The organism is Bradyrhizobium sp. SZCCHNR1053, assembly GCF_032381235.1.
Classification (GTDB): domain Bacteria; phylum Pseudomonadota; class Alphaproteobacteria; order Rhizobiales; family Xanthobacteraceae; genus Bradyrhizobium.
In genome coordinates this window covers 113,024-228,027 of sequence record NZ_JAUHJM010000010.1, presented here as the reverse complement: position 1 = coordinate 228,027, position 115,004 = coordinate 113,024, and the positions used below count along the sequence as shown (strand labels likewise).

107 protein-coding genes and 1 riboswitch (2 of these 108 running past the window's edge) are annotated in these 115,004 nt (G+C 65.4%); of the genes, 48 read left to right on the top strand and 59 right to left on the bottom strand.

The features are described from left to right. Positions 1-119, top strand: partial view of an LLM class flavin-dependent oxidoreductase gene (locus tag QX051_RS22585; protein WP_315777636.1) — the 3' portion only. The gene continues 1,240 nt to the left of window position 1, outside the view; the window shows 119 of its 1,359 coding nt (coding positions 1,241-1,359); its start codon lies beyond the left edge, outside the window; it ends in the stop codon at positions 117-119. A gap of 12 nt (positions 120-131) precedes the next feature. On the opposite strand, the gene QX051_RS22580 is transcribed toward QX051_RS22585, so the two are convergent. Next, positions 132-782 (bottom strand): aspartate/glutamate racemase family protein, encoded by a 651-nt coding sequence (locus QX051_RS22580; protein WP_315755044.1) that lies wholly within the window; start codon positions 780-782, stop codon positions 132-134. A gap of 114 nt (positions 783-896) precedes the next feature. Next, complete coding sequence (locus QX051_RS22575; RefSeq protein WP_315777635.1) at positions 897-1,559, bottom strand: O-methyltransferase; 663 nt, start codon at positions 1,557-1,559, stop codon at positions 897-899. 93 nt (positions 1,560-1,652) lie between these two features. On the opposite strand from QX051_RS22575, the gene QX051_RS22570 reads away from it, so the two are divergent. Continuing rightward, positions 1,653-2,303, top strand: a complete 651-nt coding sequence (locus tag QX051_RS22570) for a TetR family transcriptional regulator (protein ID WP_315777634.1) — start codon at positions 1,653-1,655, stop codon at positions 2,301-2,303. A gap of 389 nt (positions 2,304-2,692) precedes the next feature. Here QX051_RS22570 and QX051_RS22565 read toward each other — a convergent pair whose 3' ends face one another. Then, positions 2,693-3,445 carry a hypothetical protein gene (locus QX051_RS22565; protein ID WP_315739734.1) on the bottom strand — a complete coding sequence of 251 codons (753 nt, stop codon included), beginning with the start codon at positions 3,443-3,445 and terminating at the stop codon, positions 2,693-2,695. Positions 3,446-4,898: 1,453 nt separating this feature from the next. Here QX051_RS22565 and QX051_RS22560 point away from each other — a divergent pair. From QX051_RS22560 to QX051_RS22535, 6 genes are all read left to right on the top strand, one after another. After that, positions 4,899-5,828, top strand: a complete 930-nt coding sequence (locus QX051_RS22560) for an aliphatic sulfonate ABC transporter substrate-binding protein (RefSeq protein WP_315777648.1) — start codon at positions 4,899-4,901, stop codon at positions 5,826-5,828. Between the two features lie 80 nt (positions 5,829-5,908). Continuing rightward, positions 5,909-6,529, top strand: a complete 621-nt coding sequence (locus QX051_RS22555; RefSeq protein WP_315777633.1) for a nitroreductase family protein — start codon at positions 5,909-5,911, stop codon at positions 6,527-6,529. 92 nt (positions 6,530-6,621) lie between these two features. Then, positions 6,622-7,917, top strand: coding sequence for an O-acetylhomoserine aminocarboxypropyltransferase (locus QX051_RS22550; protein ID WP_315777632.1), 1,296 nt, complete (start codon positions 6,622-6,624; stop codon positions 7,915-7,917). A gap of 3 nt (positions 7,918-7,920) precedes the next feature. Further along, positions 7,921-8,703: an alpha/beta hydrolase gene (locus tag QX051_RS22545; protein WP_315777631.1), complete on the top strand. Its 783-nt coding sequence runs from the start codon at positions 7,921-7,923 to the stop codon at positions 8,701-8,703. Positions 8,704-8,790: 87 nt separating this feature from the next. Beyond that, positions 8,791-9,114, top strand: a complete 324-nt coding sequence (locus QX051_RS22540; RefSeq protein ID WP_315777630.1) for a BA14K family protein — start codon at positions 8,791-8,793, stop codon at positions 9,112-9,114. 138 nt (positions 9,115-9,252) lie between these two features. Continuing rightward, positions 9,253-9,786, top strand: coding sequence for a hypothetical protein (locus tag QX051_RS22535; protein ID WP_315777629.1), 534 nt, complete (start codon positions 9,253-9,255; stop codon positions 9,784-9,786). Positions 9,787-10,225: 439 nt separating this feature from the next. Here the strand turns inward: QX051_RS22535 and QX051_RS22530 are convergent, their stop codons facing one another. The 11 genes from QX051_RS22530 to QX051_RS22480 form a co-directional block, all read right to left on the bottom strand. After that, on the bottom strand, positions 10,226-11,095 hold the full coding sequence (locus tag QX051_RS22530; RefSeq protein WP_315777647.1) for a flagellin: 870 nt from the start codon (positions 11,093-11,095) through the stop codon (positions 10,226-10,228). Between the two features lie 54 nt (positions 11,096-11,149). Continuing rightward, on the bottom strand, positions 11,150-12,907 hold the full coding sequence (gene flgK / locus QX051_RS22525) for a flagellar hook-associated protein FlgK (RefSeq protein ID WP_315777627.1): 1,758 nt from the start codon (positions 12,905-12,907) through the stop codon (positions 11,150-11,152). Between the two features lie 27 nt (positions 12,908-12,934). Then, a complete protein-coding gene (locus QX051_RS22520) occupies positions 12,935-13,387 on the bottom strand; it encodes a flagellar protein FlgN (RefSeq protein ID WP_315739743.1) in 453 nt (150 codons plus the stop codon). Between the two features lie 15 nt (positions 13,388-13,402). After that, positions 13,403-13,672, bottom strand: a complete 270-nt coding sequence (locus QX051_RS22515) for a hypothetical protein (RefSeq protein WP_315777626.1) — start codon at positions 13,670-13,672, stop codon at positions 13,403-13,405. 3 nt (positions 13,673-13,675) lie between these two features. Continuing rightward, entirely contained in the window at positions 13,676-14,914 is a 1,239-nt protein-coding gene (flgE, locus tag QX051_RS22510) for a flagellar hook protein FlgE (RefSeq protein WP_315739745.1), read from the bottom strand. Between the two features lie 22 nt (positions 14,915-14,936). After that, positions 14,937-15,602 carry a flagellar hook assembly protein FlgD gene (locus QX051_RS22505; RefSeq protein ID WP_315777625.1) on the bottom strand — a complete coding sequence of 222 codons (666 nt, stop codon included), beginning with the start codon at positions 15,600-15,602 and terminating at the stop codon, positions 14,937-14,939. 470 nt (positions 15,603-16,072) lie between these two features. After that, entirely contained in the window at positions 16,073-16,345 is a 273-nt protein-coding gene (locus QX051_RS22500) for a hypothetical protein (RefSeq protein ID WP_315739747.1), read from the bottom strand. Positions 16,346-16,577: 232 nt separating this feature from the next. After that, a complete protein-coding gene (locus QX051_RS22495) occupies positions 16,578-17,003 on the bottom strand; it encodes a flagellar export chaperone FliS (protein WP_315739748.1) in 426 nt (141 codons plus the stop codon). After that, a complete protein-coding gene (gene fliD / locus QX051_RS22490; RefSeq protein ID WP_315777624.1) occupies positions 17,003-18,718 on the bottom strand; it encodes a flagellar filament capping protein FliD in 1,716 nt (571 codons plus the stop codon). Before fliD ends, QX051_RS22495 begins: the two co-directional genes overlap by 1 nt. A 61-nt stretch (positions 18,719-18,779) precedes the next feature. Beyond that, complete coding sequence (locus QX051_RS22485) at positions 18,780-19,604, bottom strand: flagellin (RefSeq protein WP_315739750.1); 825 nt, start codon at positions 19,602-19,604, stop codon at positions 18,780-18,782. Between the two features lie 138 nt (positions 19,605-19,742). Further along, the gene (locus tag QX051_RS22480; RefSeq protein WP_315756401.1) at positions 19,743-20,447 is read right to left on the bottom strand and encodes an RNA polymerase sigma factor; all 705 of its coding nucleotides are present in this window, start codon (positions 20,445-20,447) and stop codon (positions 19,743-19,745) included. A 942-nt stretch (positions 20,448-21,389) separates the two neighbouring features. Here QX051_RS22480 and QX051_RS22475 point away from each other — a divergent pair. Beyond that, positions 21,390-22,721: a hypothetical protein gene (locus QX051_RS22475; protein ID WP_315777623.1), complete on the top strand. Its 1,332-nt coding sequence runs from the start codon at positions 21,390-21,392 to the stop codon at positions 22,719-22,721. An 18-nt stretch (positions 22,722-22,739) separates the two neighbouring features. Then, complete coding sequence (locus QX051_RS22470; protein WP_315777622.1) at positions 22,740-23,465, top strand: formyltransferase family protein; 726 nt, start codon at positions 22,740-22,742, stop codon at positions 23,463-23,465. 1 nt (position 23,466) lies between these two features. Here QX051_RS22470 and bluB read toward each other — a convergent pair whose 3' ends face one another. Continuing rightward, positions 23,467-24,123 carry a 5,6-dimethylbenzimidazole synthase gene (gene bluB / locus QX051_RS22465; RefSeq protein ID WP_315777621.1) on the bottom strand — a complete coding sequence of 219 codons (657 nt, stop codon included), beginning with the start codon at positions 24,121-24,123 and terminating at the stop codon, positions 23,467-23,469. Next, entirely contained in the window at positions 24,120-25,460 is a 1,341-nt protein-coding gene (locus QX051_RS22460; RefSeq protein ID WP_315777620.1) for a cobyrinate a,c-diamide synthase, read from the bottom strand. The genes bluB and QX051_RS22460 overlap by 4 nt, the downstream gene beginning before the upstream one ends. A 47-nt stretch (positions 25,461-25,507) precedes the next feature. On the opposite strand from QX051_RS22460, the gene QX051_RS22455 reads away from it, so the two are divergent. Further along, positions 25,508-26,638 (top strand): cobalt-precorrin-5B (C(1))-methyltransferase, encoded by a 1,131-nt coding sequence (locus tag QX051_RS22455; RefSeq protein WP_315777619.1) that lies wholly within the window; start codon positions 25,508-25,510, stop codon positions 26,636-26,638. On the opposite strand, the gene cobM is transcribed toward QX051_RS22455, so the two are convergent. The 3 genes from cobM to cbiE are packed head-to-tail and all read right to left on the bottom strand — an operon-like array spanning position 26,608 to position 29,002. Beyond that, positions 26,608-27,369 (bottom strand): precorrin-4 C(11)-methyltransferase, encoded by a 762-nt coding sequence (cobM, locus tag QX051_RS22450; RefSeq protein ID WP_315777618.1) that lies wholly within the window; start codon positions 27,367-27,369, stop codon positions 26,608-26,610. The two genes, QX051_RS22455 and cobM, sit on opposite strands and share 31 nt — an antisense overlap. Then, positions 27,366-27,770: a cobalamin biosynthesis protein gene (locus QX051_RS22445; RefSeq protein ID WP_315777617.1), complete on the bottom strand. Its 405-nt coding sequence runs from the start codon at positions 27,768-27,770 to the stop codon at positions 27,366-27,368. The genes cobM and QX051_RS22445 overlap by 4 nt, the downstream gene beginning before the upstream one ends. Continuing rightward, a complete protein-coding gene (gene cbiE, locus QX051_RS22440; protein WP_315777616.1) occupies positions 27,767-29,002 on the bottom strand; it encodes a precorrin-6y C5,15-methyltransferase (decarboxylating) subunit CbiE in 1,236 nt (411 codons plus the stop codon). Before cbiE ends, QX051_RS22445 begins: the two co-directional genes overlap by 4 nt. A gap of 14 nt (positions 29,003-29,016) precedes the next feature. Between cbiE and QX051_RS22435 the strand changes: the two genes are divergently transcribed. Beyond that, a complete protein-coding gene (locus QX051_RS22435; protein ID WP_315777615.1) occupies positions 29,017-29,790 on the top strand; it encodes a cobalt-precorrin-6A reductase in 774 nt (257 codons plus the stop codon). Here QX051_RS22435 and cobJ read toward each other — a convergent pair. Genes cobJ through QX051_RS22395 form a run of 8 tightly spaced genes read right to left on the bottom strand, consistent with a single transcriptional unit; the run spans position 29,754 to position 38,689 of the window. Further along, on the bottom strand, positions 29,754-30,521 hold the full coding sequence (gene cobJ / locus QX051_RS22430; RefSeq protein ID WP_315777614.1) for a precorrin-3B C(17)-methyltransferase: 768 nt from the start codon (positions 30,519-30,521) through the stop codon (positions 29,754-29,756). The genes QX051_RS22435 and cobJ overlap by 37 nt on opposite strands. After that, positions 30,518-31,276: a precorrin-2 C(20)-methyltransferase gene (locus QX051_RS22425; protein ID WP_315777613.1), complete on the bottom strand. Its 759-nt coding sequence runs from the start codon at positions 31,274-31,276 to the stop codon at positions 30,518-30,520. The genes cobJ and QX051_RS22425 overlap by 4 nt, the downstream gene beginning before the upstream one ends. Further along, positions 31,273-31,905, bottom strand: coding sequence for a precorrin-8X methylmutase (locus QX051_RS22420; RefSeq protein WP_315777612.1), 633 nt, complete (start codon positions 31,903-31,905; stop codon positions 31,273-31,275). The genes QX051_RS22425 and QX051_RS22420 overlap by 4 nt, the downstream gene beginning before the upstream one ends. Further along, positions 31,898-33,172 (bottom strand): precorrin-3B synthase, encoded by a 1,275-nt coding sequence (gene cobG, locus QX051_RS22415; protein WP_315777611.1) that lies wholly within the window; start codon positions 33,170-33,172, stop codon positions 31,898-31,900. The genes QX051_RS22420 and cobG overlap by 8 nt, the downstream gene beginning before the upstream one ends. Beyond that, positions 33,169-36,591 (bottom strand): cobaltochelatase subunit CobN, encoded by a 3,423-nt coding sequence (cobN, locus tag QX051_RS22410; RefSeq protein WP_315777610.1) that lies wholly within the window; start codon positions 36,589-36,591, stop codon positions 33,169-33,171. The genes cobG and cobN overlap by 4 nt, the downstream gene beginning before the upstream one ends. A gap of 9 nt (positions 36,592-36,600) precedes the next feature. Next, complete coding sequence (gene cobW, locus QX051_RS22405) at positions 36,601-37,638, bottom strand: cobalamin biosynthesis protein CobW (protein ID WP_315777609.1); 1,038 nt, start codon at positions 37,636-37,638, stop codon at positions 36,601-36,603. 19 nt (positions 37,639-37,657) lie between these two features. Further along, positions 37,658-38,053 carry a DUF1636 domain-containing protein gene (locus QX051_RS22400; protein ID WP_315777608.1) on the bottom strand — a complete coding sequence of 132 codons (396 nt, stop codon included), beginning with the start codon at positions 38,051-38,053 and terminating at the stop codon, positions 37,658-37,660. Positions 38,054-38,056: 3 nt separating this feature from the next. Further along, positions 38,057-38,689: a HupE/UreJ family protein gene (locus QX051_RS22395; protein WP_315777607.1), complete on the bottom strand. Its 633-nt coding sequence runs from the start codon at positions 38,687-38,689 to the stop codon at positions 38,057-38,059. Between the two features lie 118 nt (positions 38,690-38,807). After that, positions 38,808-39,001, bottom strand: a riboswitch (cobalamin riboswitch). A gap of 35 nt (positions 39,002-39,036) precedes the next feature. Here QX051_RS22395 and cobU point away from each other — a divergent pair. Genes cobU through QX051_RS22380 form a run of 3 tightly spaced genes read left to right on the top strand, consistent with a single transcriptional unit; the run spans position 39,037 to position 41,696 of the window. Then, entirely contained in the window at positions 39,037-39,573 is a 537-nt protein-coding gene (cobU, locus tag QX051_RS22390; RefSeq protein WP_315777606.1) for a bifunctional adenosylcobinamide kinase/adenosylcobinamide-phosphate guanylyltransferase, read from the top strand. A 16-nt stretch (positions 39,574-39,589) separates the two neighbouring features. After that, positions 39,590-40,198, top strand: a complete 609-nt coding sequence (cobO, locus tag QX051_RS22385) for a cob(I)yrinic acid a,c-diamide adenosyltransferase (RefSeq protein ID WP_315777605.1) — start codon at positions 39,590-39,592, stop codon at positions 40,196-40,198. A 4-nt stretch (positions 40,199-40,202) separates the two neighbouring features. Further along, positions 40,203-41,696, top strand: coding sequence for a cobyric acid synthase (locus tag QX051_RS22380; protein WP_315777604.1), 1,494 nt, complete (start codon positions 40,203-40,205; stop codon positions 41,694-41,696). Here QX051_RS22380 and cbiB read toward each other — a convergent pair. Continuing rightward, complete coding sequence (gene cbiB / locus QX051_RS22375) at positions 41,683-42,651, bottom strand: adenosylcobinamide-phosphate synthase CbiB (protein WP_315777603.1); 969 nt, start codon at positions 42,649-42,651, stop codon at positions 41,683-41,685. The two genes, QX051_RS22380 and cbiB, sit on opposite strands and share 14 nt — an antisense overlap. A 22-nt stretch (positions 42,652-42,673) precedes the next feature. Between cbiB and cobD the strand changes: the two genes are divergently transcribed. Continuing rightward, positions 42,674-43,705, top strand: coding sequence for a threonine-phosphate decarboxylase CobD (cobD, locus tag QX051_RS22370; protein WP_315777602.1), 1,032 nt, complete (start codon positions 42,674-42,676; stop codon positions 43,703-43,705). On the opposite strand, the gene QX051_RS22365 is transcribed toward cobD, so the two are convergent. From QX051_RS22365 to cobT, 3 genes are read right to left on the bottom strand one after another with little or no spacing between them, the layout of a single operon-like run. Beyond that, complete coding sequence (locus tag QX051_RS22365; protein ID WP_315777601.1) at positions 43,702-44,421, bottom strand: adenosylcobinamide-GDP ribazoletransferase; 720 nt, start codon at positions 44,419-44,421, stop codon at positions 43,702-43,704. The genes cobD and QX051_RS22365 overlap by 4 nt on opposite strands. After that, positions 44,418-45,011, bottom strand: a complete 594-nt coding sequence (locus tag QX051_RS22360) for a histidine phosphatase family protein (RefSeq protein WP_315777600.1) — start codon at positions 45,009-45,011, stop codon at positions 44,418-44,420. Before QX051_RS22360 ends, QX051_RS22365 begins: the two co-directional genes overlap by 4 nt. After that, on the bottom strand, positions 45,011-46,066 hold the full coding sequence (gene cobT, locus QX051_RS22355) for a nicotinate-nucleotide--dimethylbenzimidazole phosphoribosyltransferase (RefSeq protein WP_315777646.1): 1,056 nt from the start codon (positions 46,064-46,066) through the stop codon (positions 45,011-45,013). The genes QX051_RS22360 and cobT overlap by 1 nt, the downstream gene beginning before the upstream one ends. 143 nt (positions 46,067-46,209) lie before the next feature. Between cobT and QX051_RS22350 the strand changes: the two genes are divergently transcribed. Continuing rightward, complete coding sequence (locus tag QX051_RS22350; protein ID WP_315777599.1) at positions 46,210-48,567, top strand: Orn/Lys/Arg decarboxylase N-terminal domain-containing protein; 2,358 nt, start codon at positions 46,210-46,212, stop codon at positions 48,565-48,567. 8 nt (positions 48,568-48,575) lie between these two features. After that, a complete protein-coding gene (locus tag QX051_RS22345; RefSeq protein ID WP_315770418.1) occupies positions 48,576-49,148 on the top strand; it encodes a GNAT family N-acetyltransferase in 573 nt (190 codons plus the stop codon). Positions 49,149-49,156: 8 nt separating this feature from the next. Here the strand turns inward: QX051_RS22345 and QX051_RS22340 are convergent, their stop codons facing one another. The 3 genes from QX051_RS22340 to QX051_RS22330 form a co-directional block, all read right to left on the bottom strand. Continuing rightward, a complete protein-coding gene (locus QX051_RS22340) occupies positions 49,157-49,369 on the bottom strand; it encodes a hypothetical protein (protein ID WP_315739782.1) in 213 nt (70 codons plus the stop codon). A gap of 269 nt (positions 49,370-49,638) precedes the next feature. Beyond that, a complete protein-coding gene (locus tag QX051_RS22335) occupies positions 49,639-49,767 on the bottom strand; it encodes a hypothetical protein (protein ID WP_315739783.1) in 129 nt (42 codons plus the stop codon). 33 nt (positions 49,768-49,800) lie between these two features. Further along, entirely contained in the window at positions 49,801-50,850 is a 1,050-nt protein-coding gene (locus QX051_RS22330) for a hydroxyacid dehydrogenase (RefSeq protein ID WP_315777598.1), read from the bottom strand. Positions 50,851-51,009: 159 nt separating this feature from the next. Between QX051_RS22330 and QX051_RS22325 the strand changes: the two genes are divergently transcribed. The 3 genes from QX051_RS22325 (at position 51,010) to QX051_RS22315 (ending at position 52,641) form a co-directional block, all read left to right on the top strand. Further along, a complete protein-coding gene (locus QX051_RS22325; RefSeq protein ID WP_315770423.1) occupies positions 51,010-51,561 on the top strand; it encodes a thiamine pyrophosphate-binding protein in 552 nt (183 codons plus the stop codon). Beyond that, positions 51,558-52,157: a thiamine pyrophosphate-dependent enzyme gene (locus QX051_RS22320; RefSeq protein ID WP_315777597.1), complete on the top strand. Its 600-nt coding sequence runs from the start codon at positions 51,558-51,560 to the stop codon at positions 52,155-52,157. Before QX051_RS22325 ends, QX051_RS22320 begins: the two co-directional genes overlap by 4 nt. Before the next feature lie 130 nt (positions 52,158-52,287). After that, on the top strand, positions 52,288-52,641 hold the full coding sequence (locus QX051_RS22315; protein WP_315739787.1) for a VanZ family protein: 354 nt from the start codon (positions 52,288-52,290) through the stop codon (positions 52,639-52,641). A gap of 52 nt (positions 52,642-52,693) precedes the next feature. Here QX051_RS22315 and QX051_RS22310 read toward each other — a convergent pair whose 3' ends face one another. Next, a complete protein-coding gene (locus QX051_RS22310; RefSeq protein WP_315718467.1) occupies positions 52,694-53,083 on the bottom strand; it encodes a DUF1236 domain-containing protein in 390 nt (129 codons plus the stop codon). Positions 53,084-53,110: 27 nt separating this feature from the next. Between QX051_RS22310 and QX051_RS22305 the strand changes: the two genes are divergently transcribed. The 3 genes from QX051_RS22305 (at position 53,111) to QX051_RS22295 (ending at position 55,289) form a co-directional block, all read left to right on the top strand. Further along, on the top strand, positions 53,111-53,446 hold the full coding sequence (locus QX051_RS22305) for a hypothetical protein (RefSeq protein ID WP_315777596.1): 336 nt from the start codon (positions 53,111-53,113) through the stop codon (positions 53,444-53,446). A gap of 607 nt (positions 53,447-54,053) precedes the next feature. Beyond that, the gene (locus QX051_RS22300) at positions 54,054-54,518 is read left to right on the top strand and encodes a hypothetical protein (RefSeq protein WP_315777595.1); all 465 of its coding nucleotides are present in this window, start codon (positions 54,054-54,056) and stop codon (positions 54,516-54,518) included. Between the two features lie 336 nt (positions 54,519-54,854). Further along, the gene (locus QX051_RS22295; protein WP_315739791.1) at positions 54,855-55,289 is read left to right on the top strand and encodes a hypothetical protein; all 435 of its coding nucleotides are present in this window, start codon (positions 54,855-54,857) and stop codon (positions 55,287-55,289) included. Between the two features lie 284 nt (positions 55,290-55,573). Here QX051_RS22295 and QX051_RS22290 read toward each other — a convergent pair whose 3' ends face one another. Then, positions 55,574-56,548, bottom strand: coding sequence for a hypothetical protein (locus QX051_RS22290; RefSeq protein WP_315739792.1), 975 nt, complete (start codon positions 56,546-56,548; stop codon positions 55,574-55,576). Between the two features lie 363 nt (positions 56,549-56,911). On the opposite strand from QX051_RS22290, the gene QX051_RS22285 reads away from it, so the two are divergent. The 3 genes from QX051_RS22285 to QX051_RS22275 all read left to right on the top strand — a co-directional run bounded on the left by QX051_RS22285 (position 56,912) and on the right by QX051_RS22275 (position 59,930). Then, positions 56,912-57,334, top strand: coding sequence for a hypothetical protein (locus QX051_RS22285; RefSeq protein WP_315720964.1), 423 nt, complete (start codon positions 56,912-56,914; stop codon positions 57,332-57,334). A gap of 316 nt (positions 57,335-57,650) precedes the next feature. Next, positions 57,651-58,280 (top strand): DUF4304 domain-containing protein, encoded by a 630-nt coding sequence (locus tag QX051_RS22280; RefSeq protein ID WP_315739794.1) that lies wholly within the window; start codon positions 57,651-57,653, stop codon positions 58,278-58,280. Between the two features lie 246 nt (positions 58,281-58,526). After that, positions 58,527-59,930 carry an ABC transporter substrate-binding protein gene (locus tag QX051_RS22275; protein WP_315739795.1) on the top strand — a complete coding sequence of 468 codons (1,404 nt, stop codon included), beginning with the start codon at positions 58,527-58,529 and terminating at the stop codon, positions 59,928-59,930. A gap of 171 nt (positions 59,931-60,101) precedes the next feature. Here the strand turns inward: QX051_RS22275 and arr are convergent, their stop codons facing one another. The 8 genes from arr to QX051_RS22240 form a co-directional block, all read right to left on the bottom strand. Then, the gene (gene arr / locus QX051_RS22270) at positions 60,102-60,515 is read right to left on the bottom strand and encodes an NAD(+)--rifampin ADP-ribosyltransferase (RefSeq protein WP_315739796.1); all 414 of its coding nucleotides are present in this window, start codon (positions 60,513-60,515) and stop codon (positions 60,102-60,104) included. Between the two features lie 122 nt (positions 60,516-60,637). Beyond that, positions 60,638-61,270: a glutathione S-transferase family protein gene (locus QX051_RS22265; protein ID WP_315739797.1), complete on the bottom strand. Its 633-nt coding sequence runs from the start codon at positions 61,268-61,270 to the stop codon at positions 60,638-60,640. A 295-nt stretch (positions 61,271-61,565) separates the two neighbouring features. After that, positions 61,566-62,216, bottom strand: a complete 651-nt coding sequence (locus QX051_RS29500) for a HEAT repeat domain-containing protein (protein WP_409998122.1) — start codon at positions 62,214-62,216, stop codon at positions 61,566-61,568. 149 nt (positions 62,217-62,365) lie between these two features. Beyond that, complete coding sequence (hyi, locus tag QX051_RS22260) at positions 62,366-63,157, bottom strand: hydroxypyruvate isomerase (protein WP_315777594.1); 792 nt, start codon at positions 63,155-63,157, stop codon at positions 62,366-62,368. Between the two features lie 45 nt (positions 63,158-63,202). Next, entirely contained in the window at positions 63,203-64,990 is a 1,788-nt protein-coding gene (gene gcl, locus QX051_RS22255) for a glyoxylate carboligase (protein ID WP_315777593.1), read from the bottom strand. Positions 64,991-65,159: 169 nt separating this feature from the next. Next, entirely contained in the window at positions 65,160-66,962 is a 1,803-nt protein-coding gene (locus QX051_RS22250) for an adenine deaminase (RefSeq protein ID WP_315777592.1), read from the bottom strand. Between the two features lie 972 nt (positions 66,963-67,934). Then, a complete protein-coding gene (locus QX051_RS22245; RefSeq protein WP_315777591.1) occupies positions 67,935-68,768 on the bottom strand; it encodes an IclR family transcriptional regulator in 834 nt (277 codons plus the stop codon). A 125-nt stretch (positions 68,769-68,893) separates the two neighbouring features. Next, positions 68,894-71,035 carry an acetate--CoA ligase family protein gene (locus QX051_RS22240; protein ID WP_315777590.1) on the bottom strand — a complete coding sequence of 714 codons (2,142 nt, stop codon included), beginning with the start codon at positions 71,033-71,035 and terminating at the stop codon, positions 68,894-68,896. 226 nt (positions 71,036-71,261) lie between these two features. Between QX051_RS22240 and QX051_RS22235 the strand changes: the two genes are divergently transcribed. The 4 genes from QX051_RS22235 to QX051_RS22220 all read left to right on the top strand — a co-directional run bounded on the left by QX051_RS22235 (position 71,262) and on the right by QX051_RS22220 (position 76,639). Further along, the gene (locus tag QX051_RS22235; protein WP_409998125.1) at positions 71,262-71,957 is read left to right on the top strand and encodes a GntR family transcriptional regulator; all 696 of its coding nucleotides are present in this window, start codon (positions 71,262-71,264) and stop codon (positions 71,955-71,957) included. Positions 71,958-72,018: 61 nt separating this feature from the next. Further along, positions 72,019-73,752, top strand: coding sequence for an oxalyl-CoA decarboxylase (oxc, locus tag QX051_RS22230; protein ID WP_315777589.1), 1,734 nt, complete (start codon positions 72,019-72,021; stop codon positions 73,750-73,752). Positions 73,753-73,817: 65 nt separating this feature from the next. Continuing rightward, on the top strand, positions 73,818-75,095 hold the full coding sequence (gene frc / locus QX051_RS22225) for a formyl-CoA transferase (protein ID WP_315777588.1): 1,278 nt from the start codon (positions 73,818-73,820) through the stop codon (positions 75,093-75,095). A 716-nt stretch (positions 75,096-75,811) separates the two neighbouring features. Further along, positions 75,812-76,639, top strand: a complete 828-nt coding sequence (locus QX051_RS22220; protein ID WP_315777587.1) for a hypothetical protein — start codon at positions 75,812-75,814, stop codon at positions 76,637-76,639. 53 nt (positions 76,640-76,692) lie between these two features. Here the strand turns inward: QX051_RS22220 and QX051_RS22215 are convergent, their stop codons facing one another. After that, positions 76,693-77,169 carry a peptidoglycan-binding domain-containing protein gene (locus QX051_RS22215; protein WP_315777645.1) on the bottom strand — a complete coding sequence of 159 codons (477 nt, stop codon included), beginning with the start codon at positions 77,167-77,169 and terminating at the stop codon, positions 76,693-76,695. 451 nt (positions 77,170-77,620) lie between these two features. On the opposite strand from QX051_RS22215, the gene QX051_RS22210 reads away from it, so the two are divergent. The 10 genes from QX051_RS22210 (at position 77,621) to QX051_RS22165 (ending at position 90,019) form a co-directional block, all read left to right on the top strand. Next, the gene (locus QX051_RS22210; RefSeq protein WP_284420614.1) at positions 77,621-77,758 is read left to right on the top strand and encodes a hypothetical protein; all 138 of its coding nucleotides are present in this window, start codon (positions 77,621-77,623) and stop codon (positions 77,756-77,758) included. Between the two features lie 400 nt (positions 77,759-78,158). Further along, a complete protein-coding gene (locus tag QX051_RS22205) occupies positions 78,159-79,145 on the top strand; it encodes a Bug family tripartite tricarboxylate transporter substrate binding protein (protein ID WP_409998124.1) in 987 nt (328 codons plus the stop codon). A 9-nt stretch (positions 79,146-79,154) separates the two neighbouring features. Beyond that, positions 79,155-79,649 carry a tripartite tricarboxylate transporter TctB family protein gene (locus QX051_RS22200; RefSeq protein ID WP_315739812.1) on the top strand — a complete coding sequence of 165 codons (495 nt, stop codon included), beginning with the start codon at positions 79,155-79,157 and terminating at the stop codon, positions 79,647-79,649. A 41-nt stretch (positions 79,650-79,690) separates the two neighbouring features. Then, a complete protein-coding gene (locus QX051_RS22195) occupies positions 79,691-81,190 on the top strand; it encodes a tripartite tricarboxylate transporter permease (protein WP_315739813.1) in 1,500 nt (499 codons plus the stop codon). A 209-nt stretch (positions 81,191-81,399) separates the two neighbouring features. Further along, positions 81,400-82,686 (top strand): oxalate/formate MFS antiporter, encoded by a 1,287-nt coding sequence (oxlT, locus tag QX051_RS22190; RefSeq protein ID WP_315777586.1) that lies wholly within the window; start codon positions 81,400-81,402, stop codon positions 82,684-82,686. Positions 82,687-82,928: 242 nt separating this feature from the next. Next, positions 82,929-84,242, top strand: coding sequence for an oxalate/formate MFS antiporter (gene oxlT / locus QX051_RS22185; RefSeq protein ID WP_315777585.1), 1,314 nt, complete (start codon positions 82,929-82,931; stop codon positions 84,240-84,242). Positions 84,243-84,463: 221 nt separating this feature from the next. Further along, entirely contained in the window at positions 84,464-84,883 is a 420-nt protein-coding gene (locus tag QX051_RS22180; RefSeq protein ID WP_172114347.1) for a CBS domain-containing protein, read from the top strand. A gap of 138 nt (positions 84,884-85,021) precedes the next feature. Then, complete coding sequence (locus tag QX051_RS22175; RefSeq protein WP_315777584.1) at positions 85,022-85,990, top strand: zinc-binding dehydrogenase; 969 nt, start codon at positions 85,022-85,024, stop codon at positions 85,988-85,990. A gap of 108 nt (positions 85,991-86,098) precedes the next feature. Beyond that, a complete protein-coding gene (locus tag QX051_RS22170) occupies positions 86,099-87,487 on the top strand; it encodes a cation diffusion facilitator family transporter (protein ID WP_315777583.1) in 1,389 nt (462 codons plus the stop codon). A gap of 207 nt (positions 87,488-87,694) precedes the next feature. After that, positions 87,695-90,019 carry a PAS domain-containing sensor histidine kinase gene (locus QX051_RS22165; protein WP_315777582.1) on the top strand — a complete coding sequence of 775 codons (2,325 nt, stop codon included), beginning with the start codon at positions 87,695-87,697 and terminating at the stop codon, positions 90,017-90,019. Between the two features lie 242 nt (positions 90,020-90,261). Here QX051_RS22165 and QX051_RS22160 read toward each other — a convergent pair whose 3' ends face one another. Then, the gene (locus QX051_RS22160) at positions 90,262-90,408 is read right to left on the bottom strand and encodes a hypothetical protein (protein WP_315739820.1); all 147 of its coding nucleotides are present in this window, start codon (positions 90,406-90,408) and stop codon (positions 90,262-90,264) included. On the opposite strand from QX051_RS22160, the gene QX051_RS22155 reads away from it, so the two are divergent. Continuing rightward, positions 90,392-90,904 carry an isoprenylcysteine carboxyl methyltransferase family protein gene (locus QX051_RS22155; protein WP_315777581.1) on the top strand — a complete coding sequence of 171 codons (513 nt, stop codon included), beginning with the start codon at positions 90,392-90,394 and terminating at the stop codon, positions 90,902-90,904. The genes QX051_RS22160 and QX051_RS22155 overlap by 17 nt on opposite strands. A gap of 255 nt (positions 90,905-91,159) precedes the next feature. Beyond that, the gene (locus QX051_RS22150; protein ID WP_315777644.1) at positions 91,160-91,501 is read left to right on the top strand and encodes an antibiotic biosynthesis monooxygenase; all 342 of its coding nucleotides are present in this window, start codon (positions 91,160-91,162) and stop codon (positions 91,499-91,501) included. 200 nt (positions 91,502-91,701) lie between these two features. Here QX051_RS22150 and QX051_RS22145 read toward each other — a convergent pair whose 3' ends face one another. Continuing rightward, positions 91,702-92,595 carry a LysR family transcriptional regulator gene (locus QX051_RS22145; protein ID WP_315739822.1) on the bottom strand — a complete coding sequence of 298 codons (894 nt, stop codon included), beginning with the start codon at positions 92,593-92,595 and terminating at the stop codon, positions 91,702-91,704. 261 nt (positions 92,596-92,856) lie between these two features. Between QX051_RS22145 and QX051_RS22140 the strand changes: the two genes are divergently transcribed. Genes QX051_RS22140 through QX051_RS22120 form a run of 5 tightly spaced genes read left to right on the top strand, consistent with a single transcriptional unit; the run spans position 92,857 to position 98,871 of the window. Beyond that, the gene (locus tag QX051_RS22140; protein WP_315739931.1) at positions 92,857-93,333 is read left to right on the top strand and encodes a formate dehydrogenase subunit gamma; all 477 of its coding nucleotides are present in this window, start codon (positions 92,857-92,859) and stop codon (positions 93,331-93,333) included. Further along, complete coding sequence (locus QX051_RS22135) at positions 93,330-94,886, top strand: NADH-quinone oxidoreductase subunit NuoF (RefSeq protein WP_315739823.1); 1,557 nt, start codon at positions 93,330-93,332, stop codon at positions 94,884-94,886. The genes QX051_RS22140 and QX051_RS22135 overlap by 4 nt, the downstream gene beginning before the upstream one ends. Positions 94,887-94,909: 23 nt before the next feature. Then, a complete protein-coding gene (gene fdhF / locus QX051_RS22130; protein ID WP_315777580.1) occupies positions 94,910-97,789 on the top strand; it encodes a formate dehydrogenase subunit alpha in 2,880 nt (959 codons plus the stop codon). A gap of 1 nt (position 97,790) precedes the next feature. Further along, a complete protein-coding gene (fdhD, locus tag QX051_RS22125; protein ID WP_315777579.1) occupies positions 97,791-98,639 on the top strand; it encodes a formate dehydrogenase accessory sulfurtransferase FdhD in 849 nt (282 codons plus the stop codon). Next, positions 98,629-98,871: a formate dehydrogenase subunit delta gene (locus QX051_RS22120; RefSeq protein ID WP_315777578.1), complete on the top strand. Its 243-nt coding sequence runs from the start codon at positions 98,629-98,631 to the stop codon at positions 98,869-98,871. The genes fdhD and QX051_RS22120 overlap by 11 nt, the downstream gene beginning before the upstream one ends. Before the next feature lie 33 nt (positions 98,872-98,904). Here QX051_RS22120 and QX051_RS22115 read toward each other — a convergent pair whose 3' ends face one another. From QX051_RS22115 to QX051_RS22060, 12 genes are all read right to left on the bottom strand, one after another. Further along, positions 98,905-101,862 (bottom strand): bifunctional [glutamine synthetase] adenylyltransferase/[glutamine synthetase]-adenylyl-L-tyrosine phosphorylase, encoded by a 2,958-nt coding sequence (locus QX051_RS22115; protein WP_315777577.1) that lies wholly within the window; start codon positions 101,860-101,862, stop codon positions 98,905-98,907. Continuing rightward, positions 101,859-103,319 (bottom strand): sensor histidine kinase, encoded by a 1,461-nt coding sequence (locus QX051_RS22110; protein WP_315716154.1) that lies wholly within the window; start codon positions 103,317-103,319, stop codon positions 101,859-101,861. The genes QX051_RS22115 and QX051_RS22110 overlap by 4 nt, the downstream gene beginning before the upstream one ends. Beyond that, positions 103,303-103,983 (bottom strand): response regulator transcription factor, encoded by a 681-nt coding sequence (locus QX051_RS22105; protein WP_315739932.1) that lies wholly within the window; start codon positions 103,981-103,983, stop codon positions 103,303-103,305. Before QX051_RS22105 ends, QX051_RS22110 begins: the two co-directional genes overlap by 17 nt. A gap of 259 nt (positions 103,984-104,242) precedes the next feature. Further along, on the bottom strand, positions 104,243-105,826 hold the full coding sequence (locus QX051_RS22100; RefSeq protein ID WP_315777576.1) for a Do family serine endopeptidase: 1,584 nt from the start codon (positions 105,824-105,826) through the stop codon (positions 104,243-104,245). Between the two features lie 1,049 nt (positions 105,827-106,875). Continuing rightward, a complete protein-coding gene (locus tag QX051_RS22095) occupies positions 106,876-107,742 on the bottom strand; it encodes a hypothetical protein (protein ID WP_315777575.1) in 867 nt (288 codons plus the stop codon). Between the two features lie 613 nt (positions 107,743-108,355). Next, on the bottom strand, positions 108,356-109,699 hold the full coding sequence (locus QX051_RS22090; protein WP_315777574.1) for a methyl-accepting chemotaxis protein: 1,344 nt from the start codon (positions 109,697-109,699) through the stop codon (positions 108,356-108,358). 326 nt (positions 109,700-110,025) lie between these two features. Continuing rightward, positions 110,026-110,514 (bottom strand): cytochrome c-type biogenesis protein, encoded by a 489-nt coding sequence (locus QX051_RS22085; RefSeq protein WP_315777573.1) that lies wholly within the window; start codon positions 110,512-110,514, stop codon positions 110,026-110,028. Positions 110,515-110,519: 5 nt separating this feature from the next. Next, complete coding sequence (locus QX051_RS22080) at positions 110,520-112,499, bottom strand: heme lyase CcmF/NrfE family subunit (RefSeq protein WP_315777572.1); 1,980 nt, start codon at positions 112,497-112,499, stop codon at positions 110,520-110,522. Then, positions 112,496-113,032 (bottom strand): cytochrome c maturation protein CcmE, encoded by a 537-nt coding sequence (ccmE, locus tag QX051_RS22075; protein ID WP_315739836.1) that lies wholly within the window; start codon positions 113,030-113,032, stop codon positions 112,496-112,498. The genes QX051_RS22080 and ccmE overlap by 4 nt, the downstream gene beginning before the upstream one ends. A gap of 31 nt (positions 113,033-113,063) precedes the next feature. After that, positions 113,064-114,167 (bottom strand): c-type cytochrome biogenesis protein CcmI, encoded by a 1,104-nt coding sequence (gene ccmI, locus QX051_RS22070; RefSeq protein WP_315777571.1) that lies wholly within the window; start codon positions 114,165-114,167, stop codon positions 113,064-113,066. A gap of 138 nt (positions 114,168-114,305) precedes the next feature. Then, positions 114,306-114,575, bottom strand: coding sequence for a hypothetical protein (locus QX051_RS22065; protein WP_315739838.1), 270 nt, complete (start codon positions 114,573-114,575; stop codon positions 114,306-114,308). Between the two features lie 107 nt (positions 114,576-114,682). After that, a protein-coding gene (locus QX051_RS22060; protein WP_315777570.1) for a hypothetical protein crosses the window boundary here: on the bottom strand, positions 114,683-115,004 show its end. Its footprint extends 1,145 nt past the window's final position; 322 of the gene's 1,467 nt are visible here — the last part of the coding sequence; the start codon falls outside the window, past its right edge — the gene reads right to left on this strand; it ends in the stop codon at positions 114,683-114,685.

Genomic DNA, 115,004 nt, shown 5'->3' with positions numbered 1-115,004 from the left:
CGGAGCTGACCAGACGCGGCCGCTACAAGAAGGCCTACCAGCCGGGAACGCTGCGCGAGAAGATGTTCGGCCGTGCCCGGCTCGCGGCGCCGCATCCGGCGGCGAGCTACCGGCCGTAATGCTGCTGGCACTCAGCCCGACAGACGCGACAGCAACACGGCCACCGCCGCCGCGATCGGCTTGATGATCGGCACCGCGAATTGCCGCTGCAACTGATCGGCGGCCTGCGCCAGCGGCCCGCCGCCGATGATCACGGCCTCGGCGCCGTCCTCGGCAATACAGGCGCGCGTGGCTTCAGCCAGGGCGGCAGCAAGCCGCGCCGGATCGACGGCGAGCGCGGCCGGGTCGCCTTGCGTCAGACGCGTCCCGGTGAACTGCGCCGACAGGTTCAGCCTGTCTGCAAGGCCCGCGATGCTCGCGACCAGCGCAGGCGTCACCGTGGCAACGCCGAAGCGCCGCCCGCCCTCTGCGGCCTCGCGCATCGACGCCTCGCCGATGCCCGCCACCGGCAGCGAGCACTGGCTGCCAAGCTCCGCGGCGCCGGGATCGCCGAACGCCGCGACGATGATGCCGTCGCAAGCATCGCGATGCGCGCGGCCGATATCGACCACTTCCGCCGCCGATGCGGCCAGCGCCTCGGCATCCACGATCATGGCCGGCGCCCGCGTCGCGGTCGCGCCGACCACCTCGGCCCGGCCGGCGCAGCAGGCGGCCGCGATCGACACCATCATCGCGGTGGTCGTGGCCGAGCTGTTGGGATTGATCAGGAGGATGCGGGGCATGAGGACGGTTACTCAGATGACGAAGCTCTCCTCGTGAACAATCGTCGGCCAAACGTCAACTCCAGCCCCATTCGCCGATGAGGGTGGCGGGCATCGCCGTTCGCCGCCGGCGGCTCACCCGATCCGCATCGACAATTCGACTTCGTCGCCGAATGGCACCGACAGATAGCCGTTATCAGGCGAACGGACGTAGGCGAGGTAGTCGGGGCTGTGGTCGGCATTGTCAGCGACGATGAACGCGCCGGCGCTGAGCCGGCTCTCGAGCAGCGCCAGGATATCGCCATACAGCGGCTTGGCGCCGTCGAGCAGAACCAGGTCGATCGCGTCCGGGAGATCACCGCATAGCGTCTGCAGAGCGTCGCCCTGGCGGATCTCGACCAGATCGGCCAGGCCGCCCTCCGCGAGGTTGGCACGGGCACGGGCAACCTTGGACGGCTCGGACTCCGTGGTGATCAGCCGACCCCTGCCATTGTCGCGCAGCGCCGCGGCGAGGAACAGCGTCGAGATGCCGAACGAGGTGCCGAATTCGACGATCGATCGCGCACTGACGCCGCGCGCCAGCATGTAGAGCAGCATGCCGGTGTCGCGCGACACGGGCAACGGAAAGTCCTTGAGCTGCGTGTAGAGCTCGACATGGCCGGACCTGCTGCGCATCAGTTGCGCGCCCCGTTCGGCCATGCCGGCGAAGATCGGGCTCGTCTCCGGCCGCAGCAACGTGGCCTCGGCAAGCAGGCGATCCAGCAGCGGCGCCACCGGCTGAGTGGTCAGGGTGATCATCGATATTCTCCGTATTCTCGAAGCGTGTCGTTTGCGTCGAAGTCAGAATACGAATAATCATTCGCATTCGCTAATCGCATTTCGGAACGCTCCATGGCCCCACCTCGAAAAGCCCCGATTTCCCCGCGAAAACTGCCGCAACAGGCACGCTCGGCCGACCTCGTCGCGGCCATTCTGCAGGCGGCTGTTCAGGTTTTGACCAAGGAAGGCGCGCAACGTTTCACCACGGCCCGTGTCGCCGAGAAGGCTGGCGTCAGCGTCGGCTCGCTCTATCAGTACTTCCCGAACAAGGCGGCGATCCTGTTCAGGCTGCAGAGCGACGAGTGGCAGCAGACGACGAAACTGCTGCACGGCATTCTGGAGGACACCCGCCGTCCGGCTCTAACGCGATTGCGCGCCCTCGTTCACGCGTTCCTGCAATCGGAGTGCGACGAGGCCGCCGTGCGCGGCGCACTCGACGACGCCGCCCCGCTCTATCGCGACGCGCCCGAGGCACGCCGGGCCAGGGCCAGTGGCCGCCGCGCCATGCTCGCCTTCATGCGCGAGGTGCTGCCGCAAGCCGGAGAGGCCGAGCGCGCGCGGGCCGCCGATCTGATCAAGACGACGCTTGGCCAAGTCGGCAAGCACTTCTCGGAGACACCGCGCAGCCGGGCCGAGATATCGGCCTATGCCGATGCGATGGCCGACATGTTCTGTGCGTACCTCTCCACCGCGAACAAGCCTCACAGACGCAAGGCCGGGTAGTCCCGCAGCCGGCACGTCCCCGCCTCTCCTTAGCGCGATACTTCTTAGGTGTTTGCGCAAGGACGGCGGACGGGATTGCACTTGTTTGTTCGCACGTCGAGGTTTGCGAGTACGGCGAAGCTGAAAATCCACTTGGGTGGGAAGTGTCCTGCCTCGAGACCGCGCAGCCATCCTACAAGGAACTGTTTCCGCATCACGTGAAAGCGTACGAAAGTCGGCTCAAAGAGTGACATTCGTCCGCTTCTGCCCATCCCGGGCCTTTCGGTCGAAGCTTGCGACGTCGGTTCTAGGGGTTCAACCGGAAGTAGGCCGTCGGACGGCGGCTTTGACCCAAAGCGAACACCGGCAGAGTGCGTGGAGCGGCGTCACATTTGGGTGGATCAGAGGGGCTAACCTCTGACGCCGGGACCGCCGTTGCGCTGGGGCTTGGGCGCACAGTTGTTGTTCTCGGAGGTAGGTTCGCACTTCAAGACGTGGTCCTTGACGAAACCTCGGATCGTGCCGCCCGCCCGCCTCAGGATGCCGGGGTCGGACGGGGTGTAGGTCTGGTCGCATTTCGACATTACCGAGGCGACCTTCGTCATCTCGTTGCTCGCGCCGATCTGCACCGACTCCTTGCCGCAGCTGCCGGAATTGATCTGCTTGAGCAGTTCGATTCGCTTTCTCCCGAGGGCGAGAATGGGCCCGCACTGCTCACGCTCGCTGGCCCTCTGCCACAGACCCTTCAGCCTGTCGTCGTGAGCCTGCAGCGAGGCGATGTTTCCCGCCTTGCAGGCCCGATCGGGGGCGTCGGCCACCGTATCGGAGGCGCGCGAACGGGCGCTCGCCGGCGCCGGCCCGATCCGAGTCGCGGTGGCCGTGCCGGTCGACATCGACTTGCCGTCGGGCGCCAGCGTGTAGTTCCAGGTGCCGAGGCTATTGGTGTAGGTGAGGACGTTGCCCGAGCAGGTCCAGGTGCCCTGCACGCAGGCGGGATGTTCGCTGCACAGCGCGCGGCCGTCGGCCTTCACCGAACCGCGGTTGCCACTGCCGGAATGCCGCCACTCGCCGACGAACTTGGAGGCACAGCTGGCGGGCGGCGCGGCTAACGCCGGGGTGGCGAGGGTAGCGAAAATCAGGGAAGCCGCAATCAACGATCTCATCAATATGTCTCCTTTTGGAATGCGGCAGCAATCCTACAGACCGGCGTCGGCGCGGCAAGGCCGACCGCCTGCCTTTTCCCCGACATGAGTCGAGGCAACCCCGCGATAGCTGCGGGTTCTCCAACCATGCAGGCGTCGTCGGTGTGGGCGGCGGCTTCACCAACGTGCTGCGCAATGTAAACACGGCGCATGGCGACAAAGATTGTCACCATTCAGCTGATCGAGTGGACGTCCTGAGGAATGTGCTTGGCGACGACGAGTTGCCGCCTCCATTGCCATGTCCGCCCGTGGCCCGGGCTCGGACTACCCGGTCTACGCTTGGGATGCCCGCAATGGGCTGAGTGCGAACGCCGCTGACTCGGTCGCGGAGGCTTGCTTTAGTCACGGGCTGTCCTCCCGAATGCGCTTGCTCCGCGGCTCCTGCCCCCAATGGCTGCCGATTTGTCGCACCGCGCAAGTCGGAGGCCTCAGGCCAAATCCGCTCATGAGCTCCCGCGCTTCATCTCGGCCGGCAGATGCAAGGCCGTTCGATCGGACAACCCGCCCAAACCTCTGCGGAGAGTTACTAAGACGTAGATGGCCGGGACGAGGCCCGGCCATGACGTGGAGGCAGAGGGGCTCAAGCTGATTGTCATATGCCAAAGCTCCAGGTCTTGCGTGACGAGCCTATTGCTTCTCCTCGCGCTTGCGCGACGGAACGAAATTCGCCCGCGTTCTCAAGCTGATTTGCCCTGTCCAGTCCTCCTGCGAAAAACATTCTTGTTTCTTTTTTTCGGAATTTGTGGTTGTATCACCCTATCCCGCCCGATCGAGAGGGGCGCTTCGCGAACGTCACGAAACGTTGGTGCGGGATGCGATGGCCGGTTCTCGTCGCAGCGTGCGTCAAGCGCGCGGACGAACGATGGGAGCCGGACGGCGAAATCGCGTGGTCCTGATACTCCGACGCTAGTATCAAGTTCGCGAAGATGCTTGCGTGTCTCGCGGATGACGGTGGCCAGAAAGCCCGGCGCACCGGGGAGATCGCGTATAAGCCGTAAGCCCATTGCGCAGGGAAGGCCGGATGTCCGGCTGATCCTGTGGTAACCGCCGCGTGCTTCCTTTTTTGCACGCGGGCCATGGGTGTCAGTCGACGCCCGGCCTTCCCTGTGCCCTCTCTCGATGGAGGGACGAACGGCAAACACATCTCGGACGCCCTGCGCGTCGCGAGGATGCGAGCGGCTGTCTCGTCAGATCTCGCGCGCCAAGAAAACAAAACCTCTCGCGGCACGGGCACATGAGAAACTTTCATCTCCATATGAACATATCTGCAAAATTGCGCAGGGCTCACGATCCTGCGAATGATCCTGGACAATTGCATGCAACCGCCTGTTTGGGAGATTGCCGAATGACACCGTCCTTCAGCGGCCTGCGCCGCGCGTGGCCCTTGCATCTCGCCCGTCGCGGCGTCCTGATGATGGCCGCGGCCCTGCTCGGTGCGCTCGCCACGTCGCAAGCCGACGCAGCCGAGACGCTGCGCATCGGCTATCAGAGATCCTCGACCCTGATCGCCCTCCTCAAAACCAATGGCGAGTTGGAGAAGGCGCTGACGCCGCTCGGCATCAAGGTGTCGTGGCACGAATTCTCCAGCGGCCTGCCACTGCTGGAAGCGATCAACATCGGCAGCATCGATGTCGGCGCCGATGTCGCCGATACCGTCCCGGTGTTCGCGCAGGCCGCGGGCGCGAGGCTCGCTTATGTCGCCGAGGAGGCCGCCTCGCCGTCGGCGCAGGCGATCCTCGTGGCAACGGCTTCGCCGACCAAGACGCTCGCTGAGCTGAAAGGCAGGAAGATCGCGGTGACCAAGGGCGCCGGCAGCCACTATCTGCTGCTCGCCGCGCTCGCCAAAGCGGGTCTCACCTTCAAGGACATCACCCCCGCCTATCTGCCGCCCGCCGACGGCAGGACCGCTTTCGTCAGCAACAATGTCGATGCCTGGGTCGCGTGGGATCCGTTCCTGACCAGCACCATCCGCCAGTCAGGGGCGCGCGTGCTCGCGGACGGCAGCGACGGGCTTGCCAGCTACAAGCGCTACTATCTCGCATCCGCCGACTACGCCGCCGGGCATGGCGACGCCCTCAACGTCATCTACGGCAAGCTCGTCGAAACCGGCAAATGGGTGAAGGCCAATCCGGGCGCCGCGGCGAGCCAGCTCGCAGCGCTCTGGGGCATCGATGCCGCCACCGTCGAGGAGGCCAACAGCCACCGCTCCTACCAGGTCGGCGCGGTCACCGCGGCCGGCCTGTCGGAGCAGCAGAAGATCGCGGATGCTTTCCTGGCGGAGCGCGTGCTGCCGGCGAAGGTGGACACATCTGCGTTGGCGATCTGGACTCCCAAAGCGCCGTGAGCCACACAGGAGCCGAGATTGTGCCCCGCAGCGAAGCGCGGCGCGAGGCCCGACGACGAGCCTGAACGAAGGAGACCCCCGTGACTGCCCATCTTCCCCCGCCGACCGACCGTATCACCGAGCATCCGGCGCATCGCATCTTCGTCGATCGCTGGTCGCCGCGCGGCTTCAGCGACGAGGCGCTTCCGGAGACGGAGCTCCTGACCTTCATCGAGGCGGCACGCTGGGCGCCCTCCTCCTACAATTCGCAGCCCTGGCGCTTCCTCTACGCGCTGCGCGGCTCCGCCGAGTTCGACACCTTCCTGGCGCCGCTGGTCGAGTTCAACCGCGGCTGGGCGCGGCATGCCGCGGCGATCGTCTACGTGCTGTCGAAGAAGACCTTCATCCCGGCCGGCAAGACCGAGCCGGCACCGACGCGCACGCATTCCTTCGATGCCGGCGCGGCCTGGGCCAATTTCGCCAACCAGGCGGCGGTGTCCGGCTGGATCACCCACGGCATGAGCGGCTTCGACGTCGCCGCCGCACAGACAGCGCTCGGGGTGCCCGACGGTTTCGCCGTGGAGATCGCGATCGCGGTCGGCCGCAAGGGCGACGGCGAAAAGCTGCCGGCCATGCTCAAGGAGCGCGAGAAGCCGAGCGCACGCCTGTCCATCGCCGAGATCGCCTCGGCCGGCCTGTTCCCGCAGCGCTTCGGCGGCTGATCGATGTCGCAGGGGCGGCGCACCGCGCCGCTCCTGACTGACGGCGAAATCTGTGGCAGAAGATGCGATCTGCTTGAGGAGAGTTGATCCGCATGCCGCCGCCGAAACCGCCCGCCTTCGAGACCCTGAGCCTGCACGCGGGCCAGCACCCGGATCCCGCGACCGGCGCCCGCGCGGTGCCGATCTATCAGACCACGTCCTATGTGTTCGACGACACCGAGCACGCCGCGGCGCTGTTCAATCTCGAACGTGCCGGCCACATCTATACCCGCATCTCCAACCCGACCACGGCCGTGCTCGAAGAGCGGCTCGCCGCGCTCGAAGGCGGCGTCGGCGCGGTCTGCACCGCGAGCGGCCAGGCCGCGCTGCATCTGGCCATCGCCACGCTCCTGAATGCGGGCGATCACATCGTGGCCTCCTCCTCGCTCTATGGCGGCACCATCAACCTGCTCGCGCACACGCTGCCGCGCTTCGGCATCACCACGAGCTTCGTCAAGCCCAGGGATCACGACGGTTTCCGCGCCGCGATCAAGCCGAACACGCGGCTCCTGATCGGCGAGACATTGGGCAATCCCGGTCTGGAGGTGCTGGACATCCCCAAGGTCTCGGCGATCGCGCATGCGGCCGGCGTGCCGCTCCTGATCGACAACACTTTTGCCACGCCCTATCTCAGCCAGCCGATCGCCCAAGGCGCCGACATCGTGATGCACTCTGCGACCAAGTGGCTCGGCGGCCATGGCATCGCGATCGGCGGCGCGATCATCGATGGCGGCCGGTTCGACTGGCGCGCGTCCGGCAGATTCCCGCAGCTCACCGAGCCCTATGCCGGCTATCACGGCATCGTCTTCGACGAGCAGTTCGGCGCGGCCGCCTTCATCATGCGCGCGCGGACCGAAGGCCTGCGCGATTTCGGCGCCTGCCTGTCGCCGACCAACGCGTTCCATCTGCTGCAGGGCGTCGAGACGCTGCATCTGCGCATGGAGCGGCACGTCGCCAACACCCGCGCCGTGCTGGAGGCGCTGACTGCCAACAAGGCCGTCGACTGGGTGCTGCATCCTTCGCTCGAGACCCATCCGGACCATGCGCTCGCCAAGGAGCTGTTGCCGCGCGGCGCCGGCTCGATCATCTCGTTCGGCATCAAGGGCGGACGTCCCGCGGGGCGCAAGTTCATCGAGAGCCTGAAGCTGATCAGCCATCTCGCCAATGTCGGCGATGCCAAGACGCTGGTGATTCATCCCGCCTCGACCACGCATCAGCAGATGGACGCAGCCCAGCTCGCCGCGGCCGGAATCGGCGAGGAGCTGATCCGGCTCTCGGTCGGCATCGAGGCGGCCAGCGACATCATCGACGATCTCGGACAGGCGCTGCGCGCCTCGCAGAAGGTGTGAGCCATGCAGCTGTCAATCGGAGATCATGAGGTCTTCGCCGCCACGGGCGGCCGCGACTTCGATTCGTCCCTGCCCGCCGTCGTCTTCATCCATGGCGCCGGCTTCGACCATTCGGTCTGGGCACTGCACAGCCGCTGGTTCGCCCATCATGGCTTTGCCGTGCTGGCGCCCGATCTGCCGGGCCATGGCCGCTCGGCGGGCCCGGCGCTGCCGACCATCGCTGCGATGGCCGATTGGATCGTCGCGCTGTTGCAGGCGTTGAATGCGAAACCCGCTCACCTGATCGGCCATTCGATGGGCTCGCTGATCGCGCTGGATGCCGCGGCACGCCATCCCGATCGCGTGTCGGCGCTGAGCCTGATCGGCACCGCGGCAACGATGACGGTAGGGCCTGACCTCCTGAAGGCCGCCGAAGCCAACGATCACGCCGCCATCGACATGGTCTCGATCTGGGGCCTCGGTTTTGCCGCCGAGCTCGGCGGCAGCCGCGCGCCGGGCCTGTGGATGCATGGCGGCGCGCAGGCGACCCTGGGGCGCTGCGCGCCGGGCGTGCTGTTCAACGATCTCTCCGCCTGCAACGAGTACCAGGATGCGCTGGCATCGGCGGCCAGAATCAAGGTGCCGACGCGGCTAATCCTCGGCGAAAAGGACATGATGACACCGCTGAAGGCCGGCAAGGCGCTGGCGGCTGCGATTGCGCAATCGCGCACGACCGTCCTGCCCGGCGCGGGACATACGATGATGACAGAATGCCCGGATGCGCTGCTCGATGCGCTGATCGAATAGCTTGCGGTCACGGTTCCGGTCCTGGATGCGACCTCGTGCCGCCGACATGCTCCTTCGCGGCGCGGAACGGAGGGCGACGGCGAGCCGTTGCTGCCGAACCACCCGGCGCCGACCCCAGCCACGCAGAACGCGACCGAGCTGCAGCAGGTGCAATATCGCCACTGGCGCGGCGGTTATGGTCATCGCCGCGGCTATTACGGCCATCGCTCTTACGGGCATCGCCACGGCTATGGTGCGGGTGCCGCCGCCCTCGGCGGCCTCGCGGCCGGCGCGATCATCGGGGGCGCCATCGCCGACAGCCGCGCCGAGGCCGCCAACGCCCAGGCCTATTGCGCCCAGCGGTTCCGGTCCTACGACCCGGGCTCCGGCACCTATCTCAGCAATGACGGCCTGCGCCATTCCTGCCCGTAACGACACCAAGGTCGATGCCCCCCCGGCATCGACCGCCGCCTGGACCAATGGCGCGTGACAAAACGTCCGCTGCGACAAATGCAACGAAGTTCGTCTCGTCCGGTTGAGCATAGCGCTGAATCAACGGGAGACATCAGGATGGTCACCTTCAAAGCCGCCGCGACGCTCGCCATCGCCGGCGCACTTTCTGTATCCACGCTGCACTCGGTCTCGGCTGCGCCGCTGACGTCGCTGTCAGCAGCCGCCAAACCGAGCGCCGAAAGCTCGAATGCCGTGCAGGTCCGCTACGGCGGCTGGCATGGCGGCTGGGGCGGCGGTGCCGCGATCGGCGCGGGGCTGTTGGCGGGTGCCCTGATCGGATCGGCGATCGCCGCACCCTCCTACTATGGCGGCTACGCGCCCTATCCCTACTACGGCGGGTACCGCTACGCCGCCTATCCCTACGGCTATGGCGGCTACTACCCGGCCTACCGGCCCTATTACGGCGGCTATGGCTACAGCTACGTGCCGCGCCCGATCTATCGCAGCTACGGCTATTCCTATGGCCCGCGGCCGTGGCGGCACAGCTACGGCTATTACCGCGGTCCGGGTTGGGGCCATCATGGCTGGCACGGCGGCCGTCATTTCGGACACCGCTACGGTCATGGCGTGATCCGCGTCCATCATCGCTAGTGATGTGATTTCGCTGGTGCGTGGGGCTCGCCCGACGCACCGGCACGGCGATGCGCAACTTCCGCCGCGCCGGATCACGTACTCCTCATGATCGCGCCAGACGAACGCGACAAATGTCGCCAACGCCTCATTGCGCCGGGCGAGATTACCCACCAGATCTGCTTGAGAGCCATGACCGTGGCGACGAAGGCGCAGACGACTCCAGTGCGGAATTCCTTGGCAGCTCGACGTCCTGATCATCATCTTCCCGCAGATGGAGCTGCTGGACTTTCGCGTTTTCCTTGATCCGCCCATACCCACCCCACCGATCGCGCGCAGCGCCGCTGTCGAACGTCGCAAGCCAGGCAATTGAGAGGTCCGCCGACGAGATGCCCGCCAGCGAGCCGCATGGTTTGAATCGGCAGTCCGGCTCTGCTGGGCCCGGACGATGTCCCGAAACTCAGCGCAGGTAACTGGCCAGGTTCAGGCTCTGGATCTTGGAGATGGCGGTATAACTCGCCGTGAGCTGGGCTTGATAAGTCGAGAGCTGGGCGGTGACCGCAGCGACGTCCACGCTGGTCAGGTCGGTCGCCAGACTCTCGGCATAGCTCTTATAGTCGGTCTGCTGAGACTTCGCGCTCTCGATCCGGGACGCTGCATCGGAGACCTTGGCCTGCACCGTGGCGACATCGTCCACTGCTTGATCGGCAAGCGTCAGCGCGGAGGTGATGTCGGTTCCGGACAGGGTCGAGCTATTCGCAACGAACTTCAGAACACGCATGACCTCCTCGAAAGCAGGGTTGTCGGCCGTCACGCCATACGTCACGGACTGGCCGTCGGAGACACGGACCGAGGCAAGCTCGCTGTCGCCCTGATAATAGCTGGTATCCATCGTGGTCAGCGATCCCGAGCCGGACGCGAAGGTCGAGGTATCGACAGCCGGAGTCGAGGTGCGCCCCCCGCCGAACAGATATTGCCCATCATACTGGGTGTTCAGAATGCCCGCCATCTGCTGCAGCAACTGCTGCGCGGTACTGATCGCCGACGTGGTTCCCGTGCTGCTGCCGGAGCTCGCGGCGCTCAGGGCCGTGCGCAGCTGACTGACGATGTCGGACACCTGTCCCACCGCGGAATACATGACTTGCACCTTGCTGTCGGCCAGGGTCGCAGCATCGATATAGGATTGCGCCCGCGTGACCGAGACCTGAAGATTGACGACGTGCTGAGTGTCGGCGCCGTAGCCGGCGAGATACTCCGATTTCAGCCCCGAGGCTTCCTGCACCTGGAGATTGGCCATGGTCGCCTGCGTCCGCAGCGCGCTCGTGATCATCTGGTCGGAGTTCGAGAATGTCGCAATCCGCATCGTCATGATCTGCGCTCCGGACTAGGTCGACTGCACGGCAGTGAGCAACGAAGAAAACATGCTGTTGATCACGGAGATCAGCTGCGAGGCGGCAGCGTATTTGTTCTGCAGCGAGCTCAGCCGCGCGGTCTCCTCGTCGAGATTGACGCCCGATTGCGAGGACAGCGAGCTGGCATAGCTCGACTGGGCTGTCGACTTCGCGGTGTAGGCAGTGGAGGCCTGCGAAGCCTTGCTGGCGACATTGGCGACGATCGCCGCGGCATAGTCGGAAAACGAGCCGGTCGTTGCGCTGAGGCCTCCGGCCGACGCAAAGCTGGTCGAGCCGGTGAGCTTGTCGATGAGCGCATTGATAACCGTCGCCGAGCCGGCCGTCAGCACCTGGCTGCCAGTCGTCAAGGTCGCAGAACCGTCGAGCGTGCCGGTCGGCAGACCAGAAGCGCCGCTCGAGATGCTGCTGTTGACGGCAAAATTGGCGGCGCTCGTGCCGGTGACGAGATCATTCATGCCGAAATAGTTGGAGAAGCCGCTGCCGCCGACCGCACTGGTCATATCGTTGATCGCGATGCCGCTCGACGACGACGTGGCGCTGATCGACAGGTGTCCGCTGGAGTCGATCGAGGCGGAGACCCCGGAGATGCCGTTGAGCGCCGTGACCAGATCGCCCACCGTCGCGTAGGACGACAGATCGAGATCCTGGTACGAAACGAGATTGCCGCTCTGGTCAGCCACGGCGATGCGGACCGTTCCGGACGCCGACAGGGCGGTCGTGCTGCTGACGCTCGCCGACCCGGTCAGAGTGGCCGGAGGTGGCACGGCCGACGCGCCATTGCTGATCTCATTCAGCGCCGATTTCAGCTGCAAAGCCAACTGATCGAGCTGGGTCTGCGCGGCCGGCAAGGTCTCGTCCCGCAACGTGACCAGCGAGCCGATCTTGCCCGACGTGATCTGGGACGTGACGTCGACGCCGTCGACCATGATGCCGCTGAAGCCGCCGGACGCATAGCTCGAAGCCGCCGAGACATTCGCCGAGGCCGTGTAGCTCAGCGCGTGCGCCGAGCTGTCGACGAGGGCTCGCCCCGACGAGGTATAGACCTGAAGATCGCCATTCGACGCCGTGTAGTAGCTGACGTTCATGTAGGACGAGAGGTCCTGCAGCGCGGCATTGCGTTCATCCTCGATATCCGCGGTCGATTGGCCGGACGCTGCCATTCTGCGGATCTCGACATTGAGATCGGCGATCTGCTGCAGGTCGTCGTTGACGCTCTGAACCGACGACGCGATGTCCTTGTCGGCGTTGGCGCGCAACGTCTGCACGCCACCAGAGGTGCTGCGCAGCTGGCTGGCGAAATCGTCCAGAGCGCTGACGACGGCCGATTGCAGCGAAACACTGCTGGGCGAGCTCGCCAACGACGACAAGGCGGACTCCAGTGATGCAAGAGAGTTTGCCAGCGACGTTCCCGTCGTCGAGGTGCCGGATGTGGACGCGCTGCCGAACAGCTGCTGCAGTTGCGTCAGGTAGTCGTTGGTGGTGTCGGCCGCGCCGAGCTCGGAATTGGATCCGATCAGGGATTTCAGCAGCAGCTTGTCGACATTGCTCGAAATGCCGGTAATCGAAACACCGGTCCCAACTCCTCCGGTCACATTCGTGACCTGGTTGGCCGTCTTCTGCGTATACCCCTTCGTGTCGGCGTTCGAGATATTCGACGACGCCACGCTGATCTGCAGCTCCGTAGCCGAGATGCCGCTGAACGCGACCAGCCGTGCTATGTCGAGCGACATCACTCTACTCCCGCTGCTGGGCGGCCATCATGCCCTGACATTGGTTCCACAGGACGTCGCACGCGCGGTGCGACGCCCGCCTGCGCCATAGGGCGACGCATTCGCGATCTGCTCGCGGATCGCCTGCATGACTGCCTCGATGCGACGATTGCTGGCTTCGATCGCAGCCCGCAGCCGAACGAGGTTCTCGTCCATCGCGCCACGCAGGTTAAAGATGTGCTCCATGAGCTGTTCGCGCAGGACGCGGTCGCGGACGTCGAGACTCGCCGTTCGCCTGGCGCATTCGGCAACCCGCTGCTCAAACAGCCCGGCGAGCCGATTCTTGTCGTCAAGCTGCTTGGAGCGCGAGGCCGGGAGCCCTTTGGCAAGCTCCGCATTCTCCTCCGACACCACCGCGATGAGCTCGTCGATCAGCGCGATCAAGGTCCGCACCTCATCTTCGCTGGCCGGCCGCTGGTCGGCCTGAACTGCGTGTTTCATCCTGTCGCTCCCATCCTACTGTTCACGCTGCGGTCGGCGGCTGATCTGCGCGACACGGGCGTAGGTATTCAGCGCCGTCACCCTCACGGTGGCGACCTTGAGCTCTTCGTCGAGCAGCGCGCATTCACGCAGAAGCTTTCGTCGGACCGTTTCGATATCGTCGATCAAGGCCAACAGTTGCGCGCGGTCGTCCTTGCCGACGGTCGCGGCGCGCAGTCTCAGCCGCCGCAGCCTCTTCAGCAGAGCCTCGCCCTCGCCGAGCCGCTCCCTCCTCAGGTCGGCCATGATCTACCTCATCGACGAGATCAGGGTGTCGTACATCTTGTTGACCGCCGAGATCACCTGCGATGCCGCCGAATAGGCCTGCTGAGCCGAGATCATATTGCTGAACTGGCCCGTGGTGTCGGTCGTACTCGACTCCAGCTCACTGCCGTAGATGGTTCCTGCACCATTCTCGCCGGACGCCTGCAGGGTCGCATTGCCCGACGTCGCCGTCGACGTGTACATGCCGCTGCTATGCGCCACGAGGCCATTAGGATCGGCGAAGGTCGCCACCGCGATCTTGTAGATCGGAACCGTCTGGCCGTTGGAATACGTCGCCTCGACGAGGCCGTTCTTGCCGACCGAAATGCTGCTCAGCGTACCGAAAGAGATGCCATCGGAATTGGCACTGAAATTGGAGACGCTCGGCGTCGTGCTGCCGGATGACAGCTGGGTCAGGCCATCGGTGCCGCCGCCCGTCGTGCCGAAGCTGAGCGCGATCGAGCTGGCCGCCGCGCCGTTATTCCAGGTGATGCCGAGATTGGTCGAAGAGACCGTGCTCAGCGAGCCATCTGAGTTGAAATCGATTGTATAGGTGCCGCTCGTCACGGTGCCGTCCGACGCCGTGGCCGGCGCGAAATCGGCGGTCCATTCATTCGCCGTCGCCCCCTTGGTCCAGGTGACGTTGAGCGTGTGCGATTGCCCCAGCGAATCGTACACCGTCATCGAGCTGCTGAAGGTATCGCCGCTCGCGGCATCGGCCGGCAGGTTGGCGGCGAGCGACGTCTTGGTGGTCGCTCCACCATTCGTCAGCGCAACCTTGGTGTTGATCGATTCGAGCCCATTGCCGACCACGTTGCCGCTCGCATCGGTGCGCCAGCCTTCGAGATAATAGCCGTTGTTCTCGAGGTAGCCGGCATTGTCGGTGGTGAACGCGCCGTTGCGGGTGTAGAAGGTCTCGCCTCCGGCCGAAGTCGAGTTGGTCGCGACGAAGAAACCCGAGCCCTGGATTGCGACATCGGTCGCGTTGGTGGTGGCGGCCAGCAGCCCCTGCTGCGTGATATTGGCACGGCCGGAGACCGAGACGCCACCCGAGGAATAGGCTTTCGAGCTGCTTGATGCCGTCACCAGCTGCTCGAACAGGCCGGACGTGGTCTTGTATCCGGTCGTATCGGCGTTGGAGATGTTGTCGCTGATCATGGCGAGCGATGAACTCTGCGCGTTGAGCGCCGAGATCGCCGATGACAGGGCTCCAGAAAGACTCATGATTGTACTCCGAATGATGCCGTCAGGAGGTGACGCCGATAATGTTGCTGGCGCTGACAGGAATGCCGCCGACGGTGAGCGACGGCGTGCTGGTCGAGGTTTCGATGCCGGTTACGGTCCCGGTGATCGTCGTGTAGTTGAGAACCGAGGTGCCCGCGGAGTCAGTCGCCGTCACGGAGATCGTGTACTGGCCGCCGTCGCTGAGCTGATTGCCGCTGGAATCGGTGCCGTCCCAGGTGATCGAATTGGCGCCCTTGTTGCCGGTCCCGGTGCCGGTCCAGACCGTGCTTCCGGAGGAATCCTTGATCGATATCGAAACGTTCGATGCCGCCGACGAGAGAGAATAGCCGAAGGTCGCCGAGCCGTTCGACAGAACGGCGGTGTCACTCTTGGCCTCGACGGTGTGGCCGATGTAGTTCACCGAATTCAGCGTCACCAGGCTCGAGAACGAGCCGGCCAGCGAGGTCATGCTGCTGTTGAGCGACTGCTGCGAGGTGTAGTTGGCGTAGGACGTCATCTGGTTGATGAAGTCGGTCACGCTGGTCGCGCTGAGCGGATCTTGGTTCTGCAGTTCGCTCACCAGGAGCTGAAGAAAGTCGGTCGAGCTGAGCGTCGTACGCGATGTATCGCTGGATGATGAGGTCGATGAGGTGGTCGCGGTCGACGAACTCGCGGCGGAAACAGTCATGACGGAACTCCGGCTCGCGCCGCGAACGGCGGCGGGACACAGCACGACCACACGGTCGCGAAGGCGTTTGCTGATCAAACGGCCGGAGCGCCGAATCCAGGCGCACAATTAGTCGGTCGAATTAGTTGATCCGACGGCAGAATTTGCCGGCGCGCGGTTGCGCAGGGGCGGCAAAAATCGCCTGGTGCGGGGCCCCGCTCTGCATCGGCAGCGCGGCCTCGCGGCGCACTCGGCCGGTGGGCAGGACGAGACCAGCAGAGAGTATGGACGGCGCGACCAGGTCAGATCGGCTGCACCCGTCGCGTCATCTCCCGCGCCACGGCTCGCGTCGTCGCACTCGGGCGCCCCCGATTCATGCGCAAACGAGCTCGACAAATTGAGGGAGATGGCAGCGGTGATGGTGTTGCGGTTCCGGCGCCCACGGCCCAACCGGCCGAAGCGCAGTCGCCCAAGCTCGGCCCTGGCGGAGCTCAGCCGGGCTGGTGGGCGTCAGCCGGGGCGGTTGACGCTTCCTCTTGGGTCAGGCGGTTGGCCGCAGCAAGGATACGCGACGTCAAGCCCGCGGGTGCACGAACCGGCGGCGACGACAGCGCCTCACGAACAAGACGTGCCTCGGACAGCAATCGATCGGCTTCGGGAGAGGACGCAAGCAGATCAGCAGCCGATTGACGCTGCTCCGCTGGCCAGCGCGAGATGTCCTCACCCAGCCTGCCGATCAGATCCTCGAATTCCCTGACGTCCATCGTCCGCCCAATCCAGCGCTTCCGGCTTGGTCATAAAGCATTCAGCCCGCGAACGAAATTGATATCGGCAATTGTGACGATCGACCGCAACCGGACGCGGGAAATTCCGTATTTTTCGGGAGCCGTCTGCACGCGACGCCGCACTGGATACCGAAACGAGAGACAATGCAGCCCGTTTCTGATCGGTTTCCCAAGATTTCCGCAGTGCGGCAGGTGCCTGATTCGGACAGAGCTACCGACGGTTGGCCGAATCACCGGCTGCTCGCTTTCCCCGGGCTGCCGCATCGACAGCCTCCCACGCCTCCCGCAGCTCCAGCAAACTTTGAGTGATCCGCTGGAAATTCTCGCGCATGTGAGGTCGACCGTAGGCCCGCAGCGCGGCCACGATCAGGGCGTTGTAGGTTCCGAACAGCTGGTCGGCGACCGGCCCGCCGCGCGTTGGATCAAGGTGAAGGCTCAATCCGCGCAGGATGGCGGTCGCCCGGGTCACATGGATGTGCCCCTCCTCGAAGCGGCGGGCCTCCTGCGCCTGCAGCGACTTCTGCAAGCTCAGCATCGCTCCGTTGAGCAGCATGATGACGGCCCGGAGCGGCGGAACGGCCACCGCAGCACCGCGATAGGCCTGACTTGCGAATTGCGCCATCGAATTTTGGGTCATCAGTTACTCGAACTCGCGTTGAGAAGGGCTTTTAGATAAGTGAGCGTGTTGTTGGCGCTCTCGATGGCGGCCTGATATTTGGCGTATTGCGCCGTGAGCTGAGTCTGGAACGTGGCGGCCGAGCTCTTGATGTCATCGACCTTGGCCTGCATCGTCTCGTCCTGCGAGGTCAGATTGTCGATCAGCGTCTGCAGCGATCCCGTGCTGGACGATGCGGTCTTGGCGATCTGGTAGATCTGGGTTGCAAGCCCCTGTGTGGAGGTCACGGTGACCGATTGCGACGTCGAGCCGGTGTAGGTGAAGGCCATCCCGGCATAGATCGTCCCGGAATTGCCCACGATCGTGTTGCCGCTGACCGTGAACAGCGAGCTGTCGCCGCCGACCGACGCGGTCGTGAGCGTCCCCGACGAGTCCACAGTCAGATCCAGGGTGAACGACTGCGGCGACGATCCGGTATTGACTACGCTGAGCTGGCTCGACGAGGTCTTGGTCTGCGCCGACAACAACGTCGTCACGCCGCTCAGATTGGTGCTGAGGATCGTCGACAGCGTGCCAGTATCGAGCTCGAGTTCGTTCTTCTCGTTGAACGACAGGCCCAGGTCCGCCATCGTCAGCCCGCCGACCGAGGTTCCGAGCACGGCCTGGAGCGAATTCATGATGTCGCGCATGGTGCCGTCGCCGAACAGGACGGAGCTCGAGGACGCCGTCCCGTCCGAATTGGTGGTCTGCTGCGCGATGACGGCATCGCGGAATGCGTTGTAGTCGGTGACGAATGTCTGCAATGCCGACGAGATCTGGCTCGTGTCCGTCCCGATGGTGACAGTCAGCGTCGTTCCGGACGGAGTCGCCTGCAGCAGATCAAAGGTGACGCCGCTGAGAACGTCGGTGATGTCGTTGGTGTTGCGCGTCAGGCTGATCCCATCGAGCGTGAATTCCGCCTCCTGCGCCGTCTGCAGCACGGTCGTGAAGGCACCCGAGCTGTCGGTCACGCCAAGCTTGTTGAGCACGTCGTCGCCGGACGAGCTGGCGTAGGTGATGTCAGCGGAATCCTGGGTCCCCGTCAGCACCAGCTGATACGACCCGCTCGATACCTGGACGATCGACGCCTCGACGTTGGTCGTGGAGGTCTGGGCATTGATCGCGTCGACGACATCCTGCAGCGACATGCCGCTGGTGATGGTGATGTCGGCCGTGCTGCCGCCGGATAGGCCGAGCGAGAACGTGCCGGAATAGCCGAGTGCCGCGGTCTGGCTCGACTGCGTCGTGCCCGTCACCTTGTGTGCGGTGGCGATCTGGCCGATCGTCAGCGTGTGGCTGCCGGTCGCAGCACCGTTGCTCACCGACATCGACAGAGCCGATGAGGCGCTGACGTCGCCGGTCGCGCTGATGGTGGCGGCCCGCGTGGCGAAGGCGTTCGTCGCAAGCGAGTTCACCATCGACGTCGCCAGTGACGACAATCCCGAGGACAGCGTCTTCAGCGCGGTCTGCAGCGTCTGGTAGGCCGTGATCTTGGCCTCATTGGCCGTGATCTTGGTCGAGATCTGGGTCGCCTGGGTGAGCTTGGCATTGACCGCGGATTCGATCAGCGCAGTCCAGTCGATCGTGCTCGTCGTGCTCGTTCCCGACGTCGTGAGCGAGCTGCTCGAACTCGTCGAGGATGAGGAAGAAGACGACGTCGTGCCGCTCGTGCTCGAGGTTGCGCTGCTCACCGTCATCTATCGTCGTCCTCCAAGGAAAAAGCCGGACCGGCGAGGCGCCGGCCCGGCAGATCACGGCTCAGCCCAGCAGCTTCAGGAGGTACTGCGGGATCTGGTTGGCGGCGGCTTCCGCCGACACCGCGGCCTGGGTCTTCACCTGCGCCGACGACAGTTTCGCCTGCTCCGACGCGATATCGACGTCCTTGATCGCGGAGTTGGCCGATTGCAGGTTCTGCGTCTGTGTGGAGATCGAGTCCGCCGAGAAGTTGAAACGCGATTCCTGCGCGCCGATGTCGGCGCGGGCCTTCGACACGGTGTCGATCGCGGTGTCGAGAGCGGTCAAGGCTGCGGTCGCGCCGGTCTGGGTGCTGACGTCGAGCGACGAGACGCCGAGCGTGCTCGCGGTGAGATCCGACAGCGTGATGTTGATGGTGTCGGACGCGGACGAGCCGACCAGGACCGAGACGCCCGACGAGAAGGTGCTGGTGCCGTCGAGCAGGCTCTGGCCGCTATAGCGCGTTCCGGTCGCGATCGACGAAATTTCGCTGATCAGCTGCGAGAATTCCGACTGGATGTAAGTGCGGCTGGTTCCGACCGTGGTGCCCGATGCGGACTCTGAGGCCAGCGACTTCATGCGCGCCAGGATGTCGCTGATGTTGGACGCGCCGCCATCCGCTGTCTGCAGGATCGACGTCGCCTGCGCCGCGTTGGTCGCAGCCTGCTGCAGCGTGGTGATGTCCGACGAGATGCGCGTGGAAATGGCGAGACCGGCCGCGTCGTCCGAGGCTGACGTGATGCGCGAACCGCTCGACAGCTTGGCGAGCGAGCTCGTCTCCTGGTTGGAGTTGATGTTCAGGTAACGGACGGCGGAGTTGGCGGCGATGTTGGTGGAAATTGCGGGCACGGTGAGGACTCCTGAGTGATCGGCAAAGCACGCCGCATCGTGGAAGGACTGACGGTGCGGATCGGCCCCGTCTGACCGATCAAACGGAAGCGCCTGCGGGATTCAGGCGGGAATTCTCCTGCGCCGAGAATTTTATGGTTAGCAATCCGTGAAGGCGCCGCGAATGTCGCGCTCGTGACGCCGCAGCATGTCGCGCAGTTGCTGGCGTCCCCGCTTCAACAAGGACTCCACGGCGGCCACTGTCGTGTCCATCACCTCGGCGATCTCGCCGTTGCTCATGTTCTCGTGATACGACAGGATCACGGCGATCCGTTGCTGCTCCGGAAGCCGCTGCATCGCCCCCTCCAGGAGGACGCTGAGCTCCGCACGCTCGATGACGCTCACTGCATCCGGCTTGCCGTCCGCAACCTCGGGTACCACGTCGACATTCTCGGTCCGCGGCTTGCGGCGGATGTCGATGCAGCGGTTGCTGACGACGCGATAGAGCCAGGTCGAGAATTTGGCGCGACCGTGCTGCCACCGCCCCCGGTGAGTCCAGACCTTCAACATCGTGTCCTGCACGACGTCCTCGGCATCGGCGGCATTGCCGACGATGCGCAACGCAATCGCATAGGCGCGATCGATGTGGCGCTCGACGAGAAGACGAAATGCGAGCTCCTCTCCGGTGGCGAGCCGGTCGAGCAGGTCCTTGTCCTCGTCGAAGACCGCGGTCTCGCCTGGCGGCGCGGAGTCGGGAACCGTGCTGGCCGACTCGCTCGACGACAGCGCCGCGACGTCCGGGGACCCCGGCTCTTTCGAAGATATGCCATCGGCCGGGGCCCAGACGTCCAGCGCGTAGCTCATTTCCGAATCTCCAACCCGCAATGCCGAATGCGGCATTCGCAGACGGCTTCCGATCGTTGAACGTGGCGACCGAAAGAAGCAGGCGAAGATTTTTTGTGACTTTTCAGGTAGTTAGATGGAATGTTTTGCCTAGGGACAGGCAAATTCTGCCGCACGCGGATCGAGCGCCCGACGATCGTTGAGAAAGAGAGGCCGATGTTCGGCATGGCGGGGGATTCATTCCAGAAGACGAATTCAGCAGAAAACGCGAGCTGCAACGCTTACTAACAGCATCCGTGGATGCATACCGCGCACACAAAGTCCGCGGTTGAGCAAGGTTCGGAATTATTGCGAAACGATCATCTCGCCCGGCAATTTTTTCCGAATCACCTCGACGAAATTATCGCATTTTTCGATTCTGTCAGTTGCCGCGGACGCGATTTTTGAATCGCGTGACGACTTTTGCGACATTGCGCGCCTGATCCATCGCGTTCGTACGTTATAGTTGCTGATAGCACGATAGATGAAGCGATCGACGCGCTGCGTCGCACGCCGCCGACGCGCGCGCGTAGATGGCCATCATGTCTATAGCGTCAACGAATGTTGCTGAATGTTTCGATCTGCATCGAGGCTCCAGAGCGTCACCGCACGCGATATATCCGGTGTGAAGCTCGTGATCCGCACTGCGACTTCGTTTACGAGACCAATCGTCCGCTTCGGCCTTGATAAGGCGCGCATCAGATCGAAGTGATTGCGAATACTTCTGCTCGCGCAGCCACGGTGTTTGTCATCTGTTGCGGCCTCGAGCAGCGCGCCCGGCAACATTGCGAAACGAAGCTCGCGTTTTCCGTGTCGAAAGCCCGATCTTACTCGCATTGTCGCAAGACACCGACGCAAGCGCATGAGCGATCGACGCGCCTGATTGGCCGACGTGGTCCGTTCTATTGTGCGGGAGGGCCCGGCATGACGCGACAAGATCTGAAGACCAACGACCACGACCCGGTGCAAAGCCTGCGCGCTCACGGCGTCAGGCTCGGTCAGCGGCAAGGTCATCGTCTGCAATGGCTGTCGCGAACATTCGGGCCGGTGGTTCACTGCGATGACCTTCCACCGCCTGGCCGTGGCCGCACTATCGTCCTGGTCGACCCGCCAACGGGCGCCGGGGCGGAGCTGCTGTACGGCGCGCTGACCTCGCATGACGCCGTGGTGATCCCCTTCGGCGAAAACCCCGCGTTCGATTTCCTGAAATCCAAGTTGACCGAGTTCGGCACCGTCGGCACCTCAGACGACGGCCCGCACGAATTATGGTGGGGCGGCCGCGACTGGCCTGCGCCGGACGCAGCACCGGCAACTGCGATGCGTGTCGTGTCCTGCCATCCAACGACGGTCGGCGACTTGCACGTCTATCATCTCAGACGCTCGTTGCAGCGGCTCGGGCTCCCATTCGACATCGAGGCGATCGATCGCCGCCCCGGCGAACGCCTGAGCGCTGCGGACAAGGCCGACTTCATCGCGCGGATGTGGCAGCGGAATCGCGAACCGCTGTTGTACGTCGAGGCCGACGTGATGTTCCAAGCACCTCCGGACCTTCCTCATCTGGCAGGCTGCGACTTTGCCGTCCATAAGTGGAACGGCTGGGAGATGTCGCCGCGCACCCTCTATTTCGGCCGGTCCAAGGCGGCCGGGACAATGCTGACGACCTGGCGTGAGATCGCCTCTTCATATCCCGATATCTGGGACGGCTATCAGATCGATCAGGCCTGGAGTGCGGTGAGCTCCCAGATCGCGCTCGACACGGTCTGGCTTCCCCGCAGCTACCATGCCGTCGCAGGGGAAGCCGGAGTCCGCAACGCGACGATCGTCCACAATCTGAAGCCGACAAAGGCTGATCTTGGTCCCGACCCGGACTTTGCCGAGGTGGCGCGGTCGCCCCGGCGAGCCGGGCGCGTCGGCGCGTTGGAGTCGCTGCTCGTGGTGCGCTCGAAAGTAAAATCCGGCAGAGGTGTCACGGTCATCCTGCGCGACGTCGGAAGCAGCAGCGCGCGCGCCGCCGCTGACAGCATCGAGAAGCTGACCAGCGCCTTCGTCGCTGATTGCGGCGGCTTTGGCCGCCTCGAGCTCTCACTGTGCTCGTGGCAGCCGGAGGTTCGCATCGCGCGGGAGGCCGCTTTGCTGGCCGACAACATGGTGCTCGAGATCATCCCCGGTCAGGAGCTGCCGGCCAATTTGTTCGCCGCGACGGCCACCTCGGGAGCTGCGCACCGGCCCGCCACCTTCAACGCCCATCGCCGCTGACGCCAACCAGGACAAATCATGTTCGACACCATCATTCTTCTCACCGGCAGCCGCGACCAGCAACTTGCGCTGTCGGAGCTGCTACGGGCGCACAACCCTGCCCTCGCATTCCGTTTCGCGGTCAGCCTGCAGGACATCGAAGCCATCGAACGCGATGTGCTCGGCAGATCCCGCCTGCTTGCCTTCACGACCGGCGTCATCGTGCCTGCCGACATCCTTCAGGCGCTCGGCCACGGCGCCTACAATTTTCATCCGGCCCCGCCGGATTATCCGGGCTGGGCGCCGGCTCATTTCGCGATGTACGACGGTGCGACGCGCTTCGGCGCAACGGCCCATGTGATGGAGACCCGTGTCGACTGCGGCCCGATTGTCGGTGTCGAGACGTTCGACATCCCGCGCGGCGTGGATGTCCGTGGTTTGGAGCAGATGACGTTCGTGCGGCTCGCCTATTTGTTCTGGCGCATGTCGCGCGACCTCGCCTGCGACGCCGGCCCGCTGCCGGCGCTCGGCGTCGGTTGGAGCGGAGCGAAGAGCACCAGACAGATGTACGCCGCCATGTGCGACATGTCCGCCGACATCGATCCGGCCGAAATGGCGCGCCGCATCCGCGCCTTTCACGACGACTTCCGCGGCATTCCACTGACCATCAACCTGCACGGCACACGGTTTCAGCTCATGAGCGCCGCGGGCGCTGTTGGCGAGCCAAGGACGGTTGACGCACCGGCGTTGGCGCTCGCATCGTGACCTAGCGCTTGAGCGGCTTGATCACTGTCTGGTCGAGCCGCGTTTCCCAGCCGTGACGTTCCAGCTCGGGATCGTCATGTTCCTCCTGCGGCCAGCCGACGCAGAGATACGCAATCAGGCTCCAGTCGGACGGCAACGCGAGTTCGCGACAGACAGCCGCTGGGTCCAGGATCGACACCCAGCCGACGCCGAGACCTTCGGCGCGCGCCGCCAGCCAGAACGTCTGGATCGCCGCCACCACCGAGTAGCGGAGCGTTTCCGGCATCGTGGCGCGGCCGAGCCGATGACCGGTGGCAGCGCCCTCGTCGGCGCAGACGGCGAGATGGATCGGCGCCTGCGTCAAGCCTTCCAGTTTGAGGCTTGCATAGAGCGCGCGTCGCTCTCCATCATAACCGGCGAGCGCGGCCTGGTTCGCGCGCTCGAAGTTCTCGATGACCGTCGCGCGGCGTTCAGGGCTCTCGACGAGCACGAACCGCCAGGGCTGGCAGAAGCCGACGGATGGCGCATGGGACGCGAGCGCGAGCAACTGTTCGATCAGCTCTGGGGAGACCGGATCCGAGCGGAAACGGCGGACGTCGCGACGCCAGCGCACCAGCTCGGCAAAGCGCTGCCGGAATGTCGCGTCGAACTGCGGAGGGCTTCGGCCTGGCTCGCTCATGCGCCCTCCCCGCTCAGGACGTGCAGGAACGATCCCGTCACCGACCCGCGCCGGGCGCCGCGCTCGGCGGCGACGCCGCCCGACGCATCGCGGCACGCGATCAGCGGATCGTCTGCCTCGCTCAGGATGGTTGCATAGTGGAATTCGTGACCGTGAACGACGGCGCCCCTTCGGCCGAGGCTGCAATCGGCCAATAGGGTCGCTTGACGGTAGCCGAGATGCAAGCGGCGTCGTGCGAACGAGGTTTCCAGCGACAGCAGCCCCGCCATCGCATGCCGGACACCGTGGGCATCTTCGAGTCCCGCCCCCAGCGTCATGTAGCCACCGCACTCGCCGTGGATCGGCACGCCGCGCAAGGCCATCGCGCGCAACGCATCGAGGAACGACCGCGCCGAGGCCAACCGTCCCGCATGCAATTCGGGATAGCCGCCTGGCAGCCACACCGCGTCGGCTGCGGGATCGGGAGCCTCGTCGTTCAACGGCGAAAACGGGATGGCCTCCGCGCCATGGGCGCGCCAGTGCCGCAGGAGATGCGGATAGCTGAACGAGAAGGCCGCATCTGCTGCGAGCGCAATGCGCTGTCCGGGCGGTTTGATGCCAAGGCCAGATGTCTGCGCAGCGAGATCGGTAGAGCGGATCGGATTCGCGAGACCCAGCAGCGCCTCGAGATCGACGGCTCCGGAGACGCTTGCCGCGAGACGCTCGAGATGGGCTTCGAGGGCCGTGATCTCCTGGGCCTGGACCAGTCCGAGATGACGTTCGGGAAATGTCAATTGCGCGTCCCGCGCCAGCGCGCCGAGCAGCCTGATTCCGATGGTCGCGAACGCCGGCTCGATGAGCGCCCGATGCCGCTCGCTCGCGACCCGATTGAGGATCACGCCGGCCACGTGAACATCGTCGCGAAAACGCGCGCAGCCGAGCGCGACGGCAGCGGCCGTCTCGGTCTGCCCACTCACATCGAGAACGAGCACGACCGGCCAGCCGGTCAGGGCTGCGAGATCCGCGGCCGAGCCGCTGCCCGCGCGTCCGGGATGCGATGCGCCATCGAACAGGCCCATGACGCCCTCGACGATGGCGATATCGGCGTCGGCGGCAACGTCGCGGACAAGCCCCAGCAGTTGCGGCGCCGACATCGCCCAGCTGTCGAGATTGTAGCTCGTCCGTCTTGCCGCAGCCGTGTGAAAGGCGAGATCGATATAGTCGGGGCCACATTTGAAGGGTTGCACGCGCGTGCCGCGCCGGCTGAGGGCACGCAGCAGTCCGAGCGTCACCGTCGTCTTGCCGGCGCCCGAACGCGGCGCGGCGATGATGATCCCGCTGGGTGTCACCATGGTCATGGCCGCAACGCCGCCGAGGCATGGCAAAATGTGCTATGCGAACGGACATGATGGAAACCGCGGATCCGCCGAACCGACCGCTGAAGCGTGGCTGGACGACCGGCAGCTGCGCCACGGCCGCGGCGCGCGCCGCCTACGAGCTGCTGATCACGGGCAACTGTCCTGCCATGGTCGAGATCGCCCTGCCGGGCGGACGTCGTGTCGGCTTTGCGGTCGCGATGCACGAGGCCGACGGCGCGAAGGCAACCGCCGGCGTCATCAAGGACGCCGGCGACGATCCTGACGTCACGCACGGTGCGCTGGTCAAAGCGACTTTGCGGCGCGGTGCAGACAATTCCGGCGTGACGTTCCGCGCCGGCCCCGGCGTCGGCACAGTGACGCGACCAGGATTGCCGCTGCCGCCGGGAGAACCTGCGATCAATCCGGTGCCGCGCGAGATGATCGCGGCGGCGATCAATGAGGCCGCTGCAGCGCTCGGCGCGGCACGCGACGTCATCATCGAGATCTCCATTCCTGGCGGCGAGGAGCTCGCCCGGAAGACGCTGAACCCGCGCCTCGGCATCGTTGGCGGCCTGTCGATCCTCGGCACCACGGGAATCGTCGTGCCGTTCAGCTGCGCCGCCTGGATCCACTCCATTTATCGCGGCATCGACGTCGCGCGCGCCGCCGGCCTGCCGCACATCGCCGGCGCGACGGGAAGCACATCGGAGAAGGCCGTGCAGCAGCTCCACGGCCTGCCAGAGACGGCGCTGATCGACATGGGCGATTTCGCCGGCGGCATGCTGAAATATCTGCGCCGGCATCCGGTGGCCCGCATCACCGTGGCCGGCGGCTTCGCCAAGATGACCAAGCTCGGCCAGGGCCTGCTCGACCTGCATTCGCGCGCCGGCAAAGTCGATCTCGGCTGGCTCGCGAACACGTTGCATGACGCCGGCGCGCCGGACGCGTTGGTCACGACCGCACGCACCGCCAACACCGCGTTGCAGGTGCTTCAGGAGGCCGAGCGGCTCGGATTTCCGGCCGGCGAGGTCGTCGCGCACGCCGCCTGGCAGACGGCGCGGCGTGCGCTGAGCGACAACGACGTTGCGCTCGATGTCGCCGTGTTCGACCGCGATGGCCGGCTGGTCGGACAGAGTTACGGGCCGGCTCATTCGCCCCTCCCGCGGAAGCGTCGCTGATAATCGGCATCGTACAGCGCGCTATTGCGAAAATCCTCAGCTGCGAGCGCGCGGCCCACCAGGATCAGCGCGGTCCGCTCCACGGCGGAAGTCGTGATCTGCCCGACTATCGTCGCCAGCGTGCCGGTCAGGATCAACTGATCCGGCCAGCTCGCGCGATAGACGATCGCCACCGGACAGTCGTCGCCGTAGTGCGGCCGCAGCTCCTCGACGACTTTGTCGAGAACATGGATGGAGAGATGGATGGCGAGCGTGGCGCGCGACTGCGCGAACAGCGAAAGCTGTTCCGTCTCCGGCATGGCCGAAGCGCGGCCGGAGGTACGCGTGAGCACCACCGATTGTGCGAGTCCCGGCAAGGTCAGCTCGCGACCGAGCGCGGCCGCCGCCGCCGCGAACGACGGCACGCCGGGTGTGATCGTGTAGGGTATCCTCAACGCGTCGAGGCGCCGCAGCTGTTCGCCGAGCGCGCTCCAGATCGAGAGATCGCCGGAATGCAGCCGCGCCACATCTTCGCCCGCGAGCGTGGCACGCTCGATCTCGGCCACGATCTCGTCGAGCGACATCGGTGCCGTATCAACGATACGCGCACCGGGCGGACAATGATCGAGCAGCGCCTGAGGAACCAGCGAGCCCGCATAGAGACACACCGGGCAGCGCGCGATCAGGTCGCGACCACGCAAGGTGATCAGGTCGGCGGCACCGGGACCGGCGCCGATGAAGTGCACCGTCATGGCGCAGGCTCCGCATCGGTGACAGCCTCGCCCTCCGCCAGCGCGCAGGTCGCCGCGGCGTTTGCGACGCGCACGAGGATCAGCCGGGCATTCGCGCCGGCGGCAGCGAGCGCCGCCGTCTCGGCAACCGAAGGTACACCCTTCAAGCGCCTGACGCGATCGCTCCGCGTGATCGCGCGATCGGCAACAGCCGCCATGTCAGCAGAGGCGATGGCGACGAGCGGACGGCCAAGCCGCTGCGCGGCGCAGATCACGCCAGGCTCACTGACCTTGTCGGCCGCAGTGGCGAGCACCGCCACGTCCGCGGGTGCGAGGCGCGCAAGCGAGAGCGCATGTGCAATCACCGCCTCGATGTCTGCGACGCTGGCGGCACGGCGGCAGCCAATCCCGAGCGCGATCATGGCTTCGTCACCCGCCACTGCGTGATCGGCATGGCCTGCCGCCAGCCATGCATGCGACCGACCGGTTCGATCCGCGAAACGGCGATGCGGACCAGTTCACCGCCATGCTTGCCGAACAGCTCGATCAGCCGCGCCTCGCCTTCGAGCGACACCACGTTGGCGACGAGGCGGCCGCCGGACCTCAGCCGTGACCAGACGGCTTCGAACACCCCCGCTTCCGAAATGCCGCCGCCGATGAAGACCGCATCCGGCGTCTCAAGATCCGCCAACACCGCCGGCGCGCGCCCCATCACCAGCTTCAGCTCGGGAGCGCCGAGCGCCAGCGCGTTGCGCATCGCCCGGTCGGCCCGGTCCTGCCGCGCCTCGATCCCGAACGCGCGCAACGAGCCGTGACGCAGCAGCCACTCGATTGCCACCGAGCCCGACCCCAGCCCGACGTCCCACAGCAGTTCGCCCGGACGTGGCGCCAGGGCCGACAACGTCACGGCGCGGACCTCGCGCTTGGTCAGCTGGCCGTCATGCTCGAACAGATCATCGGCAAGACCGGTGGTCAGCGGGATCACGGGCGCATCAACCTCGGCATCAACCTCGATCGCGATCGTGGTCAACGGATGGATATCGGAAAGATCGAACGCGTCCGCCAGCGCGCTGCGCACCCGTTCGTGCGCGCCGCCGATCGCTTCCAGCACCGTCAGGCGCGAGCGTCCCATGCGGCGTGAGGTCAGCAGCGCGGCGAGCCTTGGGGCGGTGGATCCATCCCAGGCCAGCGCCAGAATGCGCGCCCCCGGCGCAAGATGGCGGATGATCCCTTCGAGCGCGCGGCCGTGCAACGTCACCTGCGCCACGTCCTGCAGCGGCCAGCCGAGCCGCGCCGCCGCGAGGCTGAAGGCCGAGGGCTGCGGGACGCATAGCATCTCGGCGGACGCGAAACGCTGCATGAGCTGCTTGCCGACGCCGTAGTTGAAAGGATCCCCGCTTGCGAGAACCACGACGGGCTCTCCTCGTCGCGCCGCGATCTGATCGAACGCGAGCTTCAGCGGGCTGGGCCAGGCCAGCCGTTCGCCCGCAATCAGCGGCGCTGCAAGCTCGATGTGACGGGCGCCGCCGACCACGAGGGCCGCCTGCGCAATGAGACGTCGCGCAGGCGTCGAGAGGCCGTCAACGCCGTCCTCGCCGATCCCGACGATGGACAGCCAGCGCTGCGCGTTGCAAGTTGCGGCCGAGTTCACCATGGACGCTTCCCCGCATGCGTATCCTCATTCTCGGCGGGACGACCGAGGCTTCGGAGCTGGCGCGGCTGCTCGCCGGCGACGACCGGTTCACGGCGACACTCTCGCTCGCCGGCCGCACCGCTTCGCCCAAACCGCAGCCGCTGCCGACGCGCATCGGCGGCTTCGGCGGCATCGCCGGACTGGAAGCCTGGCTGCGGGATCATGCGATCGACGCCGTCGTCGATGCAACGCATCCCTACGCCGACCAGATCTCGCGCCATGCCGTCGCAGCCTGTCATGCGCTGTCGGTGCCGCTGGCGTCGATCCGGCGCGCGGCGTGGCAACGCCAGGCCGGCGATCGCTGGATCGAGGTCGACAGTGCCGACGACGCGGCTTCGGCGCTCGGAGCGGATCCGGCGCCTGTGTTCCTCAGTCTTGGTCGCCTGGAGCTCGCAGCCTTCGGGGCAGCCCCGCAGCATCGCTATGTCGCCCGAACCATCGACCCGCCTGGTGACGTCCTGCTGCCGCCCGACATTCGCTTCGTCCACGATCGGGGGCCGTTCGACGAGCCGACAGAGGAAGCCTTTCTGATCCAGGAGCGCATCGCCTTCGTGGTGTCGAAGAACTCCGGTGGAGCCGCGACCTATCCGAAGATCGCAGCCGCGCGACGGCTCGCGATTCCGGTGGTGATGATCACCCGCCCCGAGAAGCCGCATGGCGTCGCGCTGGACGGCGCGCGGGCCGCGTTGCTGTGGCTGGAGGCGCAGCTCGCTCATGCGCCGCCCTCGACTTCACGACGCAGCGTATAGACGAAGGGCGGCTTGCCCCCGCGCGCGATCAGGCGCGTGGCCGTCGATCCGATCAGCACGAGCGTGCGCATGTCCGCCTTGTCGGGATCCACCTCGCCCAGCGTGGTGATGATCTGTCTGACATCACCACTGCCCGCGGCCCGCACCAGGATGACGATGGTCGAAGCCGGCTTGATCCGCCGCAGCAGCGCGAACGCCTCCCCCAGCTGATGCGGGCGCGCCTTGGACAGCGGATTATAGAGCGCGATGACGAAATCGGCTGCAGCGGCCGCCTCCAGGCGGCGGCGGATGGTCGTCCAGCTCTTGAGATTGTCAGACAGCGAGATCGCACAGAAGTCGCCACCGAGCGGCGCCCCGACCTCAGCCGCGGCTGCCAGCATGGCCGTGACACCAGGCTCGACACGGATGTCGAGGTCGCGCCAGGCCGCCGGTCCCGCCTCGACCGCTTCGAACACCGCTGCGGCCATCGCGAAGACGCCGGGATCACCGCCCGACACCACCGCGACCTGCTTGCCGTCGCTTGCGAGCCCGAGTGCGTGGCGGGCGCGGTCGAGCTCGACGCGATTGTCGCTGGCGTGCCGGATCTGGCCCGGACTCGTCGTGGTCACTCTGTCGAGATACGGTCCATAACCGATCAGATCGGTCGCGCGAGCGATGGCGGCCGAGGCGGCCGGCGTGATCAGTTCGGCTCGCCCCGGGCCGACGCCGACAATGGTCAGCGTGCCCGTCATAGCCGCCGCCCCTGTCCGGGGATCAGGATCATCGAGAAATAGGGGCCGCGCTCCAGCTCCACCTCGGCCAGGGGCGCGACACGCTGCGCTTCCATCGTGCCGCGCTCGACATAGAGCGCACGATCGAGCAAGCCGGCGCTGATGATCGCGCGCTTCACCTTGGTGAGGTTGCGCCCGACCTTCATGATGACAGCGGCCTCACAACGCGTCAGCCGGTCATGCAGGACGTCCTCGCCCAGCGTGCCCGGCAAAACGGAGAGGACGTCGTCGCCCCAGGTGATCGGAACATTGGCCTTGGTCCAGCAGCCGGACATGCCGGTGACGCCCGGGACGACCTCGACCGGATGATCGCGCTCGAGCCGCCGCCACATATGCATGAACGAGCCGTAGAAGAACGGGTCGCCTTCGGACAGCAGACCGACCGATCGCCCCGCCGCCAGATGCGCGGTGATGCTGTCCGACGCACGTCGGTAGAAGTCGGCGATCTGGGACTGATAGGACAGGTCGGCAACGGGCAATTCCTCCGTGACCGGATATTCGAGCCGCAGCTCGTGCCGGCCCGATTCCATCAACGGCGCGACGATCCGTCGCGCGTTGCCTTCCATGCCGCGCTTGGCAAAGAACGCCACCACATCGACGGACCGGACCAGGCCGGCGGCGCGCAAGGTCAGATAACGAACGTCGCCCGGACCAACGCCGATGCCGTAGAGCGTGCCCGGATTTGCCGAGCCCGCGATGGTGTCCAGCAGGCTCATTCGACATCACTCGCGATGGCATTCACCGCCGCGACCGCCATGGCGCTGCCGCCCTTCCGACCCTTCACGATCAGATACGGCACACGGCCGTCGGCCGCGAGCGCCTCCTTGGATTCCCGGGCTCCGACGAACCCAACGGCCGTTCCGATCACCGCAGCCGGCCGTGGCGCGCCCTGATCGAGCATGTCGAGCAGATGAAACAGCGACGTCGGCGCGTTGCCGATCGCCACCAGCGCGCCGCCGAGATGCGGCCGCCACAGCTCCAGCGCCGCCGCGGATCGGGTCGTCCCGAGCTGCGCGGCGAGCGCCGGCACCTCCGGAGCATCGAGCGTGCAGATGATCTCGTTTTTCGCCGGCAACCGCGCCCGCGTGATCCCCTGCGCCACCATCTTGGCATCGCACAGGATTGGCGCGCCACGATCGAGCGCCGCCCGCGCTTCGGCGGCGAAGTGTTCGGACATGGCGATGTCGGAGGTGATCTCGACCATGCCGCAGGCATGGATGATGCGCACGGCGATCTTCTCTTCCAGTCCGTGGAAGCGCGACAGATCGGCCTCGGCGCGGATGGTCGCGAACGAACGGCGATAGATCTCCGCCCCGTCCTTGATGTAGTCGCGCAGCTCAGACATGGGCCTTTTCTTTCGTTTCGAACAGCCCGTCGACGTCGGTCTCAGTGGGATCGAGCATGCCGCAGGATTCGCTCTTCACCGTGCCGTTGCGGACGATGTGATAACCTTCACCCTCGCCGACCAGCACGACGTCCGCGGCTGCCGAGCGTGCGCAGCCCTTGGCGCAGCCGGAGACGTGCAGCGTGCCGTTGAATCCGGTCCGGGCCATCGCATCCGCGAGCACGCGGGCATGCTGTCGCGTCGCCAGTCCCGTCGACGGACAGCAGCCGACGCCCGAGCAGGCGTCGATGCGCATCAGTGGATCGGTATCGTCGACAACCAGGCCGAGCCGGGCTGCATCCGCCACCAGTTGCTCCGCGGTCACGGCGCCCGCGGCGACATACAGCGCGCGCCATGGAGACAGGCGGACCTCGGCGACATCGTGTGCCGCGAGCATGGCCGCAAGCCGCGCCAGCGTGCCGCTATCGATGCGGCCGAATGGCACGCCGAGACCGACGGCGCAGGTTTGATCCGTCAGGGCAATGATGCCGCAACGTCGTTGCGATTTCGCGGCTGATGGCGTCGCGATGACGTTGGAGAGATCAAGGCCCAGTTCGGCGCCGACGGCGGCGCGCGCGTGCGGCGGCATATCTGCGGAGCGCCGCGTCGGGCTGTGTTGCAGCACCAGCCGCGCGAGCCGCACAGCCGTCGACGCCGCATCGGCATCGGCTGTCGTTCCCAGCCACACGGCCTCAACAGAACCGGCGATGCCAACGGCGACACGCCGGGCTTCAGGACCGCTACAGCCGACGAGACGAACATCCGCGGCGAGCCCGGTCAGCGGCAGCCTGCCGCCGCCGTCCAGCGCAAAGCCGAACTTGGGCGGCAGCGCATGGAGCGCCTGATCCGAGGCCAGCAGCGTCTCCAGCTCGGCGGCGACGGGGCGCATGTCGACCCATTCGGCCGGGTCGAGTCCCGCCAGCGGGTTGACGACGATGTTGCGGATGGCCTCGAGCTCGGCGCTGTCATCGAGCAGGCCGAGCGATGCCATCAGCTCCCACAGCGGCGCGAGCATCTCGGACGATACGCCACGTATTTGCAGATTGGCGCGGCGCGTGAGGTCGATCTGGCCGTTGCCGTAGTGCCGAGCAGCCTCGGCAAGCTCACGCAGCGCCGACACCAGCAACGCGCCGCCATGCGGCCGGACGCGAACGATGAGCCCGTCGCCGCTCGGCATCGGACGCCGCGCGCCCGGGCACCAGCCCTTGATCTCGACCGAGGCGGTCATGACGCGCTCTCCGCTTGCGTCAGGCGCGTGCGGGCATGCGCAAGCTCATCGGCGACCGCATTCCGGCGTGGCACCCATAGCTGCCGGCGTAGCGCATCCTCAAATCGCGAGACGATCGCGGCGACCGCCGCCGGATTGCGCGCGACCATGTTGTCCAACACGGCCTCGTCGCGCAGCAGCGCCCCATGCGCCAGATCGAACAGGTGCTCGGCGACGGCGTCAGAGGTGGCGGCAAAGGCGTAGAGCGCGTCGACGCCCTGCGCGATCTCGGCGACGCCGCGATAGCCATGCGCGAGCATTCCCGCAATCCAGCGCGGATTGGTGAGACGGCCGCGCACCACGCGGGCGATCTCCTCGCCGAATGTCCGCGCCGCCGGCGCCTCCGGACGGCTGGTGTCGAGATGCAGCAGCGCGGGCGACGCGCCGAGCGACGCCGCGGCCGCCGCAAAGCCTCCGGCAAAGTCGGCGACCTCCTCGCCATCGAGCAGGTCGCGCTCACGATCGTCCTGCGGATGCACGAGGGCGTCGGCGCTGCGGACGCGGGCGCGGAACGTGTCGGAAGCAGACGCGCCGTCATGCGTCCCGCCAAAGCTATAAGCGGCGCTCTCGAGATACGCCTCGCCGAGCTGCGACCGGCTCGTCCAGCCCATTCCGAGCGCAAGGTCGGCGGCAACGGCACCGTAGCTGCCAGGCGCCCCGCCGAACACGCGCGCGAGGCTCTCGCCGCGCCGCCGTGCCGCGGCCAGCGGATTGTCGGCATCGTCCTCGTCAAGCGCGGCCACCTTTTGCACGGCGAGATCGAACAGCGCGATCTGCGCTTCGAACAGGTCGCGAAACAGCCCCGAGATCCGCAGCGTCGCATCGATGCGCGGGCGGTCGAGCATCGCCAACGGCAGTACGTCGACGCCGGTGACACGATTGGAGTTGAGGTCCCAGCGCGGCCGCACGCCCAGATAAGCCAAGGCCTGGGCCAGATCGTCACCGCCCGTGCGCAGCGATGCGGACGCCCAGAGATCGAGCATGAGCGCGCGCGGGTAGTCACCATGATCCTGCAAATAGCGCCGGATCACCTCGTCAGCCGCGCGTACGCCGACCACAGCGGCGGTCCGGGTCGGGATCGCACGCGGGTCGATCGCGGTGAGATTGCGCCCCGTGGGCAGCACGTCGAGCCGGCCGCGGCTCGGCGCGCCGGCGGGACCGGCAGCGACGCGGCGACCGTCGAGTGCCGCGAGCAACGCGCTGCGTTCGGCTGCAGCGCTCGCGGCGATCCGTGCGGCGATGTCGGCGCGATCGACCGTCGCGGCCGCCGGCCCCATGGCCGCCGTGATCGCATCCGCAAGCAGGCCGGTCGCCGCCGTGTCGGGCGCCTCCCCAAACACATGCAGGCGGTCGCGCACCGCGAGCTCCTTGATGTCACAGAGCTGCGCATCGAGCTGTGCGATCGCCTCGCGTCCGGTCATTGCGCGGTCGAGCCCGCAATCGGCGGCCAGGCCGCTCTGCCAAGCCCGCGCGACAATCTCGTCCTCTAGGAGTCCGAGCCGGCGCTTGTCGAGGCCATCCGCCTCGGCATATTCCTCGACCAGCCCCTCCAGCTCCAGCAAGGGTCCGTGCAGACCGGCCTGCGACAGCGGCGGCGTCAGATGCCCGAGCGTCAGTGCCGACAATCGCCGCTTGGCCTGCATCGCTTCGCCGGGATTGTTGACGATGAAGGGATAGATCACCGGCAGCGGGCCCAGCACGGCCTCCGGCCAGCACGCATTTGAGAGCGCCAGTGCCTTGCCAGGCAGCCATTCCAGCGTGCCATGCGCACCGAGATGAATCAGCGCATCGATCCGCTCGGTCTCACGCAGATGCGCATAGAGCGCGACATAGGCGTGCCGCGGAGGCACGCTCGTGTCATGGTAGCCGGACTTGCGATCGGCGCGATTGCCACGATCCGGCTGCAACAGGACCCAGAATTTTCCCGCACGCAGCACCGGAAAACGGAAGGCGCCATCTCGAACCGCCGGGTCCGCTTCCGCCTCTCCCCAGATGTCATGTAGCGCACGCTGCAGCTCATCCGGCAACAGCGCCAGAGCACACCGATAGGCCGCGAGCGGCACGACGAGCTCATCTGCCTCGTCCCGCAGCAGCGCGTCAACATCTTCGGCGGTCGGCGCTGCGCGGCCGATATCGTACCCCGCCTCCGCCAACAGCCGCGCAATGGCGGCTGCGCTTTCGCTGGTGTCGAGACCGACAGCGTAGCCGCGGCGCCCGCCGCGCGCCGGATAATCGGAGAGCAGCAGCGCCACGCGCCGCTCGCTTGCCGGCAGCGCCCGCAGCCGCGCCCATCGCGCCGCGAGCCGGGCGACGTAAGCGATGCGGTCGTGTCGGGGCACATAGCGCATCGTGCCGAACTGCAGACGCTCATCCGCCGGCGTTTCACCCTTGAACGCAATCGGGCGCGCCAACAGTCGGCCGTCGAGCTCCGGCAGAACGACATTCATGGCCAGATCCGTCGGCGACAGTCCGCGCGCCGACGAGGCCCAGGCCTCTTCGGTGCTCTGCGCCTGGATGATTTGCAGAACTGGTGCATCAGCCACGTCGAGCACCGTGGTGCCGTCGTCGCGCAGCGCCGAGAACGCGGTGGCGTTCAAAATGATCGCAGGACGCCGGCGCTGGACGAGTCGCGCCAGTGCATCCCCGATATTGGGATCCTTCAGGCTGGTCACCGCGACCGCGACTGCCGCCAGCCCTTCACCTTCGAGCGCCCGCATCAGCGCAGCAATCCCGGCCGTATCGGCAGCGAGCAGGCCCGCACGGTAGAACACGATCAGCGCGCACGTCCGCGCATCATCGTGGCCGCAGAGATCATCGATGCCGACGGCTCCGCGATCGGGCCTGAAGCCGACGATCGAACCGATCGCGATCGGTTCGGCAAACTGCACGTCGCGCCCGAGCAGCGTCGCGAGATAGCGCAGGGCCTCGCGCGCATTGCCGACGCCACCCTCGTGCAGATAGCCGTAGAGACGCGAGGTCGCGTCCTGCGGCAAGGTCGAGAGCGCAGCAAGCCTGTCGTCGGCGCGATCATCACCCGGCAGTGCCGCGAACAGGATGTGGCGGCTGCGGCAGACCGATGCGATGCGCTCCAGCCCGTAGCGCCAATAGTCGAGCCCGCCGAGACAGCGCACGACGACGGCGCGCGCGCCCAGCACGACGCGGTCGACATAGAGATCGACCGACATCGGATGCTTCAGCCGTTTCAGGCTCGCGAGGCGCAGGCTCGGCAGCTCATCCGACGACGCGGTCCAGGCCTCGGCCAATGCCGACAAGTCGCTATCCGAGAACGACAGCACGACGATTTCGGCCGGCGACTGTGCAAGATCCACGGCCTGTTCGAGGTCGTCGAGATCCGCGCCCGTTGTCGCCAGCAGGTGCATCGGTTCCGCCTATCCTGTGATCAGGCTCTGGATGGCGGCGGCATCGAGGCCGCGCTCGCCGATGATCACCAGCCGCCCCTGCCGCGATTCGCCCGATCGCCACGGGCGCTCGAACTGATGCTGGATGCGGTTGCCGACGGCCTGCACCAGGAGGCGCAGCGGCTTGCCGGCGACTTCCACGAACCCCTTCACGCGCAGTACGTCATGCGCGTCGACGGCGGCCGCGATGCGGTCGACGAGCGCATCGGGCGAGGCCTGCGCCGGGACGTCGAGCACGAAACTCTCGAAATCGTCGTGGTCGTGCTCGGCCTCGTTGTCGTGATGCGACGGCCGGGCCGCGAGATCGTCCTCCGCCGCGGCACCGAGCCCGAGCAGAATTGAAGCCGACAGCCTACCGTGCTCCGTCGCGATCACCTTGACGGCACGCTGCACCTTCGCGGCGATCTCGGCCGCGACATCCTTGCGCTGCTCCTCGCTCATCAGATCGCTCTTGTTCATCACGACGAGATCGGCGCACAGCAGCTGGTCCTCGTAAACCTCCTCCAGCGGGTTGTCGTGATCGAGCGAAGCATCACTGGCGCGCTGCGCAGCGAGCGCGTCGGGATCGTCGGCGAAGCGGCCGGCGACCACCGCCGGACCATCGACGACCGCCACCACACCGTCGACGGTCACGCGCGTCGCGATCTCCGGCCAGTTGAAGGCCTGCACCAGCGGCTTCGGCAGCGCCAGCCCCGAGGTCTCGATCACGATATGCTCAGGCGGCTCCTTCTGATCCAGCAGGCTCCTGAGCGCCGGCACGAAATCATCGGCAACGGTGCAGCACAGGCAGCCGTTCGACAGCTCGACGATGCGATCCTCCGGACAGTCCGGCACGCCGCAGCCTTTCAGGATGTCGCCGTCGATGCCGACATCGCCGAACTCGTTGACGATGATGGCGAGCCGGCGGCCATTCGCGGTCTCGATCAGGTTGCGCACCAGCGTGGTCTTGCCGGCGCCGAGGAAGCCGGTGACGATGGTGCAAGGCGTCTTGGCGAACGACTTCGTCATGGCGATACGATCTCTCGTTTCAGCGTGGTGCTGACAGCGCGGGAACGCGCGCAACGGTGTTCTTGCGGATGTATTCGGGACGCTCGCGCCAGGCCGGCAGGCCGGCGTCATGGCGCTGATGCAGCTGCGCGAATGTCAGCACATCCTGAACATGCAGATCCGGATCGAGCGCGCCGAGCACGTAGGTCCATTTGCCCGGCGCCGTCACTGCAACCGTGCACGCACGATTGCAGTTGGACAGGCACTCGACGCCGACCACGGCGACACCGGCGCGCTGCGCGGTCGTCAACGTCTCGATCGCGGCGAGCAGACGGGCTCCGGCCCGCGGCTGATCAGGCGACGCAGCTTCCGTCACCTGCGTGCGGCAGGTGACACAGACGAACAGCGTCGTCTCACCAATCTCCGATGCGGACATCAATCAGCCGATCACGCCGGCTGCGGTCGCCGCGGCGACGCCGCCCACCAGCACGATGGCGGCGCCCGCGAGCCGCAGCGCTAGCGGCGCAGCCGCCTTGGCTTTCGCCGACAGCAGCCCGGTGCCGAGGAACGCGCCGGCGGCGATGAGGGTCTGGATCACGAGCAGACCGGCGAGATAGGCCCCGAGCGGGGTGTTCTCTGCCCCGACGATCGATTCACCCAGCGCATAGCCGTGGACGAGGCCGGTCACGGCGAACAGGCCGGCGACGGGCAGCACACCGAAACCGCCACGCATCACCACCACCAGACCGACCACGACGGTGGTCAGGCCGACCAGCAGCTCGGCAGCCGGGATGTTGGCCTTGGCCACATGAAGGCCGACGCCCGCAATCATCGCGGTGGTGAAGGCGAGCACCGGCGCGAAGCCGCGGCCCAGAAGCGCTGCAACGATGCCCGCACCGACGATGGCGGCCAGATGGTCGATTCCGATCACAGGATGGCCGAGGCCGGACAGCAGGCCCTGCGCAAACGTCTGCGGCAGTTTGCCATCCATCATGTGATGCGCGAAGGCGGGATCGGCGGCGAGCAGCACCAGGCTCGCGGCTGCAAAGGTCGTGGTACGGGTCAACTTCATGGCCGTCTCCGTCGCTTGCCGGCTCCCCAGAGGACCGGACGATGCGCTGCATCCGACGGCATCCCGCCCATCCCGGCGGGATCAGAACCAGCATCGCGACTCCCCGCGCGACGGGTCGGCCAACAGCAATGTCGACGGCAGGTCTCCTGGCTCTCGGGTCACCGCATGAAGCCACCTTCCCGGTTTCCCAGTGGTGCTTTGGCCTCACACTCGCCGATTACAGTTGCGGGGGCAGCCACGGCCTTGGGTCAAGAACCCGCACCGTGTTCCCTAAATCTCTCCTTTCGGAGAACCGTCATCTGTTAGATACGGGTCGCGCCAAAGCCCGTCAATCGGAATCGTCCCCCATGGTCCCCGCCCGCCCGCATCCCGCCCTGCCGCGCCTCACCCTGGTGCTCGGTGGCGCGCGTTCCGGCAAGAGCCGTCATGCCGAGGCGCTCGTGACCGCCCTTCCCGCACCTTGGACCTATGTTGCGACCGCGCAGGCGTTCGACGATGAGATGAAGGACCGAATCGCGCAGCACAAAGCGCGCCGCACCGAGGGATGGCAGACGTTGGAGACCTCGCATGATCTTGCAGGCCTGGTCCGTGCACGGGCAAATTCGAGCGCGCCGATGCTGATCGATTGCCTGACGCTGTGGCTCAGCAATGTGATGCTCGCCGACATGAACGTGGCGGCAAGATCAGCCGAGTTGATCGACGCGCTCAGGAACGCGCGTGGCCCGATCGTGGCCGTGTCCAACGAAGTCGGACTCGGCATCGTGCCGGACAATGCGCTTGCCCGCGCCTTCCGTGATGCGCAGGGACGGCTGAACCAGAACGTCGCGGCCGTCGCGGATCGCGTGATCCTGATGGCGGCCGGCCTGCCGCTGACATTGAAGTAACGGGAAGGACATGCCGATGACCGAAAGCGCCGACGATTCACGCCACAAGGCGAAGATGGAGAACCGCAAGGCGGTGCAGGATGCCGAGGTCGCCTCCAAGACCGTCGAGAAGGGCCTGCTGATCGTTCACACCGGCAAGGGCAAGGGCAAATCGACGGCGGCCTGGGGCCTGATGCTGCGCGCACTCGGCCGCGGTTTTCGCATCGGCGTCGTGCAGTTCGGCAAGGGCGCGTGGGAAACCGGCGAGCGCAAGGCGATCGAGCGGTTCGGCGACCAGGTGTCGTGGCACACGCTCGGCGAAGGCTTTACGTGGGAGACGCAAGATCGCGCGCGCGACGTCGCCGCGGCCGAGCGCGCCTGGACGAAGGCTCGGGAATTGCTGGCGGATCCTTCGATCCGGCTGCTCGTTCTCGACGAGCTCAACATCGCGCTGCGCTATGATCACCTTGATATCGCAGATATCGTCGCCACGCTCGCCGCGCGCCGTCCCGATCTGCACGTGGTGGTCACCGGGCGCAACGCCAAGCCGGAGCTGATCGAGGCCGCCGATCTCGTCACCGAGATGAACCTCGTGAAGCATCACTTCGCAGCCGGCGTGAAGGCGCAGGAAGGCATCGAGTACTGAGCTCATGAGCGCGCGCGCCATCATGTTCCAGGGCACCGGCTCCGACGTCGGCAAATCGCTGATCGTCGCGGGGCTCGCGCGCGCGCTGACATTGCGCGGCCTCAAGGTGGCGCCGTTCAAGCCACAGAACATGTCGAACAATGCCGCCGTCACCGCTGATGGCGGCGAGATCGGACGCGCGCAAGCGCTGCAGGCGCGCGCGGCGCGGCGGCCGACGACCGTGCACATGAACCCGGTACTGCTGAAGCCGCAGAGCGAGATCGGGTCGCAGGTCGTGGTCCAGGGCCGCGTCATCGGCAATGCCAAGGCATCCGCCTATCAGGCGATGAAACCGCAATTGATGGCGGCGGTGCTCGACAGCTTCCATCACCTCGCAGCGGATGCCGACATCGTGCTGGTCGAAGGCGCAGGCTCCGCCTCCGAGATCAACCTGCGCGCGGGCGACATCGCCAACATGGGTTTTGCGCAAGCGACGCAGATTCCGGTGGTGCTGATCGGCGATATCGATCGGGGCGGCGTGATTGCGAGCCTGGTCGGCACCAGGACTGTGATCCCGCCGGACGATGCCGCGCGTGTGGCAGGTTTCCTCGTCAACAAGTTTCGCGGCGATCCGGCCTTGTTTGCGTCGGGCATGAACGAGATCGCGCAGCGGACGGGGTGGACATCGCTCGGGCTCATTCCGCATTTTTCGGATGCGCGCCGCCTGCCAGCGGAGGACGCGCTTGGCCTGGCTGAACGCGGATCATCGGGAGGACAGCGGCCGAAGGTCGTCATCCTCGCCTACCCGCGCATCTCCAATTTCGACGAGTTCGATCCGTTGCGGCTGGAAGATGGAATCGATCTGCAGTTTTTGCGGCCTGGCACGCCGATCCCCGGCGACGCATCGATGGTGATCCTGCCGGGCTCGAAGGCCACGATTGCCGATCTCGCCGCCTTGCGTGAAGTCGGCTGGGACATCGATCTTATCGCGCATCTGCGCCGCAGCGGCCGCGTACTCGGCATCTGCGGCGGCTATCAGATGCTGGGGCGTGTGATCAGCGATCCCGATGGGCACGAGGGCACGCCCGAGTCCGTCGCGGGACTTGGCCTGCTCGACGTCGAAACGACATTGACCGATGACAAGGCGTTGCGCGAGGTCCAGGGCACGCTGACGCACGATAAGCTCTCGTTCCGCGGCTACGAGATGCACATCGGCCACACGGAGGGACGGGCGACACAGCGCCCCTTCCTGACCTTCTCCGATGGCCGGCGCGATGGCGCCATCGCGCCTGATGGCCTGGTAGCCGGCTGCTACGTGCATGGCCTGTTCGCCGACGACGGCCTGCGCAGCCATTGGCTGCGCAGCCTCGGCGCGACGACCAGCGGCCTCTCCTATGAGATCGATGTGGACACGACGTTGGATGCACTCGCGGCGCATCTCGAGCGCTACGTTGACGTGGACCGTATCCTGGCATTGGCGAGCAAGCCCGCGCCGCCCGTGGCGGCTACAGGATCCTGACCAGGACGAGTCCTGCGACGACCAGGGCCTGAACCAGACAGGCCAGCCGATACAGCCGCAAGGCCTGCCGGATGTCGGACGCGTCGAGATCGGCGCGCCCGTCGCCCATCCAGGCATCGGTGACCAGATGGCCGTGATAGACGCGCGGCCCCGCCAGGCGCAGTCCGAGCGCACCGGCCATCGCCGCTTCCGGCCAGCCGGCATTGGGCGAACGATGCTTCGACGCATCACGTGCAACGGCTCGCACCGCGGCCGAAGCCGAGGCGCTCGGGATGCAGGCCGCAGCGGCTGCGATCCACAGCGCGGACAGGCGCGAGGCCGGCAGGTTGACGAGATCGTCGAGCCGCGCCGCCGCCCAGCCGAACGCGCGGTGCCGGTCCGAGAGATGACCGATCATGCTGTCCGCGGTGTTGAGAGCCTTGTAGATCAGGATACCTGGAAGACCACCGACGACGAGCCAGAACACGGGTGCGACGACGCCATCGGAGAAGTTTTCTGCCAGGCTCTCGATCGCGGCCCGCGCAACGCCTGCTTCATCCAGCCGATCGGGATCGCGGCCGACGATCATCGAGACCGCTCGGCGGCCGCCCTCGAGCCCCTCCTGCTCCAGTCCCTCTGCAACCGCGGCGACATGCGTGTCGAGACTGCGCTGGGCCAGCAGGCTGCTTGCCGCCACACCAAGGATGATCGTTGCGACCGGCTCGCCCACGACCGCCTGCATCACCCACGCTGCGGCGAGGCCGATGGTCATCCCCCCCGCGACGAGCAGGCACACGAGCGCAATGCCGCGCGCACGTCGTGCGGCAAAGCCGTCTGCCCCGTTCCAGCGGCGGTCCGCCCATGCTATCAGCGCACCCATCCACATCACGGGATGGCCGATCCGCCGCACCAGGACCTGGGGATAACCGACCGCCGCCTCGACGAGCAGCGCCGTGAGCGCGAGAGAGACGAACATCGATCTCCGCTGAAGGACAGACATGGACGACAGAGCGACTAGCACGGGCGCGGACCAGCTGGAAGCGATCCTTCACGGCGGCGATCTCGCTGCGATCAGCCGTCGCTACCCGGATGCGCCGCGGCCGTGGATCGATCTGTCGACCGGCATCAATCCCGTCGCCTACCCGGTGCCGACCATTCCGCCCGCAAGTTGGGCGCGCTTGCCGGCCCAAGCCGAAGACGACGCGCTGCGCGCAGCGGCTGCTGCGCGCTATGGCGTGGCGGGGCCCGAAATGATCGTTACCGCGCCCGGCACGCAGGCGCTGTTGCAGATCCTGCCGCGGCTGCGCCCACGCTCGAGGGTTGCCGTGCTCGCCCCGACCTACGAGGAGCATGCGCTGTGCTGGCGCCGCTGTGGGCATCGCGTCGGTCTGGTCGATGATGTCGATGCGCTCGCCGATGCTGATGTTGCCGTCGTCGTGAATCCCAACAATCCCACCGGCCGCCTACTGCCCCGCGATGTGCTGGTCGGATTGGCCGCGACCTTGCGCCGGCGCGACGGCCTGCTGATCGTCGACGAAGCATTCATCGATCTTTGTCCCGCCGACGCCAGCCTCGCAGCCGACCTGCCGCCGGCGACGATCGTGCTGCGCTCGTTCGGCAAGACCTACGGCCTTGCCGGCGTCCGCCTCGGTTTCGCGATCGGCTCCGCTGACGTCGTCCGCCGACTCCGCGACGAGCTCGGGCCTTGGGCCGTATCCGGACCTGCGCTCGCGATCGGAACGACGGCCTTGGCCGACGCTGCTTGGCTGGAGCAGACACGCGCGCGGCTGGCGAACGACTGTCAGCGCATCGACGATCTTCTGAGCAAGGCCGGCTGCGCGGTCATCGGCGGCACGCCGCTGTTCAGGCTGATCACATCGCCGAACGCGCCTGACATCGCCGAGCGGCTCGCCCGGCACGGCATCCACGTCCGGCGCTTTCCGGCTCAGCCGAGCTGGCTGCGCTTCGGCCTGCCGGGCAATGCGTCCGAGTGGCACCGGCTGGCGCCGGCGCTCGGCGATGCCTTCTAGCCGAGCACGCAGGCGGCAAGCAGCAGCGTTTCCGTGACCTCGATGCTGGCGCCGTGGCAATCGCCGGTGATGCCGCCGAGCCGCCATTGCCAGTAGAACGCGACCGCCGGAACGAGACCAATCACAACCAGCGTCGGCACCGCGCCGGCCAGCGCGCCGATCGCGAGTGCGCCGCCCCAGGCGACGATGACGTTCCAGCCGACGCTGTTCGAGATGCTCGCCCCCAGCCCCGGCTTCAACGACAGCAGGGTCTTATTGCAGATCAAAGTCCCCCAGCGTGCCCAGGCCGGGATCAGCACCAGCGCCCAGGCCGTCGGGCCCGTCGCCAGCTCGGCGATCAGCACCAGCTTGGCGGCGATCTGCAAGCTGATCGCGACGACGGCAAAGCTGCCGGCATGGGGATCGCCCAGCACGGCGATGAAGCGTTCCGGCTTGCCATGCGAGGCGCCGAACGCGTCGGCGACGTCGCCGAGCCCATCGAGATGCAGCGCGCCGGTGATCCCGATCCAGGCGACCAGCACGGTCAGCGCGACGATCCACGGATCGGCATCATGAAAAAGGCGGGCGACCAGCGCCAGACAGGCGCCAATCACCAGTCCGGCTGCCGGAAACCAGACCGACGCCCGTGCAAGATCGTCCGATCGCGACTCAGCGACCCGCGGTGTCGGCAGCCGCGTCAGGAACTGCAATGCGATCCAGAATTCACGCAGACTCATGGCTGGATGATCTCGACGATTTCGCCCCAAGATACACCATCATCGCCCTGCCCGGCTTCGAGCGTGATCCGCGTGCCCGGCCGGATGCGCAGGCTCCACAGCTGGCGCAGCGGCCAGCCGAGCAGATGCGAGAGCGCTGCGCGCATGGCGCCGCCATGCGCCACCACCAGAACCGGCGCAGGCTCGGGCCGGACAAGGATACGATGTGTTGCGCGCGCCACTCGCGCCTGCAAATCGGACCAGCTCTCACCGCCCGGCGCCCGGACCTCAGCATCGGCATGGAAGGTGTCGAGCAAGGCTTCGCCTCCGGGCTCGGCAGCGATGTCGCGATGCATCCGCCCGTCCCAGAGGCCGAAATCGAGCTCGCTCCAATCCACGTCGATGTCCAGCGCGCAGCCGGTCAGCCGGGCATAATCCTCCGCTGCCGCACGTGCGCGCGCCAACGGCGAGCTGACGACGCTGTGCCAGATCAGGCTCCGCGTCTGCCGCCGGAATTGATCCCAGCCGAGGTCGCTGAGCGGCGGGTCGGTGCGGCCGTCGAGATGGCCGTCGCGTCCCGTCGTCCCGTGCCGCAGCAGGTCGATCCGCATCAGGAGTCGCGTCCCGATACGGCGGCCTCGGCGAACGTCGCCATGCCGTTGTGGAGCGCACAGGCCAGCCGGATGATCGGCAGCGCAGTGGCGGCGCCGGAGGCTTCGCCGAGCCGCAGATCGAGGTCGATCAGGGGACGGGCACCGAGGGCGTCGAGCACGATGGCGTGGCCGCGCTCGGCCGAGCGATGCGAGAACAGCAGCCAAGGCCGGCAGGAGGGATTGAGGCGGACGGCGACCAGCGCCGCGACAGAGACGATGAAGCCGTCGACCAGCACCGGCCAGCGCCGCTGCGCGGCGGCGACGATCGCGCCGGCCATCGCAATGATCTCGAAACCGCCGACGGCGACCAGGACGTCGGCGACGGCCGCTCCCGTCGTGAGCCCGTGTCGCCCCAACGCATCGGCAATCACCGCAGCCTTCCTGGCCCGTCCGTCGGCGTCGAGCCCGGTGCCGCTGCCGACGATGTCCGCGGGCGCGCATGACAGCAGCGCGGCGGCAATCGCTGCCGCCGATGTCGTGTTGCCGATCCCCATCTCGCCGAAGATCACGAGTTGCGGCGCGTGATCGGCCTGCCGCACCACCGCGCGCCGTCCGGCTTCGGCCGCAAACGCGACCTCCTCCAGCGTCAGCGCCGCCTCGGTGCTGAAGTCGCGCGTGCCGCGCCGCGGCTTGTCGACGACCACGCCGGGCACCGGCTCGCTCGCCAGCGTGCCGACGTCGACCACCTCCAGCGGACAGCCGAGGCTGCGCGACAGCACCGAAATCGCCGCACCGCCGCGGGCGAAGTTGTGAAGCATCTGGACCGTGACTTCGGGCGGATAGGCCGAGACCCCCCGCGCCGCGATGCCGTGGTCGCCTGCGAACAGCACCACCGGCACCCGGTCGGCCCCTGGACGTTCCGACGCCTGCAGCGCGGCCAGATCGACCGCCACCTGCTCCAATCGCCCAAGGGCGCCAAACGGCTTGGTCAACTGGGCCTGGCGTTCCAGCGATGCCTGCCGATGGAGCTCGGACGGCGCCACACAATCAAGGCTGATCCATTCAGGAAGCACCACGGATCCTTTCAGCGTCACTCGGGTTCGGGACGATTGCCACTGCGAGGCGGCCGAGACAAGCTCCGTGAGGCGTCCTATTGTCATCGAAGCGTCATCGAACGTGACGACAGGTGGCTGCCCACCCAGCCCGAAAGACTGTCATGGAATACTTCCGCCGCTTCACCTTCCTGTTCGCCGCGCCCGTGTTCGAGACCGACGACCTTGCGGGGCTCCGCTTCAACCAGATCATCGAGGAGATCCAGCGCTCGGGCTTCGAGGTGGTGCGCGCCCGCAAGCTGGAGGACGCCGAGATCGCCGTGCAGACGGATGCCGCGATCGGCTGCATGGTCGTCGATTGGGGCAAGAAGGGCCTGGAAGGCAAGACGGCGTCGCTGATCAACCTGATGCGCCGTCGCGGACTGGACTTCCCGATCATCCTCCTGATCCGCCGCAAGCGGTTCGAGGATCTGCCGGTCGAGGTGCTCGACTTCATCGACGGATACGTCTTCCTGTCGGAGGAGACTCCAGCCTTCATCGCCAAGAACCTGGTCAGCCGGCTGAAGCAATATGCCGAGACACTGAAGACGCCATTCTTCGGCGCGCTGGTCGACTATGCCGAGGAAGGCAACCAGCTCTGGACCTGCCCCGGGCACAATGGCGGCGTGTTCTATAGCCGCAGCCCGATCGGCCGGGTCTTCGTCGAGCATCTCGGCGAGGCCGTGTTCCGCGACGATCTCGACAATTCCGTGCTCGATCTCGGCGATCTCCTGACCCATGAGGGGCCGGCGCTGCGCGCGCAGAAGGAAGCCGCGCAGATCTTCGGCGCCGAGAAGACCTATTTCGTCCTCAACGGTACCTCGACCTCCAACAAGGTCGTGCTCGGGGCCCTGGTCACCGACGGCGACCTCGTGCTGTTCGATCGCAACAACCACAAGGCCGCTCATCACGGCGCGCTGCTGATTTCGGGCGGCGTCCCGATCTACGTCCCAACGGTTCGCAACCCCTGGGGCCTGATCGGCCCGATGCGCTGGGATCTGCTGGACGAAGAGCATCTGCGACAGCAGATCCGCGACAACCCGCTGGTCAAGGGCCCCGACGCCTGGCGCAAGGAGCGGCCGTTCCGCGTCGCGGTGGTCGAGCAGTGCACCTATGACGGCACGATCCACAGCGCCGAGATGATCCTGAAGCGGATCGGGCATCTCTGCGACTACATCATGTTCGACGAGGCCTGGGCGGGCTTCATGAAATTCCACCCGCTCTACGCCGGCCGCTTCGCCATGGGCCTCGGCGACCTCGGACCCGACGCCCCCGGCATCATCGCCACGCAATCGACCCACAAGCAGCTCGCGAGCTTCTCCCAGGCCTCGCAGATCCACGTCAAGGACCGCCACATCAAGGGCCAGCGGCGGCGGGTCGAGCATCGCCGCTTCAACGAAAGCTTCATGCAGCACGCCTCGACCTCGCCGTTCTACCCGCTGTTCGCCTCGCTGGACGTCGGCGCGCAGATGATGAAGGGCCGCTCCGGCGAGGTGCTGTGGGACGACACGATCCGGCTCGGAATCGAATTGCGCAAGAAGATCAGGGCGATGCGCCGGGAATTCGAGGAGAAGGAGAAGGATCCGGCGCGGCGCTGGTTCTTCGAGCCGTTCGTGCCGGACCGGGTGTCGATCCCCGATGCGGCCAATCCCGGGGCTAGCCATGACGTGGCCTGGGAGGCGATCTCGACCGACCAGCTCGCGACCGATACCGCGCTGTGGCAGCTCACGCCGGGCGCGGCATGGCACGGCTTTCCGGATCTCGCCCCCGGCTTCGCAATGACCGATCCGAACAAGCTGACCCTGCTGACCCCGGGCTTCGATCGCGCCACCGGCGGCTATGCCGATCACGGCATCCCGGCTCCGATCGTCGCGCAATATCTGCGCGAGAACCGCATCGTGGCGGAGAAGAACGATCTCAACTCGCTGCTGTTCCTGCTGACGCCGGGGGTCGAGGCGAGCAAGGCGGGAACCCTGATCAGCGGCCTGGTCGCCTTCAAGCGGCTCCACGATGACAACGTGCTTCTGGAGGACGCCATTCCGGAGTTCACCCGCAAGCGCTTTGCGCGTTACGGCAAGCTGCGGCTGCGCGACCTCTGCGCCGAGATGCACCGCTTCTACCGCGACGCCGAGGTGAGCGCGCTGCAGGCGAAACAGTTTCAGCCGCAGCACATGCCGGAGATCGCGATGTCGCCACGCGAGGCGGCGCGTGCGCTGATGCGCAACGAGGTCGACTACCTGCCGATCGATCGCATCTCCGACCGCATTGCGACGACCCCCTTCGTGGTCTATCCGCCGGGCATCGCCACCATCGTTCCGGGCGAGCGGCTATCCGACCGCGCCAAGCCGATGATCGATTACCTCAAGATGTTCGAGCGGGCGTTCAACACCTATCCCGGCTTCGACGTCGAGATCCAGGGGCTGTACAAGGAGATCGACGAAGCTGGCCGGATCCGGCTCCATACCTATGTCTGCGCAGAGTAATTCGAACCATGGACAGCGCGATCACGGCTCGCGACACCGAGCCGCCGGTCCTCGTCAGGCCGTCACGCGACGAGGATGTCGAGGCCATGCTCTCGATCTACCGGCGGCATGTCCGCCGCGGGGTCGAGGACAGCGCCGCCGGTTCCGGGGCGCCCGAGCCGGACGACCTCAAGCAGCGGCGCAAGAATCTGCGAAATCATCGGTTGCCGCATCTGGTCGCGACATTCCGCGGCGAAGTCGTGGGCTATGCCTATGTCGTCCTGTTCAGGAAGCGGCCGGCCTACCGGTTCGCGGTCAAGCATTCGATCTATGTCCACCATGAGCATCTCGGCCGTGGTGTCGGCGGGCTGCTGATGCAGGCGCTGATCGATGCTTCCGCCGCGGCCGGATATCGCCAGATGATCGGCTATATCGACGCCGATAATGTCGCCTCGCTCGGCATTCATGAGCGCTTCGGGTTCGTCAGGGTGGGGCTGCTGCCAGGAGTAGCCTACCGTTTCGGCCGCTGGTGCGACACCGTGATGGTGCAGCGCTCGCTTGGCCCCGGGGCCAGCGACGCACCGGCTGGGATGGGCCGCTGAGCCGCAGGTCAGGACGGAAAGTCGGCCGCCTTCACCTCAATGCGGTCGGCATGCAGCGACCAGTCGCGCACCTCCTGCTGTTTACAGAATCTGGACTTTGCGATTTCTGCGGCTTCGCCTTCGCTGTCGGCCTCAACCTCCAACGTGCTCTGGCATATCTCGCACTGGCGGCCATTCTCGCCCAGCACGTCCTTCATGAAATGGATGACATAGCGCGACATGCAACCTCCTGCCTCTCACGCAGTGCTCGAAGGTGATGTTACCGCGCTTCTCCTCCCGCTGTTCACCGATATCAAGCGGCCGATGCAAATATTTGACGCAGCGGTGGAACCGGCGCTCAGGCGCCCACCGAAGGCAGGCTCGCGGCGGCGATCGCGACGAACTCCGAGACGGCGCGACGGACGCGGCCGTGGGTCGACTTCAGGATGGCGTTCAACCGGCGCATCGGACCAATTTCCCTTCCGCGCCGAGCGAAAAACGTGGCCTAAGCTCATGGCGCCCCTGGAAAAATGATCAGCCACCACTGGGCTGTCGAGACGGCTCCGAAAATAGCAATGTCCGCTTCGCCGAAGCCGCCCTGGAGAGAAGATTTATTGCTGCGTCGCAGCTTGCGACGCATGAAATCTTCTCCCCGCAATCTCTTCTCTTCTGGCTACGAGGGCGTCACTCCGAACGCCTCGCGGAAACGAGCGCTGTAGCGCGGCCAGGCCTCGGGGTTGATCAGGCGCGGCGGACGCCCGCCGTCAAGCGCGTCGAGCAGCTGCTCGGCTGCGATCCGACCCATGTTCTGTCGCGCCTCCCGCGTCACGCCGGCGGTGTGCGGGCTCGCCAGCACGTTGTCGAGCTGCAGCAGCGGATGGTCCGGCGGCGGCGGCTCCTTGGCCCAGACGTCGAGCCCGGCGCCGGCGATGCGCTTTTCGCTGAGCGCGGCGAACAGCGCCTCCTCGTCATGGATGAAGCCGCGGGCGGTGGTGACGAAATAGGCGCTAGGCTGCATCAGCGCGAACTCGCGGGCACCGATCATGCCGCGGCTTTCCTTCGTCAGCGGGCAGTTGATCGAGACGAAATCCGAGCGCCGCATCAGGTCCTCGAGTTCCACCTTCTCCGCGCCGCGTGCGGCGATCTCATCGGACGACAGATATGGGTCATAGGCCAGCACCGTCATGCCGAGGATGCCGCGGCACAGCTCGGCAACCCGGCGGCCGACATTGCCAAGCCCGACGATGCCGATCGTCCGTCCCTGCACCTCGTTGCCGATCAAATCGTTGCGGTTGACGTCGCGCTCCCGGCGCAGCCGGCGGTCGGACTGGATGATGCGCTTCGACAGGGTCAGCATCATGCCGAGTGTGTGCTCCGCCACCGAATGGGCGTTGCCGCCGGACTGGTTCACGACGAGGACGCCGGCCTCGGTGCAGGCGTCGACGTCGACCGGGTCGTATCCGGCCCCGTTGCTGGACACGACGAGGAGGTTTGGGGCGCGGCGCAGCAGGTCTGCATCGACGTGGAAGCGCGGCGCGAGCTCGTCGCGGGCCGCCCCGATCTGGTAGGCGTGAGCCGCCGCGAGGATCGGCGCCGTCTCGGCCTCGGAGCTCTCGTTCTCCAGCCGGTCGAGCCGGACGTCGGGGCGCGCGGCGAGCAGCTCGCTGAAGATCGGGTGGGCCAGGTATTTGACGTAGAAGACGCGCTTGGAATTCGCGGCCATGAACAGCCGACCTCCTGGTTTCTTGGTTCTTGATTTCGGACTTGAAAGGCGGATGCCTGACCGGCCGGGCCGGCATGTTGACAATCGTTCCGGTGCCGTCAAGCTCAGCGCCAAACCCCGCGCGCCGGGCCCCCATCAGGAACGACCGGAGGAACAGCAATGGCCGCCGATGCCGATGCGGCGCGATCAGCAACCGCTGTGCCGAATTGGCACGAGATCGTGCTGCAGACGTTCAAGCACAACGCCGTCGACCTCATCCCCTACGTACCCGACCGGGTGCTGACGCCGCTGATCCAGAACCTGCACGACGATCCGTTCTTCACGACCTTTGCGACGGCGCGCGAGGAGGAAGCGGTCGGCATTCTCACTGGGGCCTGGATGGGCGGCCGACGCGGCGCGCTGTTGATGCAGACCTCGGGCTTCGCCACGCTCGCCAACGTGCTGGCCTCGCTGATCGTGCCCTGCCAAATCCCGCTGATCATGATCGTGTCCGAGCGCGGCACGCTGGGCGAGTTCAATGTCGGCCAGTCGCTGGTGTGCCGAACCATGCGGCCAGTGCTCGATGCACTGGCCATGGAGCACCACACCATGACGCGGCTCGACGAGCTCGAATTCGTCGTCGACCGCTCGATCAAGCAGGCGGTGGCGACCCAGGCACCGGTGGCGCTCATCCTGTCGCCTTTGCTCACCGGCGGAAAGGTGTTCGCATGAGCGCCCCTCACAGCAACACCAAGATCATGAACCGCTACGACCTCACCTGCCGGCTGGTCGCGCGGCTGACGCACGAGGAAGCGGTGATCGGCGGCATCGGCAACACCAATTTCGATCTGTGGGCGGCGGGCCCGCGGCCGCAGAATTTCTACATGCTCGGCAGCATGGGGCTGGCCTGCCCGATCGCGCTCGGCGTCGCGCTGGCGCAGCCGCAACGCCGGGTGTTCGCGCTCGAGGGCGACGGCTCGCTGCTGATGCAACTGGGCTGCCTGACCACGATTGCCACGCTGGCGCCGAAGAATTTGGCCATCATCGTCATGGACAATGGCGTCTACCAGATCACCGGCAGCCAGCCGACGCCGGCCCGGAACGCCGACATCGTCGCCATTGCCGCCGGCTGCGGCATTGGCGCCAGCCATTGGGCCGCAGACGAGGAAGATTTCGAACGCTTGATCGATCTTGCGCTCGAGGCGCCCGGCCCGGTGCTGATTGCGGCGAAGATCGACAATAGGCCCGGTATGGGCGCCACCAGGCGCGATCCGGCACAGATCCGCGAGCGCTTCATGCAGGGTCTGGGAGTCCGGCAGCCGATCTGAGGCGCCGGACGAAAGCTGTTCGCGGTACGATGAGAAGGCCATGTTCCGGCTTCCGAGCCGCGTTAACTAAACCGGTGCCTCAAGCGACCGTGACCCCGGTTCGTGGCCCGGAACGTGCTAAGCAGCGTCCATGATGATCGTCATTCGCCTCTCGGCCTGGCTGCTCGCGGCAGCCGTTGCCTTCGCAACGCTGGGCCCGCCCAACTATAGGCCACATTCGCACCTGGGACAGGACGGCGAACACGCCCTCGCCTTCATCCTGATCGGCCTTGCCTTCGGCCTCGCCTATCGCAGTCATCGGCTGCTGACCACCGGGATTGCGGTGATCCTGATCGGTGCACTCGAACTCTCGCAGTTCCTGGCGCCGGGACGTCACGCGCGGCTGGAAGACTTCATCGTCGACGCCGCGGCCGCCTGCCTCGGATTTGGCCTGTCCGCGGCCATCGACTGGCTCATCCGACAGATCCGCACGCAGACCGCATGACGAGAGGCCCCGCCGCTGATGCGACGAGGCCCCTGTCCGTCAGAACGTCAGATCACTCGATGATCTTGATGACGCGGCGCGTGCGCGGATCGACGATCACGCGGCGATCGTTCACGACGGCGTAGCGATACTCGGTGTAGCGCGGCACCGGACGCAGCTCGACGGTGGCGGGCAGCGGCTCGCCGACCACGACGCGCTCATGGACGACCACCGACGGCGCGCGCTCGGCCTCGATCGAGTTGATCACCGCGTTCGGAATTTCCAGGCCCGCACCGACGGCGGCACCGACCGTTCCACCCACCATGGCGCCGACCGGACCGGCAACGGCGCCGCCGGCCGCAGCGCCATTGGCGGCACCTTCGACGGTCGTGGACTGTGCGAACGCAGCGGTCGACGCCAGCAGCGAGGTGGCGATCAGCGAAACGGCAAGACGGGTTCTCATCATTGTCTCTCCTCCAGTGCTTTCGAGATGCCGATCAACACCAAGGGATCGCCTGCAGTTCCGGTTCCAAATGGCCGAAACTTCATCATGCCACCGGAACCAAACCTCGAACTCTTCACCATCGTCGGAGATGATGGAGAGATTGCTCAGTCGCTATCCACGTTTCAAACAACCACGCGCAGGTTCGCACTCTCGCGGCGGATCACGCCCGAGTCCCGCGATCGACGGCCCTTCGATGAATCGAGAGGGCGCAGGGAATGCCGGGTGAAGGCCTCACCCATGGCCCGCCTGCTGAAAAAAATGCAGGCGGCAGGTACCACAGGCAAAGCCGATCAACCGGCATTCCCTGCGCGGCGGTCTTAACGCTTCTTTCGCGCTCTCCTCGGGGACCGGCTGATTGACCCCGTCGCTCGCGCGAGGGCATGAGCCCTCGCCGCGCGCTTGACCTCGGCACCGGGAGGCCAGGACCACACGACTTCGCGTCCGTGATGTGTCGTTCGTCTGCATGCGCAAGCACATGCTGCGACATCTCACGGCCACCGCATCCCTGCCCCACGTGTCGTGACGATCGCGCGCAACGTCCCTCTCATCGAGGCAGGATGCGCACATGATGCATGATTTCTGAAAAATGGAAAGAACTTTCTTGGCTTCGCAGCGATGTGCGCGAGATCAGCTTGATTTCGTGGATAAATTCGATTCGTCCGATGCGGCGTGTCGTAGCCTTGGCGGCGCGCGTTTCAACCACGTGCGCACAAAGTGCCGGACTGATTTGCCCGACGAGCGCGCAACCCTTGTTCTTCGGATCGCTTCTGGCCCGTCACGACCTTCCCGGTCGATGCCGGCGATGTCCGCGCTGGAGGCCACATCGAAGCTAATCGTGGAATGGCCGGCAGACAGCTCTTGACCAAAGCGGAACCGGCAGCCGTTATCGCGCAAGGCGATGGAGTTCGATCGATCGGATGATGGACAGATGAAGCTGGTGAGGGTGACGCTGGTCGCGGCGTTCATGCTTGGGAGCATGCAACCGAGTCATGCTGCCGTGCGCATTGTTTTTGATCAGGGCGGACGGATCGGAACCTATATCGACAGGTTCAAACTTTTGCGCGATTTCGGCGCGTCCGTCGTCATCGACGGCATCTGCGCCGGCGCCTGCACGCTCGTGCTGGCGTACATTCCCCACGACAGCATCTGCGTGACCCCGAGAGCCGTATTCGGCTTCAGGGTCGCGGACAATCCTGGGCCCGATGGGAAGGCTATTCCCAACCCTGAAGCCACGCAGATGCTCTATGATCGTTACCCCGCCGCGGTCAGGCAATGGATTACGCGGCACGGCGGCATGACCGCGCGCACGATCTACCTTCGCGGCCGGCAACTCCAGGCGCTATATCGGCCCTGCTCCACCGATGTCGAAGGTGGACGCGGCCAGCCACGGTAGCCAAGGCCAACGGATGGTGTTGCGCCGGGGTCACCATGACGAGGTGACCCCGCAGCGGCCGGGCTCGAGGCCACTTGAGAGTTGTTTGGTTCAAATGCAGTCTCTGAAGCCGAGCCGCTCTAGAATTGCTAGAGCGCTGTAAACGCGCCGGTGATTTTGACGGCTTTACGCCTCAACGGCAGCTTGCGCTTTATCGGCGATACTACGGGCTCACCTCGTCAGGCTGCCATGTCTGCTTTTGACCCACAGCCGACTTGATCAGAATTGAACCGAACGCTTAATCGGGCAGCAACTCTAGCACACTAATCACTGTCCGCATGACCCTGGTAACCGCACATGCCTCATGAACTGCTGAGCGGCATTCTCGGAAGCCTCGCAGCAGAGGTCGCTTCTAAGATTGCTCCTGCGCGACAGGGTGGCGAATTTGCCGAAATTCCGCCTGAAACACTCCAGCGGCGGAACCGCCGGCTATATCGTTGCCTGTTGGCTAGTGGCTGCTTGGGGTTTGCCGCTCCGTTGTTGGCTCTTGCTATAGGGAGTGAGGACGCACCTTGGCGCAATGCTTGGTTAACCGGGGTTATTTTCGGCCTGCCATTTCTGATCATGCTGATCTTCTTGGCGCTCGTCTGGGCGACACGAGGCAGCAATAGGACAATGGAGCTTCTGTTCTACTTCGAGAGACAACAGCGGACTCACATCTACGTTCTCTACCTGTACGCAGTGCCGCTCGCGGTGTTGGGACTCACATCCTCGGTGCTGGTGTGGCTTTAAGCACCGCTAACGAGATTGCATTGAAGTAGAAGCATCTCGTTGCTGAAGTACTTTGCTGGGGTAGAATGTGACCACTTTCCCGGTCAAATGTCCGTCTAGCCAAAAAGGCTGGCAATCGGCATGTCGCCTATTGGCCCTTACCGACGAAATCCGATGTTCGCCTACACGTCTGCTGTGAGGGGTAGATCGGAACCGGCGGGCGTGCGGCCAAATCGACGCTCATGACCCGAAGCTGACCTCGACACCAACTTGGACTCCCCTGACAACCCGCTCGGTTGATCTCGCTACGAGCGGCGGTGAACCTCGAACGACGCCATCAAGTCAAGGATACGCTGCTGCATCCTCTGCCAATTGGGCACGTCCTCCGGCCGATGACGGAAATAGAAGTGTCGGCCCTTGTTGATGAAGCGGTGCTGACAGGACTTCGGAACAGCCTCGGACGGCGTGCCGCAGCCTATTATCGTGGTGTTGACGCCATGACCGTCATCATAAGCAAGATAGCCATTTCCGACGTACTCCTTGCCGTCCTTGCCATGCGTGATGGTTTTGGTCTTCACGAGACCAAACTCTCTACTTTGCTCGACAATTTCTCCGCCGGGCGGATCTTTCATTAGACTTAGCATCCATTCGGGGTCCCACGTGACGAAGACCGAGTTGCTGTCAAATTCCACCGGCATCAGACGGCGGTTGAGTGGTTGGAAGTCGGGAGCGGTCGTCGCAAGCAGCAAGCTCGGGCTTGACCCGCCGCTCCACTCTGCTTGCCAGACGGTTGGGATCAGATATGTCTCACCTCCAGAATACCTGATGTAATAGCTGTCCGGCGACATGGGGATCAGTGCCAGCCGCTTACCCACGAAGTCACGCACCTGCAGACATGTAATCGCCGGCCCCCGACCCTCAATCTGCCCGTTTAATACGCCCGGCTCGAAGGCGCGGTGGAGATACGACCAGTGATATAGGCGCGCATTGGTGGGTTCGCCGACAACGAGGATCGCGTGGTGCTGCATGTAGAGCGGACCATCGTGCTCGGCCCTCATTTTAAAGATCGACAGGTCGAACCATACGCGTGCGGGCCGGTAGTCGGAGGCCCCGTCAGAAATCTGGATGCAATACGGCTCAGATCCAGCGATCTCTTCAGCGCCATGAGCTACAAGGAGCGATGTCGCCGCGCCTGCGGCGACAAAGAGCAAGGTCACAACTAGAGCCAGACCAACAAGCATTCGTAGCGAAATCAACTCAATCCCCGCCGTGCCACACATTCTATTTCGACCGGCGATATTGGAATTTGCGCGTGGGGTCGCAGCAAGCGCCGTTTATCGGAAAGTTCGGCAAATGGCCGGTGGTCGCGTGCGGTATTGTACTTGTTCGTCCGCCTCCCAGAGTGAGAAACGTCAGCTTCTGGCCCATAAGCGAAGTGGCGAGCCGCCACTTTGATGTCTGCTCTGGGGCGGTCAGCCGACTGGAATTGCGCAGGTCGAGTGTTTCGCATTTTGACCCGAAGCGGCACCGTGGCAAATTTCGTCTGAGCCGTGCTGGCTCTGGGTGGTCGGGCTTATTACGGTCAAGAATAAAGGGGGCGCTGGCCAAGCGCTAATGTCGTGGCTAGGATTGGCGTTTAACCTATGAACTCGGGCTGGATGATGCGCATCTCTTACTATGACATAGAAAGCAAGATAGCGGAGCTGCCGGCATGGTTTCATGATGGAGTTCCTCGCTATCTGCCTTTTGGGCCTCGCAAACTTTCAATCTATAACGATGTGTCCGTGCTCGCTCGCGTCGCCTGCCAAGCGTGCAATAGACCCTTTCTCGTCGGTATTATTCCCAAGTCTCAAGACGTCCAAGAGTTAGCGACCGACTTGGGCGTACTGAACAATCTCTCCGATGATCCGCCATTTCACGATCACCAGACCGGGCAGTGCGACGGCTTGGCTATGACGTGGATCCTGCAGGAGTTGGTGGAAGTGTGGGCGCGCAGTCCGGGAGGAGATTTCGTGCGTCGACACGAGTTCGAACGCATCCTACCTCCAGACTTTTTCGATAATTGATCCTGTCTGACGCTACGTCCCTTTCTTGTGAGCGATTTGTGACCATTCTTGCGCATGTCGCCACATGTCAGCTTCTGACCCGAAGCGGTCCTCTCGTCTCGGCGGGTTGCAAAGCAATTTTCCTGCAGCCGGTGACCGATCCCCGCCAATGCTGTATCCTGCGGACCACCAAGCTCGCTTCGATTGGAGGTCATATGCGGCGGCGCGGACTTACTGGTGGTGCGGCCGCTGGCTGGCGGCTTGAAGCGTGCGCGCAGCAGCCAAAGATGCCAGTCATCGGCGCAGCTGGGATTACGACCGAACGTTTGATTGGCTCGTGAGCAATCTCAAAGCGTCCCTGCCAAAAGCCATTCGGAGCCAGTTCGCGCCAACACTCCGGCGGGACGGGTTCTCTGGCACAAGCCAACGCTACTGGCGGCTGGTTGGCGGTCAATGTCAGGTAGTTGAAGTTCAGGGGAGCCGGTATGGCGGAAAGTTCGCCGTCAATATGGGCATTCAGCCGATGTCCATACCACTCCTCTCGGGAGAAGCACCTGAGCCTAAGCGCATGCGCGAAATGGACTGCCTGTTTCGTAGGAGACTTGCGAGGCAGCCGGGTGATCAATGGTGGGACTACGAGCCAAACCAGTTGAGTATGGACGCCGCAGCACGCGACGCATGCGCAATGTATGAGCAGGTCGGCAGAGCTCAACTAGATTTCATGGCGCAGCCCACGTCGCCACTGACCACAGTGACGCCGGAAGCCTTTGCGGGGCAAACCTGCGACTTCAAGGGGTTCGGCAACACGGGCGTTCTGATGGCCTGGGCACTCGGACATATGAGAAAAGCCGCAGGCAAGAACGCGGAGGCGCAAGGGTTCGCACGGTTCGCGCTCGAAAAGATCGGCGATGGGCCAGGGGGGAGCGGATTGAAGGCAAAATTGCGCGACTTGTTAGAGGGGTCATAGAACCGATCTGTTGCAAAGAGACTTGGCGTCCGAGGAGTGTAGGCCTTATAAACGTCACGGTGAGGCAGATGCGCAGACCTGGAGCTATCCTGATTGCGACCGTCGCCACCTCAACCACCTGACCCAAAGCGATCCAGCAAGGCTGTCAACTCTCGCCAGAAGCGGCGGAACATTCCGGGTTGACACCGGTTCGCCCAAGTTCCAGTGCGCTTGGAGCCAACACGCGTTTTCTCAGAGGGTCCGCTGATGTCATCGTCCGATGTGGTCAGGAGTGCTCACGATCGCCGTCAACGACGGTTGCTGATCGTGCTAGCCCTGGGATTTGTCGCCTTTGGCGCCGCTGCGGCCGGCCTGGTCTACGTGTTGCAGCCCGAGACGCTCCGGATCGCCGTCGGACCGGCGGCGAGCGACGACCACAAGGTGGTCCAGGCGATGGCCAACGCCTTCGGTGAGGAAAGCCGGACCGTCCGGCTCTCTCCGATCACGACCGGGGGAGCGGCCGAATCTCTGGCCCTGCTGGCCGCCGACAAGACCGATCTGGCGGTCGGCCGCGGCGACCTCGGCATGCCGCCCGATGCGCAAACACTGGCGGTCCTGCGCAAGAACTATGTCGTGCTGTGGTCGCCCTCCGGGCGACGCGGCAACGAGCCCAAGCAGAAGGCCAGCGGCAAGATCGCAGATATCGCCCATCTGGCAGGTCACAAGGTCGGCATCATCGGGCGGACCGGAGCAAACGTCGCAGTGCTCCAGACCATTCTGGAGGGCTCCGGCGTGCAGCCCGATAAGGTTGCCACGGCTCAATTCGGGACAGACGAGATCGAGAAGCTTGCGCAAGACCCCACCCTCGATGCGTATCTCGCCGTCGGTCCGCTCGACAGCAAGATCACGGTGGACGCGATCACCGCGACCTCCCGGGCACGCGGAGCACCCACGTTTCTTCCGATCGAAGCATCGGAGGCCGTTGCCCTGAAGCATCCGCGCTACGAGGCCGAGGAAATTCCAGCCAGCGTCTTCAACGCGAAACCGGCCTGGCCGGAGGACAAGGTCGACACGATCAGCGTCAATCACCTGATCCTGGCCAAGAAGGGGCTCTCCGAAGCCAAGGCGGCGGCCTTCTACCGGCAGCTTTTCGCGGTCCGCGACACGATCACGCAAGGCCTCGCCGGCGCTTCGCACATCATGAAACCCGACACGGAGAAGGAGACCGAGCCTTCCGTGCATCGAGGCGCCGCGGCGGTGATCAACGGCACGGAGCGAACCTTTCTGGACAAGTACAGCGACTACTTCTGGTTCGCCTTGCTCGTTCTTTCCGGCATCGGTTCGGCCGCCGAATGGCTGCGCCGCTATCTGAACCGGGATGAACTGGAGGACAACACCAGCGGCCGCAACCGCATTCTTGCGGCGGTGTCGGAGGTGCGCAATGCCGGCTCGGAACACGATCTGCTGACCTGGCAACGGGAGGTCGACGGGATCATCGCCGAGACCCTCAAGGGCTATGACGATGGAGCCATCGAACAGGAGGACTTGGCGGCATTCGGCCTCGTCCTCGAACTCTTCAACCATGCCGTCGCCGAAAGGCGAGCGACGCTGCAGAGCGGCGCCTCCGATCAATCATGGACGACAGGTCCAACCCTCGCCTCTCGGCGATAGGCTCGGCTCATGAGGAGGAGATTTCGTGAGTCGACACCAGTTCGAACGGACCTTGCCACCGGACTTTTCCGATGTTCTGGACGGAGGACGCCGCGTGGCGCGCGCGTAGCAGCGTCCGCAAACAGCCATCGGGCGCGACGGATCGACGCCAGTGCGATGCCGCCGCGCCGTTCAGTCGATGATGCCCGGCCCTTCGGTCATCGCGCGCGCAACGCCCTCCTTCATCTGCTTCACCACCTCCGGCGCGTGCCCCTGCCACAGGACGACCTCGGCAATGACGCGCAGCGGCGCGCGGGATCGATGAGACCGCGTCGGATTTCCCGGGAACTTCTTGTCCGTCAGGTTCGGGTCGTCGACGAACGGACCGGTGGGCTCGACGACGTAGATCCGTCCCCGTCCGTCACCGGCAGCCAGCTCGGCGCCCCAGATCGCGGCATCCAACGTCGCCGTGAAGTAGACCCACGACAGCGGCTCCGCCTCGGTGAAATTGGAGGCATATCCGACCGCGATCATGTCGCCCGGCCGCAAATCGGCTCGCGTGCCGTGAAAGAAGGATTGTGCAAACACGGTCGCAACAGATGACATCGGTGACCTCGGATGGCGTCTTCAGCGGCCGTCATATGTCGCGGCGCGGCGTCGAATGCAAATGATCGTTTCGTCGGTTGAAGACTCTGTCGGCGAGCTACCCGCCTCTCTCGTTCCGCCACCTAGCTAGTCCACCAGCGCCGCGTGGCCTGGCACGTCTCCAGGGCCCGCTGATAGCCGGCACGGGCGCGCAGCCGCGTCATGTAGGCTTGCACACGATCATCGAACACGACACCGACGTTCTTCCGCGCCATTTCGAGCGCGTAGCCCACGGAAATGTCCGCTGCGGTGAACGCGTCGCCAGCCATGTAGGGCGCGTGCGCCAGTTGCCGCGTCACTAGGCTCAACCGGGTCGTGAACACGTTCATCGCCTGACGCGCGCTCCAGTTGTTGCGCTCGCTTTCAGGCGCAAGGTGCCGGGCTCCCGAAACGAAATAAAGCGAGGCTGCGAGGCCGGCCTCACCGAGGTGGAGAAACTGCTGATAGGCAGGAAAAGCAACATCATGTGCCGCGGGCGCCAGCGCTGTCGGCCCATACCGCCCCAGGATGTACTCCATGATCGCAACGGACTCGACCATCGTGACATCGCCATCGCGGATCGCCGGAATGAATCCGGCGGGATTGATCGCCAGGAACTCGGCGTCGTTCTCGACCCCGGCCAGGAGGTCCACGTCCCGAAGCCGGTATGGGAGTTCCATCTCTTCCAGCAGCCATACGACACGGAAGCCTCTGCCCTCTCCGAACACCGTGATCATCGTTCGCAACCTCCTCCGTTGTCCGCTCCCAGGACGGCCCTCCGTTCGTCAGCCCGACATGCGGCCGGAGATTTTCTCAGCGGCTCCTCGAACTCCGGCTTGGCGCAGCACATCGTGATCAGACTCGAAGATGAAAAGACGCACTAAAGATGTCGGCGGCTAGCCCATCCCAAACCGTCCAAACAGGTGGGAGCACAGCCCGCTCTCAGGTCTGAAGCAGAAGCAGGCGACCAAGGCCCTCAATGGCTGCATTTGGCCCGCAGCGGGCATCCTAAGCCTACGAAACGAGCTGGGATCAGCGGCTCGAAAGTGTTTGGATAGCCCGCCACGCTGCCTTTCGAACGTGACCGTCGACGTCCGAGGACAGCTGTGACAACACTGGTAGAATGTCAGGGACTGAAAACTTCTCGGCTAACTCGCAAGCCCATTGCCGGTGTCGGGCAAGCTCATCAACTTGGAATGCATCGAAAAGCGTTCGCCAATGGGCAGAGTGGGCTCGCTGCCGCAGGACCCAAGCAGCTTCGCGCCGAATTTCATTTTCCGAGGCGTCGTTGTAGATGCGAAACACCGTCGGAAAATCTGCATCGACCCAGATTGTACCCAGCGTGCGAATAGCGGTTTGCCGTGTCGCTTTGGATGGATTTGCCAGTAGAGCTACCACAAGCTCGTGCGCCTCTTGCAACTCCCATTGTGCGACGACTTCACACGCTGTGCGCACAACGTATTCTGATGGATCACGGAGAGCCCTCAAAATGATAGAGCGCAACTCGCGCCCATGTGGGTGACGTCCGATTGCATCAATAGCCGCCCGTCGTTCAAATTGATCTTCGAGTCCGGCTGCGTTGGCCAGTGCCTTTAGTGCCGCCGCACCTTCTTGCAAGGCGAGTTTGCGTATGACTTGGTGGGTAGTCGGCGGGTGCGCGCCGGAGGGCGAATTGCAGGACACGACAGCGTTCCAATGTAGGATTGTTCTACTGTTGCACCAAGCGGGGCAGTTCTGCAATTGGCCCAACGCGGACTTTTCAGCCGACGCCGGCGACGTCGGCTCGCAGACATTAACTGGAAAAGGCCGGTGCAGGGACCAAGGAATCAAGCTCAGCCGGCCGGAACGATCGCCCGGTCCGTCAGCCAGCCAAGTCCCTCCGCGGTCGTCGCCCGCGGCTTGTATTCGCAGCCGATCCAGCCGGGATAGCCGATCGCATCGAGGTGGCGGAACAGGAAGGCGTAGTTGATCTCGCCGGTGCCGGGCTCGTGGCGGCCCGGATTGTCGGCGAGCTGGATGTGCGCGATGCGGGCGAGATGCTTCTGCATCGTGCGGGCCAGATCGCCCTCCATGATCTGCATGTGGTAGATGTCGTACTGGACGAACAGATTGTCGGACTCGACCTCCGAGATCAGCTGCAGCGCCTGGGCGGTGCGAGAGAGGAAGAAGCCGGGGATGTCGAGCGTGTTGATCGGCTCGATCAAGAGCTTGATCCCCTGCGCTTTCAGCGCGGTCGCGGCAAAGCGCAGGTTGTAAACCAGCGTCGTATTGAGCTGACGCGGATCGGAATCGGCCGGTGCAATGCCGACGAGGCAGTTGAGCTGGCGGCAGTCGAGCGCCCGCGCGTATTCGATGGCGCGACGAACGCCGTCGCGGAATTCGTCGACGCGATCCGGCAGGATCGCGATGCCGCGCTCGCCCGCGGCCCAATTGCCGGCGGGCAGATTGTGCAGCACCTGAGTCAGCCCGTGGCGCGCCAGCTGCTCGCGCAGCTCCGCCTTGTCGAAATCGTACGGGAACAGGTACTCGACTCCGCTGAAGCCGGCCGCCTTGGCGGCGGCGAAGCGCTCGACGAACGGAAGCTCGTTGAAGAGCATGGTGAGATTCGCAGCAAAGCGCGGCATGTCATGGTCCTCGAATTGGTCCTCGAATGAGAGCGGTCGCTGCGATCAGGCCGGCAGCAAGGTGCGCGGCGGCTCGGCCGGGGTGTCGTCCACCGGCAGGTCGAGCACCTCCTCGAATTCGACGACGTTGTCGATCTCGGTGCCCATCGCGATGTTGGTGACGCGTTCGAGCACGAACTCGACCACGACAGGCACCTGGTACTCCGCCATCCATTCGCGCGCGGTGGCGAAGGCCGCCTGCGCCTTGTCGGGATCGGTGACGCGGATGGCCTTGCAGCCGAGGCCTTCGGCGACGGCTATGTGATCGACGCCGTAGCCACCGACCTCGGGCGCATTGATGTTCTCGAACGACAGCTGGACCTGGTAGTCCATCGAGAAGCCGCGCTGCGCCTGCCGGATCAGGCCGAGATAGGCGTTGTTCACGACGACATGAATGTAAGGCAGGTTGAACTGGGCGCCGACCGCGAGCTCCTCGATCAGGAACTGGAAGTCGTAGTCCCCCGAGAGCGCGACGATCTCGCGCCTGGGATCGGCGGCGCGGACGCCGAGCGCGGCCGGCAGGGTCCAGCCGAGCGGCCCCGCCTGCCCCGCATTGATCCAGTGGCGCGGGTGGTTGACGCTGAGGAACTGCGCGCCGCCGATCTGCGACAGGCCGATGACGCTGACATAGCAGGTGTCGCGGCCGAACGCCTTGTTCATCTCATGATAGACGCGCTGCGGCTTGATCGGCACCTGATCGAAATCGCTGCGCCGGAGCATCGTGCGCTTGCGATCCTGGCACGCCGCCGGCCACGCCTGCCGTTCGCGCAGCTTGCCAGCCTTGCGCCACTCGCGCGCGACGGTGATGAACAGCTCGAGCGCCGCCTTCGCATCCGAGACGATGCCGAGCTCGGGATTGAACACGCGGCCGATCTGGGTCGGCTCGATGTCGACATGCACGAAGCTGCGACCCTTGGTGTAGGTCTCGATCGATCCGGTGTGGCGGTTGGCCCAGCGGTTGCCGATGCCGAGCACGAAATCGGACTCCAGGAAATTGGCGTTGCCATAGCGATGGCTGGTCTGCAGGCCGACCATGCCGGCCATCAGCACATGATCGTCGGGAATGGCGCCCCACCCCATCAGGGTCGGCACGACAGGCACGTTGACGGTCTCGGCGAACGTCACGAGGAGTTCGCTGGCATCGGCGTTGATGATGCCGCCGCCGGCGACGATCAGCGGGCGCTCGGCGGCATTGAGCATCTCCAGCGCTTTCTCGATCTGCTTGCGGCTCGCCGCGGGCTTGTAGACCGGCAGCGGCGTGTAGGTCTCGTCGTCGAACTCGATCTCGGCGAGTTGCACGTCCAGCGGCAGGTCGATCAGCACCGGTCCCGGGCGGCCGGAGCGCATGATGTGGAAAGCCTGGCTGAACACACGCGGCACGAGGCCAGGCTCGCGCACCGTGACCGCCCATTTGGTCACGGGCTTGGCGATCTGCTCGATATCGACGGCCTGGAAATCCTCCTTGTGGAGCCGGGCCCGCGGCGCCTGGCCGGTGATGCAGAGGATTGGAATGGAGTCTGCGATCGCCGAATAGAGCCCGGTGATCATGTCGGTGCCGGCCGGGCCCGAGGTGCCGATGCACACGCCGATGTTGCCGGCCTTGGCGCGGGTGTAGCCCTCGGCCATGTGCGAGGCGCCCTCGACGTGGCGGGCGAGAATGTGGCGGATCGAGCCGCGCCGCTGCAGCGCGGAATAGAGCGGGTTGATTGCGGCTCCGGGAACGCCGAAGGCGCAGGTGACGCCTTCCTTCTCCAAGATACGCACCGCAGCATCGATCGCCCGCATCTTCGCCATCTCGCACCTCCCTCTGGTTGATGCGCGAGCTTCGCTGCTGGCAGCTACGATCTCAATTCACTCGTCGATTTTTCCCACGATGCGGCACGCTCGGCAAAACACCGGCGGCCTCAGTTTGTTAGGACAGAAGTCAGCTGACATGTCCTAACAGGATGAGGCCTCGCGCACGCTATTCGAACAGCGGCGCAAGCTCCATCTGCGGCACCAGCACGAGGCCCTTGTCGGTGATACGAATTTCCGGAATGACCGATAGCGGAATCAAATTGAAGCCCATGTAGGGAATGGTGCAGCCGGCCTCGGCCCACTCGGTCTTGAGCAGCTTCACCTCCTCGGCGACCTCGGTGACACGCTTGTCCGACAACAGGCCGGCGATCGGCAACGGAACCATCGCCCGCACCTTGCCGTCGGCGACGACGCAGACACCGCCCTGCTGCGCGCCGATCGCGGCGACGGCGGCCTGCATGTCGGCCTCGTTGGTGCCGGCGACGATGATGTTGTGGCTGTCATGGCCGACGCTGGAGGCGACGGCGCCGCGCTTGAGGCCAAAATCCTTGAGGAGGCCATGCGCGACATTGCCGGCCGACTTGCCGTGGCGCTCGATCACCGCGACGAAACAGAGCCCATGGCGCGCGAACAGCGTTTCCCAATCGTTCGCCGGCTCGATCGCGACCTTGTCATGGATCAGCGTGATGCCCGGCAGCGCCGTCTTGATCGCATTCACGGTGCACGCCTTGGTCGGCAGCTCCGGCGTCAGTTTCATCTGCGCCGGCAGCTTCACCGTGGCATAGGCGGCCTTCGGATACTGATAGCGCTGCGACAGCGCCTGATCGAGACGCGGCGTGATCCTGCCCTTGTCGACGACGAGCTCGCCGCCATACCAGGTCGATTGCGGCTTGAGGCCGTCGTCGAGCAAAACCAGATCGGCGCGGCGGCCGCCGCCGAGGCCGCCGATCTCGCCATCCATGGCAAAGCGCGTCGCGCCGTGCAGCGAGCCCATCGACCACGCCTGCTCCGGCGACATGCCGGCCTTCACGGCCTCGCGCACCACCCAGTCGAGTCCGAACAGCATGAGATCGTCGGCATCGCGATCGTCGGTGCAGACAGCCGTGCGCTTGTGCGAGGCGCCGAGCTCGGTGATGGTGCGGATCGCCTGCGGCAGGCTGTGCCACGGGGTCGTGGGCGGACCACCGCGCAGGAAGATCCAGACGCCGGCATCCAGGAGATCATCGGCGATGTCGCGGTCGATCGCCTCATGCGTGTCGGTGACACCGCTCGCCGCATAGGCGGCGACGAATTCGCGGCCATAGACATGGCCTGACACCGGCCGTCCCCGCTGCAGGGCCGCGGCGAGAATGGCATGGCTGCGCTCGTCGCCCATGCAGACCGGCACGAAATCCATCTTCTCGCCGAGCGCGACCGCCTCGGGCCAGCGATCGAACAGGCCGGCGATCTTGTCCGGCGTGAGGTCGCCGCCCGCGGTCTCCAGCGCCGCCGATGTCGCCGGCACCGTCGAGGGCACGGTGAGGAAGATCGACAGCGGCGCCTGCCGCGCATCCTCCAGCATCGCCTCGACACCGGCGACGTCCATCACGTTGCCGATTTCGTGGCTGTCGCAGAAGATCGTCGTGGTGCCGTTCAGAAGCGCAGCCTCGGCATAGGCGCAGGCCGTCACCATCGAGGACTCGATGTGGATGTGCGGATCGACCAGCCCGGGCGCGATGATGCCGCCGGCCGCGTCATGGAGCGCGAAACCGCTGCCGAGCGCCTTGTGGGCACCAGCCGGCTTCACCGCCGCGACCCGCCCGCCGGTGATCCACAGTTCGCGCGAGGGGTGGATGCGCTCCGAATAGGTCGACAGCACGCGCGCGCCGGTGATCACGAGATCGGGCGCAACGCGGCCCGAAGCGACATCGGCGAGGCGCCGCGTCATCGTGTGCAGAGGGGCGACCGAGAAGCGGGTGAGTTTGGTCATGGCACGAACTCGCTGGACGTGTTGGGCGATGCACCGCGATGGTTGCGCGATGCACGCGTCCCGGCAAGCCCAAATAGATCGGCAGCCCTGACCACGGCTTGAGCAGCGGGTGAATAGCCCCCTCCTCCCTCCCCTCGAAATATCCGCGCCTCCATTGTCCTCGGAGACGGACCGCAACATCGGATTGCCCAACGCTCGAGCCGACGAGCCAGGGAGCTCGGCAGCAACTCAGGCCGGGCCGAAGCGTCCTTACGGACGCTCCTTCACAACGCGGCAATGCTCACTGCTGCTACGGCGCGCAGACGCAGTTGCAGCCGGCTGCCGTGAGCGTCATGTGCGCCTTGTTGCCTTTGGTGCAATGGTCTTGCGTAAGGACGCAATGAGGTCCACGCGGGGAGGCACGCTTGACGGCTGTGCAAGTCCCCGGGCCCGGGGCCTGGGCGAATGCCGATTCGGAGACAAATAACAGGCCGAGGGCCAAGGCACCGATGATCGGAATGCTCCCGCCCCTCCTTCGCCGATGCCACGCAGTCAAGTGGTCGCCGTGGTTGGCTGACCGCGATTTCGTCCGCACATGAGTGGCCATATCAAGCTCCCTTCGTTTGCAAGGCCTTCATAATCAGGCCGCGGCTTCAGAACGTTGGCCGGCTTCAGGGCGAACAACATTTGTCATCGCCCGACACTCCAGCTTTGCGGGACGGTCGCACCGACGCCGCTTAGCCTAGTAAGTGCAACGGCAACTTTAAATTACATTTATTAGCGTAATATCATAGAGATTGCATATCGGCAACGAGCAGAAGCGCGAAATCGCTCAACGGCACGCGAGGAAAGGGTTGAGCTGAATTTGGGACAGAAGCCGCCCCAAGCGACGAACGAGGGAAGCATTCCGGTGATGGTGCACTCACCCCTCCGCCCGTGCGTTGGAGTCAGTTGCGCTGTCATCGAAACGTTGCACCCTGCCGAAACGTCCTGTTACGGAAACGTTCCGGCCGGCGGCGTCACGCCGCCGAGCGCCGCCGTGAGCTCGGCCGCGACATCCCGCACCATTGCTCCGATCACAGCCACCCGCTCATCGGTCAGCCGGCTCGCCAAGCCCGAGACCGAGATCGCCGCCAACGGCTCGCGGCAGGAATCGTGGACGACGGCGGCGATGCAGCGCAGGCCGATGCGCGCCTCCTCGTCGTCGACGGCATAGCCCTGACGCCTGACGGTCTCCAGCTCGCGGAACAGGTCGCTGGCGCGGATGATCGACTTCTCGGTCAGGCGTGGCATGCCCTGGCGGTGAATGATGCCGTTGACGTCGTCGTCGGAATAGGTCGCGAGCACCGCCTTGCCCATGCCGGAGGCGACCATTGCCAAGCGGCCGCCGACCTTGGTCAGCGAGCGCATGATTTCGCGGCTGTCGAGCCGCATCAGCACCATCAGCGATTCGTCGTCGACGACGGCGAGATTGGCGGTCTCGCGCGACTGGTCGCGCAGCCTTCGCAGATAGGGAATCGCCAGCGCGACGAAATTGCGCCGGCGGGTGAAGGTCGCGCCGACGGCGAAGCTCTGCGCGCCGACATGCCATTTCGACTCCATGCGGTCGAACTGCACGAAGCGGCGCTTTTCCAGCGTCGTCAGCAATCGATGGACGGTGGAGGTCGACAAGCCCGCACGCACGGCGAGATCGCTGAGGCGATAGCCTTCATCGTCCTCGGCGAGAATCTCAAGGATCTGCAGGGCGCGTCCGACGGATTGCACGCCGCCGTCGCGGGGCTCGGCCGCGGCATCTGCGCGGGACTCAATCGTCTTGCGACGGATCACGTGGCGCCTCTTTGCACCGTCATCGAAGGCGGCGCCGTTGCAGGACGGACGGATCTTGCTTGGGTATGCCTACAAAGAAAGTGCCGCTCCGGCGAGGGGCCGGAGCGGCATTCGCGTCAGATCAATCAGAGCAGACCGGCGCCGCGCGCCCACTTGTACTTGGCGCCGAGCACCTCGACCGGCAGCTCGGTCGAATAGGCATAGGCCGGGATGCCGTTCTGGTAGAGATATTCGGCGGCTTCCTCGACCTCGACGTCGCCGGCGAGCGAGGCGACGATCGGCTTGACGAAGCCCTTGGCCTCCATCTCCTTCTTCACCTCGACCATGTTGCGGGCGAACACCATCGGCGGGGTCACGATCGTGTGCCAGTAGCCAAGGATCAGCGCGTGGATGCGGTCGTCCGACAGGCCGAGCTTGACCGTGTTCACATAGGTGATCGGCGGCTCGCCACCGGTGATGTCGACCGGGTTGCCGGCGGCACCGAACGGCGGGATGAACTTGCGGAACGCGGCATCGAGATCCGCGGGCATCGCCATCAGCGACATGCCGTTGTCGACGACGGCGTCGGAGAGCAGCACGCCCGATCCGCCGGCGCCGGTGATGATGACGACGTTCTCACCCTTCGGCGTCGGCAGCACCGGCACGCCGCGGGCGAATTCGAGCAACTGGCGCAGCGAGCGGGCGCGGATGACGCCCGACTGCTTGAGCACGTCCTCGTAGATCTTGTCGTTGCCGGCAAGCGCGCCGGTGTGCGACGAGGCCGCCTTGGCGCCGGCCGAGGTGCGGCCGGCCTTGAGCACGATGACCGGCTTCTTCTTTGAGACGCGCTTGGCGGCTTCGGCGAAGGCACGGCCGTCCTTGAGGTCCTCGCAGTGCTGCGCGATCAAGTTGGTGTTGGGGTCCTGCTCGAAGAAGGCAAGCAGATCGTCCTCGTCGATGTCGGACTTGTTGCCGAGGCCGACGATCGCCGAGACGCCCATCTTGGCCGAGCGCGAGAAGCCGATGATCGCCATGCCGATGCCGCCCGACTGCGACGACAGCGCCGCGTGGCCCTTGACGTCGTAGGCCGTGCAGAAGGTCGCGCAGAGATTGGCCGGCGTGTAGTAGAAGCCGTAGATGTTCGGCCCCATCAGGCGGACGTTGTACTTCTTGCCGATCTCGACGATCTCGGCCTGCAGCTCGGGCTCGTTGGCTTCGGCAAAGCCCGAGGGAATCAGCACCGCGCCGGGGATCTGCTTCTCGCCGCATTCGATCAACGCGCCGGCGACGAACTTGGCGGGAATCGCGAACACCGCCGTGTCGATCACGCCGGCGACGTCCTTGACGCTCTTATAGGCCTTGTAGCCGAGGATCTCGGACGCCTTGGGATGGATCGGATAGATCTCGCCCTTGTAGCCGCCGTTGATCAGGTTCTTCATCACGGAGTTGCCGATCTTGCCGTCCTCGGCGGAGGCGCCGATCACGGCGATGGCCTTCGGCATCATGATCCGCTTCATCGCGGTCACGATTTCCTCGTTCGAGCGCGGCGCCGGACGCGGCTTGTAGTCGAAATCGACGACGATGCGGACGTCGGCGGCGATCGCGCCGTTCTTGGTCGCGAACACGGGGTTGAGGTCGAGCTCGACGATCTCCGGGAAATCGCTGACCAGCTGCGACACCTTGACGATGACGTCGGACAGCGCCTCGCGGCTGACCGCGTCGCCACCGCGCACGCCCTTCAGCATCTCATGCGCCTGGATGCCGTCGAGCATCGACAGGGCGTCTTCCTTGGTGGCGGGGGCGAGGCGGAATGTCACATCCTTCAGCACCTCGACCAGCACGCCGCCGAGGCCGAAGGCCACCAGCTTGCCGAACGATCCGTCGGTGATCGAACCGACGATCACCTCGGTCCCGCCGGTCAGCATCTGCTGTACCTGGATGCCTTCGATCTTGGCGTCGGCCTTGTACTTCTTCGCATTCGCGAGAATGGTCTCATACGCCTTCTGCGCGTCGTCAACGGTCTTGACGCCGACGATGACGCCGCCGGCTTCAGTCTTATGCAGAATGTCGGGCGATACGATCTTCATGACGACCGGGAAACCCATGTCGCCGGCCAGCTTGGCCGCCTCGGCGGCGGATTTGGCCAATCCCTCCTTCGGCACCGGAATGCCATAGGCGTCGCAGACCACCTTGCCTTCGGGGGCGGTGAGGCTGGTGCGCTTGTCGGCCTTCACCCGATCGAGCACTTCGCGGATCGTGGCCTTGGCGTTCGGGATGGCGTCAGACATTGGGGGCTTCCTCCTGGGGATTGGTCGTCGTTTATGGCATTTGGTATGCCAGAAGCAAACTTTGTCAAGCGCATCGAAGATGTGGAAACGCGGAAAAATCGGTCGCCTTGACAGTCTGGCATCTGGCATGCCAAAAATATTGGACGCAAAATGCTGTACACAGGCATCTCCCAAGGAGAGGAGATCGGTCTTGTCTACAGAGAAAACAAACAAGGCATTGCCCATCATGGCCGAGGCCGACATCGCGATCACTCGCATCGCCCCGGAGACGAGCTTCAAGAATAAGGCCTACGAGGCCTTGAAAGAAGCCATTCTCAAGATGGACATCTACGCGTCGCCCGAGCCGGTGATGCTCGACGAGCGCGCTCTGTCCGAGCGCCTCGGTGTCAGCCGCACGCCCATCCGCGAAGCGATCGCGATGCTGGAGCAGGACGGCTTCGTGAAGACCGTGCCGCGTCGTGGCATCGTCGTAGTGCGCCGGACCAAGACCGAAATCGTCGACATGATCCGCGCCTGGGCGGCGCTGGAGAGCATGGCGGCCCGCCTGATCACGACGATCGCGCGCAAGAAGGACATCAGCGCGCTGCGCGACTACTTCAAGGATTTCGGCAAGGACCGCCCGCCGCAGGAGCACATCGAGGAATATTCGAAGGCGAACATCGCGTTTCATCAGGCGCTGATCTCGCTGTCGGAATCGCCCGTGCTCGTCGACATGACCAACGACATCCTCCTTCACGTGCGCGGCTATCGCCAGCTCACGATCGGGCGCACCGATCGAATCGCAGCGTCCCTGCCCGAGCATCTGGCGATCATCGAGGCGCTGGAGGAACGCAACACCGAGCTCGCCGAGAAGCGCGCCCGTGATCATACGCTGGGCCTCGCGACCTATGTCGAGACGCACGGCCAGGAACTATTCAGCTGACAGGTTCAAACAGAAGAAGACGCCGCAAAGCGCCTTCACAGACGACCAGGGAGAGAGGCGCATGGCGCAGACTGCTGTTAAGACCGAGGCACCGGACACGCACGAGGAGCTCACGGACGGCTTTCATCTCGTCATCGACGCGATGAAGCTGAACGGGATCGACACGATCTACAACGTGCCGGGCATTCCGATCACCGACCTCGGTCGTATGGCGCAGGCTGAAGGCATTCGCGTGCTCTCCTTCCGTCACGAACAGAACGCCGGCTATGCCGCCGCGATCGCCGGCTTCCTCACCAAGAAGCCGGGCGTGTGCCTCACGGTCTCGGCTCCCGGCTTTCTCAACGGCCTCACGGCGCTGGCGCACGCCACCACCAACTGCTTCCCGATGATCCTGGTCTCCGGCTCGTCGGAGCGCGAGATCGTCGACCTGCAGCAGGGCGACTACGAAGAGATGGATCAGCTCGCGATCGCCAAGCCGCTGTGCAAGGCGGCGTTCCGCGTGCTGCACGCGCAGGACATCGGCATCGGCTTCGCCCGCGCGATCCGTGCCGCCGTCTCGGGCCGCCCCGGCGGCGTCTATCTCGACCTGCCGGCAAAACTGTTCGGCCAGGTGATGAATGCGCAGGCCGGCACAGCCTCGCTGGTCAAGGTGATCGATCCGGCCCCGGCGCAGATCCCCTCCCCCGACTCGGTGAAGCGCGCGCTCGATCTGTTGAAGAACGCGAAGCGCCCGCTGATCATCCTCGGCAAGGGCGCTGCCTATGCCCAGGCCGACGAGGCGATCAAGACCTTCGTCGAGAAGAGCGGCGCGCCGTTCCTGCCGATGAGCATGGCCAAGGGCCTGCTGCCCGACCTGCATCCGCAATGCGCCGGCGCCGCACGTTCCACCGTGCTGAAGGACGCCGACGTCGTCATGCTGATCGGCGCCCGCCTCAACTGGCTCTTGTCGCACGGCAAGGGCAAGAGCTGGGGCGAGCTACCTAAGAAGTTCATCCAGGTCGACATCGAGCCGAAGGAGATGGACTCCAACGTCGAGATCGCCGCCCCCGTGGTCGGCGACATCGGCTCGGTCGTCACGGCCTTCTCCGAGGCGATGGGCAGCAACTGGGCCAAGGCACCGGTCGAGTGGACCTCTTCGGTGCAGAAGAAGCGCGAGGACAACGTCGCCAAGATGGCGCCGCGGCTGATGAACAACAACTCGCCGATGGACTATCACGGCGCGCTCGGCGTGCTCCGCACCATCATCAAGGAGCGTCCGGACGCGATCCTGGTCAACGAGGGCGCCAACACGCTCGACCTCGCCCGCGGCGTGATCGACATGTACCAGCCGCGCAAGCGCCTGGACGTCGGCACCTGGGGCGTCATGGGCATCGGCATGGGCTCGGCCATCGCCGCCGCGGTCGAGACCGGTAAGCCGGTGCTGGCGATCGAGGGCGACAGCGCCTTCGGCTTCTCCGGCATGGAGGTCGAGACGATCTGCCGCTACAATCTTCCGATCTGCGTCGTCATCTTCAACAATGACGGCATCTATCGCGGCACCGACCAGAACTCGGCGGGCGACGATCCGGCGACCACCGTATTCGTCAAGGGCGCACGCTACGACAAGATGATGGAAGCCTTCGGCGGCGTCGGCGTCAACGCCACGTCTCCGGACGAGCTGAAGCGCGCCGTCAACGAAGCGATGGATTCCGGCAAGCCGACCCTGATCAATGCCGTGATCGATCCTGCTGCAGGATCCGAGAGCGGCCGCATCGGCAACCTCAATCCGCAGAGCGTGCTGACGAAGAAGAAGTAAGGCCACCCGCAAGACATCACCTGCCCGCGAGTTGCGGGATGACCATTCGTTACGGAGAGCAACACATGACCAAGGCGCTCGAGGGCGTTCGCATTCTCGACTTCACCCACGTCCAGTCCGGACCGACCTGCACCCAGCTGCTGGCCTGGTTCGGCGCCGACGTGATCAAGGTCGAGCGGCCGGGCGTGGGTGACATCACCCGCGGCCAGCTCCAGGACATCCCCAACGTGGACAGCCTCTATTTCACGATGCTGAACCACAACAAGCGGTCGATTACGCTCGACACCAAGAACCCCAAGGGCAAGGAGGTTCTGACCGAGCTGATCAAGAAGTGCGACGTGCTGGTCGAGAATTTCGGCCCCGGCGTGCTCGATCGCATGGGCTTCCCCTGGGAGAAGATCCAGGCGATCAACCCGAAGATGATCGTGGCGTCGATCAAGGGTTTTGGCCCTGGCCCCTACGAGGACTGCAAAGTCTACGAGAACGTCGCGCAGTGCACCGGCGGCGCCGCCTCGACCACCGGCTTCCGTGACGGCCTGCCGCTGGTCACCGGCGCGCAGATCGGCGATTCCGGCACCGGCCTGCACCTCGCGCTCGGCATCGTCACCGCGCTCTATCAGCGCACCCACTCCGGCAAGGGCCAGCGCGTCACCGCCGCGATGCAGGACGGCGTGCTCAACCTCTGCCGCGTCAAGCTGCGCGACCAGCAGCGCCTCGACCACGGTCCGCTCAAGGAATACAGCCAGTTCGGCGAGGGCGTGCCGTTCGGCGATGCCGTGCCGCGCGCCGGCAATGATTCCGGCGGTGGCCAGCCGGGCCGCATCTTGAAGTGCAAGGGCTGGGAGACCGACCCGAACGCCTACATCTACTTCATCACCCAGGCCCCGGTCTGGGAGAAGATCTGCGACGTGATCGGCGAGCCGACCTGGAAGACCGATCCGAACTACGCCAAGCCCGCCGCCCGCCTGCCGCGCCTGAACGAGATCTTCGGGCGGATCGAGCAGTGGACCATGACCAAGACCAAGTTCGAGGCCATGGACATCTTGAACGAGTTCGACATCCCCTGCGGCCCGATCCTGTCGATGAAGGAAATCGCCGAGGACGAGTCGCTGCGCAAGACCGGCACCCTGGTCGAGGTCGACCATCCGACCCGCGGCAAGTATCTCTCGGTCGGCAACCCGATCAAGCTGTCGGACAGCCCGGCCGACGTCACCCGCTCGCCGCTGCTCGGCGAGCACACCGACGAGGTCCTGCGCCAGGTGCTGGGCTTCAGCGACCACCAGGTCGCCGAAATCCACGACTCCGGCGCGGTCGATCCGCCGCGCAAGGAAGCCGCGGAGTAAAGGACGGACGCGGCGCGAACGCCGCACGTATGCGTTCCATCGACTCAAAGCCGCCGGCATCGCCCGGCGGCTTTTTGACTTTTGCGGTGAAAGATTGATGTCTCTTCCGCAGACACCGGCGGGGACCTTGGTCTCGGCCTGCGCTGCGGATCACCATTACGGGCCACGGCCGGCCTCAGGGTGAAGCGGACATGACGCATGTCGCCGACGTTTCGACCGTATAACCCAGAGCTGACCTTGGTCGCGACTTCATGTTAGTCTCGTGCGATCGAACACATTGCCAGACCCTCGGGCACGCTTGCAGACTGGCCGTGTCGGGCAATTCTGCCCCTTCTTTGCCGAAAAGCGAATTATGCGACATGTCGACAATGCGCGGCTGAAACAGCGCGCGAAACTCGTGGACGCCCAGCCGTCAGAGAGAGAATACATCCATTCTACACTACAGAACCGAGACCTACCGGCCAGGGAAAAAATTGAGCAAACACTATTGAACTTAGCCACCGCGCTTGGGCGAACGGTCGTAAGCCGAATCACGATCCGGGACGGCACGACCATGTATTCAGTTGATGGTTCGGCCTACCAGCGAGGTGCAAACGCTATCCTTGAGCTTTCGCGGGCGATCGTAGAATCTCGGGGCCAATGAACACCGGGTGCACTGTTAGCGAAACCATCGACTTCCGAAATGAAAGCGAGACGTCCGTTGAGGAGCCCTCCCAGTGGCCCATTGGTTTCAAAAAGGCTGGCTGCTCATTTCCCTGATGTCCGCCGTGCTTTCAGCGCCGACCGGCGTTGCACGTGCTCTGGACGACGCGAGTGACCGCGAGAGCTATGACCGTGCGGTCTCCTATTGCCGATCGATCTGGCCGCCGAGAGCCATGACGCTGAGCCCGGACAAGCGCATCATGTGTTTCGACACGACGATGCTTCCAGAAGTCGACGTATCACTGACGAAAGCACTCGAGCTTGGTGGGCTCTTCGTCATCCGCAGCACCGGCGGGAGGGAAGACAAAGCCCTCGAACTCGCCGATCTCATTCGCGAGCGGCATGCGACCGTTGTCGTCTATGACTACTGCTTCTCGGCCTGCGCCGAATTCATCATCACCGCTCCCGACCAAACTTACGTGCTCAAGGACGCCCTCGTTCTCTGGCATAATCCCCAAAGCAGCGACCCGGCCCATCCCTATTGTGCATTCCTCAAGACACCACGCGGCGGCGGTCCGAGGGGCTTGCGGCGTGGACCATGTCGCGAGGGAAGCGACACCGTCGAATACTCATCGGCGCGCCAAGCTCGGTTTCTTTGGGAGAGAGCCATCGATCCCTCGTCTGTGATGCCGCCCGACAGCATCTACGTGAGACGAAGAGTGGCCAGCCTCTACGCAGAGACAGGGGTGGATCACGATATCCTATGGACGCTCAACCCGAGATATTACCCGCGTCTCTTTAAGGCAAACATCGTCTTTGAAGCCTATCCACAAAGTCAGGAAGAGGTCGATGCGGTCGCGGCCCGATTGGGCATCACGGCGAAGATCATCTACGATCCATGAGCGCCGCAAGTGCCTGTCGGTCGGCAAAGCGGTCAAGCTGTCGGACAGCCCCATCACCTGCCGAATATTCCGCCCACCACGCGATGCATCGCGCCGCCGATCGCGCCGATCGGACCTCCCACATTCCGCTGATGTCGCGCGCGTCCCGTGCTGCGACGGGCCTGGCGGTCGGATTTGGCAGCCTCGGTGGCCGCGTCCATCAGCGCCTTGTGCTGGGCAGCATTGAGGAAGCCGGTCGCGGGGTAGCCGCGCTCCTCCTGCCAATGGACGAGGGCCGCGCGGGTCGAATCGTCGAACGTCCCGTTGATCTTGGTGCCGAACCCGAGCCGGGTCAGCCCTCGTTGCACGGCGCGACGCTTCGCCTTGGTGAGGCCGATCTGATTCTCGGCCTGCTGATTGGCGTCCTGGGCAGCGATCACGGTATCGGCGGGTGCCGACGCTTCACGAGGTGTGCTGCTCAGACCAGCGTGAGCGACCTGCGCGCTTCCGGCGATCGCCAGGATGGACAGTGCCAGGATCAAGGCGCGCATGGCCTTTCCTTCGCCCTCAGGTCTGCTGATGATACGTTTCGAGGAATACAGCGCGACGGACTGAACGATCAACATCCGGCGGCGCCACTCCGCTTCATTGCAGAGTAACTGCGGCCCGGGCAGCACAGTTCCCTCACCTCGGGCCGATTGTTCCGTCGCGTTGCACGCGGGGGCATCGACGAATGGGATGGCAGCTCTCAGCAGTCGCCGAGATACCCCGACTTTTGCCGGCTCGGTCCGCCAAGCAGGATCGAGCCGATCCGGTGCCCAGGTTGGGCGGCTCTTTCCATATGAAAATGCCGCCTTCGATAGGGAATTCAAATTGTAACATTCCTGCTGCAGCGCAAAATCCTCATACCGCCATGCAATATGATCCATTGTATCTGGCATCTGGTATACGTAAATTCTCCTCAGTCAGAACGTCCTACCGCCCAACTGATGGAGACAAACCATGGCCAAGACCGTCGCCCTCCCCCTCGTCAACTCCGTGTCCCTGTTCGGCCGCTTCCTGGCCGCCCTCGACCGCGTGCTGATGACCAGCGCCCGCGCCGCCAACCGCAACGGCGACCTGCCGTATTTCGGCCTCTGAGGCCGGCGCGCTTCGCGCGCGCAAGCAGCAGCGAAGCCCAATCAAGAGCCCCGGACCTCCGGGGCTTTTGCTTTTGCGACACCCCCGCGGCCTGCGACAAATTGGCCCCGTGAGCATCCCAACCGATCTCCTCAATTGCGGTCGGTCACCTCTTCATACCAAAATCAAATCGGTCGATTTGCTGCGGATGCACGTCTTGCTGCATGACCCAGGCCGCCACCACAACTTTTGGCTGCATGGGCCTTGCGAGAGTGTCCAAGGCCGGCGACGACCTGAAGCGCGTCACGGTGGAGGATGACACCAGCCGGACTCGACGGGTCAGTGGTTCGATTGGGCATAGCGGCCGGAAGAAGCCGTGCGGTCCGGGAATGAAGGGGAGAAAGCGTCGATGAAGCGTTCCATGCGCGTGGCCGTTGTGGCCGGCGTCGCCCTGATGGTGGGGCATATCCCGGCTCTGGCGGGATGGGAGCCCGTCCGGCCCGTCGAGTTCATCGTTCCGGCCGGAACCGGCGGCGGTGCCGACCAGATGGCTCGGACGATTCAGGGCATCGTCACCAAGCACAATCTGATGAAGCAGCCGCTGGTCGTCATCAACAAGTCCGGCGGTGCCGGTGGCGAAGGCTTCCTCGACGTCAAGGCGTCAGCCGGCAACCCCCACAAGATCATCATCACCCTGTCGAACCTGTTCACGACGCCGCTCGCGACCGGCATTCCGTTCAGCTGGAAGGACCTCACACCGGTCGCCATGCTGGCGCTCGACGAATTCGTGCTCTGGGTCAACGCCGACAAGCCCTACACAACCGCCAAGGACTACATCGACGCGGTCAAGCAAGGCGCGGGCATCCTCAAGATGGGCGGCACCGGCTCGAAGCAGGAAGACCAGATCATCACGGTAGCCATGGAGAAGGCGACCGGCGCCAAGTTCACCTACATCCCCTACAAGGGCGGTGGCGAAGTGGCCGTGCAACTGGTCGGCAACCACATCGACTCCACCGTCAACAATCCCATCGAAGCGGTGGCGCAATGGCGCGGCGGCAAGGTCAGGCCGCTCTGCGTGTTCGACGACAAGCCGATGGGCTACGGCGAGCAGATCACCGACGGCAAGGCCTGGAAGGACATTCCGACCTGCAAGTCGCAGGGCCTCGACATCGAATACCTGATGCTGCGCGGCATCTTCATGTCGCCGCGGGCCACCAAGGACCAGATCGAATACTATGTCGACCTGTTCAAGAAGGTGCGGGAAACCCCGGAATGGCAGGACTTCATGAAGACCGGCGCCTTCAACACCACCTTCATGACCGGTGCGGACTACGCGAAGTGGGTTGAGACCGAAGAGAAGCGTCACGAGCTCCTGATGAAGGAAGCCGGCTTCCTCGCCTCGAACTGAGCGGCTCGCATGAGAAGCCAGGGAGGATCCGCCGGGCCCAGCCACAAGGCGGTCGAACTCGGCGTCACGCTCGCGATCGCGCTGTTCGGGATCATCGTGATCCTCGGCAGCGTGAAGGCGGGGATCAATTGGGGCGCCGAGGGGCCGCGCGCGGGATTCTTCCCGTTCTACGTCGGCCTGTTCATCATCGCGGCGAGCGCGATGAATGTCCGCAACACGCTGCGCGAGGCTGACGGCAGCGTCTTCGCCGAATGGCGTCAGCTCCGCCAGGTCATGAGCGTGGTGGTGCCGACGGCGATCTATGTCGGCGCCCTGCCCTTCACCGGTCTGTACGTCGCCTCCATGATCTTCATCGCCTGGTTCATGCGTTGGCTTGGCAAATATGGCTGGCTCACGGTGGCGGCGGTCGCGATCGGAATGCCGGTGGTGACCTATCTGATCTTCGAGCGCTGGTTCATGGTCCCACTGCCCAAGGGGCCGGTCGAGGATTGGCTCGGACTCTGACACGAAAACTCATCCGCTGAGGGTTGCAGGACCAAGCTGTCATGGAAGAACTCGCCAATCTGTTTCACGGCTTCGCAGTCGCGCTCCAGCCCTTCAACATCATGGTGATGATCCTCGGGATCGTGCTCGGGGTGATCATCGGCGTGCTGCCGGGATTGGGCGGCGCCAACGGCGTCGCGATCCTGCTGCCGCTGACCTTCAGCATGCCGCCGACCTCGGCCATCATCATGCTGTCCTGCATTTATTGGGGTGCCTTGTTCGGCGGCGCCATCACCTCGATCCTGTTCAACATACCCGGCGAACCATGGTCGGTCGCGACCACGTTCGACGGCTACCCGATGGCGCAGCAGGGCAAGGCCGGCGAGGCGCTCACGGCAGCGTTCACCTCGTCCTTCGTCGGCGCGCTGTTCGCGGTCATCATGATCACGCTGATCGCGCCGCTGGTGGCCGGCTTCGCGCTTCAGTTCGGCCCGGCCGAGAAATTCGCCGTCTACTTCCTCGCCTTCTGCAGCTTCGTCGGCCTGAGCAAGGAGCCGCCGTTCAAGACGATCGCGGCGATGATGATCGGCTTCGCGCTCGCGGCCGTCGGCCTGGATTCCATCACCGGCCAGCTCCGGCTCACCTTCGGCATCACCGAGCTGCTCAACGGTTTCGACTTCCTGATCGCCGTGATCGGCCTGTTCGGCATCGGCGAGATCCTGCTGACGATGGAGGAAGGCCTGAGCTTCCGCGGCGGCAATGCCAAGATCAATCTGCGGGTGGTGCTGCACACCTGGAAGGAGATGCCGGCGTATTGGCTGACGTCGCTGCGCTCCTGCGTGATCGGCTGCTGGATGGGCATCACCCCCGCCGGCGCGACACCGGCGTCGTTCATGAGCTACGGCATCGCCAAGCGCCTCTCCAAGCGCGGCAAGAATTTCGGCCGTGGCGAGATCGAGGGCGTCGTCGCGCCGGAGACGGCGGCCCATGCGGCGGGCACGGCGGCGCTGCTGCCGATGCTGTCACTCGGCGTGCCCGGCTCCCCCACGGCGGCGGTGCTGCTCGGCGGCCTCTTGATCTGGGGCCTCCAGCCCGGCCCGATGCTGTTCGTCGAGCAGAAGGAATTCGTCTGGGGCCTGATCGCCTCGATGTATCTCGGCAACCTCGCCGGCCTGCTCGTCGTGCTGACCTGCGTGCCGGTCTTCGCGGCGATCCTGCGCATTCCCTTCAGCATCATCGCCCCGCTCATCCTGGTGCTCTGTGCGATCGGCGCCTATTCGGTGCACAGCAGCACGTTCGACGTCGTGCTGATGCTGGTGTTCGGCGTGCTCGGCTATCTGTTCAAGAAGTGCGGCTATCCGCTCGCGCCGCTGGTGCTCGCCATCGTGCTCGGCGACAAGGCCGAGGAGGCCTTCCGGCAGTCGCTGCTGGGATCCCAGGGATCGCTCGCGATATTCTTCTCCAACGGACTGGTCGGCACCATCATGGCGCTCGGGTTGATCGCGCTGTTCTGGTCGGCGATCCAGCAGGGCTACAACCGGTTGCGGGCCGTCGCCGCATAAACTCGCCCCTACTCCGATAGTTGAGCTACAAATATCCTCTGCTGCGTCGTATTGTCGCTGCAGCGATTTGCCTTGCTTCTACAGGGTTTTTTCGTCGATCGCTGGGCTACCAGCGAGCACGGGGTCGATGAATCCGCTTGTCTATTGGCATATCATATACCAAACTCCGCATAGCTGTTAGGACAAAAATAGACAGCCCTGGAGGAAACATGACGGACTTGGCTCACGCGGGGGCGCCCGCATCTGCAAGAGTAAGCGACGCCTATCGCTGGACGCAGCTCGCGGTTGGCGTCCTGGCGATGGTGATGATCGCCAACTATCAATATGGCTGGACCTTCTTCGTCCCGGATATCGCCAAGACGTTCGGCTGGGATCGCGCCTCGATCCAGTGGGCCTTCACCCTGTTCGTGCTGTTCGAAACCTGGCTCGTGCCGGTCGAGGGCTGGTTCGTCGACAAATACGGCCCGCGCATCGTCGTGCTCGTCGGCGGCGTGCTCTGCGCGATCGGCTGGATGATCAACGCCTACGCCACCTCGCTCAACGGCTACTATCTCGGCATGATCATCGCGGGCATCGGCGCCGGCGGCGTCTACGGCACCTGCGTCGGCAACGCGCTGAAGTGGTTTCCGGACAAGCGCGGCCTCGCGGCAGGCATCACGGCAGCCGGCTTCGGCGCCGGCTCGGCGCTGACAGTCGCGCCGATCCAGGCTATGATCCGCGACTCCGGCTTTCAGACCACCTTCCTGTATTTCGGTCTCGGCCAGGGCATCATCATCGTCATCCTCGCCTTCTTCCTGTTCGCGCCCAAAGAAGGCCAGGTGCCGGCCGTTGCTCAGAACACGAACCTGGTGCAGAGCCGTCGCAACTACAACCCGACCGAAGTGATCCGTCAGCCGATTTTCTGGCTGATGTACTTCATGTTCGTGATCGTCGGCGCCGGCGGCCTGATGGTGACGGCCAACCTCAAGCCGATCGCCGGCGACTGGAAGGTCGACAACATTCCGGTGACGCTGATCGGCATGACCATGACGGCGGTGACTTTCGCAGCCACCATCGACCGCGTGCTGAACGGCCTGACGCGTCCGTTCTTCGGCTGGATCTCCGACAACATCGGCCGCGAGAACACGATGTTCATCGCGTTCGGCATGGAAGGCATCGGCATCTGGGCGCTGTACATGCTGGGCCATGATCCGGTGTGGTTCGTGATCCTCTCCGGCTTCGTGTTCTTCGCCTGGGGTGAGATCTATTCGCTCTTCCCCTCGACCTGCACCGACACGTTCGGCACCAAGTTCGCCACCACCAATGCCGGCCTGCTCTACACCGCCAAGGGCACGGCCGCGCTGCTGGTGCCGATCGCGAACTACATGCAGCAATCGAGCGGCAACTGGGATCGCGTCTTCATCATCGCGGCCGGCGCCAACATCCTGGCATCGATCCTCGCGATCGCGGTGCTCAAGCCCTGGCGGAGGGTCGTGGTGCAGAAATCGATGCTCTGACGCATCCCTTCGCGCTGCAACAAAAATAAAAAGAACGCTTCCAGATTGACGACGCTCGGCATTTTGCCGAGCGTTTTCTTTTGCTTGGCGGACGATTTCGGTCTCGCTGCAAAGCAACATGTCGCACCCTGTGTCGCAGGCCATATTGCGGACTGGAATATATTATACCAGAATGGTTCGGTGCGCAGATGAGGAGCGCGCTTGCAGCGGCATCCTCCAAGAGAGCGCGTTTGGGAGGACACATGGTTTCCGGCACAGAGGCAACACCGCCTGTCCAGGCACAGTCCAGCGGCTTCCGCTGGATCCAGCTCGCAATGGGCATCGTCTGCATGGCGATGATCGCCAACCTGCAATATGGCTGGACGCTGTTCGTCGATCCGATCGACGCGAAGTTTCACTGGGGTCGCACGGCGATCCAGCTCGCCTTCACGATCTTCGTCGTCACCGAAACCTGGCTCGTGCCGGTCGAGGCCTGGTTCGTCGACAAATACGGTCCGCGCGTCGTCATCATGTTCGGCGGCGTCATGATCTCGCTAGCCTGGATGCTGAACTCCTACGCCGACTCGCTCACCCTGCTCTACGCCGGCGCCGTCATCGGCGGCATCGGCGCCGGTGCGGTGTACGGCACCTGCGTCGGCAACGCGTTGAAATGGTTTCCCGACCGCCGCGGCCTCGCCGCTGGCGCCACCGCCGCGGGCTTCGGCGCCGGCGCCGCGCTGACCGTGGTGCCGATCGCCAGCATGATCGCCTCGAGCGGCTATCAGAGCGCCTTCTTCACCTTCGGCATCGGCCAGGGGCTGGTCGTGTTCGTGCTCGCGATCTTCCTGCGGCCGCCGACGGTTGCGGCGCCGACCCGCAAGAAGCAGCTCAATCTGCCGCAGAGCAAGATCGACTACACGCCGCCGCAGGTGCTGCGCACGCCGATCTTCTGGATCATGTATCTGGTGTTCGTCATGGTGGCCTCCGGCGGCCTGATGACCGCCGCCCAGATCGCCCCGATCGCCCACGACTTCAAGATCGCCAACGAGCCGGTGACGCTCGCCGGCTTCCAGATGGCGGCGCTGACGTTTGCGATCTCGCTCGATCGAATCTTCGACGGCTTCGGCCGCCCTGTGTTCGGCTGGATCTCCGACACGATCGGTCGCGAGCACACCATGTTCATTGCCTTCGGCACGGCCGCTTTGATGCTGCTGACGTTGTCGAGCTACGGGCACAACCCGATCGTGTTCGTGCTCGCGACCGCCGTCTATTTCGGCGTGTTCGGCGAAATCTACAGCCTGTTTCCGGCGACCTCGGGCGATACGTTCGGCAGCAAATACGCCGCGACCAACAACGGCATGCTCTACACCGCGAAGGGCACCGCCTCGCTGCTGGTCCCGCTCGCGAGCCTCGTCTCCGCAAAATATGGCTGGCAGGCCGTGTTCGTGATCGGCGTCGGGCTGAACGCGACGGCCGCATTGATGGCGCTGTTCGTGATCAAGCCGCTGCGCCGCGCCTTCATCCTCGGCAAGGAGCCGGTTACCGAGCCGGTGACGCAGGACGCCCGGATGGCGTGACGCCACTGTTTCTTCCCGCGACTTCAGGAGGCGCACCACGGTGCGCCTCTTTTTTTTGCGCCGGGGCAGGACGCTGGCGCGTCATATCCGGCAGCTCCGGCAGTGTCGCTGACGTGTTTTTTCGGTGGCCGAGCGCACGAAAAGCCGTCAAACCCGATTGACTTCTGGCATAACGTATACCAGACTTCCCTCCGTTCACTATCAACAAACGGGAGGGTGCCATGAAAGTCGGAGACATCCTGCGCAACAAGACGGCGCGCGTGATCACGGTGCGAATGAACGAGACCGTCGGCGTCGCGGCGCAGCTGATGCGCGCCAGCAATGTCAGCGCCCTCGTCGTCAAGGACGTCGTCCGCACCGAAGGCAACACCGCGGCCGGCATGTTCACCGAACGCGACGTCGTACGCGCCATCGCCGAGCATGGCGCCGCCGGCGTCAACCTGAAGGTCTCGCAGTTGATCTCGCCGCAGCGGCTGATCTCCTGCAGCACCGAGGATACGCTCGAGCACGTGCGGCACCTGATGAACGTGCACCACATCCGCCACCTCCCCGTCATCGTCGACTTCGCGCTCGCCGGCGTCATCAGCATGCGCGATGTCTCCAGCGCCTTCGACGAAGCGGAAGCTCCGGTCGCCGCCTGACGCGTCCAGCCCGGTCAGCGGAACCGGTTCATGACTAAGAGAGTCTTGTCGGAGCAGCGCGCCGCCTGTTAGGCGGTGCGCAGAGAGGAGCGGCACATTAAGGTCGCCGCTCTTGCCGACCCGACAGGATTCCTCGCGATGAAAGCCTATGTCTACGGCGCCCAGGGCGCCGCGATCACCGATATCGCCAAGCCCGCGCCGAAGGGCACGCAGGTCCTGGTGCGCGTGCGCGCCTGCGGCCTCAATCGCGCCGACCTCGGCATGACAAAGGGGCATGTGCATGGTGCCGCCGGCGGCGTCGGCACCGTGCTCGGCATGGAATGGGCCGGCGAGGTCGCCGAGCTCGGTCCCGACGCCAGGGGCGTCAAGATCGGCGACAAGGTCATGGGCTCGGGCAGCGCGGCGTTCGCCGAATACACCCTTGCCGACCATGGCCGCCTGTTCCACGCGCCGTCGAACATGAACTTCGACGAGGCCGCCACGTTCCCGATCGCGCTGACCACGATGCACAACGCCGTCGTCAGCAACGGCGCTTTGAAGCCGGGCCAGCGCGTGCTGGTGCAGGGCGCGAGCTCCGGCGTCGGCCTGATGGCGATGCAGATCGCAAAGCTCAAGGGCGCCTCGCTGGTGGTGGGCTCCTCGACCGATGCGATGCGCCGCCAACGGCTCAACGAGTTCGGCGCCGATCTCGCCATCGACTCCAGCGATCCCGCCTGGATCGATCAGGTGCTCCAGGCGACCAACGGCGAGGGCGTCGATCTGATCGTCGACCAGGTGTCGGGCAAGGTCGCCAATCAGAACCTCGCCGCGACCAAGGTCCTCGGCCGCATCGTCAATGTCGGCCGGCTCGGCGGCACCCATGGCGACTTCAACTTCGACCTCCACGCGGCGCGCCGCATCACCTATGTCGGCGTCACCTTCCGCACCCGTTCGATCGAGGAGATCCGTACGATCTTCGACGAGGTGAAAAAGGACATCTGGAGTGCGGTCGAGCAGCGCACGCTGCGGCTGCCGATCGACCGCGTCTTCGCCTTCGACGACATTGGCGCGGCGTTCGCGCACATGGAGGCGAACAAGCATCTCGGCAAGATCGTGGTGACCTTGTGAACGCAACCTTCTGAGATTTAGAAGCACTCGAAACAGCGCGCGCTCCACGCCCATTGACCGCGCGATCCCGGCTTTCATGGTGCGGCCTCGGCTGCTACATCCGCCGCCATGAGAGACGCCGCCCCCCATGTCGATTCCGGGAAAACCCGTGTCGCCGCGATCTCGATCGCGGCGAGCGCCAGCATGGCCGCGGCGAAGTTCGTCGTCGGCATCCTGATCGGCAGTCTCGCGCTCGTCTCCGAGGCGCTGCACAGCGCCGTCGACGTCGTCGCCACGGTGATCACCTGGATGGTGGTTCGGGTATCGGACCGGCCGGCCGACGACGAGCATCATTACGGCCACGGCAAGCTGGAGAGCCTGTCGGCGCTGGGCGTCATCGCCCTGCTCTACGTGCTGGCCGGCGGCGTGCTGGTGGAATCCGTCAGCCGGCTGCGCGAGGCGGCGGCGCCGCCGTCGCTGTCGGCGATTCCGTTCGTGGTGCTGCTGGTCGACATCGCCGTCAACTTCTGGCGCGCCCGCGCGCTGCACCGCGCCGCGCACGAGACCCACAGCCAGGCGCTCGCCGCCGACGCGCTGCATTTCGCCTCCGACGTGCTCGGCTCGATCGCCGTCATCGCCGGCCTCGTCCTCACCGCGCTCGGGTTCTGGTGGGGGGATTCCGCCGCCGCGGTCGCGGTCGCCCTGATGATCTCCGTGCTCGGCCTGCGGCTGGCGCGCTCCACCGTAGAAACACTGCTCGACCGCGCGCCAGAGGGTGCGGCCGAGAAGGCGCGCGCCGCGATCCGTTCGATCAATGGCGTCGTCGATGTCGAGCGGCTACGGGTCCGGCTCGTCGGCGCGACGCATTTCGTCGACGCCACGGTGCAGGTGCCGCGCACCTACCCGATCGACCGCGTGCACGAGATCAAGCGCGATGCGCAGGCCGCAGTCGATGCCAGCCTGTCCGGCGCCGACGTCACCTTCACGACGGTGCCGGTCGCGCTCAGCAACGAGAGCGTGCGCGAGCGCATCATGGTGATCGCGCGCAATTCCGGCCTCGCGATCCATCACGTCACCGTCCATGACGTCGGTGGCCGCCTGATCGTCGCGATCGACCTCGAGGTCGACGGCGACATGAGCCTGTTCGGAGCGCATGCCATCGCGCACGAGCTGGAGCGCAGCATCCGCGCCGAATTCGGCGCCGACGTCGAGGTCGACACCCATATCGAGCCGCTCGAGCCCGAGCTGCCATTCGGCGTCGATGCGCCGGCGCAGCGGATCGGCGAGATCGCCGAGGCCCTGCAGCGCCTCGCCGCCGAGACCGACATGTACGACGTGCACAATGTCCGCGTCCGCAACACCGAGGCCGGCGAGATCGTCAACTTCCACTGCCGCGCCGCACCGTCGATGAGCGTGCTGAAGGTGCACGACAATGTCGACCACATCGAGCGCGGGGTGCGTCGCGCCTTCCCGAGCGTCAAGCGCGTCATCAGTCACGCCGAGCCGCCGCACGGCTGAAGCATGAACGTCATGCTGCGTTCCCGCTTCGGACTCACTCTGCCGGCTTTTCGCCATGGCAATTCCGCATTGGATAAGATTTATTAGCTTTTGCCAAATCGTTGACTCTCGACAGCCCGACAAATCTGGATTCAAATCAACTTGATTCGGAAGCGGCTGGGGCTCTTTCGAAATTCGGGTATCCAAGAAGTTTCGGGGGTCTTCAGCATGGCGCGTGCGCATGCCGCGAACGCGTGCGTCCAATCTTCTGATTCCATCAAAGGGTTGGCGCAATCGATCGCGAAACCGGCCTATCAAAGGCTGCTGACTGCTGAGCCGGTATTGCGTCGTGCTGTCCCTACTTTGATCATCGCCTTTCTCGTCACCATCTGTCTCGGCGCCTTCGTCCAGGTGCTCGACCAGAGCCGTCAGAAGCGCGGCGCGACCAAGCGCGACCTGGCCGCGATCTCCGACCTGCTCGCCGACCGCATCGGTCATCTGGCGACGCGCCCGGATCGCATCGCCCACATCGAGCATCTGCAGAGCCTGCTGCCCGACCTGATCCCCGCCTGGGGAGCGGCGGCCGGACGCCACGTGATCGTCACCGGCGCCGACCACCGCATCCTGGCCCGGGTTCCGGTCGACGCAGCGCTCGGCGAGAACGACCGCATCCTCGATCTGATCTCGACCGCGCAGCTCTTGGCCACGCCCGGCCTGCAGGGCGCGGTCACCGAGATCACCTTGCCGAACGGCCGTCCGGCCTTCGCGGTGTCACAGTTGATCAAGGCGCTGCCCGGCCGCGTCGTCGTGATCCAGGAGAAGCTCGAGCCGATCTGGGGCTCGGACGCCGCGCTCTCGGTGACCTTGTCGGCGACGACGGGCTTTGTCGTTCTGATCCTGGGCTTCGCCTTCCACTGGCAGTCGACCCGCGCCCGCGAAGGCGACCTGATCAACGACGCGGTGCGTGGCCGCATCGACACCGCGCTCAACCGCGGCCGCTGCGGGCTGTGGGACTGGGACCTGTCGCGCGGGCGCATCTTCTGGTCGAACTCGATGTTCGCGATGCTCGGCCTCGAAAATCGCACCGACCTCCTCACCTTCGGCGAGGTCAACGCGCTGGTGAACTCGGACGACATCGACCTGTTCGCGATCGCCGACCAGCTCGTCGCCGGCGGCATCCACCAGATCGACCAGAGCTTCCGGATGCGCCACACCGAGGGCCACTGGATCTGGCTCCGGGTCCGTTGCGAGCTCAGCCAGGGCACCTCCGACTCCGGCCTGCACCTGATCGGCATCGCGGTCGACGTCACCGAACAGAAGAGCCTGGTCGAGAAGACCGTCGAGGCCGACCTCCGCCTGCGGGACGCGATCGAGACGATCTCGGAAGCCTTCGTGCTGTGGGACGCCAACAACCGGCTCGTGCTGTGCAACTCGCATTTCCAGAAGCTGCACAAGCTGCCGGACTCCGCCGTGATCCCCGGCACCTCCTACGAGACCGTCATCGAGGTCGGCAAGATGCCGGAGATCCGCACCCGGCTGCACGACCACAGCCAGCAGGCGCCGGGCGGGCGCACCTTCGAGGCCCAGCTCGACGACGGCAGTTGGCTGCACATCTCCGAGCGCCGCACCAAGGACGGCGGCTACGTCTCGGTCGGCACCGACATCACCCGCATCAAGGAGCACGAGCAGAAGCTCGTCGACAACGACCTGCGGCTGCGCGCCACCGTGATCGACCTGCAGCGCTCGCAGAGCGCGCTGGAGCGCCAGGCGATCGAGCTCGCCGACCTCGCCGAGAAGTACTCGCAGGAAAAGACCCGCGCCGAGGAAGCCAACCAGACCAAGTCGAAATTCCTCGCCAACATGAGCCACGAGCTGCGCACGCCGCTCAACGCCATCATCGGCTTCTCCGAGATCATGGGCAGCGGCATGTTCGGCTCGCTCGGCTCAGAGAAGTATCAGGAGTACTGCCACGACATCCTGACCTCTGGTCAGTATCTGCTCGAAGTAATCAACGACATCCTCGACATGTCGAAGATCGAGGCCGGCCGCATGAAGCTCGACATGGAGCCGCTGGACCTCGCCAAGACGCTGGCCGAATCCCTGCGCGTCGTCTCCGGCCGCGCCCAGGACAAGAGCCTCGTGCTCGACGCCGACATCGGAGGCAGCATCCCCGTCGTCGCCGACCGCCGCGCCACCAAGCAGATCATGGTCAACCTGCTGTCCAACGCGGTGAAGTTCACCCCCGAAGGCGGCCGGGTCACGATGCGCAGCCGCGTGTTCGAGGACAAGGTCGTGCTCATCATCGCCGACACCGGCATCGGCATCCCCGCCCAGTCGCTGGCGCGGCTTGGCCGACCGTTCGAGCAGGTCGAGAGCCAGATGACCAAGACCTATCACGGCTCCGGCCTGGGGCTCGCGATCGCCCGCTCGCTGGCCCAGCTGCACGGCGGCTCGATGCGGCTGCGCTCGCGGCTGGAGTTCGGCACCGTGGTCCGCGTCACCCTGCCCCGCGACGCCCATAAGGCAACAGCGAGCATCTCCGTCGCGGCATGAGTTGCGTGCGTGGTGCCGTAGGGTGGGCAAAGGCGCGCCCGCGAGACGCGCGTTGAGCTGTGCTCTCTCGCGCGCCGTGCCCACCGATGTTCGCGACGCAGACGGTGGGCACGCGCCGCCCTGCGGGCGGCTCTTTGCCCACCCTACGCCAGCTACAAAAACGTCGTCGTGCACGGCTGCATCGACAAAGACCGCTGTCGTCCCAGCAACCTCTCGCGGTACATGACGCCCAAGGTCTGCAATCAGCTGCCCTTTTCGCCGCGTGCGCTGACATCGGCCTCGCACTTAGTAAGCAACATTAGCAGAATGTGGTATTGACGCACCTGCGCATCGGCAACTAAGGCAATCGCTCCGAAATCTGGAGTGCCGAGCGTGATCATCGCCTTCATTGTCGCCGCCTTTGCCTATCGTTTCGCCATGCTCGCCGTCTCGATCCGCAACGAGAAGCGGCTGCGCGCCAACGGCGCGACCGAATACGGAGAATCGGTTTCGCGCTGGCTTGCGATCGCCCATGTCGCCTTCTACCTCGCCGCGACGACCGAGGGCCTTGTCCGCGACGCCCCGGTCGACGCCGTCAGCATCACGGGGTTCGTGATCTATCTGTTCGGTGCGGTGATGCTGTTCGTGGTGTCACGGCTGCTCGGCCGGTTTTGGACCGTCAAGCTGATGATCGCGCGGGATCATGCGCTGGTGACGCATCCGCTGTTCCGGATGGTCCGCCATCCCAACTACTTCCTCAACATCCTGCCCGAGCTGATCGGCTACGCCCTGACGCTGCACGCCTATGTCACGCTCGTGGTCGGCATGACCATCTATGCCGTGCCGCTCGTCTTGCGCATCCGGCAGGAGGAGAAAGTGATGCGGGAGAGGTTTGCGGGCTATTAGTCCTGCCACGCCACGATCACCCTCAATTCGGCGGGCGTCAATGGGAGGGCGCGAAGCGGCCTCGCTGACGATGGAAGCTGGAATCTCCATATGGTTCGGGACGGCGGATTCCGGGTTCAAGGCCTATAGGTCTTGCCCCGGAATGATGGTGGCTGTCTGACACGTCGGTCGCAGAAAGCGCAATTTTGACCAAGTGCACTGCCACCGGCCTGTGCGAGTTCTCGGGTGAACATCGTCACGACGGAGGACGATCAGATGCTGAAGCGTATATGGCGCGGCTGGACCAGGGCGGCGGATGCCGACGCCTATGAGGAGCTGCTGAGGTCGACAATCTTTCCGGCCATTGTGGATCAGGCAATCGAAGGATTTCTAGGCATCGAGCTGCTGCGCAGACCGCTGGAGGCCGAGGTCGAATTCGTGACGATCATGACCTTCGTCGATCAGGCGGCGGTGGTTCGATTTGCGGGTCCGGCGCATGACACGGCGGTGGTGCCGCCCGCGGCGCGGAAGCTGCTCAGCCGCTATGACAGCCATGCCGCGCATTATGAGCTGAAGACCACGCGCCACGCGCAAGGTCAGGGTTCCCCAACCGCATAAGAGCCCGAAGTCTGCCGATGACGCCAGCGAGGTCGGTGACGACGCCGACCGTCGCCACGGCAGCAACCTGATTGCCTCGTTGCGCTCGCAATGACGAGAGGAGGCAATTTGCGCCGTCATGGTGAGCGCAATCCAGGCCATTGTTCACCGCCGGTGGTGAGACACGGCGTCAGCGGCAACTCAGCTGCCGGACATGCGCCTCACGCCTGCAGGCTCGGTGCGACCTCGCGCGCGACCTGCACCAGGGCTGCGATCAGCGGCGTCATCGGGTCACGCTGCGGGATGACGAGACCGATCTGGTAGTTGATCACGGGATCGATGATCGGGATCGAGCGCACCTTGTCGGCGAGGCCGAGCGTCTCGGCAAGCTTGGCCGGCATGACACTGGCCCAGCGGCCGGTCTTCACATGGGTGTAGAGCACGAGCAGCGAGTTCGAGGTGAGCGTTGGCGTGACGTCGTTACCGGCGGCGCGCAGCGCGCGATCGATGATGCGGCGGTTCTGCATGTCCGGCGTCAGCAGGCACAGCGGCACCTGCCCGACCTCCTGCCAAGTCACCTGCTCGCGATCGCCGAACATCGCGTCGGGCGCGGTCAGCAGGCGGTAGCTTTCGTTGTAGAGCGGGATGGTGCGGACACGGCCGATCGGCTCGTTCTCGATGTAGGTCAGGCCGGCATCGACCTCGAGATTCTCCAAGAGGCCGAGCACGTCGGCCGACGTGCACGACATGATGCGGAACCGGACCTCCGGATGCTTGGCGCGGAACGGCGTCGTCAGCGAGGCCACCATGCCGAGCACGGTCGGCACCGCCGCGATGCGGATCTCGCCCGACAGCTTGTCCTTGAGGCCGTTGATCTCCTGGCGCATCGCCCGGAAGTCGCCGACGATCCGGCGCGCCCAATCCAGCGTTCGCTCGCCTTCGGGCGTGAACCCCTGGAACCGCGATCCCCGCTGCACCAGCATGACGCCGAGGATCTCCTCCAGCTGCTTGATGCTGGTCGACATGGTCGGCTGGGTGACACCGCACGCCTCCGCCGCCCGGCCAAAATGACGCTCCTTGGCCAACGCCAGCAGCAGTTCGAGCTTGTCGATCAAGAGGTCGGCCTTCCAGCGGTTGAACGGCCCGGTTCCGCACGTTTTCGGCGTTGCCAGCCATGGTGAAACCCTATCACGACGAGGGGGGCGCCGACATGGTAAAACACGCCGCAGCCCTGTCGCGCGAACGCCTGTTTTTCGTCAACTTCTAGCTATCTCTCGATTGCGTTTCGCTATCGCAGCACGGGACTGCTTTATTGATATCTCGAGCAATTCCAATTTGGATGTGCGAAACGCTTGCAACGCAGAATCGGGATCAGGATGACGCCGGTGTACGAAAGTTGGGACGCGGCGCGCGGCGCCGAGATCATCGCCGAACATAGCAGCATGGAGGGCGCAACCTTGCCCATCCTCCATGCGTTGCAGGAGACGTTCGGCTACGTGCCGGAGGATGCCATTCCGATGATCGCGTCCGCCCTGAACCTGTCGCGCGCCGAGGTTTACGGCGTGTTCACGTTCTACCATGATTTCCGCGCCAAGAAGGCCGGTCGTCACGTGCTGAAGCTGTGCCGCGCCGAAGCCTGCCAGGCCGCCGGCGGTGATGCGCTCGCGGCGCGCGCCGAGGCCAAGCTCGGCGTCGCCCTCGGCAACACCACGGCTGACGAGCGCGTCACGCTCGAGCCGATCTACTGTCTCGGCCTGTGCGCAACCGCGCCGTCGGCCATGCTCGATGGACGCCTGGTCGGCCGGCTCGACGAAGCCCGGATCGATGCTCTCGTCTCGGAGGCCCAGCGATGAGCGTGCGTCTTTTTGTCCCGTGTGATGCCGGCGCGCTCGCTGTCGGCGCCGATGAGGTCGCGCAGGCGCTGCACAAGGCGGCGCTGGAGCGCAATGTCGACATCGAAATCGTCCGCAACGGCTCGCGTGGGTTGTACTGGCTGGAGCCGCTGGTCGAACTGGAGACGGCGCAGGGCCGCTTCGGCTTCGGTCCGGTGACAGCCGACGACGTGCCGTCGCTGCTCGACGCCATCATCGCCGACAAGTCGCACAAGCTCTCGCTCGGCCTGACCGAGGAGATCCCGTGGCTGAAGCGGCAGACCCGCCTCACCTTCGCCCGCTGCGGCATCGTCGATCCGCTGTCACTCGAGGACTATCGCGCCCATGGCGGCTACAAGGGCCTGACGCGCGCGCTGACGCTGTCGCCGGATGCGGTCATTGCCGAGGTCACGACGTCGGGCCTGCGCGGCCGCGGCGGCGCCGGCTTCCCGACCGGCATCAAGTGGAAGACGGTGGCGCAGACGGCGGCCGACCGCAAATACGTCATCTGCAATGCCGACGAGGGCGACAGCGGCACCTTCGCCGACCGTATGCTGATGGAAGGCGATCCCTTCGTGCTGATCGAAGGCATGACCATCTGCGGCATCGCGGTGGGCGCCACCAAGGGCTACATCTACACGCGCTCCGAATATCCGCACGCGATCGCCACCATGACCAAGGCGATCGACATCGCCCGGAAGGCCGGCCTGCTCGGCGACAAGATCGCCGGCTCCAACCACACCTTTGATCTCGAGGTGCGCACCGGCGCCGGCGCCTATGTTTGCGGCGAAGAGACCGCGCTGATGGAAAGCCTCGAAGGCAAGCGCGGACTGGTTCGCGCCAAGCCGCCGCTGCCCGCCCATCATGGGCTGTTCGGCAAGCCGACCGTGGTCAACAACCTGCTATCGTTCGCCGCGATCCCCTTCATCCTCAATGAAGGCGCCAAGGCCTATGCCGATTTCGGCATGGGGCGCTCGCGCGGCACGATGCCGATCCAGATCGCCGGCAACGTCAAGTTCGGCGGGCTGTTCGAGACCGCGTTCGGCATCACGCTGGGCGAACTCGTCGACGACGTCGGCGGCGGCACCCTCACTGGCCGCCCTGTCCGCGCGGTGCAGGTCGGCGGGCCGCTCGGCGCCTACTTCCCGCGTGCGCTGTTCGACACGCCGTTCGACTACGAGGCGTTCGCGGCCAAGGACGGCCTGATCGGCCATGGCGGCATCGTCGTGTTCGACGACACCGTCGACATGTCGAAGCAGGCACGCTTCGCAATGGAGTTCTGCGCCATCGAATCCTGCGGCAAGTGCACGCCGTGCCGCATCGGCTCGACCCGCGGCGCCGAGACCATCGACAAGATCCGCCGCGGCGAGCGCGTCGCCGAGAATATCGCTCTGGTCGAGGACCTCTGCGGCACTATGAAGCTCGGCTCGCTGTGCGCACTTGGCGGCTTCACGCCCTACCCTGTGCTATCAGCGCTCAGGCACTTCCGCGAAGATTTCGGACCCCAGCAGCCGCGCCTGCAGGCCGCGGAATAGGCTATCGGGAAAGGACACCGACCATGTCGCTCATCCACGAAACCGATTACGGCACGCCCCGCTCCAAGTCCGAGACGATGGTCACGCTCACCATCGACGGTCAGAGCATCACCGTTCCCGAAGGCACCTCGATCATGCGCGCGGCCATGGAGGCCGGCACGCAGATCCCGAAGCTGTGCGCGACCGACATGGTCGATGCGTTCGGCTCCTGCCGCCTCTGCCTCGTCGAGGTCGAAGGCCGTGCCGGCACCCCGGCCTCCTGCACCACACCGGTGGCCGCGGGCCTCGTCGTCCACACCCAGACCGAGCGGCTGAAGAAGCTGCGCAAGGGCGTGATGGAGCTCTACATCTCCGACCATCCGCTCGACTGTCTGACCTGCGCCGCGAATGGCGATTGCGAGCTGCAGGACATGGCCGGCGCGGTCGGCCTGCGCGACGTCCGCTACGGCAACCAGGGTGAGAACCACGTGTTCGCCGACGCCTGCGGCGAGGCCAATCCGGCCTGGCTGCCGAAGGACGAATCGAACCCCTATTTCACCTACGATCCATCCAAGTGCATCGTCTGCTCGCGCTGCGTCCGTGCCTGCGAGGAGGTCCAGGGCACGTTCGCGCTGACCATCTCCGGCCGCGGCTTCGACAGCCGGGTGTCGCCGGGCATGAGCGAGAGCTTCCTCGGCTCGGAATGCGTGTCCTGCGGCGCCTGCGTGCAGGCCTGCCCGACCGCGACCCTGACCGAGAAGAGCGTGATCGAGATCGGCCAGCCCGAGCATTCCGCCGTCACCACCTGCGCCTATTGCGGCGTCGGCTGCACCTTCAAGGCCGAGATGCGCGGCGAAGAAGTCGTGCGCATGATGCCCTACAAGGACGGCAAGGCCAATCGCGGCCATTCCTGCGTCAAGGGCCGCTTCGCCTATGGCTATGCGACCCACAAGGAGCGCATCCTCAAGCCGATGATCCGCGAGACCATCGACCAGCCCTGGCGCGAGGTCTCCTATGACGAGGCCTTCAAGTTCGCAGCCGACAAGCTGCGCGGCATCCAGGCAAAGCATGGCCGCGACTCGATCGGCGGCATCACCTCGTCCCGCTGCACCAACGAAGAGACCTATCTGGTGCAAAAGCTGATCCGCGCCGGCTTCGGCAACAACAATGTCGACACCTGCGCCCGCGTCTGCCACTCGCCGACCGGCTACGGCCTTGCCACCACCTTCGGCACCTCCGCCGGCACGCAGGACTTCGACTCGGTCGAGGACAGCGACGTCATCATGGTGATCGGCGCCAACCCGACCGATGCGCATCCGGTGTTCGGCTCGCGCATGAAGAAGCGGCTGCGCGAGGGCGCCAAGCTGATCGTCGTCGATCCGCGCAAGATCGACCTCGTGAAGTCGGCGCACATCAAGGCGGACTATCATCTGCCACTGCTGCCCGGCACCAACGTCGCCATCCTGACCGCGCTGGCGCATGTCATCGTTACCGAAGGCCTCGTCAACGAGACCTTCGTGCGCGAGCGCTGCGACTGGAGCGAATTCCAGGACTGGGCCGAGTTCGTCGCGCTGGAGAAGAACAGCCCGGAGGCGGTCGCCGGGATCACCGGCGTCGATGCCGAGACCATCCGCGGCGCGGCCCGGCTCTACGCCAAGGGCGGCAACGGCGCGATCTATTACGGCCTCGGCGTGACCGAGCACAGCCAGGGCTCGACCACGGTGATCGCGATCGCCAACCTCGCGATGGCGACCGGCAATATCGGCCGCCGCGGCGTCGGTGTGAACCCGCTGCGTGGCCAGAACAACGTGCAGGGCTCGTGCGACATGGGCTCGTTCCCGCACGAGCTGCCGGGCTACCGGCACATCTCGGGCGACGCCGTGCGCGACCAGTTCGAGGCGATGTGGAACGTCAAGCTCAACCCTGAGCCGGGCCTGCGCATCCCGAACATGTTCGACTCCGCGATCGAAGGCACCTTCATGGGCCTCTACGTGCAGGGCGAGGACATCCTGCAGTCGGATCCCAACACCACGCATGTGGTGCAGGCGCTGTCGTCGATGGAATGCGTCATCGTCCAGGACCTGTTCCTGAACGAGACCGCCAACTACGCCCACGTGTTCCTGCCCGGCTCGACCTTCCTGGAGAAGGACGGCACCTTCACCAACGCCGAGCGCCGCATCCAGCGCGTGCGCAAGGTGATGAGCCCGCGCAACGGCCTCGCCGATTGGGAGGTCACGATCGGTCTCGCCAAGGCGATGGGCTTCGAGATGAAGTACAACCATCCGTCCGAGATCATGGACGAGATCGCGGCGTTGACGCCGACCTTTGCCGGCGTTTCCTACCAGAAGCTCGAGGAGATGGGCTCGGTGCAGTGGCCCTGCAACGAGAAGTTCCCCGAGGGCTCGCCGATCATGCATGTCGACGGCTTCGTCCGCGGCAAGGGCAAGTTCGTGGTCACCGAGTATGTCGCGACCGACGAGCGCACCGGCCCGCGCTTCCCGCTGCTGCTGACCACCGGCCGCATTCTGTCGCAGTACAATGTCGGCGCTCAGACAAGGCGCACCGACAACGTGGTGTGGCATGGCGAGGACGTGCTGGAGATCCATCCGCACGACGCTGAGCAGCGCGGCATCCGCGACGGCGACTGGGTGCGGCTGACCAGCCGCGCCGGCGAGACCACGCTGCATGCGCTGATCTCCGAGCGCGTGGCGCCGGGGGTGGTCTACACCACCTTCCACCACCCGCTGACCCAGGCCAACGTCATCACGACAGACTATTCGGACTGGGCGACCAACTGTCCGGAGTACAAGGTCACGGCGGTGCAGGTGTCGCAGTCCAACGGCCCGTCGGACTGGCAGAAGGCCTATGACGAGCAGGCCCGCAACTCGCGTCGCATCGCCCCGATCGTGGAGGCGGCGGAGTAGCATGACCGATGCAGTGCGCATCGCGGATCGTCTGATCTGGCGCGACGGAACCCTCACCGAGGGCCACCGCCGCGTGCCGGAGGAGACCGCGGTCGCGCTGACCTATAATGGCGGCACCCAGGCCGTCATGATGGCGACCCCGCAGGATCTCACCGACTTCGCCATCGGCTTCAGCCTCAACGAGGGCATCATCGCCAGCCGCGACGACATCATCTCGCTCGATGTCGTCGAGCTCACCGACGGCATCGAGCTCAGGATGTGGCTGCCGCCGGAGCTTGCTGCGCGCATGGCAGAGCGCCGGCGCAGCCTCGCCGGTCCCACCGGCTGCGGACTGTGCGGCATCGACTCCATCGCGGAAGCGGTGCGGCCGGTGGCGCGCGTGCCCGCGGGCCGGCGCTTCGCGCCGCGCGACGTCATGACCGCGCTCGCCGCGATCGAGCCGCTGCAGAAGCTCAATCGCGAGACCCGCGCCGTGCACGCCGCGGCGTTCTGGACGCCGGCGCGCGGCATCGTTGCGCTCCGCGAGGATGTCGGCCGCCACAATGCGCTCGACAAGCTCGCCGGCCACCTCGCGCAGGCGCGAAGCGTTGCGACCGAAGGCATCGTGCTCATGACGAGCCGCGTCTCCGTCGAGCTGGTGCAGAAGGCCGCGGCTATGGGCGCCCCCGTTCTGGTCGCAGTGTCAGCACCGACCGCGCTCGCCATCCGCATGGCCGAGTCCGCGGGGATCACGCTGATTGCGGTGGCCCGCAACGACGGCTTCGAAATCTTCACCCATCCCGACCGGATCGTCGCGAGCGCCGAGACCGGCGCGCGATCAACACAGACGGACAACACCCATGTCGCATAACCCCTCCGAGCGCCTCGTCTACATGGCCAACCAGATCGGCAAGTTCTTCCAGAGCCAGGGGCAGGAGAAGGAGGTCGCCGGCGTCGCCGAGCACATCAAGAAGTTCTGGGACCCGCGGATGCTCAAGACGATCTATGCGCATCACGACGCCGGCGGCGCCGGCCTCGACCCGGCGGTCAAGGAAGCGATCGGCCGGCTGAAGCAGGCGGCGGTCGCCAAGGAAAAGGCATAGGCGGCCGGCTGTCCTACCGCGCGCCTGGTCCGGTCATCCCTCCACGAGTGCGGTGAACACGCGCCGCACCTCGGTCTGCGTTTCGCGCAGCCTCGCCTCGAGCGCCGAGAAATCCGGCGCGTCGCCCGCCCGGGTCATCACCCGCAGCAGGTCCTCGCCGGCCTGATCCGGCTTGAACTTGTCGCTGACGCACAGCCGCACGATCTGCGTCAGATCGTGATACAGCCGCGCGGCCTGACGCAGGATCACGGCTTCAGCACGCGGCAGCACGCCGAGCCGCTCGGCATTGTCGAGCACCGCAAGCGTGCTGACATCGAGAATCTCCGGCGTCGTCGCGGCATGGACGAGCTGCAGATATTGCGCGACGAAGTCGATGTCGACCATGCCGCCGGCGGCGTGCTTGAGATCCCACAGATCGGCCTCGCCCTTCTCGGCGGCGATCGCGCGGCGCATGTCGGCGACGTCGCGCGCGATCGCGCTCCTGTCGCGCGGCCGGCGCAGCGCCGCCTGGATGATCTCCTCGATGTGCGCCCGAAACGCCGGCGACGCCGAGATCACCCGCGCGCGCGTCAGCGCCATGTGCTCCCAGGTCCACGCCTCCTGCTCCTGATAATGCGCGAAGGAATTGATGTGCGAGGCCAGCGGACCGGCGCGGCCCGACGGCCGCAGCCGCATGTCGATGTCGTAGAGCACGCCGTAATTGGTGCGCGACGTGAAAGCCGAAATCAGCCGCTGGGTGAAGCGTGCAAAATAATGCGCGCCCTGCAGCGAGCGCTCGCCGTCGGAATCCGGCGCGTCGGCATCGAAATCATACAGCAAAATCAGGTCGAGATCGGACGAGGCCGTCATCTCGCGCGCGCCGAGCCGCCCCATCGCGACGATCGCGGTCTCCTGGCCCTCGATGCGGCCATGCTGGGCGGCAAAGCGGTCGGTCACGAGATCATGCACCGTGTGCACGATGCCCTCGGCGACATCGGCGAACGCGGTGCCGGCCTGCTGCGCCGACACCGTCCCGGAGAGGATGCGCGTGCCGATCAGGAACAGGCTCTCCTGGCCGAACAGCCTGAGACGATCGAGAAACTCCTCATAGGTCCCGGCATCCTGCAGCGTCGACGCCAGCCGCTCCGACAATTCACGCCGGTCCGGGATGGCGCCGAAGAAGCGCGGATCGATCAGACCGTCCATCAGCCGCGGCTGCCGCGCCAGCATGTCGCCGAGCCGAGGCGCCGCCCCGAGCACGAGCGCGACGAGCGCCACGAGATCGCGGTTCTGCCCGAGCAGGGTGATCAGGCGGCCGCCGAGCTGCAGTGCCTGCAGGAAACGGTCGAAGGCGACGACCGCGCGATCCGGCTCGTCGGCATGGGCGAGGCCATCGATCAGCGCGGGCAGGAAATCCGTGAACGCGGTGCGCGTCGCATCGGTGCGGAACACGCGGTACTCGCCCGCGAGCCATTGCTGCAGGGTCTTGGCGACCATCACCGGATCGCGGAAGCCCAATCCGGCAAGATGCTCCATCAGGCGCGGCTCGTCGGGACCGGCGCCGTAGTTCACCGCCGGCAGGCTGACGGTGCCGGTGGGATCGCCCTCGAACAGCCGGGCGTAGTGTCCCTGCACGACGTCGAGATGGAACAGCAGATCGGTCGCGAACCGCTCGCGGCTGTCGTAGCCGAAAAAGCATGCGAAGCGGCTCACGCCCTCGATATCGTCGGGCAGGCTGTGGATCTGCTCGTCCGCCATCATCTGCAGCCGGTGCTCGACCCGGCGCAGGAACTCATAGGCCGTGGTGAGCTCGTCACGCGCCTGCTCCGTGATCCACTTGCTGGCGGTGAGCACGTCGAGCGCCTGCAGGGTCGGACGCACCCGCAGCTCGGGGTGTCTTCCACCGGCGATCAGTTGCTGGGTCTGGGCGAAGAACTCGATCTCGCGGATGCCGCCGCGCCCGACCTTGACGTTGTGGCCCTCGACCGCGATCTCGCTGTGGCCGCGATAGACCTGCATCTGCCGCTTCATGTCGTGGACGTCGGTCAGCGCCTGGAAGTCGAGATGCTTGCGCCACACGAAGGGCGACAGCTCGGCCAGCATCGCCTCGCCCGCGACCACGTCGCCGGCGCAGACCCGCGCCTTGATCATCGCGGCGCGTTCCCAGGTGCGGCCCTCGCGCTCGTAGTAATGCAGCGCCGCCTCGGTCGACATCGCCACCTGCGTCGAGGCCGGATCCGGCCGCAGCCGGAGATCGACTCGGAACACATAGCCGTCCGCGGTGCGGCTCTGCAGCAGCCGCGCCATCGCTTGCGTCACGCGGACGAAGAACGGCTGCGGCTCGATGTCGCGCGCCAGCGAATTGACCTCGGGGTCGAAGAACACGATCAGGTCGATGTCGCTCGAATAGTTGAGCTCGCCCGCGCCCATCTTGCCCATCGCGAGCACGAACAGGCCGCTGCCCTGCTCCGGATCGTCGGCATCAACGGGCGCAAGCCGGCCGCGCACCGTCTCCAGGCGCAGCAGATACCGCAGCGCCATCTGCACCGAGGACACCGCGACGTCGGTCAGCGCCGCCGTCACCTGCATCACCGGCCATACGCCGCCGATGTCGCACAGCGCGATCAGCAGCGCCGCCTCGGATTTCAGCCGCCGCAGCAGGCTCATCACCTCGGTTTCGCTGGAGGCGGCGAACACCTCGCGGCCGGTGCGGGCGATCAGCTCGGAAAGGTGCGCCTGCGGGTCGCAGCGCAAAAGACGGTCCAGGCGATGGCCATCGGCGCGGACGAGATCGAACAGATAGGGCGAGCACTCGGCAATCCCGAGCAGGATGGTTCGCGGCCAGCCGCCGGCGAGCAGCGCGCGGAGCGAGACGGCCAAGGACGGCTCAAGCTCGGCGAGCCACTCGTGGAGGCGGTGTTCGGCTTTGTCGGGCGCACGGACATGCGGGCCGGCAACGAAACGTTCGGCCAGCGTCTGCCCGTCCGCGTTTCCCGGCGCGGATGAGGTCATGCGGCCTTCTGTGGCACATCCTGCGCCGGCGCCGCAAGCTTCGCGGGCACGCCGGCACCGGCCGGCAGCACCAGCGTCGCGATCAGCCCCGGCCTGGCATCGGCGAGCCGGAGCTCGCCGCCATGCAGGGTCGCGACGGCGGACGCCAAGCTGAGACCGAGGCCGGACCCCGGCAAGGTGCGGGACGCCTCCAGCCGGACGAAACGCTCGACGGCGCGCTTGCGCTCGGCCTCGGGAATGCCCTCGCCATGATCGGTGACGCTGAGCAGCACCTGTCCGCCCTCGCGCCGCGCCTCGATCAGGATCTCGCGGCTATCAGCGGCGGCGGCGGCATCGAGCGGCAGCGCCGCCGGCTTGCCGTATTTGATCGCGTTCTCGACGAGATTGGCGAGCGCCTGGCTGATCAGCTCGCGATTGCCATGCACCGGCGCGGCCGCGGCCTTGACCCGCAAGGTCATCTCATTGTCCTCGGCCAGCGGCTCGTACAATTCGTGGATGCCGCCGGCAACCTCGGCCGCGTCGAACTCGACCATGTCGCCGCGCGCCTGCCCCGACTCCGCCCGCGCGATCATCAAGAGCGCGTTGAAGGTCCGGATCAGGCCGTCGGATTCCTCGATCGTGCGTTCCAGCGCGGCGCGATATTCGTCCTCGGAGCGCGACTTCGCCAGCGCCTCCTCGGCGCGGTTGCGCAGCCGCGTCAGCGGCGTCTTCAGGTCATGCGCGATGTTGTCGGAGACCTCCTTGAGGCCGGTCATCAGCGCCTCGATGCGCTCCAGCATCGCGTTGAGATTTTCGGCCAGGCGATCGAGCTCGTCGCCGCTGCGCCCGACCGGCAGACGGCCGGAGAGATCGCCATCCATGATCCGCCGCGTCGTGCCGGTCATGGCATCGATCCGGTGCAGCACGCGCCGCGCGACGAAGATGCCGCCGCCGATGCCGAGCACGACCACCACCAGCACCGACCATTGCGCCGCCTTGGCGACGATGCCGAACAGGCGGCGGCGCTCCTCGAGATCGCGGCCGATCAAAAGCCGAAAACCGCTGGAGAGCTGCGTGACATAGACCAGCGCGCGGTGGCTATGCTCGGTGCTGTCGTCGAGCCGCCGGTAGAACGTCTCCGACCAGCCGGACGAGCCCATCACGCCCGGCGCCAGCGAGCCGACATTGCCGGCGATCGCCTGCCCGGTCGGCGTGGTGATGAGATAGAGATTGGCGCCGGGCCGCAGCGCGCGGCTCTCGATCGCGCCGACGATTCCGCGCAGGCCCCAGCGGGCGAAGATGTCGGTCATCTCGCTGATTTCGGAGGTGACCGTGGTCGAGATCTGCTCGGTGATGAGGCGGCGGGTGTTCCAGGCGAAATAGCCGAGCAGCGAGGCGGCGAACAGCGCAAACAACAGCAGATAGACCAGCGTCAGCCGGAACGCCGTGGTGCGGATCAGCTTACCGAAGGCCGTCACGGATCATATACCCCGCGCCGCGGATGGTGTGGAGCAGCGGACGGTCAAACCCCTTGTCGATCTTGGAGCGCAGCCGCGAGATGTGGACGTCGATCACGTTGGTCTGCGGATCGAAGTGATAATCCCAGACGTTCTCGAGCAGCATCGTGCGCGTCACCACCTGCCCCGCGTGCTTCATCAGATATTCGAGCAGGCGGAACTCGCGCGGCTGCAGGGTGAGCTCGTCCTTGCCGCGCGCAACCCTGTGAGAAAGACGGTCGAGCTCGAGATCGCCGACCTTGTAGGTGGTCTCCTCGGCCGGTCCGCCATGGCGGCGCGACAGCACCTCGACGCGGGCGAGCAGCTCGGCAAAGGCGTAGGGCTTCGGCAGATAGTCGTCGCCGCCGGCGCGCAGGCCCTTGATGCGGTCATCGACCTGGCCGAGCGCCGACAGAATGAGCACCGGCGTCCGGTTGCCCTCGTCGCGCAGCGCGCCGATCAGCGACAGGCCGTCGCGCTTGGGCAGCATGCGGTCGACCACCAGCACGTCGTAATCCCCGCTTTCGGCCATGGCGAGCCCCTCCTCGCCGTCGCTGGCGAGGTCTGCGACATGTCCGACCTCGCGGAACGCCTTGACCAGATAGTCGGCGGACTCGCGGTCGTCTTCGATGATCAGGAGGCGCATTGCGGAAACGGGGGCGGTGGTCACGGTTGGTGTCCATCTACATGGACCGGCCGCGGTTTCCGTGCAAGGCGGCGTGGGCCCGGGGTTGATCGGCAGCAAAGTGGGCGGTGAGGTTGGGGGACCTCACCGCCCGAGTTCCTTCCGACGGAGGGGGGCGTTGTCCAACGGAAGGTCTGTGGGAGCGGAACTTTAAGCCCGCCCCAGGAAGAGCCGCCGACGCGGGGGCACTTGCCGGCGGCCTCCCATCTCGTAAGGGCTCTTAGCCCTTGGCCAGCGGCACCGCGACGAAGCGCGACTGGCCGCCGCTCTTCACACGCATCAGCACGCTGTTCTTGTTGTCGGCCTTCGCGGCGTTGATGGCCTCGCGGACGTCACCGGCCGAGGTCACCGACTTGCCCGCGACCTCCAGGATGACGTCGCCTTCCTTGAAGCCGCGATCGGCGGCCGCGCTCTTCGGATCGACCTCGGTGACGACGACGCCGTCCTTGCCGGCGCCGGCGACGCTCGAAGCGGGCGCGACGGTCATGCCGAGCTTCGGCACGTCGGCGCCGCGGGTCGGGCTCGCATTGTCGCCGCCGGTGTCGGCCTTGGCCTCGATCGTGTTCGGCAGCTTGCCGAGCGTCAGGTTGATGGTCTTCTCCTGGCCCTTCTGCAGGACGTTGAGCTTGACCGAGGCGCCCGGCGCAATGCCGCCGATGGTGCGGGCGAGCTCACGCGCGTCCTTCACCGGCTCGCCATTGACCGCCGTGATGACGTCGCCGGACTGGATGCCGGCCTTCGCCGCCGGACCGTTGGCCTGGGGCTCGGCGACCAGCGCGCCCTCGGCCTTCTTCATGCCGAGGCTGTCGGCGATGTCCTGCGTCACCGGCTGGATCTGCACGCCGATCCAGCCGCGGCTGACCGAGCCGCTGTCCTTGAGCTGCGCGATCACGCTCTTGACCGTGGAGGCGGGAATCGAGAACGCGATGCCGACGCTGCCGCCGGACGGCGAATAGATCGCGGTGTTGACGCCGACGACATTGCCGTCGACATCGAACGCCGGACCGCCGGAGTTGCCCTTGTTCACGGGGGCGTCGATCTGGATGAAATCGTCATAGGGGCCGTTGCCGATGTCGCGGCCCACGGCCGAGACGATGCCGGCCGTCACCGTGCCGCCGAGGCCGAACGGATTGCCGACCGCCAACACCCAGTCGCCGATGCGCGGCTTGCCGTCGGCGAGCTTGGCGAACGGGAAGTTGGTGCTGCCCTCGACCTTGATCAGCGCCAGATCCGTACGCTGGTCGGTGCCGATCACCTTGGCGCTGTAGGTCTTGCCGTCGTCGGTCGTCACCTCGACCTTGTTGGCGCCGTCGACCACGTGGTTGTTGGTCACGGCATAGCCGTCGGCGGAGATGAAGAAGCCGGAGCCCTGCCCGGTCACGGCGCGACCACCACCGCGGCCGCCGCGACCCGGCATGCCGGGAATGCCGTTCTCACCGCCGAAGCGGCGGAAGAAGCGCTCCATCGGCGAGCCCGGCTGGAACGGCGTATCGTCGTCGCTGTCGTCCTTGGCGACCTTCTCCGCGATGTTGACCTTGACCGAAATCACCGACGGCTTGACCCGCTCCACGATGTCGGCAAAGCCGACGGGGCGCGCGACCTTGCTGACCTCGTTGGCGACCTGCGCGTGCGCCGAGGTCGAGAACAGATCGACCGGCGCCCCCTGCGGCGACAGGCCATAGGCGGCGACGCCGAGGCCCGCGACCACGGAGGCCATCAGCGCGAACTTGCGCGCCGAGAACAGCCCGCGCCGGGGCTGGCGATAGGACGGAAGCGAGGACAGGTCGGTCGGACGGTCAGTCATACGGTTTTCTCCGCAAGCGATTTTGGTCAAGGTCTAAACTGGGGTCCCGGGCTGTGCGCCCCGTTCGCCAGTGAAGATGGGGGCCGCCGCCTTACGGCGTGCTGGCTGCGGCGTTAAACTTCTGTAATGGACGGACACGAACACTGCGGCGGAATGGCGCAGATGGTGGAGCGCGACGGAAAAGCCTTGCGAGACCAGGCGCTTGCCCACGTCCCGGCCGCCCCGTAGCGGCCATCATTTTGGCCGGTCCGACCAAAGTCGTAACCCCCGTAGGGCGGGTTAGCCGCAGGCGTAACCCGCCGCCTTTCCAACAGCCCCCGATCCAGCCGCCGCACATCCGCCCGCACCGGAGCCAGCCCCCGGCGGACTGCGCTTTCGCTAATCCGCCCTACCCGTCCGGTGCGCTCGCAATGACGCCCGGAGCAACTATCCTGATCCACACTATCAAACAGCATTTGGAGAAAACTAGCCGCGAGTCGAGCCTCCACATCCTCGCGACGCATCCCGCGCCCGAGCTATGCCCTTCAAACTCGCACCCTCACGTCGAGGGCACAGGGAAGGCCGGGCGCTGGCCGCGCCCGTGGCCCGCCTGCGGAAAAAATGCAGGCGGCAGGTACCACAGGTCTGGCCGAACACGCCCGGCCCTCCCTGTGCGATGGTGTTAACGATTATACGTGATCTCCCCGGGGACCGGCTGTCTTGCCCCCGTCACCGGCGGATCATCACCACCGGCTTGGCCGCAGCATCGGGCGACCAGGACCACACGATTTCCCGTCCGCGTTCCGCCGTTCGTCGGCGAGGCCAAACCCCGCTGCGGCAGCCCGCGTCCATCGCATTCCGAAACCCGCGTCCGTGACGATCGCGATACGCTCCCTCAGCGGAACGGAACGCGCGGAGGATAAGGGTGATTTGGGGTGGAGCGCAAGAGTATTTTTGATTTTCGGAATTCGTAGGCGGGTTTTCGGAAGGCGAGTGGTTTTAGCCGGCCACGACAGGAGAGCTGGAATGTACCTAAGCCACGGATCACATGCGCCAGAACAGCACACCCTTTACTTGGATAATTTCTTCGACGCCGCAGATGGCAGTTGAGGGTCCACCGCGATGTTGATGTGACGATACACGATGTTGCTCTCCCTGATGTCTTCCGGGACGTTAATTTGCTCTTTGGTTACAACCACCAAATAGCGATGGCTGGTCAGCTCCAATCCGCCGAGTATCCCGCCTCTATAGATTTCCGCTTGAGCCTTCGCTTCACGGTAGGCGCTATCTGCATTGCCAGCGGTCACTCGCTTCCATTCGGTCAATACAAACCCGAGTGAGAGAGGTGCTGCGTCAATCCGCAAAGGCTCTTGATAAACAAGGTCAGTTTGCCCTCCTGCCGTGGCACTCACCTTAAAAGCCCAAATGCCATGCCAAAGGAGATGGACCGAACCGAGCTTCTCGCACGCGGTTTCATGGTGCGAATGCGCCTTTTGCCACTTTGACCGATAGTCCTCGTCAGCAACGATTTGGCGTTGTAGGTGCAAAAACGCCAGCTCAGACGCAGATCGGAGTTGCTCAGTGTGATTGCTCAGCAAATACGTCAACTCCGCCTCGAAGGCGATGAGTTTCACGATGATAGTGCGAACGAGCAAAGCATCAGCTACAGAGTTCTCTTTAATCTGACGACCAGCGTCATCCTTAAATGCGTCTATGGCGAGAGTCGCGGTCACAGGTAGCAAGCTCTCGTAATCTTGCTGAAAGCTTTCGATTGAAACAAGAATGTCAGCACACTGACGTTGCAACTCCTTCTCTGCGCCATACGACGATTTGTTATTTGCTGCGAGGAACCGCGCGTGTGTTGCAGCCGCTCGCTCAAGACCATGAATACGAGCGGATATACATTTCCAAACGGAAATATAGGTCAGCGCGCTCATTATCTCCTCCACGGCTTCGTTTGAACCCACGAATGGGCGGCATGAATGTACGCACGATTTCACCAAAAGAACAGCGAGCGTGGCCCCATCCGCGTGGCGATATCCGGGGTCAACACGGCTAGCGTGTACGAACGCGGATGTCGGCATTACTCGTCCAAACTAGTGCGCTGAACTCATCGTAAATGAATCTAAACTCGCAGGTACAGCGCTCGTGGCCCATCCGTCGAGACGCCCACCCGCGGCGGGCTCCTCAAGAAGAGGTTCAAAACGCCGCGAACTCTTAATCCTCATGGTGAGTAGCAAGCGTAGCTCGGATGGGCGCAGCGATATCCGGAGTCATCTCTAGAGCTGGTGCAATCCCGGATGTCCTGCACTCATGCGGGCTACGGGACGGACCGCCCCATCGGTGGTGCGTAGGGCGGCTTAGCCGCAGGCGTAAGCCGCCGCGATCCGAGCTCGGTCTGCAGTGGCGGATTACGCTGCGCTAATCCGCCCTACTCGACCGAACGCGTCGCCCGGATGAGCGCAGCGATGTCCGGATTCGCCTCGGCGGCGCGTGAGACCCCGGATGTCGCTGCGCTCATCCGGGCTACGGGCGAAATGCCCGCAACTACTAGCTCGCCTTCACGCTCACGATGAACGCATCCACCTCGCGCTTCAGCGTCTCGGCCTGTTGCGACAGCTCGCCGGCGGCGTCGCGGGCGTCGGTGGCGAGGCGGCCGGTTTCGGCCGAGGTGGAGGTGATCTGGGCGATGTGGTTGGAGACGTCGAGGGTGCCGCGGGCGGCCTCCTGGACGCTCTTGGAGATGTCCTGGGTGGCGTTGCGCTGCTGCGAGGTGTCGACCTCGATGCCGGACATGATGGCGCTGATCTCGGAGAGCGTGGTCGAGATGCCGTCGATGGCTCCGCGAGTCTCGGCGGTGATGCCCTGGATGCTGGCGACGTGGGCGGAGATCTCGTCGGTTGCCTTGCTGGTCTGGTTGGCGAGGTTCTTCACCTCCGACGCCACGACCGAGAAGCCCCTGCCGGCCTCGCCGGCGCGGGCGGCCTCGATGGTGGCGTTCAGCGCCAGCAAATTGGTCTGCGAGGCGATCGCCTGTACGAGCTGCACGACGGCGCCGATCTTCTCGGCGGCGTCCGACAGCGAATGGATGGTGTTCTTGCTCTTCTCGGCCTGCGACGCCGCGCCCTCGGCGCGCTGGGTGGCGTCGGAGACGCGGCGGCTGATGGTGCCGATCGAGCTCGACATCTCCTCGGCCGAGCCGGCCACCGTCTGGACGCTGCGATTGGCGTGGTTGGCGGCGGCCTCGACCGCATTGGCTTTGGCAGAGGTGTCGTTGGCGGCGCGCGACAGCGTCTCGGCATTGCTCTTCAGCCGGACCGCCGAGGACGCCACGCTGCCGACGACGCTGGCGACGAGCTCGTTGAAGGAGTGGATGCGGCCGTCGAGAAAGCGCGAGCGCTCGCCCTGGCGCTGGGCCTCCTGCAGCTCGCGCTCCGTGAGGCGCTGGCGCTCGATGCCGTTGGTCTTGAACACCTCCAGCGCGCCGGCGAGCTGGCCGATCTCGTTGCCGAGGCCGAGGCCGGGAATGCGCGTGTCGAATTTCTGGTCGGCGACGTCGCGCATGGCGCTGACCATCGCGGCGAGCGGGCGCAGGATGCCGTTCTGCACGGCGGCGTAGGTCATCAGGCAGACGGCGCTGGCGAACACGGCAATGGCGACGCAGGCCATGAGGAAGTAGGAGAACGCCGAATGCGCCTGCTGATAGGTCAGCATCGCATGATCACGCGCCGGGCCGCTGAGACTGGCGAAATCCGACGACAGGCTGGTGATCTGGTTGTTGAGATAGAGCACCGCGATGAAGCCGGTGCCGCCGCCGATCGCCAACAGCATGAGGAGAGAGGCCACGACGCCCCCCACGAGGAAGCGGATCGTCAGATTACTGTTGGAGAACATCGGCTTTGCCCGGGTACGTCAGACGGAATGTCAACGCACACTTCCAGACAAAGGTAAAATAAGATGAAAGCACGGGGGCGGGGCGAGCACGGGGTTTTGCGGGCTACCGGCCGAAGCAAGATGGAGCATCGAAGGCGTGCTGGACGCTGACCATTCCGGCCACGTTCTGCCTTCCGCTCCTCACCCTGAGGAGCCCGCCGCAGGCGGGCGTCTCGAAGGGCGAGGCCCGCGCTGTGGCCTCATGGTTCGAGACGGCGCTGCGCGCCTCCTCACCATGAGGGTGAGCTCCGAAACCGGCGCGGCGCATCGACCATAAGTCGCGCACTTCATGTCGCCGGCGGCGGCTGCTCGGCGGCCATCAGCGCGGCGAGCCGCGCCTCCTCCTCCGCCGTCAGCTTCGGCGTGGCCTCCGGGCCGCGCTGGCCGCGGCGGCGCACCTGCAGCCACAGCGCAAGCCCGCCGCCGAGCAACAGCACCGGCGGCAGCAGCCACAGCAACAGGGTCTGACGCTCGAAGCGCGGCTTCAGCAGCACGAACTGGCCGTAGCGCGCGACCAGGAAGTCGAGCACTTGATTGTCACTATCACCGGCGGCGAGACGCTCGCGCACCAGGAGGCGCAGGTCGCGCGCCAGCGGCGCATCGGAATCGTCGATCGACTGGTTCTGGCAGACCATGCAGCGCAGCTCGCGCGACAGCGCGCGGGCGCGCTGCTCCTTGGCCGTGTCGGCCATGACCTCGTCGGGCTGCACCGCATGCGCCATCGGCGCCGCGAGCAGCAGCAGCGCGAGCGCCGCGAGACCGAGAATGCGTCGCATCCGCCCTACTCCGCCGGCTGCAGCGCGTGCGCGGCACGCGCCGGCCGCGGCGCACCGACACGGAGACGACGATCGGACAGCGACAGCAGGCCGCCGAACGCCATCAGCACCGGACCGAACCAGATCAGCAGCACCAGCGGCTTGTGATAGATGCGCACGGCGAGGCCGCCGTCGGCGGTGGCGTCGCCGAGCGAGACGTAGAGCTGGCTGACACCGCGGGTCATCAGCGCGGCTTCCGTCGTCGACATGCCGCGGGTGGCGAAGCTGCGCTTGCTCGGCGTCAGGACGCTGAGCTGCCTGCCGTCCTCGCTGATGACGAAGGTGCTGACGACCTCGCTGAAGTTCGGGCCCTGGCGCTGGGTCATGCCGTCGAACTTGATCTGGTAGCCGGCGAGATTGCGGACGTCGCCGGGACGGAGCGTGCTGATCAGCTCGCTGTTCCAGGTGGTCTCGCAGACGATGCCGAGCAGCGCGACGCCGAGGCCGGCATGCGCGAACGCCGTGCCCCACACCGAGCGCGGCAGGCCGCGGGTCCGGTGCAGCGCGGTCCTGAACGGCACGCGGGCCACGCCGCTGCGCTCGACCAGATCAACGACGGAGCCGGTGATCACGAACACGCCGAGGCCGATGCCAACAGGCGCCAGCGCGCTGCCGCCGCGCGCCCACGCCCAGACGATCGCGATCGCCACCAGCGCGGTGACGCCGGCCGCGAGCAGCCGCTGCATCGCGGCGACGAGATCGCCGCGCTTCCACGCCAGCATCGGGCCGAACGGCACCGTCAGCAAGAGCAGCGCGAACAAGGGGCCGAAGGTGATGTTGTAGAAGGGCGCGCCGACCGAGAGCTTGAAGTCGAGCGCCTCCATGATCACCGGATAGAGCGTGCCGAACAGCACGGTGGCACAGGACACGGTGAGCAGCAGATTGTTCAAGACCAGCGCGCCCTCGCGCGAGATCGGCGCGAACAGGCCGCCCTGCTTCAGCGCGGTGGCGCGGCCGGCGAACAGCGTCAGGCTGCCGCCGATGAACAGCACGAGGATGCCGAGGATGAAGACGCCGCGCGTGGGATCGCTGGCGAAGGCGTGCACCGAGGTGATGACGCCGGAGCGCACCAGGAAGGTGCCGAGCAGGGACAGCGAGAAGGTCAGGATCGACAGCAGGATGGTCCAGACCTTGAGCGCGTTGCGCTTCTCCATGACGACGGCGGAGTGCAGCAGCGCGGTGCCGGCGAGCCAGGGCATCAGCGAGGCGTTCTCGACCGGGTCCCAGAACCACCAGCCGCCCCAGCCGAGCTCGTAATAGGCCCAGTACGAGCCCATGGCGATGCCGAGCGTCAGGAAGATCCAGGCCATCAGGGTCCACGGCCGCACCCAGCGCGCCCAGGCGGCATCGATGCGGCCCTCGATCAGCGCGGCGATGGCGAAGGAGAACGAGATCGAGAAGCCGACATAGCCGAGATAGAGCATCGGCGGATGCACGGCGAGCCCGATATCCTGCAAGACGGGGTTGAGGTCGCGGCCCTCGATCGGCGGGGTGGCGAGGCGCGTGAACGGGTTCGATGTGGTGAGGATGAACAGATAGAACGCGGTCGCGACCCAGGCCTGCACCGCGAGGACGCGGGCGCGCAACGACAGCGGCAGATTGTTGCCGAAGGCCGCGACCATGGCGCCGAACAGCGCCAGGATCGACACCCACAGCAGCATCGAGCCTTCGTGGTTGCCCCACACGCCGGTGACCTTGTAGAGCAGCGGCTTCATCGAGTGCGAGTTCTCGAACACGTTGGCGACGGAGAAGTCCGAGGTCACGTGCAGGGTGATCAGCGCGATGAAGGAGAGACCGGCGAACAGCAATTGCGCCAGCGCCGCCGAGCGGCCGACATTCATCAGCGCGACGTCGCGCTGGGCGGCGCCGAGCATCGGCACGGTCGACTGGATCAGCGCCAGCGCGAGTGCCAGCACCAGGGCATAATGTCCGCTCTCTGCAATCACTGCGTCGCTCCTGCCGCGCTCTTGTCAGCCCCCTCGCGCATCGACACCGGGCTTGGTGTGGCTGCGCCGGCTGGCTTCGCGCCGGCTTGCGGCTTGCCGTAATCGTCCTTCCAATGGCCCTGCTTCTTCAGGCTGTCGGCGACTTCCTTGGGCATGTAGGTCTCGTCGTGCTTGGCGAGCACGGTGTCGGCCTTGAACACGCCGTTGGCATCGAGCGCGCCCTCGGCGACGACGCCCTGCCCTTCGCGGAACAGATCCGGCAGGATGCCCTTGTAGGCGACCGCCAGCTTGGCGCCGCCGTCGGCGACCTCGAAGCTGATGTCGAGATCGTCGCCGCGCTTCAGCGAGCCCGGCTGCACCAGTCCACCGAGCCGGAAGCGCTTGCCCGGGCCGATATGCTTCTCCGCCACCATGGTCGGGGTCGAGAAGAACACGATGGAGTCGCGCAGCGCGTTGAGCACCAGCCCTGCCGCGACCGCGAGCACGAACAGCGCACCGCCGATGATCGTCAAACGCCTCTGCTTGCGTGTCATCCCGTCATCCCGTTGGCGGCGGAAGCGCCGCTCATCCATCCAAGCCGAAAGTCTTCACGCCCTCGTTGAGCTGCCGCAACCGCTCGGCATCGCCGGACACCGCCTGCCGCGCATCCGACAGCGCCCCCTTGGCCTTGTCGAGATCGCCCATCACGACATAGGCGCGCACCAGGCGCAGCCAGCCCTCGACGTCGTCGCCATTCTGCTTCAGCCGCGCCGCCAGCCGGTCGACCATGCCGCGGATCATCGTCTCGCGGTCACCGTCGCTCATGCTCTTGGCCGCGGCCATCGCCTCGCTCGGCAGCGCCGGCACCTCGCCGCCGCCGACCCGGCCGAGCGCCGCCGTCACCAGCGGCCGCCACGGCGCATCCGCCGGCGCCTTGCCCAGCATCGCCCGCCAGATCGCGCCCGCATCGTCCTTGCGGCCGTCCTGCTCGGCGGCGAGACCGAGGTAGTAGTTCGACTTCGGCTCGTCGGCCTCGAGCGCATGGGCCCGCTCGAACTCCGCCTTCGCCTCGGCGGTGACGACGCCGCCGGCGGCGGCCGTGATCACCTCGCCGAGATCGGCGCGCTTGGCCGCGCCGTCGCCGGCATAGGTGATCATGTTGCGATAGGCCCGAATCGCGTCATCGGTGCGGCCGAGCCGTGCCAGCACCGGGGCGAGCACGGTCCAGCCGCGGCCGTCGGTCGGATTCTTCTGCAGATGCTGCTCGACCTGCGCCACCAGCGTTTCCAGCGGCTGCGTCCCGGTGGGCGGCGCCGCGCGTGCGGTGAGCGGGAAATCCGGCAGTTGCGGCGAGCCGAGCGGCAGGTAGACCGCGAGCGCCACGATCGGCACCCCGATCAGCGCCAGCACGGCCGACGCGCGGCGCAGGCCGAGGCTCGGCTTCACCGCGGCCTCGCCCTCCTGGTCCGCGGCGGCCAAAAGGCGGCGGCCGATCTCGACCCGCGCGGCCTCCGCTTCGACCTTGCCGATCAGCCCGGCTTCGACGTCGCGCTCGATCTCGGCCAGCTGGTCCTTGTAGACGACGACCTCGCGACCGTCCGACGAGGCCCGCGCGCCCAGGCCGAGCGGCAGCAGGACGGCGAAGATCGCCGCGGCCGTCATCACGGCGAACACGAACCAGAGAGTCATCGGACAGAGTTCCAGTCAGCGCCCACCGGCAGGCGCGCCTCGCGCCGCTTTTAACCAGCACCGTTCCCGGCGGCAATTCACATTTGCCGCCGTGGTAGCCCAGCCGTCCGCGCCAAAAAACTCAGGAGGATTACGTAATTAGGGGACCTCGAACTCGGCGCTCTTGGCGAGATAGCTGCCGCGCCCGTTCAGGGCCACCAGGAAATAGGTCCCCGGCCTGACATGGTCGGTGAGCCTGATCCGCAGCGACCCGACCGGGACCGGAGACGCGATGGTGGTGACGGGATCGGCGAGTGGCGCCCCGCTCGTCTTGTCGACGAGCACGACCTTCGCCTTGATCATGAGGTTGCGATAGGTCGCGCGAACGACGCGGTTCTCGACCTCGACGAAGTTGATGACGGAAATCATGGTCTTGATGAAAACGGATGGAACCTGGCGGGAACCTATGCGTGGCCCCGGGGCGGGGTCAACCTGAAATTGCAAAATCAAAAACGTAAACAGATTAGCAGAAAATCTCAGCCGGCGCGCGAGGATTTTCGCTCGCCGTTCATCGCGTTCTCGGCCGCCCTGCTCATCAATTGGGCGTAGTCGTTGCCGAACAGGACGTGACAGAAGCGGATCGCCGCCGACACCTGCGACTGCCGATAGGCGCGCGCCCGCGCATCGCCCGAGCGCAGCGACTGCACCAGCGCTTCGGTGGCCTTCTCGACATATTGCTGCAGGTCGGAATAGGTCCGCAGCGTCACCTCGTTGATCGCGAGCTCGCTGGCATAGTTGCGGCAGACGGCGACGAACTCGATCAGCGCCGCCACCTCCTCGACCTCGCTGCCGTCGACG

Coding starts and splice junctions, on each gene's coding strand:
- QX051_RS22470 (WP_315777622.1), top strand. CDS start 22,740: ATGTTCGACACCATCATTCTTCTCACCGGCAGCCGCGACCAGCAACTT.
- QX051_RS22570 (WP_315777634.1), top strand. CDS start 1,653: ATGGCCCCACCTCGAAAAGCCCCGATTTCCCCGCGAAAACTGCCGCAA.
- QX051_RS22240 (WP_315777590.1), bottom strand. CDS start 71,035: ATGTCTGACGCCATCCCGAACGCCAAGGCCACGATCCGCGAAGTGCTC.
- QX051_RS22530 (WP_315777647.1), bottom strand. CDS start 11,095: ATGATCACGAGCGCGCTGCGGACGCAGGCGACCATGGCCAATCTCCAG.
- QX051_RS22175 (WP_315777584.1), top strand. CDS start 85,022: ATGAAAGCCTATGTCTACGGCGCCCAGGGCGCCGCGATCACCGATATC.
- QX051_RS22285 (WP_315720964.1), top strand. CDS start 56,912: ATGAACTCGGGCTGGATGATGCGCATCTCTTACTATGACATAGAAAGC.
- cobD (WP_315777602.1), top strand. CDS start 42,674: ATGGACGACAGAGCGACTAGCACGGGCGCGGACCAGCTGGAAGCGATC.
- hyi (WP_315777594.1), bottom strand. CDS start 63,157: ATGCCGCGCTTTGCTGCGAATCTCACCATGCTCTTCAACGAGCTTCCG.
- QX051_RS22335 (WP_315739783.1), bottom strand. CDS start 49,767: ATGCGTCGCAAGCTGCGACGCAGCAATAAATCTTCTCTCCAGGGCGGC.
- QX051_RS22505 (WP_315777625.1), bottom strand. CDS start 15,602: ATGACTGTTTCCGCCGCGAGTTCGTCGACCGCGACCACCTCATCGACC.
- fdhF (WP_315777580.1), top strand. CDS start 94,910: ATGTCGCTCATCCACGAAACCGATTACGGCACGCCCCGCTCCAAGTCC.
- QX051_RS22170 (WP_315777583.1), top strand. CDS start 86,099: ATGAGAGACGCCGCCCCCCATGTCGATTCCGGGAAAACCCGTGTCGCC.
- QX051_RS22235 (WP_409998125.1), top strand. CDS start 71,262: ATGGCCGAGGCCGACATCGCGATCACTCGCATCGCCCCGGAGACGAGC.
- gcl (WP_315777593.1), bottom strand. CDS start 64,990: ATGGCGAAGATGCGGGCGATCGATGCTGCGGTGCGTATCTTGGAGAAG.
- QX051_RS22575 (WP_315777635.1), bottom strand. CDS start 1,559: ATGATCACCCTGACCACTCAGCCGGTGGCGCCGCTGCTGGATCGCCTG.
- bluB (WP_315777621.1), bottom strand. CDS start 24,123: ATGAGCGAGCCAGGCCGAAGCCCTCCGCAGTTCGACGCGACATTCCGG.
- QX051_RS22115 (WP_315777577.1), bottom strand. CDS start 101,862: ATGACCTCATCCGCGCCGGGAAACGCGGACGGGCAGACGCTGGCCGAA.
- cobW (WP_315777609.1), bottom strand. CDS start 37,638: ATGACGAAGTCGTTCGCCAAGACGCCTTGCACCATCGTCACCGGCTTC.
- cobM (WP_315777618.1), bottom strand. CDS start 27,369: ATGACGGTGCACTTCATCGGCGCCGGTCCCGGTGCCGCCGACCTGATC.
- QX051_RS22495 (WP_315739748.1), bottom strand. CDS start 17,003: ATGACCCAAAATTCGATGGCGCAATTCGCAAGTCAGGCCTATCGCGGT.
- QX051_RS22140 (WP_315739931.1), top strand. CDS start 92,857: ATGACGCCGGTGTACGAAAGTTGGGACGCGGCGCGCGGCGCCGAGATC.
- QX051_RS22515 (WP_315777626.1), bottom strand. CDS start 13,672: ATGGCCGACCTGAGGAGGGAGCGGCTCGGCGAGGGCGAGGCTCTGCTG.
- QX051_RS22475 (WP_315777623.1), top strand. CDS start 21,390: ATGACGCGACAAGATCTGAAGACCAACGACCACGACCCGGTGCAAAGC.
- QX051_RS22360 (WP_315777600.1), bottom strand. CDS start 45,011: ATGCGGATCGACCTGCTGCGGCACGGGACGACGGGACGCGACGGCCAT.
- oxlT (WP_315777585.1), top strand. CDS start 82,929: ATGGTTTCCGGCACAGAGGCAACACCGCCTGTCCAGGCACAGTCCAGC.
- ccmI (WP_315777571.1), bottom strand. CDS start 114,167: ATGACTCTCTGGTTCGTGTTCGCCGTGATGACGGCCGCGGCGATCTTC.
- QX051_RS22310 (WP_315718467.1), bottom strand. CDS start 53,083: ATGAGAACCCGTCTTGCCGTTTCGCTGATCGCCACCTCGCTGCTGGCG.
- QX051_RS22165 (WP_315777582.1), top strand. CDS start 87,695: ATGGCGCGTGCGCATGCCGCGAACGCGTGCGTCCAATCTTCTGATTCC.
- QX051_RS22105 (WP_315739932.1), bottom strand. CDS start 103,983: ATGCGCCTCCTGATCATCGAAGACGACCGCGAGTCCGCCGACTATCTG.
- cbiB (WP_315777603.1), bottom strand. CDS start 42,651: ATGTTCGTCTCTCTCGCGCTCACGGCGCTGCTCGTCGAGGCGGCGGTC.
- QX051_RS22325 (WP_315770423.1), top strand. CDS start 51,010: ATGGCCGCCGATGCCGATGCGGCGCGATCAGCAACCGCTGTGCCGAAT.
- QX051_RS22520 (WP_315739743.1), bottom strand. CDS start 13,387: ATGAAACACGCAGTTCAGGCCGACCAGCGGCCGGCCAGCGAAGATGAG.
- QX051_RS22380 (WP_315777604.1), top strand. CDS start 40,203: ATGAGCGCGCGCGCCATCATGTTCCAGGGCACCGGCTCCGACGTCGGC.
- QX051_RS22330 (WP_315777598.1), bottom strand. CDS start 50,850: ATGGCCGCGAATTCCAAGCGCGTCTTCTACGTCAAATACCTGGCCCAC.
- QX051_RS22205 (WP_409998124.1), top strand. CDS start 78,159: ATGCGCGTGGCCGTTGTGGCCGGCGTCGCCCTGATGGTGGGGCATATC.
- QX051_RS22305 (WP_315777596.1), top strand. CDS start 53,111: ATGCCGATCAACACCAAGGGATCGCCTGCAGTTCCGGTTCCAAATGGC.
- QX051_RS22320 (WP_315777597.1), top strand. CDS start 51,558: ATGAGCGCCCCTCACAGCAACACCAAGATCATGAACCGCTACGACCTC.
- QX051_RS22445 (WP_315777617.1), bottom strand. CDS start 27,770: ATGATCGCGCTCGGGATTGGCTGCCGCCGTGCCGCCAGCGTCGCAGAC.
- QX051_RS22580 (WP_315755044.1), bottom strand. CDS start 782: ATGCCCCGCATCCTCCTGATCAATCCCAACAGCTCGGCCACGACCACC.
- flgK (WP_315777627.1), bottom strand. CDS start 12,907: ATGTCGCTCGACATAGCACGGCTGGTCGCGTTCAGCGGCATCTCGGCT.
- QX051_RS22535 (WP_315777629.1), top strand. CDS start 9,253: ATGGTCACCTTCAAAGCCGCCGCGACGCTCGCCATCGCCGGCGCACTT.
- QX051_RS22565 (WP_315739734.1), bottom strand. CDS start 3,445: ATGAGATCGTTGATTGCGGCTTCCCTGATTTTCGCTACCCTCGCCACC.
- QX051_RS22550 (WP_315777632.1), top strand. CDS start 6,622: ATGCCGCCGCCGAAACCGCCCGCCTTCGAGACCCTGAGCCTGCACGCG.
- QX051_RS22135 (WP_315739823.1), top strand. CDS start 93,330: ATGAGCGTGCGTCTTTTTGTCCCGTGTGATGCCGGCGCGCTCGCTGTC.
- flgE (WP_315739745.1), bottom strand. CDS start 14,914: ATGAGTCTTTCTGGAGCCCTGTCATCGGCGATCTCGGCGCTCAACGCG.
- QX051_RS22350 (WP_315777599.1), top strand. CDS start 46,210: ATGGAATACTTCCGCCGCTTCACCTTCCTGTTCGCCGCGCCCGTGTTC.
- cobU (WP_315777606.1), top strand. CDS start 39,037: ATGGTCCCCGCCCGCCCGCATCCCGCCCTGCCGCGCCTCACCCTGGTG.
- arr (WP_315739796.1), bottom strand. CDS start 60,515: ATGTCATCTGTTGCGACCGTGTTTGCACAATCCTTCTTTCACGGCACG.
- QX051_RS22435 (WP_315777615.1), top strand. CDS start 29,017: ATGCGTATCCTCATTCTCGGCGGGACGACCGAGGCTTCGGAGCTGGCG.
- QX051_RS22425 (WP_315777613.1), bottom strand. CDS start 31,276: ATGAGCCTGCTGGACACCATCGCGGGCTCGGCAAATCCGGGCACGCTC.
- QX051_RS22250 (WP_315777592.1), bottom strand. CDS start 66,962: ATGACCAAACTCACCCGCTTCTCGGTCGCCCCTCTGCACACGATGACG.
- QX051_RS22095 (WP_315777575.1), bottom strand. CDS start 107,742: ATGAGCGCGCTGACCTATATTTCCGTTTGGAAATGTATATCCGCTCGT.
- QX051_RS22455 (WP_315777619.1), top strand. CDS start 25,508: ATGATGGAAACCGCGGATCCGCCGAACCGACCGCTGAAGCGTGGCTGG.
- cobN (WP_315777610.1), bottom strand. CDS start 36,591: ATGCACCTGCTGGCGACAACGGGCGCGGATCTCGACGACCTCGAACAG.
- QX051_RS22340 (WP_315739782.1), bottom strand. CDS start 49,369: ATGTCGCGCTATGTCATCCATTTCATGAAGGACGTGCTGGGCGAGAAT.
- QX051_RS22480 (WP_315756401.1), bottom strand. CDS start 20,447: ATGAGCTACGCGCTGGACGTCTGGGCCCCGGCCGATGGCATATCTTCG.
- QX051_RS22345 (WP_315770418.1), top strand. CDS start 48,576: ATGGACAGCGCGATCACGGCTCGCGACACCGAGCCGCCGGTCCTCGTC.
- QX051_RS22460 (WP_315777620.1), bottom strand. CDS start 25,460: ATGACCATGGTGACACCCAGCGGGATCATCATCGCCGCGCCGCGTTCG.
- QX051_RS22420 (WP_315777612.1), bottom strand. CDS start 31,905: ATGTCTGAGCTGCGCGACTACATCAAGGACGGGGCGGAGATCTATCGC.
- fdhD (WP_315777579.1), top strand. CDS start 97,791: ATGACCGATGCAGTGCGCATCGCGGATCGTCTGATCTGGCGCGACGGA.
- QX051_RS22210 (WP_284420614.1), top strand. CDS start 77,621: ATGGCCAAGACCGTCGCCCTCCCCCTCGTCAACTCCGTGTCCCTGTTC.
- QX051_RS22180 (WP_172114347.1), top strand. CDS start 84,464: ATGAAAGTCGGAGACATCCTGCGCAACAAGACGGCGCGCGTGATCACG.
- QX051_RS22365 (WP_315777601.1), bottom strand. CDS start 44,421: ATGAGTCTGCGTGAATTCTGGATCGCATTGCAGTTCCTGACGCGGCTG.
- QX051_RS22300 (WP_315777595.1), top strand. CDS start 54,054: ATGAAGCTGGTGAGGGTGACGCTGGTCGCGGCGTTCATGCTTGGGAGC.
- QX051_RS22090 (WP_315777574.1), bottom strand. CDS start 109,699: ATGTTCTCCAACAGTAATCTGACGATCCGCTTCCTCGTGGGGGGCGTC.
- cobJ (WP_315777614.1), bottom strand. CDS start 30,521: ATGACGGGCACGCTGACCATTGTCGGCGTCGGCCCGGGGCGAGCCGAA.
- oxc (WP_315777589.1), top strand. CDS start 72,019: ATGGCGCAGACTGCTGTTAAGACCGAGGCACCGGACACGCACGAGGAG.
- QX051_RS22160 (WP_315739820.1), bottom strand. CDS start 90,408: ATGAAGGCGATGATCACGCTCGGCACTCCAGATTTCGGAGCGATTGCC.
- QX051_RS22560 (WP_315777648.1), top strand. CDS start 4,899: ATGGCCGCGGCCCTGCTCGGTGCGCTCGCCACGTCGCAAGCCGACGCA.
- QX051_RS22065 (WP_315739838.1), bottom strand. CDS start 114,575: ATGATTTCCGTCATCAACTTCGTCGAGGTCGAGAACCGCGTCGTTCGC.
- QX051_RS22315 (WP_315739787.1), top strand. CDS start 52,288: ATGATGATCGTCATTCGCCTCTCGGCCTGGCTGCTCGCGGCAGCCGTT.
- cbiE (WP_315777616.1), bottom strand. CDS start 29,002: ATGGTGAACTCGGCCGCAACTTGCAACGCGCAGCGCTGGCTGTCCATC.
- QX051_RS22200 (WP_315739812.1), top strand. CDS start 79,155: ATGAGAAGCCAGGGAGGATCCGCCGGGCCCAGCCACAAGGCGGTCGAA.
- QX051_RS22100 (WP_315777576.1), bottom strand. CDS start 105,826: ATGACTGACCGTCCGACCGACCTGTCCTCGCTTCCGTCCTATCGCCAG.
- oxlT (WP_315777586.1), top strand. CDS start 81,400: ATGACGGACTTGGCTCACGCGGGGGCGCCCGCATCTGCAAGAGTAAGC.
- QX051_RS22215 (WP_315777645.1), bottom strand. CDS start 77,169: ATGCGCGCCTTGATCCTGGCACTGTCCATCCTGGCGATCGCCGGAAGC.
- frc (WP_315777588.1), top strand. CDS start 73,818: ATGACCAAGGCGCTCGAGGGCGTTCGCATTCTCGACTTCACCCACGTC.
- cobG (WP_315777611.1), bottom strand. CDS start 33,172: ATGACCGCCTCGGTCGAGATCAAGGGCTGGTGCCCGGGCGCGCGGCGT.
- QX051_RS22085 (WP_315777573.1), bottom strand. CDS start 110,514: ATGCGACGCATTCTCGGTCTCGCGGCGCTCGCGCTGCTGCTGCTCGCG.
- QX051_RS22295 (WP_315739791.1), top strand. CDS start 54,855: ATGCCTCATGAACTGCTGAGCGGCATTCTCGGAAGCCTCGCAGCAGAG.
- QX051_RS22275 (WP_315739795.1), top strand. CDS start 58,527: ATGTCATCGTCCGATGTGGTCAGGAGTGCTCACGATCGCCGTCAACGA.
- fliD (WP_315777624.1), bottom strand. CDS start 18,718: ATGACGGTGAGCAGCGCAACCTCGAGCACGAGCGGCACGACGTCGTCT.
- QX051_RS22265 (WP_315739797.1), bottom strand. CDS start 61,270: ATGATCACGGTGTTCGGAGAGGGCAGAGGCTTCCGTGTCGTATGGCTG.
- QX051_RS22195 (WP_315739813.1), top strand. CDS start 79,691: ATGGAAGAACTCGCCAATCTGTTTCACGGCTTCGCAGTCGCGCTCCAG.
- cobO (WP_315777605.1), top strand. CDS start 39,590: ATGACCGAAAGCGCCGACGATTCACGCCACAAGGCGAAGATGGAGAAC.
- QX051_RS22545 (WP_315777631.1), top strand. CDS start 7,921: ATGCAGCTGTCAATCGGAGATCATGAGGTCTTCGCCGCCACGGGCGGC.
- QX051_RS22150 (WP_315777644.1), top strand. CDS start 91,160: ATGCTGAAGCGTATATGGCGCGGCTGGACCAGGGCGGCGGATGCCGAC.
- QX051_RS22400 (WP_315777608.1), bottom strand. CDS start 38,053: ATGTCCGCATCGGAGATTGGTGAGACGACGCTGTTCGTCTGTGTCACC.
- QX051_RS22395 (WP_315777607.1), bottom strand. CDS start 38,689: ATGAAGTTGACCCGTACCACGACCTTTGCAGCCGCGAGCCTGGTGCTG.
- QX051_RS22290 (WP_315739792.1), bottom strand. CDS start 56,548: ATGTGTGGCACGGCGGGGATTGAGTTGATTTCGCTACGAATGCTTGTT.
- ccmE (WP_315739836.1), bottom strand. CDS start 113,032: ATGACACGCAAGCAGAGGCGTTTGACGATCATCGGCGGTGCGCTGTTC.
- QX051_RS22120 (WP_315777578.1), top strand. CDS start 98,629: ATGTCGCATAACCCCTCCGAGCGCCTCGTCTACATGGCCAACCAGATC.
- QX051_RS22500 (WP_315739747.1), bottom strand. CDS start 16,345: ATGGACGTCAGGGAATTCGAGGATCTGATCGGCAGGCTGGGTGAGGAC.